The following is a 114748-nucleotide window of genomic DNA, read 5'->3' as shown; positions in this document are numbered from 1 at the left end:
TGATCTCGGTGCCCGGCGCGCCCGCGTCGTCGGCCTTGACCGGCAGCCAGCCCTTCGTCGAGTACCCGGGCTGCGAGACGCGGTCACCGCCGTCCTTCACGCTCGCGGTGGTGAGCACCTGCCAGCCCGACGTGCCGATCGTGGACAGCCCCTGCTCACGCGGAGCGTGGTGCTGGGGCGACGCGGCGGGCGCCTGGGCCGACGCCGTCGCGCTCACCACCCCCGGGACCAGGATCAGCGCGGCGGCCGCCGCGATCCCGGCGACGAGCGGTTTCCTCATGCCTCAAGCCCCTCTTCGGTCGGCTGCTGCTGCGCGAGGACGAACTCCTCGCGGATCTCCTTCGGCCCGAACGGCCACGTCTTCTCCGCCGCTGCGTAAATCAGGAACGCGACGACGCCGAGCACGATCCACGCCACGGAAAGGACGATCGAGAGCGTCGTGGCGGAGATGTAGATGTACACCCAGCCGGCGAGCGCGATGATCGTCGGGATCGGGTAGAGGAACTGGCGGTACGGCCGCTTCAGCGTCGGCTGGCGGCGGCGCAGCACCCAGATCGCGGCGACCTGCGCCAGCGACTGGATGATCACGAGCACGGTCACGGCCGCGTTGATCACGTCGGTCAGGGTGAACAGCGAGCCGATCGCGGTGATCACGCCCATCGTCAGCACGCCGGCGGTGGGCAGGTTCAGCTTCGGGTGCAGCTTGGCGAACACCGGCAGGAACACCTTGTCGCGCGCGGCTTCGAACGGCACGCGCGAGCCGCCGAGCAGGCCGGCGAAGACGGAGCCGATGGCGGCGATGACGATGAAGACGGTGATCACCTTCGCGGTGACCGTGCCCCACGCCTGCTCCAGCACGGTGGAGGCGACCGACGTCGCGTTCTTCAGCTCGTCGAGCGGGATCGAGCCGAGCACGCCGACCTGCAGCAGGAAGTAGAGCGCCATGATGCCGAGGATCGAGAAGATGATCGACCGCGGGATCGTGCGGCCCGGGTTGCGGACCTCACCGCCGAGGTAGGCGCTGGTGTTGTAGCCGAGGTAGTCGTAGATGGCGATGACGAGGCCGGCGCCGAGGCCGCCCCAGAAGGCGCCGCCCGAGCCGAACGCGCCGGGGGTGAAGGCGAACGCCTGGCCGCCGCTGAAGTGCGAGAAGGCCGCGACGATCACGGTCAGCACGGCGAACAGCATGATCACGAACAGGACGGTGGTGAGCTTGCTGATCTGGCCGATGCGCCGGAACAGCGCCAGCACGATCACCACGACGATCGCGATGCCGATGATCTTGCCCAGCGGCGTCACGCCGCCGTCGTCCACCACGCCCGGGATGAGGTAGCCGAGGTACTGGACGAGGCCGATGATGCCCGTGGACATGATCAGCGGGATGAACAGCACGGCGCTCCAGGCGAACAGGAACGGCATCAGCCGCCCGGTGCGGTACTGGAAGGCTTCGCGGAGGTAGATGTAGGTGCCGCCGGCGCCGGGCAGCGCGGCGCCGAGCTCGGCCCAGACCAGGCCGTCGGCCAGGGCGATGATCGCGCCGATGATCCAGCCGAACATCGCCTGCGGGCCGCCCATCGTGGCGACCATCGCCGGGATGGTCACGAACGGGCCGATCCCGCACATCTGCGTCATGTTGATCGCGGTCGCCTGCAGCGGCCCGATCTTGCGTTCGAGACCGGTCCGTGGAAGATCCGCCGTTCCGGAAGCCCCCGAACGGGTGGGTGAGCTCACGTCGCGCCTCCGTCCAATAGTTAGTAAGGCTTCTTAACATAAGATTTGCGGGGTCGGAAGGGCCGCGTTCGTAAAGTTGTGGAAACGGCGAGGGGTGAGCATGGCGGGACCGCGGGTGGGCACACCGGCGAACATGCGCGAGCTGAACCAGCGGCTGGTGCTGGACCGGTTGCGCGCCGGCGGTGCGGCCACGCGGCCCGGGATCGCCGCCGACACCGGGCTTTCGAAGCCGACGGTGGGCCAGGCGCTGCTCGATCTGGAGCAGTGCGGATTGGTCCGGGCCACCGGCCACAGCCCGTCGGGGCCGGGGCGCGCCGCCGTCGTGTACCGGGTGGCACCCGAGGCCGGGCACGTCGTGGGCGTGGACATCGGCCGGCGTTCGATCCGCGTGGCCGTGGCCGATCTGGACGGGAGCATCGTCGCGCGGCTCGACGAGCCGAACCGGTGCCGGTCGGGCAGCGCGCTGGTCCGGACGGTCGGCGACGGCTGCTGCACTCGCTGGCCGAACGGCTGTGCGCACACGGTTCGGACCTCGTCGTGGAGAACGATGCGAACCTGTGCGCGGTCGGCGAGCACGCGCTGGGCGCGGCACTGGGGGTGGACGTGCTGGTGTGCCTCACGGTGGGCACCGGCATCGGGATGGGCGTGCTGGTCGGCGGGAAGCTGTTCCGGGGCGCGCACGGCGCGGCGGGCGAGATCGCGGACCTGCCGGCGGGCGCCCGTGCCTCCGGGGCGCGCGCTCACCGGCCCGGGCCGATGGAGGACGTCGCTTCGGCGCACGCGATCGTCGCGCGGGCCCGCGCGCTGGGGTCGACCGCGCGGAGTGCTCGGGAGGTATTCCGGTCTGCCGCGGTCGACCCCGGGCTCATCGTGCTGGGCGGTGGCATCGGGAGCAACGCGGCGCTGCTCGCCGGGCCGATGCGGCGTGCCTTGGCCGCGACGACGCCGTTCGCGCCGGAGATCGTCGCCGGGCAGCTGGGGCCGGAGGCCGTGCTGGCGGGCGCGGTGACGACGGCACTCGGCACGGCGCGGGAGATGGTCTTCGAACGGCGCGAGCCGCGGCGGACGGCCGCGCAAGCCTGAGCGTCACCGCGCGGCGGCTTCGACGATCGTCAGCAGGTCTTCGAGGTCCTTCACGAACTCGGCGTCGCAGTCGACGCGGTGCGGCAGCGAGCCGAGCCGGTGGTGGGCGGGCAGGTCCGCGGGGCCGAGCTCGACGCGGCGCGAGCGGGCGAGGCGGGTGCTCGCGGCGAAGCGGCCTTCGACCTCCGAGAGGACGTGGCCGAAGACGAACGTGGACAGCAGGCGTTCCAGGCGTGGGACTTCGTTTTCGGGCACGCCCGCATCCAGCAGCGCCTGGTACACGCGTTCGGCCGGGAGCAGCGACTGCTCGCTCGCCGCCGGACGGGTGAACAGAAGGCCGGCCACGGCGGGGTGCTCGCGCGCGACCGCCCGCGCGCCCGTGGCCAGTTCACGCACCCGGGTGAAGGGGGCGAGGTCCGGGGCGGGAGTGGGCAGCAGGGTGAGCAGGTGGGCGGCGATGCCGTCGAGGAGGTCGTCCTTGCTGCGGAAGTAGCCGTACAGCGCCATGGGTGTGAGGCCGAGCCGGGCGGCGACGCCGCGCATCGACAGGGCGGGCAGGCCGCGTTCGGCCGCCAGCTCCAGTGCCGCGCCCACGATCTCGGACCGCCGGGCGGTCTTGAGTCTGCGCACCCCGCGCAGTCTGCACCGTGGACCCGCGAGTCTACGGCGTAGATCACGCACCGGAACCCGATCGAGCGACAGTGCGCAGCCAGCACGGGGTCCGCACTGTCCACTGTGGTCACCGGCGCCTGACGATGAACGGGGTTCACCCCGGCGCGCCGCGGAGGCGGTTGCCGATCGCGATCACCGACCCCATATCGTTGCGCGGCAGCCATTCGGAGGTGGAACGCGAACGTGCCCGAAGTCGACTACTACGCGGTGCTCGGCGTGGGGAAGACGGCGTCGCCCACGGAGATCAAGGCTGCCTACCGCAGGCTGGCGAAGACGCTGCACCCCGACGCGGGCGGCACCGTCGGCACGTTCCAGCTGCTGCGCGAGGCCTACGACACGCTGAGTGATCCCCGCGCTCGCGCTGCGTACGACGCCGGCATCCCGACCGTGCACGCGCGCCTGCCCGCGAAGCCGAAGCGCCGCCGGTTCAGCGAGGAGCCCGGGTTCGTGCCCGAGCCGCTGGACCTGGAGCCGGACGAGCTCGAGTGGTGGGAGTTCGCGGCGCAGGACCCGCGCGTGCGCCACGGGCGGCGACACGGCCCCGGGCACACGCCGGTGGTCGCGGCCGTCACCGGGATGGTGCTGGTGCTGGCGCCACTGGTGCTGGGCGTGGACTTCACGCCGCCGGTGCTCATCGTGTGGCTCGCGCTCACGGCCGCCACGGCGCTGCTGGTGCAGCGCCTGGCCCGCGGCTACCTCGCCGCGCGGCGCGCCCGCAGCGAGTTCGCCGCGGAGTTCGGCGGCGGCTCGGTGTTCGGCAGCCCCGGCGTGGAAGCCGACGAGCTCGCCGAACGCCTCACCGCCGACCTCCTCGAGCGCTACCTGACGCGGCTGCCCGCCGCCCGCATCTTCCACGGTCTCGCCTGGCCGGGCTCCGTCTTCGCCGACGTCGACCACGCCGTGCTGTGCGGCAAACGCCTCGTGCTCATCGAGTCGAAACAGTGGCTCCCCGGCCACTACGAAACCGCCGACGACGGCCGCCTCCTGCGCAACGGCCGCCCCTTCCGCGGCGGCGGCTCCCGCCTGGCCGAAAGCCTCGACTCCTACCGCGACCTCCTCCCCGGCATCGCCCTGCGCGGCGCCATGATCGTCTACCCCAGCCGCGCCGGCGCCATCACCACGGCCGACTCCGACCCCACCCTGGACCCCGCCGCGCCCATGACGCCGGAACAGTTCCTGCACGAAATCGGCGGCTGGCTCTCGGCGGAACCGTCTACTGTGGACCACAACGCACTGCGAACGGTGCGGGGCCAGGTCGTGGGAAGCGGGCGGGCCGCGTAGGCGAGCGAGGGCGCCGAGAGATCCTGCCTACGCCTCGCGCGCCCGCGCGGTGGTTGCACCGCCGCGGCCTCGCCACTCGGCTCGCACGGGCGAAGCGGCAAAGCTCGACCCGACTCCGAGCCGACCCGCGGGAGTGAAACCGCCCGGCACCGCCGCTCCTCGCCGGTGCCGGAAGGCACGAGCCGAGCAGCCCACGCGGCACCGTGGTCCCGGCCGTCCCCGCCCGTCGTCCGGCGGCCCGCGCCCACGCGGGAGGATGACCAGGTGAACACCGCGGCCACCCTGGGCACCGTCCTGCTCGTCTACGCGCCCGCGGCGGTGACGCCGGGGCCGAACTTCGTGCTCATCGCGCACACCGCCGCGGCCGGGTCGCGCCGGGCGGCGGTGGCCGTGGCGGCCGGGGTCGTGGTGGCGGGTGGGCTGTTGGCGACGGTCGCCGTGTTCGGGTTGGGCGCGCTGCTCGCCGCGACGCCGTGGCTGGCGACCGCGTTGCGGATCGTGTGCGGGCTTTACCTGGCGTGGCTGGGGATCAGGCTGTGGTGGAAAGCGCGGGCACCCGACCAGGAGCCGCTGCCGGAGCGCAAGAACGCGTTCGGGCAGGGGATGCTGAGCAACGTCACCAACCCCAAGGCCGCGGTGTTCTTCGGGAGCGTGCTGACGGCCACGCTGCCGCCGACCGAGCCCACGGCGACGAAGGCGGCGGCGATCGGGCTCATCGTCCTGGCGTCGGCGACGTGGCACCTGTCCGTGGCGCTGCTGTTCTCCTCCCCCGCCACGCAACGCTGGTACGACCGGGCGCGGCCGGTGCTCAACCGGGTGGTCGGGGTGGTGCTCGTGGTGCTCGGGGTCGCGTTGGCCGTCACCGGCTGAGAAAGCCCGTGAAGGGCCCCGAGACGGAGCCCTTCACGGACCGGAAAACTCAGCCGTGCGAGCGGTTCTTCGCCGCGCGCGCCGAGTTGGTGCAGATCTCGCCGACGTCGATGGTCTGGCCGCGGTCGAGGTACACGTCCGCGATGCCCGCCAGCTTGCCCTTCGCATTGGCGCAGGTCAGCTGGTAGGCCTCCTTCGGCCCGTACGTCGGCGGCACCGGCGACGCGAACGACACGCCACCGGTCCAGTCGTCCACCTGGGCCGGGTCGGCCTGGGCGTAGTTCACCAGCACCGCGCGGTAGTCACCGGCGGGCGGGTCGAACAGCACGGCGTGCTCCGAGGTGGTGCCGCCGTTGGCCGACGACGTCACGGCGTTGCCGGCGGCGTCGTACACGTACAGGTCCCAGTCGGTGTCCGGGTTCGCCCAGTTCACGTCCACGCTGAACTTCCCGTTGTCCACCTTGGGCAACCCGTCGACGTGGAACGTGAAGCTCTCCGACGCCGGGTTGTCCGGGTACGACTCGTTGATCGGCGGCACGCCCGCCGGGTTCGCCACGGCGTACCCGGCCTGCGCCGGGCCCTGCGGGTCACGCCCGTAGCGGCCCGCGACGTACGGCCGCGTCGACGGGTTCACCGACCACGCGAAGCGGCCGCCGGTCGAGGTGTAGGTGGAGTTGAGGTCGTCGGTCACGTACACGGGCGGCTTGGTGGAGCCGTCCGGCTGCAGCACGGGGGACGTCGGGGTCTGGAACGTCTTGTGCAGCTTGAGCTGGTAGCCCTTCGGCGCCGTGCCGATGAGCGTCGAGTGCGCGGCCGGGTCGGCGGTGTTGCGCAGCATTTCCAGCAGCGCACCGCTGTTGCCACCCTTGCCGGCACCGGTCGACGGGGCCAGGCCCGCGTACTCGGCGACGACCCCGACCTCGTACGGCGTGTGGAACCCGGCGCCGCCGATCTCGATCGTGAAGCCCCAGCCGCCGGTGGCCCAGTACGACCAGTCCTCCGTGGTGCCGGTGGTGTCGTACAGCGCCCAGCTCGGTTCGCTCGTGTAACCGTTGTGGGAGGCCAGCTTGTCGCCCAGCGCCTTGTACACCGGGTCCTCGAGCGGCGGCCGCACGTCGGCGACGCCCGGCGGGCGCAGCACGAGCGCCGCGTTGGTGTGGAAGGTGATCAGGTTCGTCACCTGCCGCGACGACACGACCGAACGGATGTTGCGCGACTCCGGCTCGCTGAACGGCGCCGAACCGCGGAACGTCTCACTGCTCCACGACAGGCCCGCTCCCCCGCCGCCCCAGAAGCCGGCATAGTTGCGGTTCGGGTCGGTGCCGCGCTGCGCGCCGCCCGGGTTCGCCTTGCAGACGCCGGTGGCGAACTGCGGCGGCGAATCGGCGGCGTTGCAATTCTTTCGCTTCATCTCGTAGTCGAATCGCGAGAAATCACCACGGGGTTCGGCCTCGCGGGAGATCGAGAACCCGTCCGGGTTCACGATCGGCACGATGATGTTGCGCGTCTTGCCGACCAGCCCGCGGATCGTGGTGTCGTGGGCGTAGCCGTTGATCAGCTGGTACGCCCACTCCATCGTGGTCTCACCGGCCGGCCATTCGCGCGCGTGGTGGACGCCCATGGTGAAGTCGACGGGCTTGCCGTCGGCGGTGTTCGCGACGTCCGTGGCGATCTCGAGCCCGACGACGTCACGGCCCTCCCACGTCGGCTCCGGCAGCGTGAACGCCTTGACCAGCTTGGGGTTCTTGCGCGCGAGCTCCTTCATCTCGTACTCGTAGTCGTACAGGTGGCGGTAGCTCGTGCGGCCGGACGGCAGCACCGAGGACGCCGTCTTCGCGGCGTACTCGCGGTCGGTTTTCGCGTCGCGGATCGACTTCGCCGACAGGTCCGGCTCGACGACGGTGGACTTCAGCCCGCTCGCGGCGAGCGTGCGGCGGTCGGCGTCGCCGGCGAGCACGACCTCGACGCCCGTGGCGTCACCCTTTTCGGTGACGTCGAGGCCGAGTCCGAGGAGCTTGTTCTTGTCCGCGCGCGAAGGCGTGTGCACGCGGACGAGCTCGGCGCGCTGGGCCGGCGCGGCGGATCCGGTCGGGGTGCCCTGCGGGGTCAGCGCGAGGAAGTCGACGCCGAGTTTCGCCTCCTTGGCGTTGCCCGCGTACCGGCAGCTCTGGATCACGAGCTGCTGGCCCTTCTTCACGAAGCTCTCGGCGAGCTCGTGGCTGCGCAAGGCCGCCGAGGCCGCGACGAGCGCCCCGGTGGCCTTGTCGAACACGGCGAGGTCCCAGTCGCCCTCGGCGCCGGCACCCGGCGCCAGACGGGCCTGGACCAGGCCGTCGACCGTCGAGACGACCTCGCGGCGGTCGGTGCCGGCCGCGCCGGGCGGCTGGAGCGCGGCGAAACACGACCGCACGACCGAGCGGTCGGCGTGCACCACGTTCTGCGCGGCCGTGGCCGACGTCGGCAGGGCGACGAACGTCCCCGCCAGGACGCCGGCCGTGGCCAGCAGAACCCACGGTCTGGATCTTCTGAGTGAGAGTCTGGATGAAAGCGGTGAATTCCCCACGTTCGCGGACCTCCCAGGGCCGAGCCGGGAGCAGGGACGCTCCGGCAGCGAACGACCATATCGACGCAAAACGCCCCGGGTAACCTTCGGAAGTACGGGATCATCCACTCACAGCGGGCACATACCCGTCCTGGCTAATCTCGAAGGATGACCGCCCTCGCCGAGGACCGCCGCCCCGCTCTGCTGTCGATCGCCGGCATCGCCGCGTTCGCGATCGGCGCCGCGCTGGTCCTGCTCCTGCAACTGGTGCCGCCCACCGACGAGATCAGCGTGACCAGCCGGACCATCAGCGAGTACGGGCTGTCGGACAACAAGTGGGTGTTCGACCTCGCGGTGGTGCTGGTGGCCGTGGGCTCCGCCGTGACGCTCGCCGTGCTGCGGCTGCAACGGCGGTTGCCCGTGGTCTCGGCCGTGTTCGGTGCACTGTGGACGATCGGCTTGCTCGTGATCGTGGCGTTCCCGAAGACCAACTGGGCCACGGCCACCGGCGGCGCCGCGGGCGGCACGCTGCACCGGGTGGCCAGCGTGGTCGCGTTCGTCTGCCTGCCGCTGGCCATCCTCGTGGCCGCGCGCACGACGTTCCCCCATTCGCCACGCCGCCGGTTCGCCGCGCGGCTGCTCTCCGTGCTGTCGCTGGGGTGGCTGGCGATCATCCTCGGCGCCGTGGCGGTCGCCGCGGTCAACGACGAACGCTGGTGGCTGCTCATCCCGCTCGGCCTGGTCGAACGCGGGATGGCGCTCACGGAGCTGGTCGCGCTGGCGGTGCTGGCGGCGCCGGTGCGCGCGAAGAAACCGGCCGGCGTCCCGAGCTGAGGCGGGCCGACGATCAGAACTCGTCGCCCTGCCCGAGCTCGTGTTCGAGCTGGTCGGCACGGGCCACGAGGGCACGCAGCGGCCGGTCCAGCTCGTCCTCGATGTCCAGCGAGGCGAGCGGCACGGCGTGCTTGATCAGCGCCACGCCGTCGACCACGGCCGCCCCGCCGACCCCGGACTCGCCGACGAGCTCCAGCAGCCGGCGCAGGTCCACGCGGTCGGCCCAGCCGACGGGCGAGGACAGCTCGGCCCACGCCACCCCACCGTGGTCGGGCAGCAGGTGAACGGTCGCCTGCTGGCTCCGGCCGTCCTCGGTGGGCAGGCGGAAGCGCAGCCAGCCGTCGTGGTCCTCGAGCACCTCGTACCGCAGGCGCACGAAACTGATCACGTCGTTCCAGATCGTCACGGTCGACACCTCTCGCCCCTCGGCCACGGCGCCAGCTTATCGGTCAGCCGTGCCGCCCCGCCCGGCGCACGCTCCGGGCGAACCGGACGCGCCGCCGGTTGCCGCGGCCGTCGCCAGGAGAGCTTGATCGGCCGACGCCGCCGCAGCGCACGGCCCCGGGCTGCCACCGGCGGGTCGCGCTTCTTCCCCCGGCGATCGGTCGCGCCGCAGAATCGCCGGCAGCCCTGGCGCGAGCCCCCGGTCGGCCGGTCATACCCAGCGGCCGACCGGGCCTGCGAACGTGGCCCGCAGGTGGGAGTGGACCCCGCTTCAACCGGCCGGACGACCGCCCTCGGCAGCCGCGCCACCCCGCCCGGCGCACGCTCCGGGCGAACCGGACGCGCCGCCGGGAACGGGGTGGCGGCTTCGCGGGACGGGAGGGTCAGCGGGCGGCGGACACCGCCGTCAGCACGGCGTCCAGGGCGCCCGGGTCTTCCATCGCGCTGGTGTCGCCGCGCGGGGCGCCCTCGACGAGGACGTCGCGCAGGAGGCGGCGCATGGTTTTGCCCGTGCGGGTCTTGGGCAGGGCCGTGACGGGGTAGACCTTGGCCAGCCGCGCGTAGCCGCCGAGTTCGTCGCCGACGCGGCGGATCAGCTCGGCCGACACGGAGTCGGCGTCGGCGCCGGCCAGGAGGGTGACGAAGGCGATGGGGACGGTGCCCTTGGTCGGGTCGGGCACGCCGACCACGGCGGCCTCGGCGACGCGCTCGTGGGCGGTCACGACGCCCTCGATCTCCATCGTGGAGATGCGGTGCGCGGCGACGTTGATGACGTCGTCGGCGCGGCCGAGCACCCACAGGTGGCCGTCGTCGTCGAGGACGGCTTCGTCCTTGGTGTTGTACTTGCCGGGGTACTGGGTGAAGTACGCCGACAGGTACCGCTCGTGGTCGCCCCACACCGTGCGGGCCAGCGTCGGGAACGGGCGGGTGATCACCAGGTTTCCCTTGGTACCGGGGGGAACCGGCTCGCCGTCGTCGTCCACGATCTCGCAGTGGTGGCCGGGCAGCGGGCGCCCGGCGGAGCCCGCCTTCAGCGCGTCGACGCCGGTCACCGGGTAGGTCCAGGTGGAGCCCGTCTCGGTCTGGCCGTAGGCGTTCACGATCGGCACGTCGAGGTGCGCGGTGCCCCAGGTGAACGTCTCGGCGTCGAGCGGCTCGCCCTGCACGGTGATCAGCTTGAGGTGCGGCAACGGGTGCGCGGCGCACAGGTCCTCGCCGAACGAGCGCAGCATCCGCAGCACGGTCGGCGCGGCCAGCACCTGCGTGACCTCGTGGCGTTCGCAGAACTCGTAGAACCGTTCCTTCGTCGGGGTGTCGAGCGCGCCTTCGTAACACGCGATCGTGGTCCCGCACGCCAGCCCGCCGATCACGGCCTGGATCGGGAAGGTCAGCCAGCCGACGTCGGCGGCCACCCAGTACACGTCGCCTTGTTCGAGGCCGGCCTGCCAGTAGGCGTTGGCCCACGTGCCGACCAGGAACCCGGCGACCGAGTGCACCACGCCCTTCGGCGTCGACTCCGTGCCGCTGGTGAAGATCAGGAACGCCGGGTCGTTCGCCTCCAGCGGCACGGCCGGCGTGCCTTCGGGGTGCCGGGCGACGAGGTCGGCGTAGGAGACCTCACCGGCTTCGAGCGGCAGGTCGCGGCCGGTGCGGTCGAGCACCACGACGTGGCCGAGGTCGGGCAGGCCCGGCCGGGCCGTGCGCAGGGTCTCCAGCAGCGGCACGAGCTTCCCGCGCCGGTAGGACGCGTCGGCGACCACCACGGCCTTCGCGCCGGAGACCTTGAGCCGCGCGGCCACGGCGTCCTTGCCGAAGCCGGAGAACAGCACCGTGTAGATCGCGCCGATCCGGTTGCACGCGTGGATGGCCGTGAAGGCCTCGACCAGGTTCGGCAGGTAGATCGCGACCACGTCGCCCTTGCCGACGCCCAGCTCCAGCAGCCCCGCCGCCAGCGCCGAGGTCTCGCGGGCGAGCTCGGCGTAGGTCACCGTGCGGGTGTCCCCCGGCTCGCCCTCCCACACCACGGCGGCGCGGTCGGCCGTCGCGGGGTCCTCGGCCCAGCGGTCGACGCAGTTGTCGGCGACGTTGAGCAGCCCGCCCGTGAAGTAGCGGAACTCGGGCAGGTCACCGCTGCGGACCTCGTCCCACGGCCGCATCCACCGCTGCTTGCCCGCGGCCCAGGCCCAGTACTCGTCCGGGTCGCGGTCGTGCAGCGCCCGCGCCTGCGCGATCTCCTCGGCCCGGCTCGCCGAGCGCCACCGGTCCGGAAGTTCCTGCAACGGAACGGAGATCAGCTGTTCCACACTGTCGGCCACGGCACACTCCCTTGTGTGTTCGATCGATCGGCACCTGCTCAGACGGCCAGCCCCAGTGAACGCGCGATCAGCATCCGCTGCACTTCGGACGTGCCCTCGCCGATGGTGAGGATGCGGGCGTCCTGGTGGTGGCGGGTCGCGGCCGTCTCTTCGATGAAGCCGTAGCCTCCCTGCAGCTGGGTCGCCAGGTAGGCGGCCTTGTTCGCGGCTTCCGACGCGACCAGCTTCGCCGTGGCGGCGGCCTCCCTGATCGACAAGCCGTGATCGTACTTCCACGCGCCGTCGTACGTGAGGGTGCGGGCAGTGGCGGCGAGCGCGGCGATGTCCGCGGTCTGGAACGCCACGGCCTGGTGGTGGCCCAGCTGCTTGCCGAACGACGTGCGCTCGGTGACGAAGCGCAGGGTGTCGGCCAGGCAGCCGCGGGCGAGCCCGGCGCTCATCGCGGCGATCGGCAGCCGCGCCCAGGTGAGGAACTCCAGCGCGTCGCGGTAACCGCGGCCCGGTTCGGACAGCAGCGCGTCGCCCGGCACGCGGACGTCGTCGAAGAACAGCGGGTGCGTGTCGGAGGAGCGCCAGCCCAGCTTCGGGTACCCCTTGCCGACGGTGACGCCCGGCGCGTCGAGCGGCACGAGGAACGCCGAGACCGGCGGCCGGCCGCGCTCGTCCTCGCCGACCGCGGCGAGCAGGATCACGTAGCGCGAGAACGGGGTGCCGGAGTTCGTGATGAACTGCTTGGCGCCGTTGATGATCCAGCCGTCGCCGTCCTGGCGCGCGACGGTGCTGATGTTGCCGGCGTCCGACCCGCCCGACGGCTCGGTGAGGCCGATGGAGACGAACGTCTCGCCGGTGGCGGCCGAGGGCAGGATCTCGCGGCACAGCTCGGGCCGGTCCTGGGCCAAATGGGCCAGCAGCGCGGCACAGATCGCCTGGACGTGCACGGTGACCGCCAGCGAAGAGTCCACTGTGGCCAGTTCCTCGATCGTCAGGCAGAGCGTGCGCAGGTCGGCGCCGGCGCCGCCGAACTCGGCCGGCACCATCAGGCCGAAGACCCCGAGCCGCCCCGCCGCGCGGACCAGGTCCGCGTCGAACTTCGACTCGATGCTGCGCCGGGAAGCCTCGGGCGCCACCACTTCGGCGGTGAACTCCCGCACGGTGTCGCGCCACTGCAGGTGCTCGGGGGTGAAGGCCCAGGGCAGCTCGTACCCGTGGTCGGCGAGCTGGCCACCCCGCACGGAGTTCGTGGTGGTCGCGGTCATTCGGCATCACCTGTTCTCGGGGGTCCCCGCCTCGGGGCGGCGGGAGCACGGGATCGTCGGGCCCAGCCGGGGACTGGGCCATCCGGACCAACGGTAGGTGCGGCGCGGTCGCGCGGATACCCACGAGTGGGGGTGGTCAGCCGCCCGTGCTGAGGAACGGCGCGACGAGCAGTTCGGCCAGCTCGTCCGCCAGCTCCGCGGGACCCACCTCACCGGCCGGGTCGTACCAATCGGGCAGGTAGGCCAGCGTGCCGTACGCGATTTCCAGGCACAGCCGCGCTTTCCGCGGGTCCGTGCGGAGCTCCAGCGCCGTTTCCTCGAACACCGTCGCGTGCTCGCGCCGCAGACTCAGGACGGCTTCCTGCAGCGCGGGGACGCTCACGCGCGCTTTGAAGAACAGCGGGACGTACTCGGGGTAGTCGCGGACCTCGATCAGCACCTGTTCGCGGAACAGCCGCCGCAGCCGTTCCCGCGGCTCGGGTTCGGCCTCGACGATCGCGCGCAGCCGGGCGGACACGTCGGCCGCCGACTGGCGCAGGCAGCGCAGGAAGAGCTCTTCCTTCGACGAGACGTAGTAGTAGAGGCTGGCGCCGCGCAGGTCCAGCTCGGCCGCGATGAGGTCGAAGTTCGCGCCTTCGTAGCCGTGGAGGGCGAACACCCGCGCCGCGGCGCGTTCGAGCCGCGCCACCCGTTCGGCCCGCTTGCGCTCGGCCCGGGTCACCGGTGCTTCTCCGGCCCCGCCGGCCGTCAGGCTCCCCACCGCGGTCACGGTAGCAAGCCGGCCATCCGCGCGCGGTAGACGGCTTCGCCGCGGGTGTGACTGTCCAATTTGGCCATCGCGCTCTTCAGGTACGACTTCACGGTCTGCACGGTGAGGCCGAGCCGCCGGGCGACGTCCACGTTGGCGTGGCCCATCGCGACGGCCGTGAGCACGTCCAGCTCACGCGGCGAGAGCCGGATCGGCAGGTCGTCCTCCGCCGGCTTCCCGGACAGGCTTGCGCCCAGCTCACGGAGCCGCCGACGCACCTCGGGGTCGGTGACGGCGGCCGCGATGTCCTCGAGCTCGGCGGCGATGTCGCCGGCCGAACGCCGCGGCGGGCTCGTCGGTTCTTCCACGGCAGAGCGCTTCACGAGGTCGACCGCCCGGTCGATCAGGCCCTCACCGAACTCCACCGACGTGCGCGCCGCGCCGTACACGACGTCGCGCACCACGCCGTCGGTCTTCACGGGCACGGCGAACATCGCACTCAGGCCCTCCCCCGCCACAGCGCCGTCGAACCGGTGCGTGATGCCCTTGGCCGCCACGTAGTCCCGGACGAACACCGGCCGCTCCAGCGCGATGCACCGGCCGCCGACCCCCTCGCCCCGGGGAATGACCAGGTTGCGCAGCAAATCGGTGCGCGCCCCGTCGAACCGGTCGAGCACGAACGTGCCCGTGCCCCGGTCCACCCGCGCGGCGAACGCGACGTCCACGGGCTCGAGCGCCCGGACGGCGCGAAGCACCCCGTCGACGCGGGCTCGCGGTGTCGCCGTCGACATCCGCGCCTCCTTCCGCCACGTGCTGAGACCCAGGTCACTTTACGCAGGGGGTCCTGGAATTTCTAGTCGAGCCTTGAAATCCGGAGGCCGGGAACCCCGCCCCGACCGGGCGAAAATGAGGCCGGTCACAGTGGCCTGCCGAAGGGCCCCCGGGTATCTTCGCCTAAGCAATCGCTTAGCCGGGCAGAGTGCGTGCCCGATCGCTGTTTCTCAACGATGAGGAGGGTCCTCGTGACCGATTCCCCCGCCCGGGTTGCCATCGTGACGGGAGCCGGCCGCGGCATCGGTGCCGCCGTCGCTCGGCGCCTCGCCGCCGACGGGTTCGCCGTCGGCCTGCTGGACCTCGACGAGTCCGCGGTGAAGGCCGGGGCCGAGGCGATCGTGGCCGAGGGTGGCCGGGCCGTCGGCGTCTCGCTGGACGTCAGCGACGCCGACCAGGTCGAGGCCGCCGTCACCCGTGTCGCCGAGGAGCTCGGCGCGCCGACCGTGCTGGTCAACAACGCCGGCATCACGCGCGACAACCTGCTGTTCAAGATGACCGAGAACGACTGGGACTCGGTGCTCGGCGTGCACCTCAAGGGCTCGTTCCTCATGACGCGTGCCGTGCAGAAGTACCAGACGCAGGAGAAGTGGGGCCGGATCGTGAACCTGTCCAGCACTTCGGCGCTGGGCAACCGCGGCCAGGTCAACTACTCCGCCGCCAAGGCCGGCATGCAGGGCTTCACGAAGACCCTCGCCATCGAGCTGGGCAAGTTCGGCGTCACCGCGAACGCGATCGCGCCGGGCTTCATCGCCACGGACATGACCGCGGCCACGGCCGAGCGTCTCGGCATGGACTTCGAGGACTTCAAGAAGGCGGCGGCGTCGCAGATCCCCGTGCAGCGCGTGGGCACGCCGGACGACATCGCGAACGTGACCTCGTTCCTGGTGAGCGAGGGCGCGGGCTTCGTCTCGGGCCAGGTCATCTACGTCGCCGGCGGACCGAAGGACTGATGGCCATGCGCGTGTTCACGAACGTCGACGAGTTCGCCGCCGCGGCGGGCGAGCACCTCGGCGAGAGCGAGTGGCTCACCGTCACGCAGGAGCGGGTGCAGCAGTTCGCCGACGCCACCGACGACCACCAGTGGATCCACCTCGACACCGAGAAGGCCGCGGCTGGACCGTTCGGCACCACGATCGCCCACGGGTTCCTCACGCTTTCGCTGCTGCCGCACTTCGGCTCGCAGGTCTACCGCGTCGACGGCCTGAAGATGGGCATCAACTACGGCCTCAACAAGGTGCGGTTCCCGCAGCCGGTGAAGGTCGGGGCGAAGGTGCGCGGCAGCGCGGACCTGCTCGAGGTGACAGACGTGCCCGGTGGCAAGCAGGCTGTGGTGCGGTGGACCGTCGAGATCGACGGCGAGGCCAAGCCGGCCTGCGTCGCCGAGTTCGTCGCCCGCATGATCGCCTGAACCACCCACGACACCGCCCGACAACCCGCCTGACCACGCGAAAGGCACCCGGCCCGGGGACACCCGGGCCGGTGGCTGTACGACATACCGACTAGTCGGTAGCGTGGCCCGGTGACCCCCGAGGAGGCCCGATGACCCCGTCCGACCCGCCAGGACTCGACCTGGCCCGCCTGCGCGCCTACCTCGACGAGCAGCGGCCCGGCCTGGTCACCGGCGAGCTGACCGCCGAGGTGGTGCAGGGCGGCCGCTCGAACCTCACCTACATCGTGGGCGACGGCACGCACCGCTGGGTCGTCCGCCGGCCGCCGCTCGGGCACGTGCTGCCGACGGCGCACGACATGGCGCGCGAGTTCAAGGTGATCTCCGGCCTGGCCGGCACGGCGGTCCCGGTGCCGGGCACCGTCGTGCTGTGCCAGGACGCCGACGTGCTCGGCGCGCAGTTCTACGTGATGGAGTTCGTGGCCGGCACGCCGTACCGCACCGATTCCGAGCTCGAGAAGCTGGGCACCGAGCGCACGCGCGAGATCGGGTTCCGGCTCGTGGACACGCTCGTCGACCTGCACGCCGTGGACCCGCAAGCGGTGGGGCTCGGCGACTTCGGCCGGCCCGACGGCTTCCTCGAACGCCAGCTGCGGCGCTGGAAGAAGCAGCTCGACGGCTCCCGCAGCCGCGAGCTGCCCGGCGCCGACGAGCTGCACGACAGCCTCGCCGCGAAGCTGCCGACGTCGGGCCCGGCCACGATCGTGCACGGCGACTACCGGCTCGACAACGTGCTCGTGGACGGCGACGACCGCATCACCGCGGTGCTCGACTGGGAGATGTCCACCCTCGGCGACCCGCTCACCGACCTCGCGCTGATGGTGGCCTACGCCGAGCGCGACAAGGTGTCGCTGCAGATGGTGTCCAACGCGAGCTCGGCGCCGGGCTACCCGAGCCCCGACGAGGTCGTCGCCCGCTACGCCGAGCGCTCCGGCCGCGACGTGTCGGCGCTCAACTGGTACGTGAGCTTCGCGTTCTTCAAGCTCGCAGTGATCCTGGAAGGCATCTACTTCCGCTACAGCAAGGGCCAGACCGTCGGGTCCGGGTTCGAGGGCATCGGCGACGCCGTGGCCCCGCTCGTCTCGCACGGCTACGAGACGCTCAAAGAGGAGAAGTAGTCATGGATTTCGCGTTCGACGCGCGCACCGAGGAGCTGCGCGGGCAGCTGCTCGAGTTCATGGATTCGCACGTCTACCCCGCTGAACCGGTCTTCGAGGAGCAGCTCGCCGAGCGCGAGAACCCCTGGTCGTCGGTGCCGGTGGTGGAGGAGCTCAAGGCCGAGGCGCGCAAGCGCGGCCTGTGGAACTTCTTCCTGCCCGGTGCGGACGGCGCGGGCCTGACCAACCTGCAGTACGCGCCGCTGGCCGAGATCACCGGCCGCAGCCCCCGGCTCGCGCCGACCGCGGTCAACTGCGCCGCGCCGGACACCGGGAACATGGAAGTGCTGCACATGTTCGGCAGCGAGCAGCAGAAGAAGCAGTGGCTGCAGCCGCTGCTCGACGGCGAGATCCGCTCCGCGTTCGCGATGACCGAGCCCGACGTGGCCTCGTCCGACGCGCGCAACATCGCCACCAGCATCCGCCGCGACGGCGACGAGTACGTGGTCAACGGCCGCAAGTGGTTCATCTCCGGAGCGATGAACCCGAACTGCAAGATCATGATCGTGATGGGCAAGACCGATCCGGACGCCCAGCCGCACCAGCAGCAGAGCATGATCCTGGTGCCGCGCGACGCCGCGGGCGTGACCATCAAGCGCGGCATGCACGTGTTCGGCTACACCGACGGCGACCACGGCGGTCACGCCGAGGTCCTGTTCGAGGACGTACGCGTGCCGGCCGAGAACCTCATCGCCAACGAGGGCGCCGGGTTCGCGATCGCCCAGGCCCGCCTGGGCCCCGGCCGCATCCACCACTGCATGCGCGCGATCGGCATGGCCGAGCGGGCGCTGGAGCTCATGTGCCGCCGTACGCTTTCGCGCGAGACGTTCGGCAAGCCGATCGCCGAGTCGGGCGTGGTGCAGGACTGGATCGCCGAGTCGCGCGTGCGCATCGAGCAGCAGCGGCTGCTGGTGCTCAAGACCGCGTGGCTGATGGACACCGTGGGCAACCAGGGCGCGCACACCGAGATCCAGGCCATCAAGATCTCCACCCCGATCACGGTGGAGTGGATCCTGGACAAGGCCGTGCAGGCGCACGGCGCCGGTGGCGTGAGCCAGGACTTCCCGCTGGCCGAGCTGTGGGCGGGCGTGCGCACGCTGCGCCTGGCCGACGGCCCGGACGAGGTCCACAAGCGCTCGCTGGCGCGGCGTGAGCTCAAGAAGTACCGGGCGGAGGCCGGCCGATGACCCCCGACGACCTCGAGGCCCAGGTGGCCGGGTTCCTGGCCGCGCACGACCCGAAGACCACCGACCGGCTCGAGTTCCTGCGCGCCCGCTACGACGCGGGCCTGGCGTGGGTGCACTTCCCCGAGGGCCTGGGCGGCCAGGGCGCGCCGCGCGCGCTGCAGCCGGTGGTCGACCGCGCGTTCGCCGCGGCCGGCGCGCCGGACAACGACCCGCGCCGCATCGGCATCGGCCTCGGCATGGCCGCGCCGACGATCCTCGCGTTCGGCACCGACGAGCAGCGCAGCCGCTACCTGCGTCCACTGTGGACGGGCGAGGAGGTGTGGTGCCAGCTGTTCAGCGAACCGGGAGCCGGCTCCGACCTCGCTGCGCTGGCCACGCGCGCGGTGCGCGACGGCGACGACTGGGTCGTGACCGGGCAGAAGGTGTGGACCTCGGGCGCGCACAACTCGCAGTGGGCCATCCTCGTCACGCGCACCGACCCGGACGTGCCGAAGCACCAGGGCATGACGTACTTCCTGTGCGACATGACCGCGCCCGGCGTCGAGGTGCGGCCGCTGCGCCAGATCACCGGCGAGGCCGAGTTCAACGAGGTGTTCCTCACCGGCGTGCGGATCCCGGACACCCAGCGGCTCGGCGCCGTCGGCGAGGGTTGGAAGGTCGCGCAGACCACGCTGATGAACGAGCGCGTGGCCATCGGCGGCAACGCGCTGCCGCGCGAAGGCGGCCTGATCGGCATGGTCGCGAAGACCTGGCGCGAGCGGCCCGAGCTGCGCACGCCGGAGCTGCGCGACCGGCTCGTGCAGCACTGGGTGGAGGCCGAGTCGTTGCGGCTGGCCGCTTCCCGGCTGCGCCAGCAGCTCACGGCCGGTGCGCCGGGGCCGGAAGGCTCCGCGATGAAGGTGGCGTTCTCCGAGCTGAACCAGAAGCTCACCGGGCTGGAGATCGAGCTGCTCGGCGAAGAGGGCCTGCGCTACGACGACTGGACGCTGCGGCGGCCGGAGAAGGTCGACTTCCTCGGGCGCGAGGCGGGTTACCGCTACCTGCGCGCGAAGGGCAACTCGATCGAGGGCGGGACCTCGGAGGTCCTGCGCAACATCATCTCCGAACGCGTGCTGGGGCTTCCGTCCGAGCCGCGGGTGGACAAGGACGTCGCCTGGAAGGACCTGCCGCGATGAGCGAACTGCCCACCCCGGACCTGCTGTACTCCGACGTCGAGGAGGACCTGCGCGCGTCGGTGCGCGACCTGCTCACCGACCGGGCCTCGCCCGCGGCGCTGCTGGCGCGGGTGGAGACCTCGGAGCCCTACGACCTGAAGCTGTGGAAGACGCTCGCCGCCGACCTCGGCGCGGCCGGGCTGATGGTGCCCGAGGAGCTCGGCGGGCACGGCGCTTCGGCGCGGGAGACGGCCGTGGTGCTCGAAGAGCTGGGCCGCAGTGTGGCGCCGGTGCCGTTCCTCGGCAGTGCGGTGCTGGCGACGTCGGCGCTGCTGGCCGCGGGCGGTGATATCGCCGCCGAGCTGCTCCCCCGGCTCGCCGCCGGTGAGCTGACGGGTGCGCTGGCCGTGCCGCTGTCGACCGCGCCGGGTGCGGCGTTCCCGGCGACCGTGTCCGTGAACGGTGACGGGACGCTGAGCGGGCGGGCCGGCACGGTCGTCGACGCGTCCGTGGCCGAGCTGCTCGTGGTGCCCGCGACCGGGCCCGACGGGCCGGGGCTGTACGCGGTGGAGGCCTCGGCGGCCCAGGTGACCGAGCTGGTGTCGCTGGACCTCACGCGGCGCGTGGCCGACGTCGAGCTGACCGACGCCGCGGCGCGGCTGGTCGTGAGCGGCGCGGCCGCGGAGGCGGCGCTGGACACCGCGCTGACCACGGCGGCGGGGTTGCTCGCGTCGGAGCAGACGGGGCTCACGGAGTGGGCGCTGACGACCACCGTCACCTACCTCAAGGGCCGCTACCAGTTCGGGCGCCCGGTCGGCGGGTTCCAGTCGCTCAAGCACCGGCTGGCGAACCTGTACACCGACCTGGTGAACGCGCGCGCGACGGCGCGGTACGCGGCCGACGCGCTCGCCGGCGGCTTCGACGTGCCGATCGCGGTGGCCGTGGCGCAGGCGCGCGTCGCGCCGATCGCGGTGCACGCCGTGGAGGAAGCGATCCAGCTGCACGGCGGGATCGGCATGACGTGGGAGCACCCCGCGCACCTGTTCCTCAAGCGCGCCAAGAGCGACGAGCTCGCGTTCGGCACGCCGGGCCGGCACCGCGCGCGGCTGGCGGATCTCGTGGACCTGCCTGCCTGACGTCGTTTTCCAGGCCCCGCCCGCCGTTTCGGCTGGCGGGGCCCGCGCCCGTGGTGGACACTGTGGACGGTGGTGCCCGGCACGTACGAACAGGCGGCAAGAGTGCACTTTTTCCTGTGGTGGCTGGAAGCTTCGGCTTCCTAGCCTGGTGATCATGGTCCCGGGCACCGAGCAGCTGACGATCACCGTCGGCACCCACCGGCACAGCGCGCTCGCTGCCGGCCCCGAGTCCGGGGAGCTCGTCCTGTTGCTGCACGGATGGGCGGAGTTCGCCGATTCGTGGACCACGGAACTCGCGGCACTGGGCGCGGCCGGCTACCGCGCCGTCGCGGTCGACCAGCGCGGCTACGCCTCGGGCGCGCGGCCGCTCGACGTCGACCAGTACTCGGTGCGCCACCTCATCACCGACGTGATCGCCTTCGCCGCGGCGCTGGGGTCCGACCGCTTCCACCTCGTCGCGCACGACTGGGGCGGCATGGTCGGCTGGGCGTTCGCCAGTGCGCACCCCGACCAGTTGCGTTCGCTGACGATCCTGACCACCCCGCACCCCGCCGCGCTGCACCGCGCCGCCACCGACGACACGCGCCAGTTCCGCGACCTCGGCTACGTCCGCTTCTTCCGCCACCTCGACGGCCGCGCCGAGGTCTCCCTCCTCGCCGACGACGCCGCCGAACTACGCGCCGCGTACGGCGACCGTGTGCCCGCCGACCTGGTCGAACGCAACATCACGCGCCTGACCGAGCCGGGCGCCCTGACGGCCACGCTCAACTGGTACCGCGGCCCGGCCGCCAGCGAGTTCGACATCCCCGCCGGGCGCATCTCCGTGCCGACGCTGTACCTGTGGGGCAGCGAAGACCCGTACCTGGGCCGGACGGCCGCCGAGCTGACCCGCTCGTACGTCGACGGCGAGTACGAGTTCGAGGTGGTGGAGGGGGCCAGCCACTGGCTGCCGGAGGAGGCCGGGGAGTTCATCGTGCCGCGGCTGTTGGACCACTTGAAACGGTACTAGCTCACCTCACAACCCGATCGCACCCAGTCACCTTCGGCGAGGCACCGCAGCCGGCCGAGCGGTCAGGGGGCCGGCGATGCCGAAGGTCGCGGGTGGTGGAACGGGTCGTCGCGGGAGCCACCGGGGACACTCAGCGCGGGAACCCGTCGGTGCTGACGAGGACCTGCACGTTGCCGCCGAAGGCACGGTGTTCGCCCGAGCAGGCCGGACCTCACGGCACCACAGTCCGGTGTGTCTGAACACGAAATGTGCTCGCAATACACGAAAACTCGCCCGCAACCAGGGGGTCCTAGCGTCTCGCCTGCCCTTCCCCACCGGTTCAGAAGCGAGGCAGTACGTGGCACAACCAGGAAGACTCACGCGGAGATCCGTGCTCGGCGGCGCAGGCGCGGCGGTCGCCGGCGGCACCCTTTCCCTCACGCTGGGAGCGGCGCCGGCGAGTGCGGCGCCGGCCGGCGGGCCGGCGTTGCCGTCGGTGAGCCAGATTCCCCACCGTGGCCGGCTCGTGGACTACGAGATCACCGAGCTCGCCGCGCTGCTGCGCGCGGGGCGCACGTCCAGCGTGGAGATCACCCAGGCCTACCTCAGCCGGATCTCGAAGCTCAACGGTCCCTTCGAGGTCTACGGCGACAACGGCGCGTACAACGCGTTCGTGCGCGTCGACACCGCCGGCGCGCTGGCCGCCGCGCGAGCCGCCGACCAGCGGATCTCCACCTGGCGCCGGCACGGTGGCGACCTGTCGCCGCTGTGCGGGATCCCCATGGGCATCAAGGACTCCGTGGGCATCAAAGGCCTGAACGCGCAGGACGGCAGCCCGGCGTTCACCGGCAACAAGGCGCTGCAGGACGCCACGGTCGTCGCGCGCCTGCGGGCGGCCGGCGTGGTGCTGCTGGGCAACACCATCTGCTCGGCCTTCTCCGGTTCGATCACCGGCACGTTCGCGGGCAACGCGTGGAGCCCGTCGCACGTGCCGGGCGGGTCGAGCCAGGGCTCGGGGGTCGCGCCCGTCGCGCGGCTGGCCGCGGCCTGCATCGGCGAGGAGACGGGCGGCAGCATCATCATGCCGTCGGCCGCGAACGGCGCCAGCGGCATCAAGCCGTCGCTGGGCACGGTGTCGATCGCCGGGCTCATGCCGCTTTCGCCGGGCTACGACGTGCTCGGCCCGATCTCCCGCAGCGCCCGCGACTCGGCGCTCATCCTGAGCACGATCCTCGGCCCGGACGCGGTGAACGACCCGCAGACGCTCTCGGCACCCCTGCCGTTCCCGGCGATCCCGTCGTCGCCGCGGCCCGGGCGGACTCCGTTGCGGGGCTTGACGATCGGCATCCCGCAGACGGACTGGATGAACGTGGGCGGCACCATCAAGACCGGCGTCAGCCCGCAGGACACCTACGGCGCGGAGCACCTGAAGGCGTTCAACCGGCTGGTGGGCCAGCTGAAGAGCCTGGGCGCGCAGGTGAAGGAGTTCCCCGGTCTGGACATGACCGACCCCGCGCAGAACCCGTACTTCGCGTCGGCGGACGTGCTGGCGACGGTGGACGGCTCGCCGGTGTCGCCGTCGGCCGCGGTGGTGAACGCGAACCGCTACGAGGTCCGGTTCGTCGCGGCGGTGGCGGACTTCTGCGCGAGCGGCATCCCGACGGCCGACGCCGTCGCCACCCTGACCAGCCAGTACGGCCGGCGCGCCCCCGGCGAGGCGGCGGCGAGCTTCGCCAGCGCCGACCGCTTCAACGGCGGCATCCCCGCCTCCGTCCGCTACGAGGGCGAACAGCGGCGGCGCCGGCTCATCGCCAACTACACCAAGGCTCTGGAGGACGCCGGCGTCGACTTCATGCTCGTCCTGGCCCTGGGCGACGTGATCGGCCAACGCGCCGGCGGTGGCCCCGGCTTCCCGGTGTACCGCGCGTACTACCAGGTGCCGAACGCGCTGGGCTGGCCCATGGTGAGCTTCCCCGTCGGCTACGCCGCGGGCCTGCCGATCTCGGCCCAGTTCTGGGGACCGCGCTTTGCGGAGCCCGCCCTGGTCCAGTCCATGGTCGACTACCAGGCCCACTTCCCCGAGTACCACACCGCGGCCCCGCCGGACCCGGTCTTCGGGACCCTCACCCCGAAGCTGGCGCCGCGCGCGCTCGCCCCGGCGGCCGAGGACCCGACCAACGACCCGATCCTGGGCGAGGAAGCGATCCGGAGGGCACTCTCGTGAGCGTCACCGAACCCACCCGGTTCCTGACCGTGGACTTCTCGACCCCGGTGGACATCGGGTTCCTCCCGCAGCACGCGGAGACCCCCGTCGTGCCGCCGCTGACGATCGGCTGGGCGCCCCGGCTGGGCACGACCTACCTGCCCTTCGACCCGGCGGATGAAACAGTGCCGACCGACCGGACGCCACCTCGCCCGTGAAACCCCCGGCGGGCACCGACGGAAACTGTCGGTGCCCGCCGGTAGCGTGCCGGCTGTGGGTGAACCTCCGGCCTGGGCGTACGAGAAACCGCACGTCACCGCACCCGACCCCGCGTGGCCGGCGCGCGGTGCCGAACTGTGCGCGCGGTTGACTGTGGTGCTGCAGCCGTGGCTGGTCGACGGAGTGGAGCACGTCGGGTCCACGTCGGTGCCCGGGTTGGCGGCCAAACCGGTGGTGGACGTGATGGCTTCGGTTTCGGACATCGACGTGGTGGTCACTTCCGCCGGCGCGGCTCTCGCGGCCGACGGCTGGGCCTACGTCCCGCCTTCGCTGGACGTCGCCTCACCGTGGCGGCGCTTCTTCGTCCTGCCCGACGCCACCGCCGAGCACCGAGTGGCCCACCTCCACGTCCTCCCGGCCGGCCACCCGCGCTGGCACGCCCAACGCACCTTCCGCGACGCCCTGCGCGCCGATCCGGCCCTGGCCGCGGACTACGCCGCCCTGAAACACCGCCTCACCACCGAAACCACCGACCGCGAGGCCTACACCGCCGGCAAAACGGCCTTCGTCACCCGCGTCCTCGCACACCACGGGGTGGTTCTGCCGACGGAGTGAAGTGCCCACAGCGCGACGGACGTCGGCAGCAGGCCCGCTGACGTGAACCACCGGGTCGCCGACGATGTCCGTCGCGGACGCCGGCCGCAAGCCCGGGCAGCAGCGGACCCGGCCAGGGCGGCAGCCGGCCCGGCACCAGCGGGTTCGGTTGCGGCGGACTCGGCGGCAACCGCCCAGCCACAGCCAACCCGGCAACAGCGATCTCGGCGGCAACCGGCCCGACCGCAGCCAACCCCGCAACAACCAACTCGCCGGCAACTCGCCCGACCGCAGCCAACTCGGTAGCACTCGGCGCGACCGCCGTGTCGGCCCGGCAACAGCCAACTCGCCAACAGCCGGCGCGACCGCAATGCCGGCCCGGCAACAGCGAACTCGGCGGCAACCCACCCGGCCACAGCCAACTCGGTAGCACTCGACGCGACCGCAATGCCGGCCCGGCAACAGCCAACTCGCCGACAGCCGGCGCGACCGCAATGCGGGCCCGGCAACGGCCAACTCACCAGCGACCGGCGCCGCGGCAGTCGGCCTGGCGGCGGGCAGGGCGAAGTCGTCGCCCGCCGAAGGATCCGCAGTGCGCGGGACTCCGGCACAGCACCTTCATGGTGGACGTGCTCGAACCCGACCACAGCGCGAGATCGCGCCGGTTTCCGAATTCGGCGGTGCGATCGGCCCCCGGCCGATCCGACCGCTGAATTCGGAAGCCGGCTCCAAGGCGATCTCGCACGCCTCGGCGGAGCCGAGGCAGAAACTACGGCCGGAGCATCGAAAGCAGCAGGTCCGCGAATTGGTCGCCGACCTCGCGCGCCGACAGGGAGCCGCCGCGGCGGTACCACGTGCCGAGGTGGTGGACCGAGCCGAAGAAGAAGTCCACGACCAGGTCGGCGGGCTTGTCGGTGCGGAACTCGCCGGAGGCCTGGCCTTCTTCGATCAGGCGGCGGAACCGTTCGTGGTACTTGCGGCGTTCGGCGCGCACGGCTTTGCGCTTGTCTGCGCTGAGCTGGTGCATGGACTGCAGGAAGATGGTGTTGTCGTCGAGGTTGTCGATGCTGCTGACGACCACGTCGGACGCGGCGGCGGCCAGCCGTTCGCGCAGGGGCGCCGCGCTGGAGGCGACGCGTTCGAGCTGGGAGGTCTGCTCGCGCAGCACGCGGGCGTAGATCTCGTAGAGCAGGTCGTCCTTGGAGCCGAAGTAGTGGTACATGGCGCCCTTGGTGACGCCCGCGGCCTCGACGATCTCCTGCACCGACGTGCGGTCGAAGCCCTTTTTCGCGAAGAGCTTCGTCGCGTGCTGAAGCAGGCGGCGAGGCACCGCGGGCGACTCGTCGGAGACGACGGCCTTGCGCGTGCCGGCCCGGGTCATCGCCACACCCCCTCCGGGAACTCAGAGAACAGCCAGCCTACCGGCCGTGGCCGGTCAGTACGCGCCGCCGTGGTCGAGCAGGCGGCGCGGGTTGTCGACGAGCATCGTGGTGAGGTCGGCTTCGCTCACGCCGCGTTCGCGCAGGGCGGGCAGCACGTCGTTGGTGATGTGGAGGTAGTGCCAGTTGGGCAGCACGGCCTCACGCACCGGTGCCTCGAGCCAGTCGAAGTAGCACGACGCGTCGTGCGAGAGCACCATGCTGCGCGCGTACCCGCGCTCGCACATCGCCGCGACCGTCGCCACCCGCTGCTCGAACGGCAGATACACGTCCACGCCGAAGCGGTCCATGCCCAGCAGCGAGCCGCGGTCGGCCAGGGCCGTGAGGTAGTCCAGGTCGGCCGAGTCGCCACTGTGCCCGATCAGCACCCGGGCCAGGTCCACACCCTCGGACTCGAACACGTCCTGCTGCTCCAGCCCCCGCCGCGTACCCGCGTGCGTGTGGGTCATGATCGGCACACCCGTGGCCCGGTGCGCCTTCGCGACCGCGCGCAGCACCCGCTCCACCCCGGGCGTTACGCCCGGCTCGTCCGTGGCGCACTTGAGCACTCCGGCCTTCACGCCCGTCCCGGCGATGCCCTCGGTGATGTCGCCCACGAACATCGCGACCAGCGGATCGTCACCACCGAGCATCGTGCCCGGCCCGCGCAGCGAAAGGTAGTGCGGCAACTCGTTGTAGGTGTAGAGCCCGGTCGCCACGACGATCTGCAGCCCCACCTCGGCCGCGACCTTCTGCACCCGCGGCACGTAACGCCCGAGCCCGATCACGGTCGGATCCACGATCGTGTCGATCCCCGCGTCCTTGAGCGCCTGCAGCTTCGCGATCGCCTCCGGCACGTGCACGGACTCGTCGAAGCCGTCGTGCTCCGGATAGTTCGCCACGAACTCGGGGCTCAGCACGAAAATGTGCTCGTGCATCAGCACCTTGCCCAGCGCCGCCGGCTCCACCGCACCACGGACCGTCTCGACCACCGTCACGTCCTCCCTAACCTCGGGCGCGCAGCTCGCGCCTCAGGATCTTCCCGCTCGTGGTCTTCGGCAGCTCGGCGAGCACCTCGACCGATCGGGGGTATTTGTAGGCGGCCAGCCGCTCCCGGCAGTAGGCCACGAGCTCGTCCGGATCGGGCGCCGCGCCCGGCGCCACGCTCACGTACGCCTTCACCGTCTCGCCGCGGTACTCGTCCGGCACGCCCACCACGGCCGCCTCCCGGACGTCGGGGTGCGTGTACAGCACGTCCTCGACCTCGCGCGGCCACACCTTGAACCCGGAGGCGTTGATCATGTCCTTCTTGCGGTCCACGACGTAGACCCAGCCGCGTTCGTCCATGAACCCGATATCGCCGGTCAGCAGCCGCCCGCCCGGCAGCGCCTCGGCCGTCGCGTCGGGCCGGTTCCAGTAGCCGGGCACGACCATGGGCCCTTCGACGGCGATCTCGCCCGCCTCGCCGAACGGCAGCTCCGTGCCGTCGTCGGCGAGGATCCGCACGATCACGCCCGGCACCGGCAGCCCGATCGACAACGTCCCCGAAGCCGGGTCGACCGGCGCCTCGACACCGCTGGGCACCACGACGCAGCCGGCCGTGGTCTCGGTGAGGCCGTAGCCGTTGTGGATGTACTGGCCGAACCGGTCGCGGAACGCGTTGACCACCGCCGGGGGCAGCGCCGCGCCGCCGGAGTACAGCGCGTCGAACGAGGCGAAGTGCTCCGGGGAGACGTCCGGGTGCGCCATCAACGCCATGTACGCCGTCGACGGGCCGACCATGTACGCGGGCTTGTGCTCCAGCAGCGCGCCGAGCACCACGCCGGCTTCGAAGCGGTACGCGAGCGCCAGCGTGCCGGCGATCTCGATCGCGTAGGCGACCTCGCACACCATCCCGGTGATGTGGAACAGCGGCGCGAGCGCGAACACCGTCGCCCCCGGCTCGACGCGGCCGGCGCCGGCGAGGATCGCGGCGTTGGTGCCGAGGTTGCCGTGGGTGTTGGTGGCGCCCTTGGGTTTTCCGCTCGTGCCGGAGGTGTAGCTGATCAGTGCGACGTCGTCGAGGCCGAGCGCCGGGTCGGGCGGCGGGTCACCGGGCGTCGAGCGCAGGACGTCGAGCAGGTCGGCCGCACCGGGCGTCGCCTCGCGGCGCACCTTGCCGAGCACGCGCTCGTCGTCGCGGGTCTGCAGGTCGAGCTCGCTCGTGGTCACGGCGATCGCCACGGAGCTGTCCGGTACGAGGGCGCCGATGTAGTCGTGCCAAGCGGTTTGCGAGCAGACGAGCGCTTTCACGCCGGCGTCGGTGAGCACGTGGCCCAGCTCGCCCGCGCGGTACATCGGGTTGACCGGCACCACGATCCCGCCGGCCTTCCACGCGCCGAGCAGGGCGATCACGAACTGGGGGATGTTCTGCAGCACCAGCGCGAGCCGCTCGCCGCGGCCGAACCCGGACGCGGTGAGGTGGCGGGCGAAGGCGTCGGAGAGCTCGTCGAGTTCGCGGTAGGAGATCCTGGCGTCGAAGTAGGCCAGCGCCGTGGTCTCCGGCGCCTGCGCGACGGTGCGGCGGAACGTGACCAGCGGCGTGGTCGGCGTGAACTCGCTCGCGGCGGCGCGCTGCTCGTCGTAACTCGCGAGCCAGGGCTTCGCGTCGTACCAGCTCATCCCGCGCCCTCCCTTGGACACCGACCAGTCGGTATGGCGACGCTAGAGACCGCGCGGGCGGCGCGTCAACCCCGCGCACCCGGAACGGGCACACCGGCGGGCACGGCCGGGCAGCCGACGCTCGAAGCGCCCCAATGCGGCGTTCGGTGCACTCAACGCACCGAACGCCGCATTGGGTGCGTTGGGCGCAACCAACGCCACATCGGGGTGGTCCGGGCCGGTCAGTCCTCCGGCAGGGCCTCGATCTTGCGCTGCAGCTTGTTCATCCCGCCGAGCCAGCGGTCGGTTTGGGTGGCGCGCAGGGCGTAGTACTCCGCGACCTCCGGGTGCGGCAGCACGAGGAACCGGCCTTCGTCGATGGCGGTGAACAGCGCGTCGGCCACCTGGTCGGGGTCGATCGCCGACGCGCCCATCAGCAGCTGGCCGCGCGGGCCGCTGCTCTCCAGCATCGCGGTGCGCACGCCCTGCGGGCAGATGGCCTGCACCGTGATGCCGCGGTGGCGGTAGGTCGCCGAAAGCCACTCGGCGAAGGCCAGCGCGCCGTGCTTCGTCACGGAGTACGGCGCCGAGCCCAGCGTCGTGAGCAGGCCTGCGGCCGACGCGGTGGCGATGAAGTGCCCCTTGCCGCGGTCGAGCCACGCGGGCAGCAGTTGCTTGGCGGCGCGGACGTGGGCCATCACGTTGACGTCCCAGGTGCGGGCCCAGTCGTCTTCCGTCGACTGCTCGTCGCCGAAGGGGGCGACGCCCGCGTTGGCGCAGAAGACGTCGATCTCGCCCAGCGTCTCGCGGGCGGCCGCGAGGAGCTTCGCGACGCCGTCTTCGCTCGCGACGTCGCCGGCGAACGAGGTGCCGCCGACCTCGGCGGCGACCTCCGCCGCGGCGTCGCCGTTGAGGTCGGCCACGACCACGCGCGCACCGTCGGCCGCGAAGCGCCGGGCCAGCGCCCGGCCGATCCCGCCGCCGCCACCCGTGATGACGACCCCGGCGCTCACAGGCCACCGCCCAGGGTCACGCCGCCGTCGAGGACCACGGTCTGGCCGGTCATCCAGCCCGCGTCGTCGGAGAGCAGGAACGCCACCGCGCCCGCGATGTCCTCGGGCACACCGAGGCGCTTCATCGGGTAGGCCGCCGCGACCTCCTCTTCCTTGCCCTCGTACAGGGCGGTCGCGAACTTGGTCTTGACCACGGCCGGCGCCACGGCGTTCACGCGGATCTTCGGCCCCAGCTCGGCGCCGAGCTCCTGCGTCAGGCGGATCAGCGCCGCCTTGCTCACGCCGTACATGCCGATGCCGGGCGACGCGCGCAGGCCGGCGATCGAGGCCACGTTGACGACCGAGCCGCCGTGCTCGCCCATCCACGCGTCGCGGGCCCGCCGGGTCCAGGCGATCGGAGCCAGCACGTTCACCGCGAAGATCTTCGCCGCGGCGGCCGGGTCGATGTCGAGCGTGGACCCGTAGACCGGGTTGATGCCGGTGTTGTTCACGAGCATGTCGAGCCGGCCGAACCGCTCGATCACCTTGGCGACCGCCTCGTCCTGGTGCCCCGTGTCGTCGGCCTTGCCGGGCACGGCGATCGCGAAGTCCTCGCCCCCGAGCTCGGCGACGGCCTCGGCCAGCGGCTCGGGCTTCCGCGCGGTGATGCACACCTTCGCGCCCCGCTCGACCAGGCCCTTCGCGATGGCGAGGCCGATCCCGCGGCTGGCGCCGGTCACGATCGCCACGCGGTCCTTGAACGAGTTCACAGCACTGGCCTCCTGTTCTGCCGCGCACCCCGGCGGCTAAGCGGTCGCTAAGTGGAGGCTACCGCCGTCCGGGAATCGGGTCGCCGCGATCACCGCCGGAGGCGCCGGACACGCGTTCACCGGCCGAGCTCCTCCACCAAGGTGGGCGCTGGTCAACCGCGGGTTGACCAGCATCCTTGCCGGCGCCGCAGGGCCGGCAAGGATGCGGCTGTTCAGCGAACGGCGTTCGCCAGCCAGCTTCGCGCCTCGATCCAACTGTGGTGGCTCGGATCGATGAGCTCGAAGTGACCGACGTCGGGCAGCTCGAGGTAGTCGACGGCGTCCCCCGCGTGCCGAGCCGCGGCGACGTAGTCCCGGCTGTGGTCGACCGGGACGCGTTCGTCGGCGTCGCCGTGGACGACGAGGTGCGGCTTGCCGAGCGGCAGGCGGAACCGGGGCGAAGCGGCCCGGTAGGAGCCGGCTTCGGGTGTGGTGCCCATGAAAAGCGGGGCCGCACCCTCTCCGAGGCCCGCTTCCGCGGATCGTGGCAGGTCGGTGACCGGGGCGAGGGCCACGGTCAGGTCCACGGCCGCGGACGCGGCGGCCAGCAGCGCGAGGTGCCCACCCGCCGAGTGTCCGATCGCGACGGCCGGCCCGCCCGGATCCCGGTGCTGCCGCACGGAATCGATCGCCTCGAGCACGTCGGTGAGTGTGCCGGGCCAGCCGCCGGCGTCGCCAAGGGTACAGCGGTACTCGACGTTCGCCACGGACCAGCCCCGCTCCGCCAGGTCCGCGCACAGGGGATCCATCTGGTCCAGGCCGTGCCGAGCTCGCCAGAACCCGCCGTGCAGCAGCACCGCGAGCCCGCGGCTGCGCGGCGGAACGGGCCAGAGCTCGACGAACTGGCTGCGCGAAGAGCCGTATCCGAGGACGGCCTCGGGCTTCACGACCACGGACCGTGCAGGGCCGCGCGGATCACGTTCTCCGGGCGGTCGGTGTTCACGCGGAACGCCTCCTGCGCCTGCGCCCACCCGAACCGGTGCGTGATCACCGCTTCCGGGTCCAGCACACCTTCCGCCACGAGCCGCACCGACTCGGGGTACTGCCCGGGACCGCCCTTGACACCCACCACGGTGAGCTCTATGAGCAACACGCTGGCCGGCTCCATCAGCTGCGGCGCGCGGCCCACCAGCGCGACGACCGACCCCGGCGTCGCCAGGTCGTCGGCCAGCGCGACACCGGCGGCAGCCGCGGAAGTCTCGACGATCAACCGCGAACCCGCACCGACGTCGACGGCCTCCGGTGCGTGCGCCGGCAGCCCGACCGACGCCGCGAGCTCGCGGCGGGCCGCGTGCGGCTCGAACACGTGCGGCGCGTAGCCGTGGTGCTTGAGCACCAGACCCAGCAGGATCCCCAGCGGACCTCCGCCCACCACCGCACACGGCAGTGGTTCCGGCACCACCGGCAGTACCCGCTTCAGCAGGTGCAATGCCACCGCGACCGGCTCCAGCACCGTCGCCGCGAGGTCGGAAACCTGGTCGGGCAACGGAACGACGAGGCGTTCGGGCACGCAGACGTACTCGGCGAGCAGGCCCGGACCGAGCATGCCCAGGTACCCGCCGTCCGGGCACAGCTGGGTACGCCCGGCGACGCAGTGCTCGCACTGTCCACAGTGGGCGACCGGGTCGATCGTCACCCGTTGCCCGACCGACACTCGGGTGACGCCGTCGCCCACCGCCGCCACCTCGGCGGCGCCGTCGTGCCCGACGATGTGCGGGTAGCGCGCCGCACGCCCGCTGTACATGTGCAGGTCCGTGCCGCACAGGCCGAGCGCCCGCATCACCACGACGACCTCACCCGGCTCCGGCTCCGGCACCGGGCGCGGCCGGGTGGCGAACCGCTTCGGTTCGACCAGCTCGATGACGCGACCGCCGGCGCGCACGTTGACCACGGCCATCAGATGACCCGGTACTTCCCAGGCGCGACAACCATGAATGCTCCTCCTGAGGTGTGGTTCCGTCCCTCGGCCACGGTGGCCGGCAGCCGCGAATCTATAGCGTTGTCGTGACGGTCGTCAACTGTTCGCCATATGCAACCTCGGCTTCACGTCACCGCCGACCTGGTCGACCTGGCCTCATATGGCGTACTTGTGACGGTCGACACGAGTGCTATATCCTTCGCGGCGGTCAATGCGGACCAGTTGCCGGAGGTTGACGTGTACGTAGCACTTTTCTGGGGCAAGGTCTGTCCTGAGTGGCAGAACGACGAGTACGCCACGATCGGGGCGCGGATGTTCGAACGGGCGTCGTCGATGCCTGGTTTCGTTTCCTTGCACAAGTTCGACGTGCCGGACGGCCGGGAACTGGCGATCGCGTACTTCGAGACCGAGGAGCACATGCGGGCCTGGTACAACGATCCCGAGCATCGGGCCGTCGAAGCCTTGGGGCACCGCGAGATCCTCGACGACTACACCATCGAAATCCTGCAGATGACCCGCTCGTACACGAAATCGACGTCGACCTTCGCGGCAACCACAGAGGAAACGTGTGCTGCTGACGCCCTCGTCGTGAGCGCGCGGCAGCCGATCACCTCGTAGCGGCTCAGGCGGCAGCACCCGGCCGCTTCGAGGGAAAACCGTGTGTGCCGGCGGTGATCACAGTGACCAGTACCGGAGCGAGGAGCACGAGGACGGCCCAGGGGAAGGATGCGGGGCCGAAGCCGTCGAGGAGCAGACCGCCGACGACCCCGGCGACCGCGATCGCGGTGTTCCACAGGGTGACGAGCATGGCCTGGGCGATGTCGGCAGCGGCACCGGCCGCGTCGGCCACGGCCGTTTGCAAGAGAGTGGCGACGCCGCCGAATCCCAGTCCCCACAAGGCCCCCGCGGCGTAAACCGCGACAGCGCTGTCGGCGAGCACGGCCAGGACCGTGGCCGCCGCGGCGAACAACACGGTGCTGGCGACGGTGAGAGTGCGCAGGCGACGATCGATGAGCACGCCCACCACCCAGATGCTCAGCACCGACGCCGAGCCGAAGACGAACAGCACCAGGTCGACGGTGCCGCCCATGCCCAGCCCGCCGAGGAAGGTGGCGATGTAGGTGTAGAGGATGTTGTGCGCCAGGACGAAGGCCAGGACGACGAACAGGACCGGCGCGACGCCGGGGAGCCGGAGCGTCCGGGCCATCGGAGCCCGGCCGCGCCGGGCCTCCCCGGGCAGGTCCGGGACCGAGAGACGGATCCACCCGAGCAGGACGAGCGCGAGCGCGGTCATGGACCAGAAGGTGACCCGCCAGCCGAGTGCTTGGCCGAGAAGGGTTCCCGCGGGAACCCCGAGCGAGAGGGCGAGCGGCGCGCCCGCCATCGCGATAGCCGTCGCCTTCCCCTGGAGCGGGCCGGCCACCATCTGCCGCGCGTACCCGGCCATCATCGCCCACACCAGCCCGGCGGCCACTCCGGCGATGAACCGTCCGGCCATCGTCAGCACGTAGTAGTCGGAGACGGCCGTGACGGTGTTGGCCACGGCGAACCCGGCGACCGTGGCCAGCAGCAACCGTTTGCGCCGCCACCTGGACGTCGCCGCGGACAACGGGATCGCCGCGACCGCGGACCCGCTCGCGTAGATCGTCACCGCCTGCCCCATCGCCGATTCGCCGACCCGCAGGTCCGCGCTCATCGCCGGCAGCACCCCGGCCGGCAGCGCCTCGGTGAGAATCGTGATGAACGCGGCAGTGGCCAGCGCCGCCAGGGCCCCCCACGGGAGCTTGTGGTGCGCGCTTGCGTCCGGGGTCTCGGCCGGTCGCGGGGTTTCGTATCGCATGCCGCCAGGATCGAACCTTCACACGGATGTCAAGGTCAACGCGCCCCTCGGTGAGGTCGGGCACACGCGTCCGGGCCGGACCTCACCGCCCGACACCGAGCCGCCGGGACGTCAGCGCGGGAGCACCCTGACCAGCCCGTGGTCGGCGTCGACCTCGACGAGGTCGCCCGTGGTGATGCGGGCGACCGGGTCGTCGTCGAGGTCGGTGACGGCGGGAACGCGGGTGACGATCGCGCCGAGCGCGGCCTTCGTCGTGAGGCGGGTGAAGACCATCGCGAGCGGCGCGGTGCCGAGCAGCCGCGTGGACTGGAAGAAGCCCGACCACCCCGACGATCCCTTGGCGCCCGGGAACACCAGGACTTTCCCGGTGAAGCACACGCCGAACAGCTCGTGGCGGCGTTCGATGATCGTGCCCGTCGCGGGGTCGATGCCGCCCCAGCCCGAGATCGTCTCCCGGGAGACGAGCGCCTCGCCGACGACGCGGCCGGGCACGATTCCGCGGCCGCGCAGCAGCACCCCGGGCGCCGTCATCGGGCTGCCTTCCCCAGCGAGCCGCGCCACCGGCCGGTGACGGCGGCGTCGACGCAGTCCTCGAGGGTGCCGAACCACGCCTCGATCCCGAGGATCGCGGGCAGGTAGTGGGCTTGCTTGGCGGAGTCGGTCGCGAACACCCTCGTGCCTTCCGGGGCGACGCGCGACATCGCCGGGCAGGAGTCGGTGAGCACACGCCCGCCGGCCCGCCGGATGGTTTCGGTCCAGCCGTTGCGGTCGGCGACCGTCCGCAACGCGCGGGGCGTCATCAGCCACAGTTCGCACCCGGCGGAGAGCTTGCGCCCCTCCAGCGCGCGGGCGACCCGGCCGACTTGCTCCAGCGAAGCGTGCGGGCAGCCCAGGAGGACGAAGTCGACGTCCTCGCTGTCGCCGATCGAGTTCAGCGACTCGTAGACCGCCCGGCGCTCGGCCTCGCCGTACCGAATCGGTTCGGGGATCGAGCGGCCCCCGAAGGCGGCTTCCAGCGTCGGCGCGTCCGGGGTCCGGCCCGGCAGGTGGTACATCTCCACGCCACCCGAGGACGCGGCCGCGGCACCGAAGTGCTTGAGGTCCGCCAGATCCGGACGGCCCAGCTCGCCGACGACGACCGGGCGCTCCTCCTGGACGACGTCGCCGGCGAAGTAGCCGAGCATCCCCCAGTCCTGGAACCCGTCCGGCACCAGCGTCGTCTCGATGAGGTGCGTGCCGTAGCGGTTTTCCCGGTGGTGGTTGCCCCAGCACGGGATCCGCCCGGTCAGGCTCGCGGCGCCCGTGGAGGCGCCACCCTCGCAGTTGGTGCGCGCGCCCAGGACGGAGTTGGCGTAGACGACCGCCGAAGACTCCATCCACGCGACGTGCTCGCCATAGGTCGGGAGGTTGCCGACCTGGTACGGCGTGCACGTCGCGAGCACGTTGACGCCCCGGCTGCTGGCGAACGACTCGGCCTCGGCCTGCAGGTCGATCTTGTGCCCCGGGTAGGGCATGATGCCGCGCGCGTCTTCGCCGAACCCGTGCTGCAGCTGACACGTCGGGACGCGCATCGGCGGGATCTCGAGGTCGTCGTCGCAGTCGAGGCTGATCACGGAGAACGCTTTGGCCCAGCCGCCCTCCGCGACCAGTTTTTCCTTGGCCGGCGAAGGTTGTGTGGTCGTGCCCGCGACGTTGCGGGTTTCGCACAACCGCTCGGCGCCGAGCGCGTCGGCGTAGCGGATCAGCAGATCCATCGCCGCCGCGACCGCGTCGCCTTCCGCGCCGTCGCGCATGCGCTTCTCTTCGTCGGTGAGGCCCACCATCGCTCAGCCCTCCACGTTGTCGCGGATGCGGTCCCGCAGCGCGGTCAGATCGACGTCGTGGACATCGCCGCCCAGGGTCAGGTCCAGCGTGTGCGCGGCGGCGCGGCCCATCGCCGAGCACGGGCCCATCACCCGGACACTCGACAACGCCGCGGCGTCGCCGTCGACACACCGCCCGGCCGCGACCAGGTTCCGCGCGCCCGGTGAGGTCAGGCTGCGCAGCGGGACGTAGTGCACGTGGTCCGGCCCGAACGTCTCCCAGACGTAACCCGACACCCGGTCGTGCAGCTCGACCGGCCACGCCGTGCGCGCCACCGCGTCTTCGAAGGCGGTGCCGTGGCGGACCTCTTCGAGCGTGAGCTGGTGGTCGGCGGCGAGCCAGCGGGTCTGCCGCCGGCCCGGAAAGCCGTACGCCAGCACGGAAGCGTCCTTGAAAGCCGCCGGGAACTCGGCGCGCAGGAACTCGACGACCCGGTCGGCCTGTGCCCGTCCGCGCAGCTGAGCCTCGGCGGCCTCGACCGCCGTCAGCGGTGCCTCGACGTGCGTCATGTTCATCACGGCGGTGTCGCGCCCTGGGAAGAAGAAGGCGAGCCCGTCGCGCCGGACGAGGCCGTACTCGTCGGCTTTCTCGTCGACGCGGGCCACCAGTTCGGCCGGGTCGGGCTTGGCCGACTCGACCAGGCCGGTGAGCCGGATCTGCTGCGAGCCCCACACCGTCCGTTCCGGCACCCGGCACGGCAGCCCGGCCTCCCACGCCAGTGCGGCGTCGCCGGTCGCGTCCACGAATCCCTTGGCGCGCACCGAAACCGGACCGTACCGGGTCGCGAACTCGACCCGCTCCAGCACGCCGCCGTCGAGGGCGACCGCGCTGATCGAGGCGCCCAGGACGACCCTGATCCCGAGCTCGGACACGAGGTTCTCGAACCACCGGCCCAGCACGACCTCGTCGTAGGGGACGGTCTGGGTGTGGGTGCGGTTGTACGCGATGTCCCCGGAGCGTTCCAGCGCCGGGAACATCTCGTCGAAGATCCCGTGCGTGAGCTGGTGGTACTCGGGAGCGTTTCCGTAGATCCCGCAGAACAACCCGATCATGGAGTTCACGCACTGTCCACCCAGGACGGGAAGCGCGTCGGCGAGCACGACGTCGCGGCCGCAGCGTTTCGCGTCGATCGCCGCGGTGAGGCCGGCGATGCCCGCGCCGACGACCAGGACGTCGGCTTCGAGCGATTCCGCGGCGCGGTCGGCGGGCCGGGTGACGGTGTTCACCCGCAGATCGGTCAGTGCGTGAGGCAACAAAACTCCTTAGGACGAAGAAGAACGGCGCAGGGTCGCGCCCCGGTCGAGCGGTTCCACGGCGCCGGCGTAGACACCGAGCCACGAACCCGGGCGGGCCGGCCAGGTCTGCGGAGACCGGGTGCGGGGGTAGTCCGCGAGCCGCTGCTCGAGCTCGGCCGGTGCCACGAGCAGCTCGACGGTGCGGGCCGGGACGTCGATCGCGATCGCGTCCCCGGTGCGCACCACACCGAGCGGGCCGGGCACCCCGCCTTCGGGCGTGACCTCCCCGACGACGATGCCCTTGTTGACGAGCCCCGAGAGCTGCCCGTCGGTGACGAAGGCGACCTGCTCGCTCAGCCCGGCGCCGTTGAGCGCGAAGACCACGGCCGACGCCATGCCCATGCCCGGGGTTCCGGTGACACCGAGCCCCCGCAGCACCAGCACCTCACCGGGCCGCACCTCGTCGCGCTCGATCGCCTCGATGGCCGCGGGCGCGGACTCGTAAACCCTTGCCGGGCCACGGAACGCGCGGGCGCGCGTCTCGGTGACCGACAGCTTGACGATCCCCGTGCCGGGGCACAGGCTGCCCCGCATCAGCACGATCGTCGACTCCGGCCGGATCGGTTCCGCCCTGATCACGGCCGGGTCGACCGCCGCGCCGGCGAGGTTCTCGGCCATCGTCCGGCCGCTCATCGTCGGCACCGAGCCGTCGACGACGTCGCCGAGCTGGGCCAGCACGGCGCGGGCACCGCCGGCGTCGTCGAACTCCTCGATCGACGCCGGACCGTTGGGCCGCACCGCGGCGAGCGGGCCGACGTGGCGGCCGAGCTCCTCGAACAGGCCGTGCACGTCGAAGTCGCCGGGGAGCTCGGCGGCGATCGCCTCGAGATGCTTGACCGCGTTGATCGACCCGCTGACGGCGATCACCGCGGCCACCGCGTTGCGGACCGCGCCCGGCGTCATCACCGTGCTGGGCCGCCGATCGGCCTCGACCGCGGCGATGATCGCGGCGCCCGAAGCCCGGACCGCCGCCCACATGGTGTCGCTGTTGGCGCGGGTCGGCGCGGTGCCGGGCAGTGCCATGCCCAGTGCCTCGGCGACGATGTGCATCGTGTTGGCCGTGCCCATGCCGGTGCAGACGCCGGGGCCGGTGATCGCCCGGTCCGACATGGCACACAGGTCGTCGAAGCCGATCGCGCCCGACGCCAGCTTCCCGGCGTCGACGAACACGTCCTCGATGTCCACGCGGCGGCCGTCGTCGAGGGCTCCGCAGCTCTGGTAGCCGCAGGCGATGACGAGCGTGGGCACGTCGGTGCGCGCGGCGGCCATCAGCTGGCCCGGTGTCGTCTTGTCGCACGAGGCCAGGCAGACCATCCCGTCGAGCTGCGCCCCGTCGACGACGGCTTCGATGTCGTAGGACACCAGGTCCCGGCCCGACAGGACGTAACCACCACCGCGGCCGGCAGCCATGATGAAGTCGGTCGGGGCCACGGTCCGGATCTCGAAGCCCAGCCCGCCCGCGGCGTCGATCGAGTCCTTCACCGCCGCGGCGATCGCGTCGAGGTGGGCGAAACAGGGCGCCAGCCCGGAGGACGAGTTGACGACGGCGATCTTGGGGCGCCTGATCTGCTCGTCGGTGTAGCCCATCGATTTCCACTGGGTCCGGGTCGTCGCCCACCGTGGCGAACCGACCGGGTGGTTGCTGCGCGGCTCTGGGTTGGTGATCGTGACCTCCGGGTTCGGGTGCGGGATCATTCGGACGCGGCGTCCGCGTGCGGTGCGGTCGCCCCGGCCGGCTCGCCGAGCAGCACGGTGCCCCGCGTCTCCGGGCCGATCCACGCGCCGGCGAAGAAGAGCACGCCGCCGAGGACGATCAGGACCACGGCGGTGTACTCGTAGGGCAGCACGGCCTGCAGCACGGTGATCCAGACGCTGTACAGCGCGGGCAGGATGAGGCTGAGCGTGTAGACGGTGCCGTAACCCGAGGAGCGGACACCGGCGCCGAAGCGCTCGTTGAGGTAGACGACCAGACAGCCGAGCGGGGCGTTGGGCAGCACGAAGGCGACGACCGCGACGATCCCGATCGGCAGGAACCCGGCCCCGGAACGGGCGAGCAGGACGAGGAGCACGTACGCGAGGGCAGCCCCGAAGGTGATGGCCACGGCGCAGCCGAGCAGCAGCTTGCGGCGGCCGATCCGCTGCCCCCACACCCCGGCGCCGATCATGCCGAGGATCGTCGCGACGTTGGCGATGATCTCCAGGGTGCTGACGTCGGAGGGGTTCTGGTGCAGGACCCCGACGAGCAGCCCGGGCATGAACGACAGGACGATCTGCGCGGCGAACCACATTCCGGTCATCAGGAGGAACACCTGGCCGAAACCGCGGATGTTCTTCCGGTTGAACAGCTGGAAAAGCGGCGCGCGATTTCCGTCGCGGGATTTCTTGAGCTCCTCGAGATCGACCTCTTCGACGCGCGAGTAATAAACGACGTAGGCAATTCCGAGCAGGACCCCGAAGAAGAAGGGAATGCGCCAGCCCCAGGATTGCAGTGCCGGGGTGGAAAACCGCTCCAGCACGACGAGCTGGATGATGCTGATCAGCGTGATGGCCGCGGGCGCTCCGGCGGCCATCACGCCGCCGACCAGGCCGCGGCGGCGCATCGGCGAGCGCTCGATGGCCAGCGGAACCGGCCCGGCGTAGCCGCCGCCCAGGAAGATCCCGCCGATCAGGCGGAGCAGGATCAGCCCGACGATGGACCCGTAACCCCAGCTCGCGTAGCCCGGCATGAGGGCGATCAGCAGGGTCACGACCGTGAACCCGATCCCGGTGATCAGGGTGACGCGCCGCCGGCCGATCTTGTCGGCCAGGTTGCCGAAGATGGGGCCGCCGATCGGCCGCCCGAGCAGGGTCACGACGAAAATGACGGTCACGAGGGTGACCTTCGTCGTGGCCGACATCGAGTCGGGTTCGAAGTAGTCCATCACCGCCGGCAGCACGAGTGCGGGCAGGTAGATGTCGAAGCTGTCGACGAACAGGGAAAGGATGCCGCCGACGACCGATCGTCGCGCTTCCGGAGTCAGTCGCTCGTCTGCCATGGGTACGGTCGTCGACATCCAGGAAATTCCTTCCGATCACGAATACCGCTCCGCTGCGATATATCGCTTGTCCCGGAAGATTCTAGGAATCCCCGCCGAGGGCCGGAAGTCAGAAATCCTGATCCCGGGAATCAGTCTGGATTATGGTTGCGCCGCGATGATCAGCTGAGCCCTTCGCCGATACCGCGCAGCGCCTCGCGCAGCCAGGCGTGCGCCGGGTCGGGGTCGAGGTCGTCGTGCCACCACAGGCTCTCCACGATGCCCTCGGGCTCGCCCGGGCACTCGAGGACCTTGAGGTCCAGCCGCTTCGCGAACTCGACGGCCAGCCGGCGTTGCACCAGCGCGATCCGGTGTGTTCCGGCCACGAGCGCGGGCACGGCCTGGTAACTCTCGACGCTCAGCGCGACCTGCGGCGCGAGCCCCAGCTCGGCCAGCCGCCGCGGTACGGGCGGCAGGGCCACACCCGGCTCCCGGTGATACGGCACCACCCAGTCGAGCCGCTGCAGGTCGGCCAGGGTGAGCCCGTCGTCGCCGACGTCGTGGCCGGCCCACACGACACACACCCACTCGTCGCGGAACAGCTCGGCCGAGCGGAGCCGGGGCAGGTCGTCGAGCTCGATCGGCGGCGCGACCACCCCGTCGACGAACCGGGCGATCCGGGGCAGATCCGCACTCAGCGCCTCGCGGACCAGCCGGATCCGCAGCCGCGCGCGGGGCGCCTCCCGTTCGAACAGCTCCGCCAGCGGCCGGCCGATCACGGCGAGCGTGTAGTCGGCCATCAGCAGCGTGAACTCCCGCACCGACGTGCCGGGAGCGAAACTCGACCCGGTGGCGAACAGCTGCTCGGCGGCCGCGCAGACGTCCTCGACCTGGCGCACGAGCTGCCGGGCCAGCGGCGAGAGCACGTAACCGCGGCCGCTGCGGACCAGCAGGTCGTCCTCGAAGTGGCGCCGCAGCCGGGCGAGAGCCGCGCTCAACGCCGGCTGGCTCACCCCGACCCGCTCCGCCGCACGGGTCACGTTGCGCTCCCGCAGCAGCTCCCGCAGGACCACGAGCAGATTGAGGTCGAGCCCGGCGAGCTGCGTCGCACGGCGGCTCATCCCGCCCCGCCGTCTGTGTGCCCGACCATTCCCGTCACCTTACGGGGCCGGGCGGCCGTCATCCCGGGCCATCGGGATGGGCGAGGTCGTAGGCGCGGGAAACCTTCTGCGGGACCACCATCCGCCACGCGTCCACGACGAGCTCGCGAGCCTCGGCAGCGTCCAGCGCGGCAAGCTCGGCGTCGACCCAGTTGAACCGCAGGTCCGACTCCGACGGCAGCCGGAACTTCTCCGGCTCGCCGGCGACGAGCGCGGCACGCTCCTCCTTCGGGAACGCGAACCCCATCACCGCCTCGTCGAGGGAGAACGCGACATAGACGATCTGCTTGACCCGGAACTTCAACCGGCCGCGCACGTACACCGGATAAGAACGGTCGAGCTCCGAACCCAGGCCGCGAACATCGTCGACCACCGCCACGACACACCTCCTCACCCAGGACGAAGGCTGCCATGTCAACGCTGTACAACGCGACCGGTATGGCGCAAAGTGCTCAGCAGAGGTGACCATCGGCCAGGAGGTGTGATGACCGGCGAGGAAATCGTGCTCGGTCCCCTACCGAAGGGGATCACTCCCGCCCACGAGGGCATGCGGAAGAAGGTGTGGAACGTGCTCGGGCACACCTACTCCATGAAGGCCGCCAGCGAATCGAGCTTCGCGTTCGAGACGCTCGATCCTCCGGGCACCGGCGTACCGCCGCACGTGCACCCGACCCAGGACGAGCACATCTACATCCTGGAGGGCGTGTTCACCCTCTACCTCGACGGCAAGTGGGAGACCGCCGGCCCCGGCGACACCGTGCGGATGCCGAAGGGCCTCCCCCACGCCTACTACAACCGCAGCGAGGACATCAGCCGAGGGCTGTTCTGGGTGAGCCCGGCCGGGCGGCTCGCGGAGCTGTTCGACAAGCTGCACAACCTGGAGGACCCGGCCGAGGTGGTCCGGCTGTCGGCGCTGCACGACGTCGACTTCCTGCCGCCCGGTTCGGTGGAGGGCGCCTGAGGTTCACCGGCCGGGGTCGTTCACCTGCTGCTGCGATGCCCCGGAAACCTGGGCGTAGCCGGTGACGACGGCCTCCAGTTCCGCCGCGTCGATCACGTCTTCGAGGCGGGAAAAACCGTCCGGAGCGCGGCGCTCGACCTCGTCGATGACGTTCTCCGGCCCGCCCTCGCGATTGCGGAGCACGATCTCGCCGGTGGCCGCCAGGCGGTCGTCCTGGTAGGCCCGAAGTGCTGCGGTGGGGTCGGAGTGCCGCGCCAGGTGCCCGGCGAGGCTGGTGGCGTCAAGGATCGCCTGGCCGGCGCCGTTGGAGCCCATCGGGTACATCGGATGCGCGGCGTCGCCCAGCAGCGTCACGCGCCCGTGCGACCAGGCGGGCAACGGATCCCGGTCGCACATCGGGAACTCGAAGATCTCCTCGGTGGCCTCGACCAGCGCGGCGTGGTCGACCGTGGGCAACCGGAACCGCCCGACGTAGCGGGCCAGCTCCGCCCGGTCGGCGGGCTTGGCCCAGTCCTGGCGCTCCGGCGGCGGATCACCGGGTCGCCCGGTGCGGATGCAGATCGCCCAGTTGGTGAGCCGGGTGCCCGCGCTCCGGCCCGGCGCGATCGGGTAGACCACCAGCTTGGCCGCGGTGCCCCCGGCGACGATCATCGAACGACCGCCGCCGAACTCCGGCCAGTCGGTGGCACCGCGCCACATCAGGACGCCGTTCCACCGCGGCGGTCCCTCCGCCGGGAACAGCAGGGACCGCACGGTCGAGTGGATCCCGTCGGCCGCCACCAGGACGTCGCCGCGCACCGTGGCCGGCGCGCCACCGTGCCGGTCGGCGAAGTGCGCCTGGACGCCACTGTCGTCCTGGTCGAACCCGACCAGCCGGTGCCCGGTTCGCACCGCGTCGGCACCGAGCCGCTCCCGGACCGCCCGCAGCAGCATGCCCTGCAACCGGCCCCGGTGCAGGCAGAACTGGGGAAGCGTGAACCCGGCGTCCAGCCCGCACGGCTTGCGCAGGATCACCTGCCCCAGCCGGTGGGTGTAGAACAGCTCGCGGGTGCGGATCCCGACTTCGTCGAGCGAGCCGAGCAGGCCGAGTGCGGCGAGCTCCTTGACCGCGTGCGGCAAGGCGTTGATCCCCACGCCCAGCTCGCTGATCCGCTCGCTCTGCTCGTGGACGACGCACTCGATGCCTTCGTGGTGCAATCGCAGGGCCGCGGTGAGCCCGCCGACGCCCGCTCCGACGATGACGACCTTCATCACGGCCACCTCCTGTCCCGACCTCGCAGCATCGCCGAGACGCGCGGTTCACGCCACCCCCGATCGGTGGCACCGCGAATCGGGCGTTTCCTCTCGGGCAGCGTCTTGCGGCTGCCGGTGCACGCTCATCGCGGCACGGGCGCGGCCTTCAGCATGACGGCGCGCAACCGGGCCAGCTCGCGCGGAGCGTTGCACGCGAGTGCACCGGTGAGGGTGCCGCCCTGGTCGTAGGTGGCGGTGAACGTGCCCCGGCCGAACGAGACCCGCACGTGGTCGGCGGGGTCAGGCGTGCCGAGGCAGTGCAGTTTCCGGTCGTATTGGTCGGACCAGAAGTACGGAAGCGCCGTGTACGGCGTGCGGTCGTCGCGGACGAGGGCGCGGGCGGCGTGCCGGGCCTGTTCGACGGCGTTGGTCCAGTGCTCGACGCGCCGGAGCCGCCCGGTGCGCGGGTCGGGAAACCGGGCGACGTCGCCGACCGCGAACACGGTGCGGCCCGGGTCGGCCGAGAGCGAGCCGTCCACCAGGACACCGTCGTGCACGGGCACTCCCGAGCCGGCGAGCCACCCCGTGGCCGGGGCGACGCCGGTGCCGAGCACGACAAGATCGGCCGGCACCGTCTCGCCGTCGGCCAGGACGACTCCCTCGACGTGATCGCGTCCCCGAATCCCCTGCACTCGCACACCGGTTCGCAACGTCACGCCGTGGTCGCGATGGACGTCGGCCACGATGCCGGCGACGCGGGGACCGAGCAGGGCCAGCGGATGGGGTTCCGGCATCAGCAAGGTGACGGGGAGACCGCGGCCCCGGACGGCGGCGGCCACCTCGGTGCCGATGAAACCACCGCCGATGACCGCGACCGTGGTGGCGGTACTCAGCGCCGCGCGCACAGCCAGCGCGTCGTCGAGGGTGCGCAACGGATGGGCGCCGGGAGGTAACCGCCATGGCACGCGCGGGGTCGTCCCGGTGGCGATCACGGCCGCGTCGTAGGCCAGCGTGTCGCCGTCGTCGAGCCGGAGGGTGCGCTTCGCGAGGTCGAGGCCGATCGCGCTCCGGCCCAGCAGCAGCTCGGCGGCGAGGCCGTCGACGTCCAGCCGGGTCTGCTCGGGAGCCCACTCTCCGCTGAGCACCTGTTTGGACAGTGGCGGGCGATCGTAGGGCGGATGGCGTTCGGCACCGATCAGGGTGATCCGGCCGTCGAACCCCTCGGCTCGCAGCGCCTCCGCGGTACGCACGCCGGCCAGCGACGCGCCGACCACCGCCACGTGGCGCCGAGCCGCCCGTGTCACCGGCCGGCCAGCCGGATCGCCTGGCGCGGGCAACTGCGCACCGCCTCCTCGACCGCGGCGCGCTGGGACTCGTCGGGGTTCTCGTCGAGGATCGACACGAGGTTGTCGTCGGTGAGGTCGAAGACTTCCGGGGCGGTGATCACGCAGCTGGCGAATCCTTCGCAGCGTGCGGTGTCGGACTCCACGTGCACGACGGTTCCTTTCGGATGGCTCGGATGGCTCGGGTGACTCGGGTCAGTGCGGCCGGACCAGGCCGGCGAAGTCGTCGTGGGTGAGCCGGGTCAGGCTCTCCACCTCCAGCACGTCCAGGTGGATGGCGGCGCCGGTCTCCAGGTTCTCCACCAGCAGCCGGGGGCCGGCACCGGCGGTGTCGACGCTGACCCGGACCGTGCCGAACTCGTTGCGCAGCACCAGCGACATCTAGATCACGAACGTGAGGTTGAAGATGCTGGACTCGCAGTTCACCAGGACGACGGTTTTCGCCGCGATCCTCCACCGATCGCCGTCCCACCGGAACCGGTGCCGGTACTCCCCCGCGAACACCCGCTGCGTCTCCTTGCGGTCCTCGGCCAGGATGAAATTGGACAGCACGGCGTCCTCGCGGATTCGCACGTTGCCGATCACCCGCCGGGTCGAGGATTGCGGGATCTGGGCGTGTGCGGGCCCTTCCGTGAGCCGCCAGACGCGCTCGCGCATCCGCTCGCGATCGTCGTGGATGAGCGAAACCTCGCGAGAGGGATCGGTGCTGTCGCGGCGGGCTGGCACCCAGTACACGGCGTCGTCGGTGAACATGTCCAGCCAGCCCTGCAGGTCGCCGTCGTCGAGGGCTTCGGCCTCGGCGTAGAGCAGGTCTTCGGCTTCGGTCCGGGAAAGGCGCATCGGTGTCATGCCGGCTCCCCCTGTGTCATCAGCCGCCGCCACTCGCGGAACAGCCCGCGCTGCGGTGTCTCGTCGCTGGGCTTGCCGCGCCGCACTCCGTCCGTGCGCCGCTCCTCCTCGTGCAGGCCCCGGGTGAGTACCAGCCACGGGTCGCCGGCCACGGCCGCTGCCCCTTCCTGCACGCAGACGAACGCTTCCGCGTCGTCCGGGGAGATGAAGGCCCCGGTGGCGAACGCTTCTTCGAACTCACGCAAGCGCTCCGCGTTCAGCTCCGGCGGCGCGTCGGCGAAGAGAGTCGGGGTCATCGTGATCTGGGTTCTCGCCGGTGACAGCGGGGTGATCACCCGCAGGTTCTGCAACGTCAGGTGCAGGTTCGGGTAGATCATCAGGTTGAACTGGCCGAGGAGCGCGGTGAACACCCCGGCGCCGTGCTCGCGTTCGAGCCGGTCGGTGTACTCGGGGTACTGGGCGCGGAACTTGGCGATGTCCGTCTCGCCGGGCCACCGAGCGAGCAGGACGTGCCCGTACGGGTGCGCTTCGCTGTAGCCGACCGCCTCGTCCCGGGAAGCCAGGCGCGCGTGCGTGCGGTCCGGGCTCTGCTCCCGGATGTTGAACCACGTCTCGTGCAGGGTGATCGCGTGGTAACCGTCCACGCCACCTTCGAGCGCGTGTTTCCAGTTCGCCGGGTACTCCTGACGGTTCACCCCCGCCGAGAGCTCCAGCACGTGCTCGAACGCGGGGTGGAAAAAGATCGTGTCCAGGTAGTGCCGAGCCGTGCCGAGGTACTCGGTGAGCTCCACGATTTCCGGGTCGAGGCTGGCGAACACCAGCCCGCGGTAGGTGTCCACCCGCGGCACCGGCAGCAGGCCGAGCGTGGACTTGTCGAAGTCGTCGCCGTAGCGCGCGGCCCCGGGAACACCCAGCAGCTCACCGGAATTGCGGTACGTCCAGCCGTGAAAGGGGCACCGGAAGAAGTTCGCGTTGCCGGTTTGCTGGCGGCACACCACCGACGCGCGGTGCCGGCAGCGGTTGAACAGCACTCGAATCTCGCCGCCGGTGTCCCGGACGACGATGACAGGGTGCCGGCCGATCCGCGCCGTCTTGTAGTCGCCGGGCTCGCGCAACTCCGAGACGTGCGCGACGTAGACCCAAGTGCGCCCGAAGATCCGGTCCATCTCCTGGTCGAACAGCCCGGGATCGGTGTAGACGCGGCTGTGCACCCGGTCCTCGAGGACCAGGTCCGCGGTACTGGGCATGCGGTTCCTTTCCGTGCGACGCGGCGGCACGCGGTCACGCCCCGCCGGAGAACTGACGATCGCGGGCGGGCTTCACCGCGCCCGATGCCCGAGCGCGGCCGAAATCGCGCCCGTCGCCGCCAGCAGATCGGGAAGGATCCGCTTCACGGCGGCGCTGCCGAACCGGTTGGTCGGCCCCGACACGGTGGTCGCGGCCGTCACCGCGCCGTGCCCGTCGCGGATCGGCGCCGCGACGCCCCGCCCCGTCGCCGGATCGGCGTCGGTGGTCTCGTAGCCGCGTTCCCGGATGCGGCGCAGGCGCGCATCACCGTCGGACCGACCCGCTTGCCAGGCCAGCAGGCAACGCCCGGCCGCCAGGTCGAGCGGATCACGGGCGGTACCGAGCCGGGTGTAGGTCCGCACCTGGTGCGCGCTGTCCACCCGATCGACGCAGATCGCCAGATCGTGTTCGAGAACCCAGAGCGTGACCTGCTCGCCGGTGTCGGCGGCCAGCCGGCGCAGGTGCCCGGCGGCGGCGGTTCGCACGTCCAGCGGTGCGATCGCCACGCTGCCGAGGTGCCACGTGCTGAGCCCCAGGCGATAGCGCCGCGTTTCGGGATCCTGCACGAGGTAACCGCGGTCCACCAGAGTCCTGGCCACCTTGTGCACGGTCGACTTCGGCAGGCCCACCGCCGCGCTCAGCTCGCCGAGCGCCAATTCGGGCCGCTCGAAGCTGAATGCCTCCAACACGTCCAGAGCTTTGCTGAGCGATTGGACCGGCGGTTGCGGTGCCGATCCAGTGCGTTCCCGATTAGCGAATGCCGGACCTTCCACGAGACCACGTTAGGTGGCACCTTCCTGCAGGTCAAGCCGTTCCCGATTGGCGAATGGCCGCGAATCGCGGTCTTGACAACGCGTGTTCCCGGGCGAACAGTGAACCCGCCGCGAGCTGGTTTTCGCACCGGACAACCAGCTTTTCCGGCACTTGTCCGAGCCGGCGGGCCGGCTTCTGCGATTCACTGGAGAATCACATGGATATCGTGCTGGTGCACGGCGCCTGGTGTGGCGGCTGGATCTGGGACGACGTCGCGCATCGACTGCGTTCGGCCGGTCACGAGGTGCACGTCGTGGAGCAGCTGCCGAGCTCGGATCCCGCCGCCTTCGGCGATCTGGCCGCCGACGCGAAGCACCTGAGGGCGGTGATCGACCGGTGCGCCGGCGAGGCGTTCGTGGTCGGGCACTCCTACGGGGGAATGGTCCTGACCGAGGTCGCCGACCATCCGAAGATCCGCCACAGCGCCTACCTCACCGCGTTCTGGCCGGTCGCCGGTCAGTCCTTGATGGACATTCGTTCCGAACACCACCTGGAGTGGCTCACCGGCGGGCCGGACGGCACCCTGCACATCACCGACGACCAGGAGATCGCACGGCAGGTACTCGGGTCCGATGTGGACTCCGACCGGTTCGCGATCTTCCACCGCAACCGCCAGGCGCAATCGGTGGCCAGCTTCACCAGCGTGAGTACCGCGCCGCCGCGAAACCATCCGACGACCTATGTCGTCTGCGAACGCGACCAAGGAATCCAGCTCGCCGACCAGGAGCGGATGGCCTCGCGAGCCGACGTGGTGCACCGGCTCGATGCCGCACACCTCGCACCGTTCTCCCAGCCCGAGGCGCTGACGAAGTTGTTGCTCGGCCTTCGGTCCTGACCGCGCCGTTTGGGATTCGAGCCGCCTTCTGCGGGGCCTTCGTCCCGGCGTCGGCGACGCGCCGCCGCCGGCGTGGAGCGACAGCCTGACACCGGACGTCCGCGCACATTCGCCGGTGTGGTGCGACATCCCGTTGGAGATTCTCTATTTTCCGGGCGAGGACCGTTGCCCGGGGTCGGCGTCAGTGGCTGGTTCCAGGCCCCGCACAAAACTGTGCCGCGTTGGAAGAAGAGGTCCGCCGAGCTCACCGTGGGCGTCCTCGATGTGCAGTAAACTCATTCCCCGCCGCAATGCGTCCTCGATACCGCGAAGGAGACAGGAGAACATGTTCACCAACGCCGACGAGATCCTCCGCTTCATCGCCGATGAGGACGTCCAGTTCATCGACGTCCAGTTCTGCGACCTGCCCGGCATCATGCAGCACTTCACCGTTCCGGCAGTCTCCTTCGACGCGGAGTCCTTCACCGAGGGGCTCGCCTTCGACGGCTCGTCGGTCCGCGGGTTCCAGTCGATCCACGAGTCGGACATGCTGCTGCTCCCCGACCCGGTCACGGCCCGCGTCGACCCGTTCCGAGCCCAGAAGACGCTCGCGATGAACTTCTTCGTGCACGACCCGTTCACACGCGAGGCGTACAGCCGCGACCCGCGCAACATCGCCCGCAAGGCCGAGCAGTACATCACCGAATCCAGCATCGCGGACCGGGCGTTCTTCGGGCCGGAAGCGGAGTTCTACATCTTCGACTCCGTCCGGTTCGACTCGGCGGAGAACGGTGCCTTCCACGAGGTCGACTCGATCGAGGGCTGGTGGAACACGGGCGCCGACGAAGCCGGCGGGAACCAGGGCTACAAAACGCCGTACAAGGGCGGCTACTTCCCCGTCCCGCCACGGGATCACTACGCCGACCTGCGTGATGAGATCGTGCGCGACCTGGCCGGCGTCGGGATCGTCGTCGAGAAGGCCCACCACGAGGTCGGCAGCGGCGGCCAGGCCGAGGTCAACTACAAGTTCAACACCCTCCTGCACGCCGCGGACGACCTGCAGTTGTTCAAGTACATCGTGAAGAACGCCGCCTGGGCGGCCGGCAAGACCGTCACTTTCATGCCCAAACCGCTCTTCGGCGACAACGGCTCCGGCATGCACTGCCACCAATCCCTGTGGGACGAGAACGGGCCCCTGTTCTACGACGAGACCGGTTACGGCGGCCTGTCCGAAATCGGGCGCCACTACGTCGGCGGCATCCTGCACCACGCGCCGAGCCTGCTGGCCTTCACCAATCCGACGGTGAACTCCTACCACCGCCTCGTCCCCGGCTACGAGGCGCCGATCAACCTCGTGTACTCCCAGCGCAACCGCTCCGCGTGCGTCCGGATCCCGATCACCGGCGCCAGCCCCAAGGCCAAGCGCATCGAATTCCGCTGCCCCGACTCCTCGGGCAACCCCTACCTCGCGTTCGCCGCCATGCTGATGGCCGGGCTCGACGGGATCCGCAACAAGACCGAACCGGCAGCGCCGATCGACAAGGACCTCTACGAACTGCCACCCGACGAAGCCCGCGAGGTCGCCCAGGTCCCCGGGTCGCTCGAGGCGGTGATCGACCGGTTGGAAACCGACCACGAGTTCCTCCTCAGAGGCGGTGTGTTCACCCCGGACGTGATCGAGACCTGGATCGACTTCAAGCGGGAGCACGAAATCGACCCGATGCGGCTGCGCCCGCACCCGTACGAGTTCGCTTTGTACTACGACGTTTGAGGGGTGACAGCGCCGAACAACCGATCGGAGGCGCGATGACATTTCCCGAGGACTACCTGCACCCGGTCGGCCGCGGCGCGGTTTTCATCGAGCACCAGCACCGGCACCCGCGGGTCGACAAGTCGGCGTACATCGCCCCGACAGCCGTGCTGTGCGGAGATGTCACCGTCGGGCCGCACAGCCGGGTCCTGTTCGGCGCCGTGCTGACCGCGGAGGGAGGGCCGGTCGAGATCGGCGCGCACTGCGTGATCATGGAGCACGCGGTGCTGCGCGGCTCCCTGCGCCATCCGGTTCGGCTCGGGGACCACGTCCTGGTCGGGCCGCACGCTCACCTCAGCGGATGCGTCATGGAAGGCAACGCGCGCGTCGCGACCGGGGCGATGCTGTACAACGGCGCGCGCATCGGGTCCGGCGCCGATGTCGGGTTCGGCGCCGTGGTCCACGTGAACACCGTCGTTCCGCCGGGAACGACGGTGCCGATCGGCTGGTTCGCCGGCGGTGACCCGGTTCGGCTGATCCCACCGCAGCAGTGGGACCGCATCGCCGCGGTGATGGAACCGCTCGACTACCGCGGAACCGTCTTCGGCGTGACCGAGGCGCCGGGCGAACCGGTGATGGCCCGGATCGCGCAACGCTACGCGCGGGCGCTCGCACTGCACCGCTACGACGAGAACGTCACCCCGGAACTGCTCGGCGAGCCCGACGACGAGCGGAGGGATCGCGTGTGACCGGCTTCCTCCGCGGGTCTGCACCTTGGTGTCGGTGAGCTCCTTCGTGGGACATCCCCGTTTCGGGGACGCATCACCGGATCTCTGCACAAAGCAAGCGCTTAGAATGGGCTCGGTTCACGCCCGCCGGGCGCGGCAGCTGATCTGGGAGGATCGCCGGATGACGACTTCGCTCTCGGCCGAGCTGTGGCCCGACGTACAGCCCGAGACCGCGCGCCGGCTGATGCTGGCCGGGGTGGAGTCCTTCGCGAAGCGTGGGTACCACGCCACGACCACGCGGGACATCGCCGGAGCCGCGGGCATGAGCCCCGCCGCGTTGTACGTGCACTTCCCGTCGAAGGCGGCGCTGCTGTTCGAGATCAGCCGCAGCGGCCACGAGCAGACGCTGGCGCTGGTGGAGAACGCGCTGGAGAAGGCCGAGGACCCGGTCGAGCGCATCCGGCTCGTGGTCGAGGACTTCGTGGCCTGGCACGCGCGGCGCCACACCGTGGCGCGGGTGGTGCAGTACGAGCTCAACGCGCTGCCGGAGAAGGAGTTCGAAGTCGTCACGGAGCTGCGGCGGCGCATCGAGCGCATCGTGCGCGACGTGATCGCCGCGGGTGCCGAGTCCGGTGCGTTCTCCGTGACCGATTCGCACACGGCCGCGCGCGCGGTGCTGTCGCTGGGTGTCGACGTGGCCCGCTGGTACAGCGAGCGCACCCGCCAGACGCCGGCCGCGCTGGGCAAGGAGTACAGCGAGCTGGTGCTGCGGATGCTCGGCACGCGGACCGCCTGACCCGCGGGCCGCTCAGCTGCGCGCCGCCGCCGCGGCGAAGCGCTCCGCGATGCGCGCCAGCCGGTCGAGCAGGCCGGGCGGCGCGTCTTCCACCACGAAGTCGTAGTCCCACTGCGCGAGGTAGAACGGCGCCGCCGCGAGGTCGGTCGCGCCGGTGCGCAGCCGGCACGTGTGCTCGTCCACGGGCTCGACGGTGCCGGCGGTCGGCGGCACGCGGGCCGCGAGCTCCTCCGCCGGCACCGACACGAGCAGGGACATCTGGTGCGCGTACGGCGCCGAAGAGATCGCCTGCGACACGTACGCGGCGAGATCCTCCGCGGGTGGCTCGCGCGGCGTGAAGCGGAACCCGGGCGCCGGCACGGCTTCGATGCGGTCGACGCGGAACGTGCGCCAGCCGTCGCGGCGCAGGTCGTAGGCGACGAGGTACCAGCGACGGCCGGTGTGGACCAGGCGCAGCGGCTCGACGTCACGCTCGGTGACCTGGCCGGTGTGGTTCGCGTAGGTGAAGCGCAGCCGTTCGTGGTCACGGCAGGCCGCGGCGATCACCGTGAGCACCTCGGCGTCGACGACCGGTCCCCCGCCGCCGAGCTGCAGCATCGCCGAACCCATGGCGCTCACGCGGTGGCGCAGCCGCGCGGGCAACACCTGTTCGAGCTTGGCCAGCGCCCGCACCGACGTCTCCTCGATGCCGGACACCGTGCCGTTCGCCGCCGTCCGCAGGCCGACCGCGACGGCCACGGCCTCGTCGTCGTCCAGCAGCAACGGCGGCAGCGCGGCGCCGGCCCCCAGGCGGTAGCCGCCCGCGACCCCGGGCGTCGCGTGCACCGGGTAACCGAGGCCGCGCAGCCGCTCGACGTCGCGGCGGACCGTGCGCACGTCGACGCCCAGCCGGTCGGCCAGGTCCGGCCCCGGCCAGTCGCGCCGGGCCTGCAGCAGGGACAACAGCCGCAGCAGCCGCTCCGAGGTTCCGTACATGCGGGCCACTCTGCCAGACCTCGCGGACAGGATCGGTCCTCGATGTCCGTGGACTTGCCTTCCGCGAGCGGGGCCGGTGAAGTGGTGACCATGCAGATCGATCCGCACGCGTTGCTCGCCGTCGCCCGCGAGGAGGCCGAGCTCGGGAAGGCCGAGGGCGGCGTGCCGATCGGCGCCGCCCTCTTCGACAGCTCCGGCACACTCCTCGGCCGCGGCCACAACCGCCGGGTGCAGGACGGCGACCCGTCGCTGCACGCGGAGACCACGGCGTTCCGCAACGCCGGGCGCCGCCCCCACTACCGCGACACGATCATGGTCACCACGCTCTCGCCGTGCTGGTACTGCAGCGGCCTGGTGCGCCAGTTCGGCATTCCGCGGGTGATCATCGGTGAAGCCAAGACCTTCTCCGGCGGCCACGACTGGCTCGCCGAGCACGGCGTGCGCATCGACGTCCTCGACGACGCCGCGTGCACGGCGTTGATGGAGGAGTTCATCGAAACCCGGCCGCAGCTGTGGTTCGAGGACATCGGCGTGCCGTCCACTTCGGACTGAGCTACCGGGCTACTGGGCTTCCGGACTGCCGGCGCACACCGTCCGGTTGCGACCGCCGGCTTTCGCACGCCGCACGGCTTTCACGGCGGCCGCGAACACCGCGGCCGCCGTGTCGCCGTCAGCGGGACGGGATGCGACGCCGACGGAGACCGTCGCCCACGCGAACTGCGGGCTGCCGTAGGGCGCCTTCAACGCGACAGCCGTCGACGCCACACGCAGGCGGATGCGCTCGGCGATGGCGAGCGCGTCGAACGGCTTGGTACCGGGGAGAAACACGGCGAACTCGCCACCGCCGGAGCGCCCGACGAGGTCGGCCGAGCGGACTTCGTCGCGCAGCGCGTCGGCGATGGCCCGCAGCACGGCGTCGCCGATGCGGCGGCCGTGGCGGGCGTTGACGTCGCCGAAGCGGTCGAGGTCGAGCACCAGCACGGAGTACGCCGGGGCCGGCTGCCCGCGCGCAGCGTCCCACCAGGCGGACGCCGTGAGGGCGCCCGTGCCCGGGTCGGCCGTCGGCGCGGCGCGCGGGGTGGCGCCGACGCCGCCGCGGTGCAGCACCACGAGCGCCGCGGCGAGCAGCGGCACGACGAGCGGTGAATCCACCACGGCCCAGGCGAGGGCAATGCCCAACCCGGCCATCGCGACGTCGAACAGCAGCCCCGCCACACCCTGCCGATAGCCGCGCACGACCCCGGTGAGCGCCGCGTCGACGAGCAAGAACACGACGGCGGCCACCACGAGCAGTCCCATCAGGCGGACATCGCCCAGCGAACTCGGCGGGACGGGCACCGCCCACGCGAGGAACCGGCCGGCCAGCAGCACGGCCAGCGCCGTCGCGGCCACCTCGAACACCTGCCGGTACGGCGCGCGCCGCCGCACGCGCAGCCACCGGTGCGCGCCCGAGACCACCGCGAGCACCACGGCGGGCACCGGCGGCAGCACCACCGCGCCGGCGAACACCCACGGGGTGCCGAAACCCGGGCCCAGCAGCGTTTCCCCGCGTCCGCGTTCGGCCGCGCGGCTCAGCTCCGCGCTCACCAGCAGCCCCGCCGCCAGCACGGCGAACCTCGCGGAACCCGTGAGCGGCACGGGGAGCAGCACCGCCACGGCGACCGTCGCGGCCAGCGCCACCACGTCGACGCACACCACGAACGCCGCCAGCGCGCGGGTGCGCACGCGCCACAGCTCCCAGTTCGCCACGGCGACGGGAAACCGGCGCCGCTCACCCCCTCCGGCCGTCGCCGGATCCCCCACCATTGCGAAAAAATAGCCGGTTCACCGCGGTTTCGGCACCGTCTTAAGTGTGGCGGCGGTTTTCGGCCCCGCGAGCCACGACCCTTTCCCGATCACCGGAACCCCGGGAATTCACCGCCGCGATACCCGCCGTCCCGAACCGCGTCACGACCGGCGGGTCTACTGAGCCGTCCTTTCACCCAGACCAGACAGCGGGGTAGCTCGATGAGACGTGTTGTGGCCGGAATCGGCGGGGCCGCACTGGCATTGTCAGGGCTGTTCGCCCTGCCCGCGCAGGCGCACGAGGGGCACGCGACGGACGCGTTCACCACCAAGACCGCCTACGAGCCGCAGGGCGACCTGTCCTCCTACGAGCGGCTGCCCTCGTCGTTCCGCCCGGTGTTCACCGAGAACGTCTCGCGCCACGGCGCGCGCACCCTCTCCGACAGCGACGACGGCGACGCCTTGCTGGCGCTGTGGAACACCGCGAAGTCCGAGGGCGCGCTGACCGGCGTCGGCAAGCAGCTCGGCCCGGACGTGCAGGCGCTGCTCGCCGCCAACGCCCGCGACGGCTACGGCCTGCTCACCCAGGAAGGCCGCGACGAGATGCGCACCACCGCCCAGCGCATGGTGCGGCGGCTGCCGTCGCTCTTCGCCGACGCGGCCAAGGGCACGACGCCGAAGATCGACGTCGTCGCCTCGAGCCAGCAGCGCACGGTGGACAGCGCCAACGAGTTCGTGGCGGGGCTCAAGTCCGCGAAGCCGGGGCTGACGACCACGGCCACTCGCACCGACGACACCCTGCTCTACTTCCACAAGTCGAACGTCGAGTACAACGACTACGTCGACAACGACCCGCGGGTGGCCGCCGCCGAGAAGGCCGCGACGGACCAGCCGCGCACGCACGCCGTGGCGCGTTCGGTGCTGCAGCGCAGCTTCTCGAAGAAGTTCGTGGACGAGATCGCGGCCGGGAAGCACGCGGAGTTCAAGGACGAGATCGCCGCGGCCGACGCGGTGTACGCGCTGGACCAGGTGACCGTGGACCTGCCGGGCGAGGGCCACTGGCACTTCGACCGCTACATCACGCTCGACGAGGCCTCGTGGTTCGGCTACCTCGACGACGTGACTTCCTTCTACGAGAACGGTCCCGCGTTCTCCGGCAGCGACATCACGTACAAGATGGCCGACGGCCTGCTCGGCGACATGTTCGCCCAGCTCGACGCCAAGCGCGCCGGCACCACCACGCGCGACGCCGAGCTGCGCTTCACCCACGCCGAGGAGATCTTCCCGCTCGCGTCGCTGCTCGGCCTGCCCGGCAGCACCCAGCAGCAGCCCGAGAGCAAGCTGTTCACCTACGCGAACAACCCGTTCCGCGGCGCGCAGGTGGCGCCGATGGCCGCGAACATCCAGTGGGACCTCTACACCGACGGCCACACCTACCTCGTGCGCATGCTCTACAACGAGAAGCAGACCGCGTTCAAGGCGAGCTGCGCGCCGGTGCACCGCGGCAGCTACTTCTACCGGCTCGACGAGCTCGAGCGTTGTTACGGCCAGGCTTGATCTTCCGGTCGTTTCGCGGGCCCGTGGCGGATCTTTCGCCGCGGGCCCGTTTTTCGTTCCAGGGCACGACAACGGCAGCCGTGCCGAGTCCATGATCACCGGACGCCCACGTGACCACTACCGACTTTCGGTGGTTTTTTTCTTTCCGCCTCGGGATCTTGACACTTCTTAATGGTCTAGTCCATTGTGACGGGCACATCGCCCTCTGTGCGCCCCACCGTTGGAGGACCCATGAAACCCTTGCGCCGTCTGGCCACTGTCGCGCTCGCCGCGGGCGCCGCACTGGCCACCACCCTCGGCCTCGCTCCGTCGGCGCTGGCCTCGCCGGACCCCGTGCTCGCTTCGCCGTACCTCTACCAATGGGGCGGGCAGACCGACCCCGCCGCGGCCATGTCGGCCACCGGCGTGAAGGCGTTCACGCTGGCCTTCATGCTGTCCGACGGCGGCTGCAACCCGAAGTGGGACGGCAACCGCGACCTGACCGGTTCGGACGCCGCCCTGATCCAGAAGATCCGCTCGGCCGGCGGCGACGTGATCCCGTCGTTCGGCGGCTGGTCGGGCACCAAGCTCGGCTCGCAGTGCGGGTCGCCGGAGGACCTGGCCGGCGCGTACCAGAAGGTGATCGACGCCTACCAGCTCAAGGCGATCGACCTCGACATCGAGAACACCGACGAGTTCGAGAACGCGACGGTTCAGGACCGGATCCTCAACGCCGTGAAGATCACCAAGCAGAAGAACCCGGGCGTGCGCGTCGTCATCACGATGGGCACGAGCCCGCAGGGCCCGACGGAGTGGGGCAGCCGCCTCATCACGCAGGCCAAGGCGATCGGCGCGAACGTCGACGTGTGGTCGGTCATGCCCTTCGACTTCTCCAGCGGCGGCGACATGGCTGCGATGACGAAGTCGGCGGTCGACGGCCTCGCCGGTCAGTTGAAGTCCGCCTTCGGCTGGAGCGACGACGAGGCCTACCGGCACAGCGGCCTGTCGTCGATGAACGGCAAGACCGACAACGCCGGGGAGAACGTGTCCGTCGCGAACTTCACCTCGATCCGCGACTACGCGTCGAGCCACCACCTCGGCCGCTTCACGTTCTGGGCCACCAACCGCGACTGCAGCGGCGGCGGCGAGTGCAGCGGCATCGACCAGGAGAAGTACGCGTTCACGAAGATCGTGGCCGGGTACCGGGGCTGAGCTGCGACGGGGACCCCGCTTGCGTGCGGGGTCCCCGTTTCTTCCGGCGGATAGTAGCCATGGACATAGTATCCATGTACCTTATCTTTCGTGCGCCTCAAGAACCCGACCATCGGTCACCTCGTGTGGCGGCTGTCCATGAAGTGGCGGGCGGCCGTCGACCGGACCGTGCGGCCGCTCGGCCTCACCCACGCCCAGTACTCACTGCTGGCCACGCTCACCGGCCTCGTGGTGCGTGGGGTCCGGCCGAGCCAGCGTGAGCTGGCCGACCACACGGGCCTCGAGCCGCTGCACGTGTCGAAGCTGGCGCGGGCACTCGAACAGGCCGGCCTCGTCACCCGCCCCGCGGACCCGGACGACCCGCGCGCCGTACGGCTCGACCTCACCGCGCGGGGCCACGAGGTGATCACCGAGGCGATCACCCTCGTGCGCGACCTGCACGAGGAGCTCACCGCGAACCTCGGCGGCACCCGAAGCGCGGGGACCCGCCAGTTCCGCGACACCCTGCAGACCCTGCTGGGTGACGACCCCACCGGAAGCGAGAAGACCATGACCACAGCCCGCGCCGTCGGCGGCCGCGACCTCAACCTGGCCGCCGCCGCGTCCCGTTCCCTGCTCACCACGTTGCTGGACCGCGAAGGTCTGGACTTCACGGACTACGTGGTCCTGCGGACGGTCGCCAATGGCGCCCAGCCCGCGGACACCCTGGTGGAGACCATCGCGGCGACGGCGGTCGCGCCCGCCGAGGTGGTGCGCTCGGTGCTCGACCGCCTGACGACGGCTGGCTGGCTGACGGCCGGGGACGTCATCGACGTCACCCCGGCCACACGCGACCTGGTCGAACGCTTGACTGCGGACTCGACGGCGGCTGGTGACCGGCTGTTCGCCGGCATCGCCCCCGCGGACCTGGAGGCAGCGAAACGCGTCCTCGACACCGTGACGGCACGAGCGGGCGAAATCCGCGCACAGCTCTGACGACGGGGGCCGTTAGTGCGGGGTGGTTCAACCTCATCGTCCCAGGTCGCAGGCCTGGACCATCGTCCGGCCACGGTGTGGTTCAGCTCGTGGCTCGACCACTAACCACGCAGGACCGAAGCCCGGGCCACCAACACCCGAGCCGAGAGATCACCCGAACGGGCGAGCGAAATCGTCACCCGTCCGTGACGTCACCTGGTCGTCTCAGGCGGCGACGGTGATCTCCAGGGCGGCGTGCCCGGCCTCGGTCAGTTCGGCGGGCACGCGGCCCGCGGCGTCCGGTACGGCGGGGCGGATGTAGCCGCCGTGGGCGAGGTTGTGGGCGGTCATCTGGTCGCAGCAGGCGAAACCGTCGATGAAGAGGTCGGGCTCGCTGCTCGTGGTCATCTCCGCGCGGTGGGCGGCGACCGCCCTGAGCATCGCCATCGCGCGGTGCGTCAGCTCGACTGCCGCGCCTTCTGAACCGGACACCGGTACCGACCTTCTTCCTGGTGGAGCCACTTACTCGGAGTCATCGTCCGTTGGGCCGAATGTGTTAACAGCCACATCTTATTAGGCCGAAGTTGTGACGTTCACGAGGCCTCGCCGGTTCCGGACAGTCGCGTCTCCAGGGTCTGGGCCCACTCCCGCACGATCTGGCGCCGGCGGCGGGTGTCGTCGGTGAGGAGGTTGGCGAGGCCGAGGCCGCGGGCCAGGTCCAGGGTGGCTTGGACCAGCTCGCGGACCCCGGGCTTCGCCTCGTCGACGCCCAGCAGCTCCACCGTCACGCGGTGCGCCTCGCGCCCGACGCGCGCCTCCAGCGGCGCCAAGGTCGACCTCAGCTGTTCGTCGCTGGAGGCCACGGCCCACAGTTGCAGCGCGGCGCGGAACAGCGGCCCGGTGTAGAGGTTCAGCACCATCTCCACCACACCGAAGATCCGCGACGCGCCCGTCGGCAGCCCGTCGGCCTTCGTGCGCAGCTCGGTGATCTGCGATTCCCCGAGCAGCTCCACGGCGGCCGCGACGAGGTCCTCGCGCGTCGGGAAGTGGTGCTGCGCGGCGCCGCGCGACACGCCGGCGCGTTCGGCGATCACGGCCACCGTGACGCCGTGCCAGCCCCGCTCGCCGATGCAGTCCATCGCGGCCTCGATCAGCCGCCGGCGAGTGGTGCGGCTGCGCTCCTGCTGCGGTTCCCGGAGCATCAGGCCGGATCGACCCAGAAGTCGAGCTGCAGGTCCGCTTCCGACGAGCCGATCCGGTACTTCGACAGATCGGTGACGCCCTCCGCCGCGAGCACCTCGTCGTCCAGGAAGAAGTTGCCGGTCGTCGTGCGGCTGGGCCGGGTGAGGATCGCGTACGCGGCGTCGGCCATGATCTCCGGCGTGCGGCTGCGGTCGGCCAGCTCCGCGCCCACGACGTTGCGGATCGCCGCGGTGTCGATCGTGGTGCGCGGCCACAGCGAGTTCGCCGCGATGCCGTCCTTCTTGAGCTCCGCGGCGAGCCCCACCGTCACCAGGCTCATCGAGTACTTCGCGATGCTGTACGCGAGATGCCCGGCCGTGAACCACTTCTCGTCGAGGCTGATCGGCGGCGACAGCGTGAGCACGTGCGGGTTGGCCGACTTGCGCAGGTGCGGGATGGCCAGTTTGGACAGCAGGAAAGTGCCGCGCGCGTTGATGTCCTGCATCAGGTCGTAGCGCTTCATGCTCACCTGCTCGGTGGGCGTGAGGTCGATCGCGCTGGCGTTGTTCACCACGATGTCGATACCGCCGAACTGCTCGACGGTCTTCGCCACGGCAGCGGCGACGCCCTCGTCGTCGCGCACGTCGCCGAGGATGGGCAGCGCCTTGCCGCCGGCCTTCTCGATGGCCTCGGCCGCGGTGTAGATCGTGCCGGGCAGCTTCGGGTGCGGTTCGGCGGTCTTGGCCAGCAGCGCCACGTTCGCGCCGTCGGCGGCCGCACGCAGCGCGATCGCCTCGCCGATGCCGCGGCTGCCGCCGGACATGATGATCGTGCGGCCCGCCAGGGATTTTTCGGACACAGTCACTCCTAGTAGGACTTCGGCAGCCCGAGGCTGTGCTGCCCGACGAAGTTGAGCACCATCTCGCGGCTCACCGGCGCGATCCGCCCCAGCCGCACCGCGGTCACGAGCGTGCCGAGGCCGTACTCGGTCGCGAGCCCGTTGCCGCCGTGGGTCTGCACCGCCTGGTCCACGGCCTTGATCGCGGCCTCCGCGGCGGCGTACTTGGCCATGTTGGCCGACTCGCCCGACGCGAAGTCGTCGCCGGAGTCGTAGAGCGAAGCCGCCTTCTGCGTCATCAGCTTCGCCAGCTCCAGCTCGATCTTGATCTGCGCCAGCGGGTGCGCCAGCCCCTGGTGCGAGCCGATCGGCGCGCCCCACACCCGGCGCTCGTTGGCGTACGCCACGGCCTTGTCGAGCGCGTAGCGCGCGGTGCCGAGCGAGAACGACGCGCCCATGATGCGTTCGGGGTTCAGCCCGGCGAACAACTGCGCGATCGCCGCGTCCTCCTCCCCCACCAGCGCTTCGGCCGGCAGGTGGACGTCGTCGAGGAACAGCCCGAACTGTTTCTCCGGCGAGACCAGGTCCATTTCGATCTGCTTGAACTCGAAGCCCGGCGTGTCGGTCGGGACGATGTAGAGCGCCGGCTTGAGGCGGCCCGTCTTCGCGTCCTCCGTACGGCCGACCACGAGCACCGCGTCGGCCTCGTCGACGCCGGAGATGAACACCTTCCGTCCACTCAGGACCCAGTCGCTGCCGTCGCGGCGCGCGGTGGTGGTGATCTTGTGCGAGTTGGACCCGGCGTCGGGCTCGGTGATGGCGAAGACCATCTTCTTGCTGCCGTCGGAAAGCCCCGGCAGCCATTGCTTCTTCTGCTCGTCCGTGCCGAAGCGCGAGATCACCGTGCCGCAGATCGCCGGCGAGACGACCATGAGCAGCAACGGCGAGCCGGCGGCCGCGAACTCCTCCAGCACCGCGGCGAGATCGGCGATGCCCGCTCCCCCGCCGCCGTACTCCTCGGGCAGGTTCACGCCGAGGTAGCCGAGCCGGCCGGCCTCGTCCCACAGCTCGTGGGTCTTCTCGCCCGAGCGGGCCTTCTTGGAGTAGTACTCGTGCCCGTACTTGCGCGCCAGTTCCGAGGCCGCCTTGCGCAGCGCCACGCGCTCCTCGGGCTCGACGAAGTTCATCGCGTTCATGCTTGCTCTCCCACCACAGCTTCTCCCACCACAGCCAGAATCGTGCCGACCTCGACCTGCAACCCGACCTCCACCGGCAGCTCGGTGACCACGCCGTCGGCGGGGGCCGCGATCCGGTGTTCCATCTTCATCGCCTCCAGCCACAGCAGCGGATCCCCCGCCGCCACGGCGTCGCCCACGCCCACCGCGAGCCGCACGACCGTGCCCGGCATCGGCGCGACGAGCGAGCCCGCCGCCAGCGCCGCCGAGGGGTCTGCGAACCGCGGCTCAGCCGTGAACGTCACCGCACCGAGTGCGGAGTCCACAAAGGACTGTCCGCCGTTACGCGCGACGGTGAACGTGCGCCGCAGCCCGGCCACGTCGAGCACCACCCGGCCCGGCTCCGCCGAGACCAGCCGCACGTCGTCGAACCCCTCGGCTTGCAGTCCGTCTCGCGCGAGCGAGTACCGGACCTCGTGGGTCGTGTCGCCGCGCGTGAACACCTTGCGCTGGCTCGCCGAACGCACGTTGCGCCACCCGCTGGGCAGGCGGCCCAGCGTGGTCGCGGCCGCGCGATTGCCGGCGGCGTCGGCCAGTGCGGCGGCGAGGGCGGAGAGCTTCTCCGCGTCGCCGCCGACCAGCGGTTTCGCCAGGGTGTCGAGGCCGTGGCGGTCGAAGAACGCCGTGTCGGTCTCGCCCGCCAGGAACGCGTTGTGGCGCAGGATGTTCACGAGCAGGTCGCGGTTGGTCACCACACCGTGGATCTTCGCGCCGGCCAGCGCGGTGGCGAGCCGGCGGGCGGCCTCGTCACGGGTCGGCGCCCACGTGATCACCTTCGCGAGCATGGGGTCGTAGTGCACGCCGACGACGGACCCGCTCTCCACGCCGGAGTCGAGCCGCAGCCCGGCGCCGTGCGTGAACTCGCGGTCGACGCCCGGCACGTCGAAAGTGTGCAGCGTGCCGCTCTGCGGCTGCCAGCCCGCGGCCGGGTCTTCGGCGTAGAGCCGGACCTCGATCGAATGCCCTTGCGGCGCGGGCGGTTCCGGCGGCAGCTTCGCGCCCTGGGCGACGGAGAGCTGCAGCGCCACGAGGTCGAGGCCGGTGACGTTCTCGGTCACCGGGTGCTCGACCTGCAGACGGGTGTTCATCTCGAGGAAGTAGAACCGCCCGTCCGGCCCGGCGAGGAACTCGACCGTGCCGGCGCCGACGTAGTCGATGGCGTGCGCGGCCTTGCGCGCCGCGTCGAACAGTTCCGCGCGCATGGCTTCGTCGACGAACGGCGACGGGGCTTCCTCCACCACCTTCTGGTGCCGGCGCTGGATCGAGCACTCGCGCTCCCCCACCGCCCACACCGTGCCGTGGCTGTCGGCGAGCACCTGCACCTCGATGTGGCGACCCGTCTCGAGGTACCGCTCGCAGAACACCGTCGGGTCGCCGAACGCGGACCCGGCCTCGGCCCGGGCGCTCTCGACGGCCTCGGCGAGCTCGCCGAGCTCCCGGACCACGCGCATGCCGCGGCCACCGCCACCAGCGGATGCCTTGACCAGCAACGGCAGATCGGCGTCCGTCACCGAAGCCGGGTCCAGTTCGGACAGCACCGGTACACCGGCGGCGGCCATGATCCGCTTCGACTCCACTTTGGAGCCCATCGTCTCGATCGCCGCGGGCGGCGGGCCGACCCACGTGAGGCCGGCGTCGAGCACGGCCCGCGCGAACGCGGCGTTCTCCGACAGGAACCCGTAACCCGGGTGCACGGCGTCGGCGCCCGCGTCGGCCGCGGCCTTCACGATCAGCTCCGCACGCAGGTAGGTGTCGCCGGGTGCGTCGCCCGGCAGGCGGACCGCGACGTCGGCCTCGCGCGTGTGCGGGGCGGCCGCGTCGGCGTCGGAGAACACGGCCGTCGTGCCGATGCCCGCGTCGCGGCAGCTGCGGAACACCCGGCGGGCGATCTCGCCCCGGTTGGCGACCAGCAGGTTGTGGATCACGACTGCACCCCTACATCCGGAAGACGCCGAAGCCACCCTCGGCGCCCTTCACTGGTCCGTTGTGGATCGCCGACAGGCTCAGGCCGAGCACCGTGCGGGTGTCGCGCGGGTCGATGATGCCGTCGTCGTAGAGCATGCCCGAGAGGAACATCGGCATCGACTCGGCCTCGATCTGGTTCTCGACCATGGCCCGCATCGCCGCGTCGTTCTCCTCGCTGTAGTCCTGCCCGCGGCTCGCGGCCGCGGCACGAGCCACAATGGACAGCACGCCGGCCAGCTGCGCCGGGCCCATCACCGCCGACTTCGCGCTCGGCCAGGCGAACAGGAACCGCGGGTCGTAGGCGCGTCCGCACATGCCGTAGTGCCCGGCGCCGTAGGACGATCCCATGAGGACGGACAGGTGCGGCACCTTCGAGTTCGACACCGCGTTGATCATCATCGCGCCGTGCTTGATGATGCCGCCCTGCTCGTACTCCTTGCCGACCATGTAGCCGGTGGTGTTGTGCAGGAAGACCAGCGGCGTGTCGATCTGGTTGGCCAGCTGGATGAACTGCGCGGCCTTCTGCGACTCTTCGCTGAAGAGCACGCCCTGCGCGTTGGCGAGGATGCCGACGGGATAGCCGTGGATGTTCGCCCACCCGGTGACCAGGCTCGACCCGTAGAGCGGCTTGAACTCGTCGAAGTCGGAGCCGTCGACCACCCGCGCGATCACCTCGCGCGGGTCGAACGGCACCTTGAGGTCGCTCGGGACGATGCCGAGCAGGTCCTCGGAGTCGAACAGCGGGTCCGCGTAGTCCGGCTGCGGGGCGGGCCCCTGCTTGCGCCAGTTGAGCCGCTTGATGATGCTGCGGCCCAGCCGGATCGCGTCCTGCTCGTCGGCCGCGAGGTAGTCGGCCAGGCCCGAGGTGCGGGCGTGCATCTCGGCACCGCCCAGCGACTCGTCGTCGGACTCCTCGCCGGTCGCCATCTTCACCAGCGGCGGCCCGCCGAGGAACACCTTCGCGCGTTCCTTGACCATCACCACGTAGTCGGACATGCCCGGCAGGTACGCGCCGCCGGCGGTCGAGTTGCCGAAGACCAGCGCGACGGTGGGTACCTTCGCGGCCGAAGACCGCGTGATGTCACGGAAGATCCGCCCGCCCGGGATGAAGATCTCCTTCTGCGTTGGCAGATCCGCCCCGCCGGACTCGACGAGGTTGATCACCGGCAGGCGGTTCTGCGCCGCGATGTCGGCCGCGCGGAAGCTCTTCTTCGTCGTCCACGGATTGCTCGCGCCGCCCTTGACCGTCGGGTCGCTCGCGGAGATCAGGCACTCCACGCCCTCGACGACGCCGATGCCGGTGATCACGCTCGCGCCCACGCGGTAGTCCGACCCCCACGCGGCCAGCGGCGAGAGCTCCAGGAACGGCGAGTCCTCGTCGATGAGCAGCTCGATCCGTTCGCGGGCCAGGAGCTTGCCACGCTTGCGGTGGCGCTCCACGTACTTCTCGCCGCCGCCGGCCACGGCCTTGGCGTGCTCGGCGTCGATCTCGGCGAGCTTCTCGAGCATGGACTCACGGTTGGCGGCGAACTCGCCGGCCCGGGTGTCCACAACGGACCTCAGTGCGGTCATGCGGTGTATCCCAATCGCTTCGCGGCCAGGCCGGTGAGGATCTCGGTGGAGCCGCCGCCGATGCCGAGGATGCGGACGTCGCGGTAGTGGCGTTCCACTTCCGACTCGCGCATGTAGCCCAGCCCGCCGTGCAGCTGCACGGCTTCGTTGACCACCCATTCGGCGGCTTCGACAGCGGTGTTCTTGGCGAAACAGGCTTCGGCGATCACTTCTTCGCCGGAGACGTGGCGCACGGCGGTCTGGCGCGCATAGGTGCGGGCGACGTCGGTCTTGCGCGCCATCTCGGTGAGCTTGTGCTGCACGACTTGCCGCGAGATGAGCGGACGGCCGAACGTCTCGCGCAGCCGGCACCAGTCGAGCGTGAGGTCGAGCGCGCGCTGCGCGTGGGCGTAGGCCTGCGCGGCGAGCGAGAGCCGCTCGGTCACGAACTGAGTGGCCACCTGCGCGAACCCGCTGTTCTCGGCGCCCACGAGGTTCTCCACCGGCACCCGGACGTCCACGTAGGACAGTTCGGCGGTGTCGGAGGCGGCCCAGCCCATCTTCTCCAGCTTGCGCGACACCGTGAACCCGGGTGTACCGCGTTCGACCACCAGCAGGGAGATGCCGTGCGCACCCTCGCCGCCCGTGCGGACGACGGTGGTCACGAAGTCTGCGCGGCAGCCGGAGGTGATGAACGTCTTGGCGCCGTTGACCACGTACTCGTCACCCTCGCGCACGGCGGTGGTGCGGATGCCGGCGACGTCGGACCCGCCGTCCGGTTCGGTGACGGCCAGCGAACCGATCTTCGTGCCCGCGAGCGTCGGGCGCACCCAGCGTTCGACCTGCACCGGATCGCCGGCCTCGGCGATGTGCGGCACGGCGATGCCGCAGGTGAACAGCGACGCGAACAGGCCACCGGAGCCGCCGGCGTAGTGCATCTCCTCGGCGACCACGAGCGCGTCGAGGTAGTTGCCGTCGCCGCCGCCCACCGACTCGGGGAACGCGACGCCGAGCAACCCGAGGTCCCCGGCCTTGCGGTGCAGCTCGCGCGGCAGCTCGCCCGCGCGTTCCCAGTCGTCGAGGTGCGGCAGCACTTCCTTCTCGACGAACCGCCGCACGGTCGCCCGCAGCTGTTTGCGCTCCGGCGTCGCGAACGGGTCCACGATCACAGCAGCGCCTCCGGCACGTCGATCTCACGCGCCCGCAGCCATTCGCCGAACGCCTTGGCCTGCGGGTCGAACCGCGCCTGCGAGGCCACACCCTCCCCGAGGATGTCCTCGACCACGAAGTTCATCGCCCACAGGTTCGGCAGCAGGTGCCGTTTCACCGGCAGCTGGGCGGTTTCCGGCAGCAGCAGCCGGAACTCGGTGACGGTGAGCCGGTGCACGAGCCAGCGCCACGCCTCTTCCGAGCGCACCCAGACGCCGAGGTTGGCGCTGCCGCCCTTGTCGCCGCTGCGCGCGCCGATCACGCGCCCGAGCGGGACGCGGCGCACCGGCCCGTCCGGCAACGGCTCGGGCAGCGCGGGTTCGTCCACTTCGGTCAGTGCGAGGGTCTTGGTGGCCGGCGCGATGTCGATACGTCGACCGTCGGCCGGCACCGCCACGTGGGGCACCTCGGCAGCGTCCACGAAGGCCGCCGAGTACACGCCGTACGGCGAGGCGTCCGAAGGCGGAGCGGTCACGTGGAAGCCGGGGTAGCTCCCGAGCGCCAGCTCCACCGCCGCGCCGCTGAACGCGCGGCCGGCGATCTTCGGATCGGCGTCCTTCACCGCGACGTGCAGCAGTGCGCTGGCCTGTTCCTCGGTGTCGGCGTCGCGGTGGTCGGTGCGCGCGAGCGTCCAGCGGACCTCGGCGGGCGGCTTCCGTTCGAGCGCCGTCTCCAGCTGCTCACGCACGAGCGCGGCCTTCTCCTCGATGTCGAGGCCGGTGAGCACGAACGTGGTCTCGTTGCGGAACCCGCCGAGCCGGTTCAGCGCGACCTTGAGCGTGGGCGGCGGGGCCTCGCCGGTCACGCCGCTGATGCGCACGCGGTCGGGGCCGTCCTCGGCCAGCGTCAGCGTGTCGAAGCGCGTGGTGACGTCGGGGTTGGCGTAGCGGGCGCCGGTGATCTCGTATAGCAGCTGTGCGGTGACCGTTCCGGTGTTCACGACGCCGCCCGTGCCGGGGTGCTTCGTGATGACGCTGGACCCGTCTGCGTGGATCTCGGCGATCGGGAACCCGGGCACGCCGATGGGCTGCTCGCGGAAGAACGCGTAGTTGCCGCCGGTCGCCTGGGTGCCGCACTCGATCACGTGACCCGCGGCGACGGCGCCGGCCAGCGCGTCGTAGTCCTCACGCGTCCAGCCGAAGTGCGCGGCGGCGGGCCCGACGATCACCGACGCGTCGGTGACGCGTCCGGTCACGACCACGTCGGCACCGGCGTTCAGGCACTCGACGATGCCCCACGCACCGAGATAAGCGTTGGCGGTCAACGGGCTGCGTTCCTGCGGGGTACCCGCACCCAGGCGAAACCCGAGCTCGTCGGCGCGCCCGATCAGGTCGTCGCCCTCGACGTGCGCGATCCGCACGTCGACGCCGAGCTTCGCGGCCAGCTCCCGCAACGCCGTCGCCAGGCCCGCGGGGTTGAGGCCACCGGCGTTGGCGACGATCTTCACGCCCTTTTCCTTGGCCAGCCCCAGGTTCTCCTCCATCTGGCGCAGGAAGGTCTTGGCGTAGCCGCGTTCGGGGTCCTTCATGCGGTCGCGCCCGAGGATGAGCATCGTCAGCTCGGCGAGGTAGTCGCCGGTGAGCACGTCGAGCGGCCCGCCGGTGAGCATCTCGCGCACGGCGGAGAACCGGTCGCCGTAGAACCCGGACGCGTTCCCGATCCGGATCGGTTCACGGCTCATGCGAACTGCCCCGGCTTCCGGCCCGCACCGGGCGGGCCGGCGAAGGCCTGCGCGACGGTGAGCCACTCCTCGACGTCGGCGCCGGTCGCGACCAGGTCCGTGTCCGCGGGGTGGCGCCGCTGCGTGATGACCAGGCAGAAGTCCACGGCGCTGCCGGTGAGGCGCTGCTCGGCGTCCTCGGGCCCGAACGCCCACGTCGTGCCGTCCGGCGACGCCAGCTCCACGCGGAACTCCTCGGGCGGCGGGGCGAGCGAGTTGAGCTTGTACGCGAAGTCCCGCGTGCGCGTGCCGAAGCGCGCGATGTGCCACAGGCGGCCGGTCGGCCGGCGGGTGAGCCCCAGCGCGTCGAACACGTCCTGGCCGTGGGCCCACGTCTCCATCATCCGCGCGGTGGCCATGGACGCGGCGCTCATCGGCGGGCCGTACCACGGCAGCTTCTGCCCGGCCGGCACGGCGGCCAGCGCCTCGGACAGCGCCGTCCGCCCGGCGCGCCACTGCGCGAGCAGCTCGTCCGGCGGCGTCGCGGCGCCTTCCTCGGCGGCGAGGTCGACGTAGTTCTCCCCCACGCTCAGCAGGTGCTCGACCTCGGCCGGCCACTCCTCGGGCCGGGCCGCGGCGATCAGCGCCTTCGAGTCCGTCCAGGCCAGGTGGGCGATCTGGTGCGCGACCGTCCACCCTTCCGCCGGCGTCGGCCTGGCCCACCCTTCGGCCGGCAGCCCGGCCACCACGTCGTCGATCGCCTGCGATTCGGCCGCGAGATCCCCGAGGATCACGCCGAGATCAGCCATCCTGCGCCTCCGTGCGTCTGCGTGAGTGCGGACGTCTTCGTCCGCGGGCAGCGTCCCTGGGCCTACCCTCGCACCCCGGCCGCGGAAAAATCAAGCGCGCCTGATTGTTTTTTCCTCGATCGAGGTCGGAGCCACTATTGACACATTGCCAGTAGAACCCCGTTGTCCTACCGTTCCAGCCATGAGCCCCTACGCGGACATCACCTACGAGGTCGCCGAGCGGATCGCGACGGTCAAGCTGAACCGGCCCCAGGCGCGCAACGGCTACACCGTGCGGATGGCCGACGAGCTGGGCGACGCCATGGACCGCGCCGACCGCGACGAGGACGTGCGCGTGGTCGTGCTCACCGGCAGCGGCAAGGACTTCTCGGTCGGCGCCGACCTCTCGTCCGGCGGGTTCGACTTCGAGCACGGCGAAGGCCCGCCCGACGGCTGGCAGGAGCCGGCCGGGCGGTGCTCCAAGCGGATCTTCACCATGAACAAGCCCGTGATCGCCGCCTTGCGCGGCGCCGCGGTGGGCGGGGGCATCACGATCACGCTGTCGTGCGACTACCGGCTGGCGGCCGACGACACCAAGTTCGGGTTCGTGTTCACGCGCCGCGGGATCTACCCCGAGGGCGCATCGGCGTGGTTCCTGCCGCGCCTGGTCGGCATGGGCACGGCCGTGGACTGGATGGTGAGCGGACGCGTCTTCGGCGCCGAGGAGGCGTTGCGGAAGGGGCTCGTCCACAGCGTCCACCCGCCGGAAGCCGTGCTGGACAAGGCTTACGAGCTCGCGCGCGACCTCGTGGCCAACACCGCGCCCGTGTCGGTCGCCGTGACGCGGCAGCTGCTGTACCGGATGGCGTCGGCGCCGTCGCCGTTCGAGGTGCACGAGGTGGACTCAAAGCTGATCGGCGGGATCGCCACCAACCCGGACTCGATCGAGGGCGTGCTGTCGTTCCTCCAGAAACGCCCGGCGGAGTTCAAGCTCCGCGTCGACCGCGACCTGCCGCCCTACCTGCCCTGGATCGCGGAATGACCGCCTACCCGCCCGAACCCTGGCACCTCGCGGGCCAGGCGCAGCTGTCCGTGTGGCTGCTCCCGGCCGGCAACCTGCCGGAACTGCCCGAAGGCGTCGAACCCGTCACCACCGGCGGCCACGCCGCGGTGTTCACCGCGTGGATCGACTACCGCGCGCCCGGGCAGCTGAGCTACCACGAGCTGCTCGCCGCCGTCGCCGTGCGCGGCGGGCTCACCGCGTCGATCACCGACATCTGGGTTGACAGCGAGGTCTCGCTCGCGGGCGGGCGCGAGCTGTGGGGCATCCCGAAGGACCTCGCGACGCTCGAGTTCACCGGCGACCGTGAGTTCACCGCGGCCACCGGCGACGGCTGGATCGCCACCGCCGCGTTCTCCCGCCGCGCCGGGCTGCCGGCCGCCCTGCCCGCCCGGTTCGAGGTCGCGCAGACGCTCGGCGGGCGGCTCGAGCGCAGCCCCGTCACGTCGCGCGCGAAGCCGCACGCGGCCGCCGCCGACTGGTCCGTGAACCCCGCCGGACCGCTGGGCTTCCTGGCCGGACGTCGCCCGATCGTGAGCGCGAGCCTGCGCGACTTCACCCTCGTCTTCGGGGGCTGAACCGCCCCCGACCAGCCGCTCTGAGTGATCGACTAACCCGCGAGGGTGAGCCCGCGACACGCCACCCCTTGGGGCACGTGCGAGCCCGAACCCCTAGATGTAGTCTCTGTGGACCGGCAGCCCCCAGCGACGGGGAGACCGCTCAGGAAGGGCAGCCGGGCCGATTTGAGAAACAGCAGCGCACGGCCTTGTGAGGCCGTGTGGCGATGAAGCGCGCCCATTTTCGACTTTGTTGGAGACCCGCATGTCAGTGGAAACCGGTCAGCGTCCGCCTTCGTCGGCGGACTCGGCACCGAGCGCGGTCCGCGTGATCCGGCGCGACGGCAGCGTGTCGCCGTTCGACGCCGGCAAGATCAGCGTGGCCCTCACCAAGGCCTTCCTCGCCGTGGAGGGCGGCGACGCGGCCGCTTCCTCGCGCGTGCACCACGTCGTCGCCGAGCTGACCGAGCAGGTCGAGGCTTCCCTGCTGCGCCACGCCGGCCCCGAGCCCGCCCTGCACATCGAGCAGATCCAGGACCTCGTCGAGCTCGCCCTGATGCGTGGTGAGCACCACAAGGTCGCCCGCGCCTACGTGCTCTACCGCGAGGAGCGGTCGAAGGCCCGCGAGGCCGCCACGCCGGCGCCCGCCGAGGCCGCGATCAGTGTCAAGGGCACCGACGGCTCGCTGCGCCCGCTCGACTGGGCCCGCGTGTCCCACGTGGTGGGCGAGGCCGTGGCCGGGCTCGAGGACGTGTCCGCCGAGCCGGTGCTGGCGGAGGCCAAGCGCAACCTCTACGACGGCATCAGCGCCGACGAGCTCGCCCTCGCGCAGATCATGGCCGCCCGCGTGCTCGTCGAGCAGGAGCCGAACTACTCGTACGTGAGTGCGCGGCTCCTGCTGGACAAGCTGCGCGGAGAGGCCCTGAGCTACCTCGCCGAGCGCCCGCGCCAGGCCAGCCAGGACGAGATGACCGCCGAGTACCCCGCGTACTTCCGCACCTACCTGCGCCGCGCGGTCGAGCTGGAGCTCGTCGACGGCGAGCTGCTCACGTTCGACCTCGACAAGATCACCGCGGCGCTGGCCGCCGAGCGCGACCTGGACTTCGGGTTCCTGGGCCTGCAGACCCTGTACGACCGGTACTTCCAGCACCACAACGGCACACGCTTCGAGCTGCCGCAGGCGTTCTTCATGCGCGTGGCCATGGGTCTGGCCATCCGCGAGGACGACCGCGAAGCCCGCGCGATCGAGTTCTACGAGCTGCTTTCGACGTTCCACTTCATGGCGAGCACGCCGACGCTGTTCAACTCGGGCACCACGCGCGCCCAGCTCTCCTCGTGCTTCCTGACCACTGTGGACGACGACCTGGACTCGATCTTCCAGGCGTACAAGAACAACGCGCTGCTGGCCAAGTACTCGGGCGGCCTCGGCAACGACTGGACCCCGGTCCGCGGCCTCGGCGCTCACATCAAGGGCACCAACGGCCAGTCGCAGGGTGTCGTGCCGTTCCTCAAGATCGCCAACGACACCGCCGTCGCCGTGAACCAGGGCGGCAAGCGCAAGGGCGCGGCGTGCGCGTACCTCGAAACCTGGCACGTGGACATCGAGGAGTTCCTCGACCTGCGCAAGAACACCGGTGACGACCGCCGCCGCACGCACGACATGAACACGGCCAACTGGGTGCCGGACGAGTTCCTGCGCCGCGTTGAAGCCGACGGGCAGTGGACCCTGTTCTCCCCCAACGAAACGCCGGACCTGCACGACCTCTACGGCAACGCGTTCGCCGAGCGCTACCGCGAGTACGAGGCCGCCGCCGACCGCGGCGAGATCAAGGTCTTCCGCCGCCTGCGCGCCGTCGACCTGTGGCGCCGCATGCTGACGATGCTGTTCGAGACCGGCCACCCGTGGATCACGTTCAAGGACCCGTGCAACCTGCGCTCGCCACAGCAGCACGTCGGCGTGGTGCACTCCTCGAACCTGTGCACCGAGATCACGCTGAACACCAACATCGACGAGGTCGCGGTCTGCAACCTCGGCTCGGTGAACCTGCTCAAGCACGTCACCCCCGAGGGCCTGGACACCAACCGCCTCGAGAAGACCGTGCGCACGGCCGTCCGCATGCTCGACAACGTGATCGACATCAACTTCTACACGATCCCGGAGGCGCGCCGCTCCAACCTGCGCCACCGCCCGGTGGGCCTGGGCATCATGGGCTACCAGGACGCGCTGTTCGAGCTCGGCCTGCCGTTCGCCTCGGAAGAGGCGGTGAAGTTCGCCGACGTGAGCATGGAGCACGTGTCCTACTACGCGATCTCGGCGTCGACCGACCTCGCCGAGGAGCGCGGCCAATACCAGACGTTCGAGGGTTCGCTGTGGAGCCGCGGCATCCTGCCGATCGACTCGATGCAGCTGCTGATCGACGCGCGCCAGGGCGACGCCCTCGCCGTCGACACCTCCACGACGCTGGACTGGGCGCCGCTGCGCGAGCGCGTGAAGACGGTCGGCATGCGCAACTCCAACGTGATGGCGATCGCGCCGACCGCGACGATCTCAAACATCTCCGGCGTCGGCCAGTCGATCGAGCCGCTGTTCCAGAACCTGTACGTGAAGTCGAACATGTCGGGCGACTTCACCGTGGTGAACCCGCACCTGGTCAAGAGCCTCAAGGCCCGCGGCCTGTGGGACGAGGTCATGGTCAGCGACCTGAAGTACTTCGACGGCAGCCTCGGCCAGATCGACCGCGTGCCGGACGACCTGAAGGCGCTCTACGCCACCGCGTTCGAGATCGAGTCGAAGTGGATCGTGGACGCCGGCTCGGTCCGGCAGAAGTGGATCGACCAGGCGCAGTCGCTGAATCTCTACATCGCGGCGCCGAGCGGGCGCAAGCTCGACGAGCTGTACCGCTACGCGTGGCACAAGGGCCTCAAGACCACGTACTACCTGCGCGCCCAGTCGGCGACGCACGTGGAGAAGAGCACCCTGCGCGGCACCGACGGCAAGCTGAACGCGGTCTCGGCCGCCCCGGCCGCCGCTCCGGCTCCGGCCGCGACGCCGGCTCCGGCTCCTTCGCCGGCACCGTTGCCCTCGCCGTCGGCCGCCGTGCCGGCGAGCCCCGCCGCGGCCGTGCCCGCCGCGGTCCCGGCCGCCAAGCCCGCCGAGCCGAAGGAGCTGCCGAAGGTCGACGACATCGACTTCGTCGCCACCGAAGGCGCCTCCTGCCGCATCGACGACCCCGACTGCGAAGCCTGCCAGTGACCTCCTCGTGAAGGGGTGCGGCCGGCGAGACCCGGCCGCACCCCTTCACGAGCCTTTTCTTGGAGCCTCTAGATGACCAACGTGGAGACCACGGACGCCACCGGCCTCGGCGCGATCGAGGTCGGCGCCGCCCGGATCAACGTCGACGACAAGCGCATGATCAATGCCCGCGCCGACGTGAACCAGCTGCTGCCCATGAAGTACCGCTGGGCGTGGGACAAGTACCTCGCCGCGTGCAACAACCACTGGATGCCGACCGAGGTCGCCATGCAGGCCGACATCGCGCTGTGGAAGTCGCCCGACGGCCTGACCGAGGACGAGCGCCAGATGCTCAAGCGCAACCTCGGCTTCTTCGCCACGGCGGAGTCCTTGGTGGCCAACAACATCGTGCTCGCGGTGTACCGCCAGATCACCAACCCCGAGTGCCGCCAGTACCTGCTGCGCCAGGCGTTCGAGGAGGCCGTGCACACGCACACCTTCCAGTACATCTGCGAAAGCCTCGGCCTGGTCGAGGGCGAGCTGTTCAACATGTACCGCGAGGTGCCGTCCATCTCCGAGAAGGACGCGTGGGCGCTGAAGTACACGCAGAACCTCGAGAACCCGGACTTCGAGACCGGCACGCCGGAGGCCGACCAGGCGTTCCTGCGCGACCTCGTGGCGTTCTACGTGATCTTCGAGGGCATGTGGTTCTACACCGGCTTCGCGCAGATCCTCTCGCTCGGCCGCCGCAACAAGATGGTCGGCATCGCCGAGCAGTACCAGTACATCCTGCGCGACGAGTCGATCCACCTGAACTTCGGCATCGACTGCATCAACCAGATCAAGATCGAGAACCCGCACCTGTGGACGGAAGAGTTCCAGGCGGAGATCCGGCAGATGCTGACCGACGCGTGCGAGCTGGAGGTCCGCTACGCGCGTGACACCATGCCGCGCGGCATGCTCGGCCTTTCGGCGCAGCTGTGCGAGCAGTACATGCACTTCATCACCGACCGGCGCGCCCAGCAGATCGGCCTCGCGCCGATCTTCGGGGAGACGGAGAACCCGTTCCCGTGGATGTCGGAGGCGATGGACCTGAAGAAGGAGAAGAACTTCTTCGAGACCCGCGTGATCGAGTACCAGTCCGGCGGCGCGCTGGACTGGGACTGATCGACTGCAGGACCGATCCCGGTCTCCGGGATCACAGCGGACGTCGTGCCACCCGGTGCCGCGACCCGCTAGGCTCGGCCACGCCACTGGTTCGCCAGGGCGTGGCCGGGCTTTTTTCGTGCGGCCGCACCCTGGCGAGGCAACAGGGAACCCGGTGTGAGTCCGGGACTGCCCCGCAGCGGTGAGTGGGAACGAAAGCCGTCACCACGATTTCGTGGTCAAGCACTGGGCGCGAGCCCGGGAAGCGACGGTGAGTAGGCGCGAGCTCGGCGCCCACGAGTCCGAAGACCTGCCCGTGGTACGTGCGCCGACGGCGTGCGTGAGTCCGGGCCCCGTGGGAGCAGGCCTGACCGAAGACGCGGTTCTCGCGTGCCCGGGCTCGCCTCGAACGAGCTCGCGAGGAGAGAGCCTGTGACCACCATCGGCACCACGATCCTGGGGTACCCGCGCATCGGGCCGGCCCGGGAACTGAAGCGCGCCCTGGAACGCTACTGGGCGGGCACCACCGGCGAGGCGGAACTGCTCGCCACCGGCCGCGAACTGCGCGGGCGGACCTGGTCGCGGCTGCGCGAAGCCGGCCTGGAATCGGTCCCCTCGAACACGTTTTCCCACTACGACCAGGTGCTCGACACCGCCGAGCTGTTCGGCGCGCTGCCGGAGCGCTTCACCCGCCTCGGCCTCTCGCCGCTCGATACGTACTTCGCGGCCGCGCGCGGCGTGCAGGACGAGCCGGCGCTCGAGATGACGAAGTGGTTCGACACCAACTACCACTACCTCGTGCCCGAACTGGGTCCCGACTCGCGCTTCGCGTTGTCGGGCACGAAGCCGCTCGACGAGGTGCGCGAGGCCCGGGAGCTGGGCATCGAGACGCGACCGGTGCTCGTCGGCCCGGTCACGTTCCTGTTGCTGGCCAAGGCGACGCGGCCGGGGTTCGAGCCGCTGGAGCTGCTCGACGAGCTCCTGCCCGCGTACGCGGCGCTGCTGTGCGCGCTGAAGGCCGAGGGCGTCGAGTGGGTGCAGCTCGACGAGCCGGCGTTCGCCGGCGACCGCACCACGAAGGAACTCAACGCGCTGACCCGCGCGTACCACGTGCTGGCCAAGACCGAAGACCGGCCGAAGCTGCTCGTCGCCGGGTACTTCGGCGGGCTCGGTCGCGGGCTGGGAGTGCTGGCCCGCTCCCCCATCGACGCGCTGGCCGTGGACCTCGTCACCGACGAGTCCTTTGTGGACTCCGTGGCGGAGGAAGGCGCCTTGCGCGACAACGAGGTGCTCGCCGGTGTCGTCGACGGGCGCAACGTGTGGCGCACGGACCCGGACCGTGCGCTCGAACGTGCCGCCCGGCTGGCCGGCACCGCGCGGCACGTGAGCGTGTCGACGTCGTGCTCGCTGCTGCACGTGCCGCACGACGTCGAGGCCGAGAACCTCGACCCACGGCTGAAGAGCTGGCTCGCGTTCGCCGATCAGAAGGTCGCCGAGGTCGTACTGCTCGGGCGGGCGCTGCGCGGCGATCAGGTGGACCTGTCTGCCGAGCGCGCGGCCGTCGAAGACCGCGCGACGAACCCGGTGGACGCGGCCGTGCGCGAGCGCCTGGCGGCGCTGAAGCCCGAGGACGCCGTGCGTGCGCCGTATGAGCAACGGGCGGCCCTGCAACAGGAATCCCTCGGCCTGCCGCCGTTGCCGACCACCACGATCGGCTCGTTCCCGCAGACCACCGACGTCCGCAAGGCGCGCGCCGCGTACCGCGCGGGCACGCTCGAGGAAGCCGCGTACGTGGCCGAGATGCACGCCGAGATCGACCGCGTGGTGCGGCTGCAGGAGGAGCTGGGCCTCGACGTGCTCGTGCACGGCGAGCCCGAGCGCAACGACATGGTGCAGTACTTCGCCGAGCAGCTCGCCGGGTTCGCCTCGACCGAGCACGGCTGGGTGCAGTCCTACGGCTCGCGCTGCGTCCGCCCGCCGATCCTCCACGGCGACGTCTCGCGGCCGCGGCCGATGACCGTGCCGTGGGCGCGGTACGCGCAGAGCCGCACGGACAAGCCGATCAAGGGCATGCTCACCGGCCCGGTCACGATCCTCGCGTGGTCGTTCGTGCGCGACGACCAGCCGCTCGCCGACACCGCGCTGCACGTCGCGTTCGCGATCCGCGACGAGGTGGCCGACCTCGAAGCCGCGGGCGTGCGCGTGATCCAGGTCGACGAGCCGGCGCTGCGGGAGCTGCTGCCGCTGCGCGCGGCCGGGCACTCGGCCTACTTCGACTGGGCGGTGCGCGCGTTCCGCGTCGCGACGGCCGGCGTCGCCGAAGGAACCCAGATCCACACGCACATGTGCTACTCGGAGTTCGGGGAGGTCCTCTCCGCGATCGACGGCCTCGACGCCGACGTGACCAGCATCGAAGCCGCGCGCTCGAAGATGGAGGTGCTCGCCGACCTCGCGGCCGGCGGGTTCGCGCGCGGCGTCGGGCCGGGCGTCTACGACATCCACTCACCGCGCGTGCCCGGCGTCGACGAGGTCGCGGACCTGCTGCGCACGGCGGCCGCCGCCGTGCCGGCCCGGCGGCTGTGGGTGAACCCCGACTGCGGCCTCAAGACCCGCTGCTACGCCGAGGTGGAGCCCGCGTTGCGCCACCTCGTCGCGGCGGCCCGCCAGGTCCGCGCCGAGCAGGACTGAACAAACCGCGGCGACGGTGCCGGGCGGCGCGAACCACTGCCCGGCACCGGCGCTGCGTCAAGGACCACCCGGATGGAGCCCGCCGAAGGTATTGTCATTCGGTCAACAGCGCGGCACGGTGGAGGTCGACCGGGGTTCCGCCAGTGAAGGCAGGTCGCGATGACGAGCGCAGTCGGCAAGGTCGGCAGGGTCGCCGAGAGCCTGCGTGAGCGCGTGCCCACGCTCACGTCGATGCCGCTGCCCCGCACGGTCGACCAGCGCTGGCAGGCGGCCACCTACCCCGTGCGCGAGCTCGCGCCGCCGCCCGCGGGCAGCGGCCTCAAGCCGGTGCTCGGCGACGACGGGCCGCCGGTCGTGGGCCACGCGCTGGAGATGATGCGGTTCGGCCTGGACTTCAGCTTCAGCCGCTACGAGAAGTACGGCCCCGTCTCGTGGATGGGCGGCTTCGGCCGCCGGATCGTGTCGCTGTCCGGCCCCGAGGCCACGCAGATCGCCCTGGTGAACAAGGACAAGGCGTTCTCGCAGGAGGGCTGGAAGTTCTTCATCGAGAAGTTCTTCGACCGCGGCCTCATGCTGCTCGACTTCGGCGAGCACCACCTGCACCGGCGGATCATGCAGAGCGCGTTCACGCGCGAGCGGCTCGTCGGTTACGTCGGGCAGATGGGCCCGGCCCTGCGCGCCGGCGTCCAGGCGTGGCCCGGCGGCACGCGGCCCCGGCTGTACTGGTCGCTCAAGCAGCTCACGCTGGACGTGGCCACGCGCGTGTTCATGGACATGCGCTCACCCGACGACGCGATGCGGATCAACCGCGCGTTCGTGAACACGGTGCGCGCGGGCACGGCGCTCGTGCGCTACCCCGTGCCCGGCGGCCGCTGGTCCGCGGGCCTGCGCGGCCGGCGGCTGCTGGAGCGCTACTTCGGCGAGAGACCCTGCCGGAAAAGCGCCGCGCGGGCGGCGACGACCTGTTCGCCGCCCTCTGCACCGCCACCACCGAGGACGGCGACCGGTTCACCGACGCGGACATCGTGAACCACATGATCTTCCTGATGATGGCGGCGCACGACACCACCACGATCACCAGCAGCGCCATGGCCTACTACCTGGCCAAGCACCCGGAGTGGCAGGAACGCGCCCGCGCGGAGTCGCTCGCGCTGGGCGACGACGTGCCGGACATCGAGGCGCTGGAAAGCCTCGAGACGCTCGACCTCGTGATGAAGGAGTCGCTGCGGCTGCGGGCACCGGTGCCGTCGATGGCCCGCAAGACCACGAAGGACACCGAGGTCCTCGGTCACTTCATCCCGGAAGGCACGCTCGTCGGCGTCTCGCCGACGCTGAACCACTTCACCCCCGAGTGTTGGACCGACCCGATGCGCTTCGACCCCGAGCGGTTCGCCGAGCCGCGGCGCGAGGACAAGTCGCACCGGTTCGCGTGGATGCCCTTCGGCGGCGGGGCGCACAAGTGCATCGGGCTGCACTTCGGCAGCCTCGAGGTCAAGGCGCTGATGCACGAGATGCTGCGGACTTTCCGCTGGTCGGTACTCCAGGACTACACCGCGCGCTGGGACTACGTGTCGTTGCCGGTCCCCGCCGACGGACTGCCGGTGCGTCTCGAATATCGTTGATGGTCATTGCGGGAGGCGGGGAGCCGACTGTGCCGGGACCAACGGAAAATCGGACGAACCGGAAAAACACGTTCGAGCACTCAAGGTGACATCATGTCACCATTTGTGTAGGAGTCATCACTCGTTCAGCCGGTAGACACCCCGTTTCGCGCGTGATGCCGTGGCATCACTCACGGCCAGCTCATACCTAGTGTGGGTCCATGAACCTTCACGCCGGGTCTGAGCTGGCTTTAGTCCGCGCATGAAGAGGTGGAGTGTGCCTGAGCCTGGTGCCGCGCCAGGGTTGGTCGACGTCGCGCGCAAGTTCGCGACGACGCTGACCGACACGAAAGGAGTAACGCTTCCGCCCGCGGAACTGGAACGTCTCCTGCTGTCCTTCGCCCAGGAGGTCGCCGACGTCGCGACGCCCGCGTACGAAGGCGCCGTCCTGCGCTTCACCACGCTCTTTTCCACCGCCCCGATCGGGATCGCGCTCGCCGACCCGTCCGGCGTGATCATGGAGGCCAACGCCGCGCTGGCCAAGCTGCTCAGCTCGACCCAGAGCCGCCTCCACGGCAAGCACCTCGCCGACCTGGCCGCGACCGACCACGACGCCACCCGCATCCGCGCCTGCCTCGAGCGCCTGGCCACCACGGAGATCGGCCGCCTCACCGAACGCGGCGTGCACCTCGACCACAGCCAGGACGGCAGCATCACCACCAACGTCACGCTCGCGCGGCTACCCGGAGACCGGCAGGACACGCACTTCCCCGTGCTGATGGCCGCCGACACCGACGACCTGCACCTGCTCGGCGAGCGCCTGCTGCACCAGAACGTGCACGACGCGCTCACGGGCCTGCCCAACTCCCAGGCGTTCGCCAACCGCGTCGAGGCCGCGCTCGGCTCGCCCGGCGGCGAAGAGATCGCGCTGGTCTACCTCGACATCGACGGCTTCAAGGTGATCAACGACGGCCTCGGCGCCGGCGTGGGCGACCAGGTGCTCAAGGAGGTCGCGAGCAAGCTGTCGACGACCTTCACCGGGCACCACGACGGCTACGTCGCCCGCCTGTCCGGCGACGGGTTCGGCGTGCTGATGCGCGGCGCCGACCTCAAGACCCAGCACGTGGTGAGCCTCGTCGAGCGTGCGCTCGAAGACCTCAACGAGGCCGTGTACCTCGGCGGCCACGGGATCGGGGTGAGCGCCAGCGCCGGCATCGTCGTGGGCGGGTGCCCCGGCGGCGGGCACACCGAGCTGCGGCGGGCCGCGGAGCTCGCGCTGCACCGGGCCAAGGAGCGCGGCAAGGCGCGGTGGACGCTGTTCGACCCGGCAGAGGACGAGCGCGACCGCAGCCGCTACCAGCTCGGCGCGGTGATCGCCGGCGCGCTGGAGAACGGCGAGTTCTCCCTCGTCTACCAGCCGACCGTGAAGCTCGCGAAGCCCGACGAGATCGCGGCCGTGAACGCCGGCCTGCGGTGGAACCACCCGGACAAGGGCGAGCTCGACTCCGAGGACTTCTACCCGCTGGCGCAGACCACCGGCATGACGGTGCCGCTCGGCAAGTGGCTGCTCGCCGAGTCGCTCGCCGCCACCGCCCGCTGGCGGACGCGCTTCGGTGAGGCCACGCCCGACGTCTGCATCCGGCTGCCGCAACGGCTCGCGAGCGACGACGACCTCGTGTTGCTGGTCAAGGAGCAGCTCGACCGCCACAACCTTCCGGCGAAGGCGCTGCGCCTGTGCGTCGACCGGCAGTCGATGTTCGACGACAACGAAGAGGTGTACGACTCGTTCACGGTGCTGGCCGACCTCGGCGCGCAGCTCGTGCTCACGATCTCGGGCTCGGCCGACCTCGAGCTGATCCCGCGCTTCGACCTGCCCGTGCGGCACGTGATCCTCAGCGGCCCGGTCGTCGACGCCCTGGCCGACTCCCCCACCGAAGCCGACGTCCGGCACCTGAGCCAGCTCGTGGAGCGCGGCAAGGAGCTCAAGCTGCGCATCGGCGCCGAAGGGGTGCGAAGCACCGAGCACGCGGCTCGCCTGCGCCAGCTCGGCGTGCTCGCGGCGCGCGGTGCGTTCGTCGCCGATTCGGCCACGGGCGACGAGGTGGACGAGATGATCGAGCGCCACGCCGGCTGACCGATCCACCTGCGGTGCAGGTCCGAACACCGGGGAGGATCATGGTTCGCGGACCCCACCCGAAAGGACCCCGATGGACACCGGCGACCTCGCGCCCGACTTCACCCTCTCCGACGACCAGGGCAAGGACCGCACACTGTCGGACTTCCTGACGGCCGGCCCGGTCGTGCTGTTCTTCTACCCCGCCGCCATGACGAGCGGCTGCACCGCCGAGAGCTGTCACTTCCGCGACCTGGCGGCCGAGTTCGCCGAGGTGGGCGCCCAGCGCGTGGGCATCAGCCCGGACGCCGTGGCGAAGCAGCGGGAGTTCTCCGCCGCCAACGGGTTCGACTACCCGCTGCTGTCCGATGTGGACGGCGTCGTGGCGAAGCAGTTCGGCACGTGGCGCAAGTTCATCCCGCTGCACACCAAGCGCACCACCTTCGTCATCGACACCGACCGGCGCGTGCTCGACGTGATCAAGAGCGAGCTGAACTTCACCGCCCACGCGGACCGCGCGTTGAAGGTGCTGCGCGAGCGCAAGAACGCCTCCTGACGCTTTCCCTTGCCAGGTAAGGGATTCGCCGGTCAGCTCGGCCGCTGGATCCGCCACACGAAGTCGTTGCCCGAGCAGGCCGGGGCCAGCGCGTCGGAGGCGGCTTCCTTGTGGTGCAAGGTGAAACCCAGCCGGGCCGGGATCGCACCGCTCTTGGTGTTCAGCTCGTCGTGGAGGATGTCGACGTGGGGCGCGCCCAGGCGCCAGGCCTCGGCGATGAGCAGGGCCGTCGCGCGCGTGGCCAGGCCGCGGCCGGTGCACGACTTCGCCAGCCAGTAGCCGATCTCGCGGCCGTCGTCGCGGCGCATCAGCCCGCAGCCGCCGGCGAGGGTGCCGTCGGCGGTGTGGATGCCGTACTCCTGGGCCTCCCCGGACGCCCAGCGTTCGGCCGTGCTCGTGAGGAACTCCGTACCCTCAGCCGGGCCGTAGCCGTCGGTGGCCCAGACGAGCCACGCGCCGATGTGCTCGCGCGAGGCCGAGACCGTGTCCACGAGCACGCCGAGGTCTTCGGCGCGCCAGCGGTTGAGGGTGACCACGCCGTCGGTGAGGGTGTCCATGTCCTCATGGTGGCACCGGAACACCACGGTGGCATCGAAATAACGCGGGGCCCGCCGTTTCCGGCAGGCCCCGCGGTCCGGTGCTCGTGAGCTAGTTGACGACGGCGGTGGGCGGCACCGTGGTGTCGTTCTTCAGCGCATCGAACAACTGCGCCGACTTCGTCTTGTCCCAGTGCTGGGCCGAGCCGTCGGTGACCGGCACCGTGCCGGTGAGCACGCCGTTGGACGAGATGCCGCGCATCGCGATCGCCAGGCCGGCCAGGTTGTGCACGTGGTCGCCCGAGTCCATCGTCAGCGCGTCGGGCGCCGAGGACAGCAGCGGGAAGAAGTCGAACGGGTTCAGCAAGGTCCCCGGGCTCGCGATCTGGCTCACGAGGGCACCGATGAACTTGCGCTGGTTGGCCACGCGGTCGAGGTCCGAGCGCGGGGTCGCGCTGCTGTGGCGCATGCGGACGAACCCGAGCGCGGACCGGCCGTCGAGCGTCTGGCAGCCGGCCTTGATGTCGATGTTGGTGAAGGTGTCGTGCATCTCCTTGTCCACGCACATGTCCACGCCGCCGATCGCGTCGACGATGTTCGCGAAGCCGCCGAAGCCGATCTCCGCGTAGTGGTCCATGCGCAGGCCGGTGACACCTTCCACGGTCTTGACCAGCAGCGCCGGGCCGCCGAGCGAGAACGCGGCGTTGATCTTGTTCGTGCCGTGGCCCGGGATCTTCACCTGGGAGTCGCGCGGCAGGCTCAGCAGCGTCGGCTTGGTGTCGTTGTCCGGGATGTGCGCGATCATGATCGTGTCGGTGCGCTGCCCGCCGCCGGCCGCCGCGACGTCACCGGTCGCCAGGCGTTCCTCGTCCGCGGCCGACAGCCCGTCGCGGCTGTCGGAACCGACGATCAGCCAGTTGGTGCCCGACGCGGCCGCGGGACGGCCGTCGTAGTCGGCCAGCGCGTCGACGCGCTTGATCGAGAACTCCAGGTACGCCCAGATCCCGCCGATGAACACGACGAAGATCAGCACCAGCGTCATCAGGACCTTGCCGAAGCTCCACCGGCGGCGCCGGCGCGGAGCCGGCCCGGGCGGCGGGGCCTGACGCGGCGGCGCCTGCCGGGGCGGCGCGGGCGGGGGTACGGGAGCCTCGCCGCGCGAACCCAGGGGTCTGGTGCGCTCGTCATACGGACTGCTGCTCACTCCTGGCAGCGGCATCATCTGCGCCCGCTGATGCTGCCGCGGGCGTGCGGCGGGCTGCGGTGGCCTGGGCGGCATGCGCCGCCGGCCGTCGTCGCCTCCGTACGTCATCGGTCGATCACCCGTTCCCCGAATCCGGCACAACTCGTGCGGCCCAGTGAACCGCACGTCCTCGAACAAAGGACGTGCGGCACCGGGTGCAGGTTCATCGGTGAGGGAACGGCCTGGTCAGCGGGGGTCGGCGAACCCGAACTGGTGCACCTTGATGTGCCCGGAGCGGAACCCGGCCTCCGAATACGCGAGGTAGAACTCCCACATGCGGTGGAACACGTCGTCGAAGCCGAAGCCGCGGATGTCGTCCCAGCGCTGGTGGAACCGCTCGCCCCACAGCTTGAGCGTGCGGGCGTAGTCCTGGCCGAACTCGCGCATCCCGGCCAGCTTGAGGCGGGTGTTGTCGCGCATGCCGTCCTCGATGGCCTGCACCGACGGGATGATGCCGCCCGGGAAGATGTACTTGTGGATCCAGGTGTACGACCGGGCCGCCGCCAGCATCCGGTCGTGGTCCATCGTGATGGCCTGCAGGCCGAAGCGCCCGCCCGGGCGCAGCCGCTTGCCGATGGTGGCGAAGAACGTGGGCCAGTAGGACTGCCCGACGGCCTCGATCATCTCCACGCTGACCACGGAGTCGTACTGGCCGGTGGCGTTGCGGTAGTCGCACAGCTGCACGTCGACGCGGTCGGACAGGCCCGCCTCGGCGATGCGCGCGTCGGCGAGGGTCTTCTGCTCCTGCGAGATGGTCAGCGACGTCACCTTCGCGCCCCGCGAGGCCGCGCGGATCGACAGCTCGCCCCAGCCGGTGCCGATCTCGAGCACCTCGCTGCCCTCGCGCACGCCCGCGTAGTCCAGCACGCTGTCGAGCTTGCGGTGCTGGGCCTGCGTCAGGCTGTCGCCCGGGCCGAACAGCGCCGAGGAGTACATCATCGACTCGTCGAGGAACGCGCTGAACAGGTCGTTGGACAGGTCGTAGTGCCGGTGGATGTTCGACCGCGACCCCTCGATCGTGTTCTCCTCCGCCGCCGGCTGCACCCGCTCGGCGAGCCGGCGGAAGCGCTGCAGGAACGGCGGCACGATCGTGGCCAGCTTCTCCGCGAACGGCGTGAGCACGCCCGCGAGGTCCTCGGCGGTCCAGTCCCCCACCATGTACGACTCGCCGAACCCGATCTTCGCGTCGGCGCCGAGCCGGTGGAAGAACGCCGAGGGCCGCAGGATGCGCATCTCGGGCGCCTCCGGCCCGCCGGCCCCCAGAACAGTGCCGTCCGGGAAGGTGACCCGCAGGTCGAGGTTCTTCACGGCACGGCGGAAGAGCGCCTCCGCGGCCCGCGCGCGAAGCGGCGAGTGCGGCGGCGTGGCCAGCCCCGGCCACCGGGTTTCCTCGGGCACCGGCTGCGAGGCGGGCCCCGCCGCCCGGTCAACACTTGAGGTGGACAAGACACTCCCTCCGGAATGGGCCCATCGGCCCACATCTGATGGTATTCCCGGCACACGCCACCTGCGCTGCGCGGTTGTCGCCGGATCCGGTCACACGGGGATGCGCAGCCGCTCGTCCGCGGGCCGGGTCCACGCCTGCCGGAGAGTCTCGTCGGTCTCGCCCGCGTCGATCGCTTCCAGTGTGAAAGCACACATCAGCCTGGTCCAGACCGCCGGGCGCTTGATCATCGCGTGCCCTTCGCCGGTGACCTCGAAGCGCGCGAGGCGCTTGGCGAGCTCCCGCGCGCGCTCGGCGAAAGCGTGGGAATCACGCGGTGAGGTGATCCGGTCACGCGTGCCGTGCAGCATCACCACGGAGCGGCCCGAGACGGCGTCCACCGGCTCCCCGGGCGGCGTCCACGGCGCGAGCGCGCACACGCCCACCACGGCGGGGTCGTCGGCCACGCGCAGCACCACGCGTCCGCCCATCGAGTGCCCGACGAGCACGACGGGCAGGCCCGGGTGCTCGGCGTGGATGCGCTCCAGCGCCCAGCGGGCGTCGTCCACCGGGTCTTCCGCGGGCGCGTTCCAGCCGTAGCGGCGGTTGCGCACCAAGCGCACCTCCAGGCCCGCCGTGCGGCCCGCGCGGTGCAGGGCGCGGGCCAGCGGCACCATGCGCAGGTACGCCAGCCGCCACGGCCCCACGGCCGCGGTGCCGTGCTCGGCGCCGCCGTGCAGCACCAGCGCCACCGCCCTCGTCCGCCCGTGCGCGCGCCGCACCGAAACGACGGGTACTCCGTCCACGTGCCGCCTCCCAGTCACCGGTACGCCCGGATGATCAGCTCTCACGCTAATCCACCACGAAGCGTGTCCAAGCGATACATTCGGCGCCCGACCCCGCGACGAAGGGCAGGTGTGGTGAGCGCCACGGAAATCTGGAAGAGCACCTCGGACAAGCTCGCGGCCGCGCAGCAGGCCAACGCCGAAGCGCTGACGGCGGCGGCCGACCTCGTGCTTGGGGTGATCCGGTCCGACGCCCTCGTGTTCACCGCCGGTGCCGGGCACTCGCTCGCCGCGGTCGCCGAGACGTTCTACCGCGCGGGCGGCCTCGCCTGCGTCTACCCGCTGTACCACCCGGAGCTGCTGCCCCTGCACGGCGCGCAGCACAGCACGAAGACCGAGCGCCGCAGCGGGCTGGCCGAAGAGGTGCTGGCCGAGCGCGCGCCGGGCCCCGACGACGTGCTCGTGGTGTTCTCGACCTCCGGCGTGAACCCGTACCCGGTGGAGCTGGCCGCCGGTGCCCGCCGCCGGGGCGCGGCGGTGATCGCCGTGACGTCGCGCGCGTGCGTGGCCGCGGCGCCGCGCCGGTCGGCGACAACGCTGGTCGAGGAGGGCACGGTGGTGCTCGACTCGCTCGTGGTCCCCGGCGACGCGAGCCACCCGGCGGCCGCACCGCGCACCGCACCACTGTCCACTGTGGTCAACGCATTCCTGTGGAACCTGATCCTGGCGGAGGTCTACGACCGCGGCACGGCCGAGGGCATCGACGTCCCGCTGTGGCGAAGCTCCAATGTGGAGGGTGGCGACGAGGCCAACACGGCCCTGCTCGCCAAGTACGGCCCGCGCGTGCCGGCCCTGCGGTAGCCCGTCGGCGAACCATCGGCACTTCCGGCGAAAAAGGACCGGGTCCGGCAGGTCTTGACGGGCCCGATCCGCGCTTCTAGCTTCGGCGTACCGACCAGTCGGTGTCGAGTGGAGGCGGGCCAGCGTGGACGATGAGACGGCCGTGCCCCTGCACGGCACCTGCGCGCCCGGGTTCGAGGCGGTGCAGGACGCGTTCGTCGAGAACATTTCCGAGCGCGACGAGCTCGGCGCGGCCTTCGCGGTGACCCACCGCGGCGAGGTCGTGGTGGATCTCTGGGCCGGCTGGGCGGACCCGGGCCGCACCACACCGTGGCGGCCGGACACGCTGACCAACGTCTGGTCCACGACCAAGGGCATGACGGCGATCTGCGCGCACCAGCTGGCCGACGCCGGCGAGCTCGACCTCGACGCCCCCGTGGCGCGCTACTGGCCCGAGTTCGCCGCGGCGGGCAAGCAGGACATCCCGGTGCGCTGGCTGCTCTCGCACCGCTCCGGCGTCGTCGGCATCGGCCTGGCGCGCCCCGTGAAGGTCGAGGAGCTCTACGACTGGGACCACATCACGGGGCTGCTGGCCGCGCAGGAACCGCTGTTCCCGCCCGGCTCGGCCGGCGGTTACCACGCGCTGTCCTACGGCTTCCTCGTCGGCGAGGTCGTGCGCCGCGTGGCCGGGCAGGGCATCGACGCATTCTTCGCCGAGCACGTGGCCGGTCCCCTGGACGCGGATTTCTCCCTCGGGGTCGGGGAAGCCGACCTCGGGCGCTGCTCGACGCTCGCGGAGCCGGTGCTCACGCCGGAGCTGACCACGGCGCTGACCGAGGCGTTCGCGAACGCCGGACCGGTCGCGCTCGCCGCCATGGCCAACCCGCGCGTGGAAGGCCACCACGCCAACGATCCCGCGTGGCGGCGGGCCGTGATGCCGGCCCTCAACGGCCACGGCACGGCCAAGGCGCTCGCGGTCATCTACGGCGCCCTGGCCGACGGCTCCGAACGCCTGATCTCGGCCGGCGCGCTCGCGCGGGCCCGCGAAGGACAGGGCGCCTCGGTCGACCTCGTCGCCGGCGTGCCCAACGAGTGGGCGCTCGGCTTCTACCTCGGCAGCGACGCGCGCGGCTTCGGCCCCAACCCGGCCGCGTTCGGCCACGACGGGCTCGGCGGCTCGTCCGGCGGCGCCGACCCGGAAGCCGGCATCGGCTTCGGTTATGTAATGAACCGCATGGGCCCGCTGCTGCGTGACGATCCGCGCAAGATGGCGCTCGTCAACGCGACCTTCGCCTGCCTCGAAAACTGAGCGAAGGGCGCCTCGGGTCTTCCTCGAGACGCCCTTCACGGCGCGTCAGGCGACCGCGGACGGCTCCTCGTCGAACTGCGTGTGGTGCAGCTCGGCGTAGCGGCCGCCGAGGGCGAGCAGCTCTTCGTGCGTGCCGCGCTCGACGATCCGGCCGTCCTCGACGACCAGGATCAGGTCGGCGGCGCGGACGGTGGAGAGCCGGTGCGCGATCACGAGCGCCGTGCGGCCTTCGAGCGCGCCCGTGAGGGCTTCGCCGACCGCGGCCTCCGACTCGGAGTCCAGGTGCGCCGTGGCTTCGTCCAGCACCACGACCTTCGGCTGCGCCAGCAGCAGCCGCGCGATGGTGAGGCGCTGGCGCTCGCCGCCGGAGAGGCGGTAGCCGCGTTCGCCCACGGTCGTGTCGAGGCCGTCGGGCAGCGAATGCACCAGGTGGCTCAGGCGAGCCTGCTCCAGCGCGGCCCAGATCTCGTCGTCGGTCACGCCCGGGCTGGCGTAGGCGAGGTTGGCGCGGATGGTGTCGTGGAACAGGTGCCCGTCCTGCGTCACCACGCCCACCGTGGCGCGCAGCGTCGCGAAGTCCAGATCCCGGACGTCCACATCGGACAGCCGGACCGCACCGCCGTCCACGTCGTAAAGGCGCGGCAGCAGCGACGCGATGGTCGACTTGCCGGCACCCGAGGACCCGACCAGCGCCACCATCTGGCCCGGTTCGGCGCGGAAGCTGATGCCGTGCAGCACCTCTTCACCCCCGCGGCTGTCCAGAGTGGCCACGTCTTCCAGCGACGCCAGCGAGAACCGGTCGGCCGCCGGGTACCCGAAGCGCACGTCGTCGAACTCCACGGCCACGCCGCCCGCGGGCAGCGCCTTCGGCTGCTCGGGTTCCTTGATCATCGGGTCGAGGTCGAGCACCTCGAAGACCCGCTCGAACGACACCAGCGCGGTCATCACGTCCACGCGGACGTTGGCCAGCGCCGTGAGCGGCGCGTAGAGCCGGGTCAGCAGCAGCGCCAGCGCCACCACGGTGCCGGGCGCGATCTGGCCGGTGAAGGCGAGGTAGCCGCCGAGGCCGTAGACCAGCGCCTGCGCGAGCGCCGACACGAGCGTGAGGCTGGTCATGAACCAGCGGGTGAGCATCGCCGTGCGCACGCCGATGTCCCGCACGCGCCCCGCACGGTCGCTGAACTCGCCGACTTCCTGGCGCGGACGGCCGAACAGCTTCACGAGCGTGGCGCCCGGCGCCGAGAACCGCTCGGTCATCTGCGTGGTCATGCCGGCGTTGAGCTGCGCCGACTCGCGCTGCAGCCCGGCCATCCGGCGGCCCAGCCGGCGCGCCGGCAGCACGAAGATCGGCAGCAGCACCAGCGCGAAGAGCGTGACCTGCCACGACAGCGTCACCATGACCGCGAGCGAGAGCACGAGCTGGATCACGTTGGTGACCAGACCCGACAGCGTCGCGGTGAACGTGCGCTGGGCGCCGATCACGTCGTTGTTGAGCCGGCTGACCAGCGCGCCGGTGCGGGTGCGCGTGAAGAACGCGATGGGCAGCTTCTGCACGTGGGCGAACACGGCGACGCGCAGGTCGAGGATGATCCCCTCGCCGATGCGCGCCGACTGCCACCTCTCCGCCAGCCCCAGCCCGGCGTCGAGGATGGCCAGCACCGCGATCACCACGGCCAGCCAGATGATCAGCGGCAGGTCGTGGCCGCCGACGACCGCGTCGACGACCTTGCCCGCCAGCACGGGCGTGGTCACCGCGAGCACGGCGGAGACCACGGTGAGCACGAGGAATACGAGCAGCCGCGTCCAGTGCGGGCGGGCGAAGCGCGCGACCCGTTTCACGGTGCCGCGCGTCAGCGCCCTCGGCGTGTCGGCCCCGCGCATCACGGAGCCGAGCAACGCCCACGAGTTGTCCATGTGGAGCCTTTCCCCCGATCGACAAAACTTCTATATTACTTGAGCTTTTTTCGTGAGATGCCCAGCACAACGCCGGTTCGTCCCGAGTTCTTCCCCGTGCCGTCACCCGTGGCGTTCACCGGTGGTGAACAACCGCCCACAGCACCTCCCGCAGCGCGTCGGCCTCGCGCCCGGCCAGCGGGCCCAGCAGCCGCCGTTCGGCCTCCTCCGACGCCTCGGTGGCCGCCTTCAGCACGCGCAGCCCCTCCTCCGTCGGCGTCACGATCCGGCGGCGGCGATCGGCCGGATCGACGTGGCGCCGCACGAGCGCCTTGTCCTCCAGTTCGTCGACGAGCTGCACCATGGTCGTCCGGTCCACGCCGAGCCGCGCGGCCGCCTCCTGCTGCGACTGCGGCTCACCGTCGGCCAGCAGCGCGAGCACGGCAACCTGCCGCCCGGTCACCCCGTGGGGCGCGAGCAGCGGCTCCTGCAGCTCGGCCAGCCGCAGCTGCGCGTGCTTGAGCAGATAACCGAGCCGGCGCGTCACGACGGCCGGCGTTTCGGGGGCACTCGACATGCAGCGCATCCTAGCCCTACGCTGATCATCAGTTGTGCTGACGATTTATTCCCCTGACGATCAGGAGTCCTTGCATGGTGACCTTCGGGCTGAAACCCGCGCAGCAGTTCACGGACGTCGCGACGCTGCGCGAGATCTGGGCGATCGCCGACGACGCGCGGTTCGACGGCCTCTGGACCTTCGACCACTTCGCCCCCATGGGCCCGGTCCGCACCGGCGCCGTCTTCGAGGCCTGGACCCTGCTCGCCGCCATGGCCGAGGCCACGCGGCACGTGCGAATCGGCTGCCTGGTGTCGGGCAACACCAACCGGCACCCGGCCGTACTGGCGAAGATGGCCGCGACTGTCGACCACCTCTCCGGCGGCCGGCTCGACGTGGGCCTCGGCGCGGGTGGCGACGAGCTCGCCGACACGATGCTCGGCCTGCCGACCCCACCGGCGCGCGAACGCGTCGAGCGGCTCGCCGAGGCCTGCGCCGTCCTCGATCTCCTGTGGACGCGCCCGGTCGCCGACTTCAGTGGCAGCCACTACTCGCTCACGGCCGCGACGAGCGACCCGAAACCGGTGCAGACGCCGAAGCCGCCGCTGTGGCTCGGGAGCAACGGCGAACGCCGTGGCCTGCGGGTCGTCGCCGAGCACGCCGACGTGTGGCTCAACGCGAGCCTGCCGGGCACTCCCGTCGAGGAGCTCACGCGGCTGTCGGGCGTGCTCGACCGGCACTGCGCGGCCCTCGGCCGCGACCCGGCGACGGTGCGCCGGGCCGTGCAGTTCCGGCTCTCGGCCCAGGACGACGACACGCTGCGCGAAGCCCGGACCTACCTCGACGCCGGGTTCACCGACCTCGTCCTCATGCTCCCCTCCGCCGGCGACACCCTGGGCCGCGCGAAGCAGGCGGCCGCGCTGCTCCCGCGGTTGCGCGAACTGGGCCGAACGGGCGAGGACGGGTGATCCGGACGCCCTCGGTAGCCTGACGCGACGGGGACGGCCAGGTTCGTGAGGGGGAAGCGGTGCAGCTGCTGATGGCGCCGGCCCGGACCGGCGTGGACCGGGCGGTCCGCGTGCTGACCTGGGACCTGGTGTTCTACCTGGGCTGCTTCGCCTTCGCGTTGATCAGCGCGATCGTGTCCGAGTTCTACGGCTACCGCGTCTGGGGCAACTTCGCGACGGCCGCGTACGGCTTCGCCGCGGCCCACAGCGGGTGGCTGCTCGTGTCTGCGCGGCTCGGGCGCACGCCTCGCGGCCGGCTCGGCTCGCGGTGGTGTTCGATCGCGGTGATCGGGTTGTTGGCGATGATCATCCCGCTCGTGGTGCTCGTGATTCGCCGACTGACGGGCGTCGACTGGCTCGTCACGCCGGTCTCGTGGGCCGCGCAGCCCGAGGTGTGGGTGATCGAGCGCAGCGCGAGCCTGCTGCTCCAGCACGGCACGCCGTACGTCGACGTGACCGCTCTCGGGCGCGCTCCCGAGGTGAACGACTACACGCCCTACGGACCCGTGATGACGGTGTTCGGTCTTCCGCGCGCGTTGTTCGGGGGAACACCGTTCACCAATGCGCTCACCGATGCCCGGTGGATGTTCGCGCTTTGTGCGTCTCTCTGTGTGATCGGCTCACTACGAATGCTGAAATGGCCGCGAATTCCGGTTCTTTCGGCACAATTGGCAATCGCGTGCCCACTCACCGCATTGACTTGGGCCGTCGCCGGTCCCGATCTCGCCATTGTGGGACTGCTCGTGCTCGCCTGCGCACTCGCTGCAACCGGCCGCGCGGGCTGGTCGGGATTCGTGCTGGCACTCGTGATCAGCGCGAAGCTCATCGTCGCGCCGGCCGCGGCCGTGCTCGCGGTCTTCGTGTTGTGCCGTACGCACAACGGAAATTCACGCGACCGCAGAGCACTCGCGTGGTTCGTGACCACTTTGGTCAGTGCGACCGTGGTGCTGCACCTGCCGGTGTACCTGGTCGACCCGGACGCGTTCGTGGAGCACGTGATCCGGTTCCCGCTCGGGATGGGCGTGGTGCGCTCCCCCGCGGCAAGCCCGCTTCCGGGCCACCTGATCGCGGAAACCGGATCGGCGGGCCGCGTGATCTCACTCGTCCTGGTGGCGGCCGCAGCAGTGGCGATGCTGGTGTGGCTGGTGCGCCGTCCCCCCGCGACGGGATCCGCCGCGCTCTTGCGGATCGCCGTCGGGCTCGGCGCGTTGGTCCTGCTCACCCCGGCAACCCGCTACGGCTACCTGGTTTATCCGTTGGTGCTGCTCGGAGGAGTGCTGACGTTCCGAGCGGCCGAACAGGGACTGCGCCCCCCGCGCAGTCGGCCTGGTACTGCTACTTCTTCTTGACCCGCGTGGCCCCGCCGCGCCCCCGCAGCTGGACCCCGGACTCAGAGAGAACACGGTGCACGAACCCGTAGGAACGCCCCGTGGACTCAGCGAGGGCCCGGATGCTCGAGCCCTTCTCGTATTTCTTCTTCAGGTCAGCGGCCAGCTTGTCGCGCGTGTTGCCGGTGATCCGCGCGCCTTTCTTGAGATCAGCCACGTCGATCGCCTTCCCGCCGAGTGGAGTTCTGGGCCATTTGACGGCCCCTGCCGGGGCAATGATCGAACACGAAGCCCAGGAATGCCAGACGACAGACGTAAAACGAGCGAAATTGCGATCACATTGGGCCATTCAAGTGCTTCACGGACCGTGGCAAGCACCCAAATGGCCGTATCTGATCACGCTAGCTGGACAAGTTCCAGATAATCCGCGGACCAATGATCCTCGGTCCCGTCGGGCAGGAGGATCACGCGCTCGGGCTCCAGCGCCTCGACCGCGCCCGGGTCGTGCGTCACCAGCACCACGGCGCCGGCGAAGCTGCGCAGCGCGTCCAGGACCTGCGCACGGCTGGCCGGATCGAGGTTGTTGGTCGGTTCGTCCAGCAACAGCACGTTCGCCGCACTGGAGACGAGCCCGGCCAGCGCCAGGCGGGTCTTCTCACCGCCGGAAAGCGTGCCGGCGGGCTGGTCGAGTTGTTCACCCGTGAACAGGAAGGAACCGAGCAGGTTCCGCAACTCCTGCGCCCCCGTGTCCGGCGCGAGGTGTCGGATGTTTTCCCACACGCTCGCATCGTGGTCGAGAGTTTCGTGTTCCTGTGCGTAATAGCCCAAACGCAATCCGTGACGCGGCTCGACGGAACCCGTATCCGGAGTTTCCATTCCGCCGAGCAGCCGGAGCAATGTCGTCTTTCCGGCACCGTTCAAACCGAGTACGACGACCTTCGAGCCGCGGTCGATCGCAAGATCGACTCCGGTGAAGATCTCGAGCGAGCCGTAGGACTTCGACAGCCCGTCGGCCGTGAGCGGCGTGCGCCCGCACGGGGCGGGCTCCGGGAACTTGATCCGCGCGACCTTGTCGGCCTGGCGCGTCTCGTCGAGCGAGGAGAGCATCTGCTCCGCGCGGCGCGCCATGTTCTTGGCCGCCACGGCCTTCGTCGCTTTGGCCCCGAGCTTCGCGGCCTGCTGCTGCAACGCCGACGCCTTCTTCTCGGCGTTCGCGCGCTCGCGGCGGCGGCGCTTCTCGTCGGTGGCGCGCGCGTCGAGGTAGCGCTGCCAGCTCATGTTGTAGAGGTCGATCTCGCCGCGCGTGGCGTCGAGGAACCAGACCTTGTTCACGACGTCGGCGAGCAGCTCCACGTCGTGGCTGATCACCACGAGGCCACCGTCGTGCTGCTTGAGGAAGCCGCGCAGCCACGAGATCGAGTCGGCGTCGAGGTGGTTGGTGGGCTCGTCGAGGAGCAGGATCGTCTCGGACTTGCCGCCCGCGCCGGCCTCCGCGGCGGCGAACAGGATGCGCGCGAGCTCGACCCGGCGGCGCTGGCCACCGGACAGCGTGTTCAGCGTCTGCTCGAGAATCCGGTCGGCGAGGCCGAGGTTGGAGCAGATGCGCGCGGCCTCGCTCTCGGCGGCGTACCCGCCCAGGGAGGCGAACCGCTCTTCGAGGCGGCTGTAGCGGTTGACCGCCTTGTCGCGTTCCTTCTCGTCGGCCAGCTCCGCCATGGCCGTCTGCGCCTTCTCCATGTTGCGGATCAGCGCGTCGAGGCCGCGCGCGGACAGCACGCGGTCCTTCGCCGTGACGGACAGGTCGCCCTCGCGCGGGTCCTGCGGCAGGTAGCCGAGCTCACCGCTGCGGCGGACTTCGCCCGCATGCGGTTCGCCCTCGCCCGCGAGGACCTTCAGCGAGGTGGTCTTGCCGGCGCCGTTGCGGCCGACGAGGCCGATGCGGTCGCCGGGCTGGATGCGGAGCGTGGCGCCGTTGAGCAGGATGCGCGAGCCGGCACGCAGCTCGAGGCCAGTGGCCGTGATCAAGGGAACTCCCGGATTCGGGGGTGAACGTGGACAGCGACAGGCACCGGCATCGCCCGCCGTCCCCGCTCCCTGCGAAGATCGGTCACGAGCGCCCGGTGCGGCAGCTACTCCGTGAGGATTTCCCGTTCCACGGGACCCAGTGTACGGGGCGGCGTCGAACGGTTTTCCGCCGCGTGGCGGGTCTCACGCTCCGCTCAGGACCACTTCCACGGAGATCGCCCGTCCGGCCGCGTCGTCGAGCAGGTCGCGCCGCGGCTCGGGGATGTCGAGCACGCGCGCCTCGGCGCGGGCGAACAGCGGGTGGAGCCGGTGGTCGGCGCGCAGTTCGCCGAGCGCGAGGCGGTCGCCGCCGAGCACGACGGCGTCCACTTCGGACAGTCGGGGCACGAGGACCTCGACCGCGTCCTGCGCGGCCGCGCGCAGCGCCACCCGGGCCTGCCCCGCGCGGCGGCGCGCGAAGCGCTGCTGCGACCAGCCGCCCGCGGCCGTGCGGCCCTGCACGAGGTGGCGGTCGGTGCGCGAGACGAGCACCCTCCCGCCGCGCGCGAGCCCGAGGGAGTGCCCGCCGAGGCGGACCAGCAGCAACGCGAGCAGCCGCGGCACCAGCGCGTGGGCCACGAGCGGTTCGACGGCCAGCCCCTCGTGCCTGCCCGTGACGGCGAGCGGTCCGAAGGGGACGGTCGCGGTGGCGGTGACGCCGTTGCGCGCGAAGACGCGGACCTCGTGCTCGCCGAGCTCGGTCGTGCCGACGCCGTCGTTGCGTTCGGCGAAGCGCGTGAACCAGCCGGCGAGGCGCTCGGGCGCGACCTCGACCGCCGTCCCGCCGCCCGCGACCCGCCGCGCCCTGGCCATGCGGACAACGGTACGGGGCCGCCGCGAAAACGCGACGGCCCCGTCCGGGTGGATCGGTGTTGTTCGAGGGATCAGGCGATGGCCGGACCGGCGTGCACCACCGGACGGACCAGCGCGGCCGCTCCGGCCGGGCTCCCGGTGCTCCCGGTGCTCCCCGTGCCCGCCGACGCGTAACCGTTGACGTGCAGCGAGACGCTGCGGATCGAGCCCGTGTCACCGCCGGCGACGTCGACCGCCTTGAACGTCCACGTGCCGTCGGCCGAGGTCCCGGCGAGCGGGGTCTGCGGGTCGATCGGCAGGTAGGTGCCCGTGAACGGCGCGAACTGCGACCCGACCGTGCTCAGCAGCGCCGAAGCGCTGTCGCCGAACACGACCTGGCACAGGTTGTTGCCGCCGCTGCCGGCCCGCTGGAACAGCGTGGCCGACGCGCCCGAGGGCGAGGTCAGCGTGCCGACCAGGTCCGCGACGTAGGTGTGGTCCAGGCCGACCGTGGTCGAGCCCTCGTCGGCGGTGCAGCTTGACCCGTCGATCGAGACCGAGACCTTCGACGCGGCCCCGACCCCGCCCACCACCAGCGGCACGGAGGCGCCGAGCTGCGAGTTGTCCGGGATCGCGACCGGCGCGCCGGTGTAGGAGAACGTCTGCACCACCGGCGACGGCGTGCCCACCGGGAGCGCGAAGGTGCTGGTCGTCGGCGAGAACGAACCCGCGAACGTCACCTTGGCCGAAAGCACCACCGGCACGCCGAGGCCCTGGCTGGCCGGGACCGTGACGGTGAAGTCGTTGACGCCGGTCTGGCCCGGGCTGATCGTGCCGTAGGACTTGGCGCGCGGCGCGATCGTGACGCCGGGCGTCGTCGTCGTGAGCACGACGCTCGTGGACGACGCGACCCCGTCGCCGGTGTTGGTCACCGGCAGCGTCACCTTCGCGGTGTCACCGGGGTCGAGGGTGCTGCCGCCGTCGGGTCCGGTGACGGTCGGCGACTGGGCCTGCGCGTAGGGCTGCGGGCTGGCGCCGGTGTAGGCGAGCACCCGGTCGGCGAGGACGACGCCCGCGCCGGTGAGGTTGTCGCTGCCGGGCGCCTCGATGTCCACGGCCGTCGCGAGGAACGCGTCGCGAACGTCCGAACCGGACAGACCAGGGTTGCCGGAGAGCACGAGGCTCGCGATGGCGGCGGCGTGCGGCGCGGCGGCCGAGGTGCCGAAGAACGGGTCGAACCCGCTCACCGAGGTGCGGACGCCGTCGGCCGCGGTGATCTCCGGCTTGTCGCGGACCTCGCCACCGGTCGAGGAGACGTTGCCCGGCGTGATGGGCGTGCCGTCGGCCTCGTAGAACATCCGGCGCGGGCCGTCGGAGCTGAACCGCTCGGCCTTGCTGGCCGAGGAGAACGCGCCGGGGAACGGGCCGGTCGGGTTGGCCGGGTCACCGGGCTCGAGCGCCCGGCCGAACGCGGCGGCCGCGGGTGCCGCGGCGACGGAGAACGCGTTGCGCGCCGAGGAGTGCCCGACCGTGACGCCCGGGGTGCTGTAGGCCTTGAGGCCGTCGGCCGAGTCGCGGAAGCGGCTGCCGAACGCGGTCAGCGAGAGGTAGCGGCCCTCGCCCGAGAACTTGACCACCGCGAGCCGCAGGCCGGTGCCGCCGAAGAGCGGGGTGGCGAGCTGCTCGTACGGGTCCTGGGTGCCGTCCTGCACGTCCTGGCTGAACGAGACGACGTTGCCCGCCGCGTCGAGGAGGTAGAGGTCGTAGTCGTCGCCCGCGGCGCCGAGCGGGTCGGACCAGTGCAGCGTCACGGGGATGTTGCCCGACGACGCGTCGGAGATCGGCTCGAAGATCTGGTTGCCCGCCGCGCCCGCGAAGTTGTGCGCGGTGCCGGCGAACTTGCCGACCGACTTGCCCGAGTCGACGAAGTCGCCTTCCCAGTGGGCGGCGGTGCCGTCGGCGACGTTGCCCTCGTTGCCCGCGGAGGAGAAGTAGAGCGCGCCGTCGGCGGTCACGTCGTTCACGGCCTGGGCGATGATCCAGTCCTGGAACGGGGATTCCTTGAAGTAGATGACGTCGTCGACGATCACGTCGCAGTGCGACTCGAAGCGCAGCTTGCGGATGTTGTCGGCGAAGCTCGCGTCGGAGGCGAACGCGGAGGCGAAACCGAGGGCGGCGTTGGGCGCGAGGTCGTGGATGATCTCCAGCATCGCGGTGCCCTCGTCGCCGTCGCCGGCCTGACCGGGGACGACGTCGACGGCCGGCAGCTCGCCCTTGGCCTGCGAGACCGCGAGCGAGTCGACGCCGTCGGACAGCGCGCACGCCTTCACGCCGGTGCCGGTGACGCCGTACTGCTGGCGGGCGAGGTCGGCGTTGTGCGCGCGGTCGCCCTCGCTGGTGATGGTGGCCGCGGCGGCCCGCTTGTTCTTCGCCGCCAGCGCCTGGTTCAGCGCGGCGCCGAGGCGGGCGGCCTTCTGCTGCTTGGTCTCGGCGGGCGCCGTTTTCCCTTGCCCCGCCTTGGTTTCCAGCTCGCGGGCGGTGATCGCCTGGTCGGCGGTCTCGACCCGCTTCACGTCGGCGCGCGCCGCGATCGCCGGCAGCGCGGCCAGCGGCACCTCGGCGCGGATGCTCGCGGCCTTGTCCGACACCGTGCGCACGGCGGCGCCGGCCTTGCGCAGGTCGTTCACCAGCGCGTCGGACACCTTCGTGACCCGGATGTCCACGACCGCGGTGCTCGCCGTACCCGCCCCCAGCGCGGGTACGGCCGAGGCACTCAGCTTCCGGGAACGCAGCTTCTGCGTGACGAGCAGGCGGCTGTCCAGTTTGGACTCCGCCTTGGTCTGGCCGGTCTTGATCGACTGCAACGCCGCGATCTGCCGGGCGGAGTTGTCGGAGAAGGAGTCCGGTGTGGACACTGTGGCGGCGCCCGCGACCGGCGGGGCGACGATGCCCAGCGCGGCGATCAGCGCCGCGGCCCCCGCGGTCAGGACGGTCGCTCGGGATCTGGCTCTCGGTCTGAATCCGGCTCTTGTGGAACGGCTTCGACGCACGTGCGCCTCCGAATCTCGCACCGCGTGCCCCGACTCACGCTGGCCAACGCCGGTGATCACCGGCTGGATCCAGCTAAGTACCCGGGGTAAAAGGGAAAAAGGAGCCGTTAGGGTGATGTATGGCTGTAATTTTCCCATACCCGCCGGAGGTCGTAGGCCATTCAGCGGCAGTTCCGGCGCGAAGTTCCGGCTGAGCGCGTGCCGACTGGGAGCGATCTCAGAGCACGAACGAATCCGACCACGGCTGCGCGGCGCGCCCGGACAGCGCGTCGAGCAGCGTCACGGCCTGCTTGTCGGTGAGCGAAGCCACGAAGTCGACCACGGCGCGGCCGCGCGCGAGGCTGCGCACGGCGTCGGCGCCCTCCACGCGTTCGCCGGTCGCGCCCACGAGCACCTCCGGCATGGTCCGGACCAGACCCGAATACTCGTCGTGGGCGAGCTCCACGAGGTCGTACAGGCGCCGGGGCAGGCGGCTCTCCTCGTCGCGGTCGAGCAGCCACGCGTCGAGCGCGTCGACGAGCGTGGTCACGAGGCTGGCCTGCCCGCGCTGGTGCAGCGCGAGGTCGGGGCGCAGCAACACGAACCGGCGGTGCACGAACTTCAGCACCTGCACCTCGTGCCACTGCGCGGTGCGCAGCGAGACGTGCCCGGAGCGAGCGGAGGGCGAGGACAGCACGAAGACGCCGTCGACGAGCCGGGAGGTCCAATTGGCCGAGAACGCGGCCGTGGCCTGCTCGGCCTCGATCGAGCCGTCGAACCCGTTCTCGAGCAGCCCGTCGACGAGCTCCCGCTGCACGCGCCGGACGGCCGCGGCGAACGCGTCGTCGTCGGCGATCCAGCTGTCCTTGAGGTGCATGCGCCGGCGCAGCTGTTCGAGCGAACGGCCCGGGCGGCGCAGCTGCGCGGCGACCTGCTCGTCGTCGAGCGCGGCCAGGTCCAGCGCGTGGTCGAGCCACTCCCCCAGTTCCGCGGCGACCGGCGCGTGCTGCAGCACTCCGATGCGGTGGAAGTCCTGCAGGTCGTGGATCGCGTAGGCGATGTCGTCGGCGGTGTCCATCACGGCCGCCTCCACCGTCTGCTGCCACGGCTCGATCCGCCCGGTGAACGGGCCGCGCGCCTGCGCGAAGTCGTCGAGTTCGGTGGCGTAGGCGGAAAACTTGCTCGCGCCGGTGCCCGGTGAGCTCTCGGGCTCGGCCGCGCCGCGCGGTTGCGTGCGCATCGCCGTCGGGTGCGGCTCGGGGTAGTGCAGCCGCGCCCACGGGTACTTCAGCACCGCGGCGCGCACGGCCGCGGTGAGGTCGAGACCGATCGCGGACGGGCCGCGCACGTCGGTGGTGGTGAGGATGCGGAACGTCTGCGCGTTGCCCTCGAAGCCGTCGGCGAGGCCGAAGCGGTGGCGGGCGATGCGGTCGAGCGTCTGCTCGCCGAGGTGGCCGAACGGCGGGTGCCCGAGGTCGTGGGCGAGCGCGGCGGCCTCGCAGACGTCGGGGTCGCAGCCGCCGAGCTTCGCGGCCAGCTCGGCCGACTCGCTGGCGCCGGTGATCCGCTCGGCGATCGCGCGGGCGACCTGCGCGACCTTGAGGCTGTGGGTGAGCCGGTTGTGCAGCAGCCCGGCGCCGCCGGCGCTGACCACCTGCGTGACCCCGCCCAGGCGCGCGAAGAACGGCGAGGCGGCGATGCGGTCGCGGTCGATGCGGAACGGGCTGGTGGCAAGATCCGTGAACCCGCCCGCGGAGCTCGACGGATCCCTTCGCGCGGCCCTCGGGTCGGTCTCGGACATGCGCTCCACCGTATCTGTCCGGCCCCCGGCTGACTCGCCGGATACGGCAGGATCGGACGGGTGAGCGACGTGCTGATCGCGGGCGGCGGACCCGCCGGGTGGGCGCTGGCGCACGCCTGCGCCCGGCGCGGGCTCGCGACCACGCTCGTCGACGCCGCGCCGCAGGCGCCGTGGCGCAGCACCTACGGCGCGTGGGCCGACGAGCTGCCCGGGCTGCCGGGTGAGGCGATCGCGTCGGCACCCGGCGCGACGGTCGCGTTCGGCACGCGCGAGCACCGGCTCGACCGCGGCTACCTCGTGTTCGACAACGCCAGCCTGCGCTCGTGGCTCGCGGCGGCGCCGGTGACGGTGGTGACCGGGCGGGTCGCGCGCGCCGAGCACGGGCGCCACGGCTCGACGGTGGTGCTGGCCGACGACCGCCGGCTCGCCACCGCGGTGGTCGTGGACGCGTCGGGGCGCAACCGGGCGCTGTCCGGCGGGCCGCCGGGTGGGCCGCGCGCCGAGCAGACGGCGTACGGCCTCGTGCTGCCGGCCGCCGACGCCGAGCGGCTCGTGCCCGGCGCGTCGGACACGGCCGTGTTCATGGACTGGCGCGACGGCACGCCGAGCTTCCGCTACCTGCTCCCGCTCGGCGACGGCACGGTGCTCGTGGAGGAGACGTCGCTCGCGCACCGGCCGGGCGCGCCCGTCGACGAGCTCGCCGCGCGGCTGCGGACCCGGCTCGCGGGCGCGGGGCTGCGGCCGCACGGCCGGGAGGAACGGGTACGGATCGTGCTCGACGTGCCGCTGCCGGGGCGCGGGGCGGTGGTCCCGTTCGGGGTCGCCGCCGGGCTCGTGCACCCCGCCACCGGGTACAGCGTCGCGACGGCGCTGCGGCTGGCCCCGCGCGTGGCCGCGGCGCTGGCGGGTGCGTTCGAGGCCGGGCCGGCGGCGGCGGTGCGCGCGGCCCGCCGGACACTGTGGACAGCCGAGGCGCGGGCCGTGCATTCCCTGCGGCAGTACGGATTGCGTGCTTTGCGCCGGATGTCGCCTGCCGAGCTCGCCGAGTTCTTCGATCTCTTCTTCGCGCTGCCGGCTCCGGTGCAGCAGGCCTACACGTCGGGCCGGGAGGACCTGCCTGGCACGGCGGCGGCGATGGCCCGGCTGTTCCGCGCGGCGCCGCCGACGCTGCGCGCGCGGCTCGCGGGCCGCCGGCCGAATACGATTCGGTAACGGCGTCGAAATCGGCAGCCGAATGCGCGGGCGGGCTGCCGGGAGCGGCACCACGTGCGGAACCGGCGGACCGAACGGGGGCCGCTCCGCGAATTCCGTATCCGAAACTTCTTCGGGTCAAACGATCAAGCTCCAGGTGGACGGACGCGCTGGTCACTGCCGCGAACCGACCCACCACGGACGGTGTGCGAGTTCGTGTACGGGCATGGTGAAGACGGGAATTTTCACACTTCCGAACGGCCCACGGAAATCCATCCCGAACGGGTGATCGCTACCGATTTCGTTACTCCGATTCAGGTAACTCAGGTTCCGGCGCGGTGAACATCTGTTGACAACGGTTTCGTTTCCGCGCGAGAGGATGCGACGATCTCCGGGTGACGACGCCCCGTGCGGTCCGGTTCGCCTTCCAGCCGATGTACAGCCTGCACACCGGCGGCGTTGTCGCGTACGAAGCGCTCGCCCGCCCCGGCAAGGGGACGGCCCACGAGCTGCTCGCCGAAGCCCGCCGTGCCGGCCGCCTGGCCGAGGTCGACCTGGGCCTGGCCGCGGCAGCGGTGCGCCAGGAGGCGGAGCGCCCGAGCGCGCTGCCGCTGCACCTGAACATCTCCGCCCGCACGCTCGCGTCGGGCCCGGCCGCGTTCGACGAGCTGATCGCCGAGCTCGGCGCCGCCGGCCGCCGCACGCGTGACGTGGTCCTGGAGATCGGCCCGCCGTTCACGCACCTGCCCGGAGACCGGCTGCTGGGCGGTATGCGAGCTTTGTCGGAGCTGGGCTTCCGGCTGGCGCTCGACGGCCTCGGCCGCGGCGACCTCCCGCTGGCCCTGCTGGCGCAGGCGCCGGTGGACCTGGTGAAGCTCGACCGCAGCGTGCTGCGTGGCCTGCCCGACGAGCCGGCGGCCGTCGCGGTGGTCGAGTCGCTGCTGCACTTCACGACGCGGACCGGCATCCGGCTCGTCGCGACCGGCATCGAGACCGGCCCGCAGCTGGACGCGGCGCAGAGCCTCGGCGTGCGCATCGCGCAGGGCAACCTGCTGGCGCCGCCGGCCGCGCACCGCAGCGCGCCGTCGGCCGGCGCCGTGGTGCCCGACGACCGCCGCTCGCCCGCGCCGCCCACCGCGCCCCGCGTGGGCGACTTCCTGCGTCCCGCCACCACGCTGCCGTCCGACGCGACCTGCGACGACGTGCGCGAGGTCCTGGCGGCGGCCGACGCCCCGACCGGCGTGATCGGCGTCGACGAGCACAACCGTCCGCGGTGGTCGGTGGACCGCACGCGGTTCCTGGTCGCCGTGACCGGTCCGTACGGTCACGCCCTGCACGCCAAGCGCCCGGCCGAGCGGCTGGCCGACAAGCCGCACACCATCGACGCCACGGCGAGCGCGCTGGAGTTCCTCGAGCTGGTCACCGACGCCGACTGGGGCCGCACCGGCGACGACGTGGTCGTGGTCGACAACGCGGGCCGGACCCTCGGCGTGGTGCTGGTGACCGAGGTGGTCCGCGGCGTGGCCGAGGCGAAGGTCGAGGAGGCCGTGACCCTGAGCCCGCTCACGCGGCTGCCGGGCAGCGAGGCCGTGGCCCGCGACGTCGAACGCCGCATCTCCACGGGCGAGCAGTTCGTGGCGGCGTGGCTCGACGTCGACTCCTTCAAGTCCGTGAACGACAACGCCGGCTTCGCCGCGGGCGACGACCTCATCCGCGCCCTCGGCGAAACCCTCACGGGCCTCTCGCGGCGCCTCCCGCGCATGCGCGTCAGCCACGTCGGCGGCGACGACTTCCTCATCGTCTGCGACGTCGACGAGATCGGCACGGTCGCCGCCGCCCTCCTCGACACGCACTGGTCCGCCGAGGGCATGCCGGTCACCGTGTCCCTCGCCACCCTCGTCTGCGGCAGCGGCTCCATCGCCTCCTACCGCGACGCCTCCCGCCTGCTCGCCCCACTCAAGAAGCGCGCCAAAGCGGTGCCCGGCTCGAGCTGGGTCCTGAGCCGCCCGGGCTCCGACCGCGTCGAAGTCCTCCGCGGCATCGGCCGCGACGTGGCGGTCAGCCGCTCAGCTTGAGCCGACCTGGCCGGGGCGCGTTGGAGAGCGGCCGGTTGGTCAGGGTTTCTGTGTGACGAAGCGTGCCTCGTGAGTCCGGATCGCCCGGTTCCGGCCGCGACAGGCAGGGCCGAGCCGAACTGCCGCTGCCTGGCGTCGCCGGTTGCTCGCTCGTTGCACCGGCTCCCGCTCCGCGCGGCCTCCGACCGCGGCGAGGTCCGGCTCGCCGCGCACGTCAGGCAAATCGTCGTAGGCGCGCGGGCTAGGTCAGCGCTTCGGCGTCGCAGACCCCTGACCCCGCGGGGCCGAGCCGAAGTGCCACGGCTTGGCATCTCGGGGTCGCTCGCTTGCGGCATCAGGCCGACACCACATCCCGAGCCGCGCAATGAGGTCCGGCTCGCCGCGCACGTCAGGCCGTCCGTCGTGGCGCGCGAGCCAGTCAGGGTTTCGGTGTGACGAAGCCCGACTCGTAAGCCCGGATGACCGCCTGGGTGCGGTCGCGTGCGCCGAGTTTGGCGAGGATGTTGCCGACGTGCGTTTTGACCGTTTGGAGGCCCAGGTAGAGGTTCGTGGCGATTTCGGTGTTGGACAGGCCGGCGGCCATGAGGCGCAGGACTTCGCGTTCGCGGTCGGTGAGGGCGGCGGAGGTGAGGCCGTCGCGGGCCGGGCCGCGGGGGTGGGCGGCGGCGAGGCGGCGGATGGCGGCCGGGAACAGCAGGGACTCACCCGTGGCCACCGTGCGGATGCCCGCGACGATCTCCTCCGGGCGGGCGCGCTTGAGCAGGAAGCCGCTGGCGCCGGCGAGCAGGGCGTCGTACACGTAGTCGTCGTTTTCGAAGGTGGTCACGACGATGACCTTCGGCGGCGCGTCCACAGTGGACATCAGGTGCCGCGTCGCGCGGATTCCGTCGACGGCGGGCATGCGCACGTCCATCAGCACCACGTCGGGACGCAGGCGCGCGACCAGCCCGGGGACCTCGGCGCCGTCGGCGGCCTCGCCGACCACGGTGAGGTCCGGCTCCGCGTCGACGATCGCGCGCAGGCCGGCGCGGATGAGCGGTTCGTCGTCGACCAGCAGCACGTTCATCGGTTCGCCCACGGCACCGTCACCACGACCTCCCACCGGTCCCCCGCCGGTCCGGCGGCCAGCTTGCCACCCAGCAGCTCCGCCCGCTCGGCCATGCCCCGCAGGCCGCGCCCACCGCGGGCCCGCGACGGCCGCGCGGCGCCCAGCGGGTTCGCCACCATCGCGCACAGCTGCCCGGCCGACACCGCCACGTCGACGCTCACCGGCACCTGGCCCGCGTAGCGCACCGCGTTGGTCAGGCACTCCTGCAGGATCCGGTACACCTCGCGCGACACCACCGCGGGCACCGCGGCCAGCGAACCCCGCACGTCGGCGTGCACTTCCGCGCCCGCCAGCCGCGTCGCCTCGACGAGCGCCGGCAGCTCCGCCAGGCCCGGCTGCGGGTTGCGCGACGAAGCCCCGTCGCGCAACAACCCGAGTACGTGGTCGAGGTCCTCCAGCGCCGTACGCGCCGATTCCTCGATGGCCGTGAGCGCCTGCTCGGTGAACCCCGAGTCGGTCCGCAGCGTGCGACGCGCGGCCCCCGCCTGCACCGTCACCACGGACAACGCGTGCCCCACCGAGTCGTGCAGCTCGCGCGCCAGCCGGGTGCGCTCGGCCAGCTGCTCGGTCCGCCGCTCGAGCTGCGCGATGCGCTCGGCCGCCGACATCCCCAGCAGCGCCCCCGCCGCCCGCCGCAGCAGCCCGCCGACGCCCCACACCGCGTAGACCAGCACCAGGAACGCGGCCGCGAACGCCACCGGCAGCCACGCCGACCCCCACCCCCGGTGCACCGCGACGACCTCGGTGCCGTTGTCCACCAGCTTCCCCGTGAACACCGCGCTCACCGAAAACCCGAACCCCACTGGCACGGCGAGCGTCACGGTGCTCACCACCGCCCCGACCCCCACGTGCAGCACGAACATCACGCTGTACCGCGCCCGCGCCCGCACGGTGGCCGGCCGCCCCGCCGCCGCCTCGCCGAGCAGCTCCCGCACCGCGGCCGCCTCCAGCACCCGCACCGCTGGCAGGAACGACGTCGCCCCCAGCACCACCACCGTCACCACGACCCCGAGCACCGACGCCCACCCGATCGACGTCACGAACGGCGCCAGCGAAGGCACCGCCACCGCCGCGAACAACAGGTACGGCACGCTGATCGCCCCGCCCAGGATCAGGTAGACCCATCGGCGATAGGTCACCCCGCTCACCACCGGCCGGAGAACTCCCACCCCCGAATCCTCCCAGCCGCCCCGCCTCCCCGCCTCCCTCCACAGCGGGAACCACGCTCACGAACCGCCGGCCGACGCCACCCCAAAACCGCAGCCAACACCACGACAAAACCGCAGCCGACTTACACACCGCGCGGGAACGCCCAGCCCCTCCCCCGCCCCGATCCGAAGCCAAAACACGGTTCAGGGCCATTTGTCAAGGTACTCTTTCCAGCCTTGACAAATGGCCCTGAACCGTAGTCACAATCAGAAATCGGGGCGCCTTCCCGCACCCACCATTCCGATCAGGAAAGCCCGGAAATCCTCAGTAAACCCCAGCCGTAACCCGAGTCCCCACGCCCTTCACACCCCCGAACCCGTTTCGCCACAACTGCTGCACCTTCGCCGCCTCCTGCGCACTCGGCTTGGCATTGGTACACGACGTCCCCGGACCGTGCCCCGACATCAACTCCGAACAAGGCCCGTCGTAATCATCCGGCAACCCGAGATTGTGGCCCAACTCGTGCGCCGCAATCCTCGTCGGATCAAACCCTTCGGCCACCTGAGACGTATCCAGATAAACGTTCCCGTTCCCGTGCCCGTCAGTCTGCGTATACGACCCGCCACTGTGGATCTCGTGGAACACCACCGTCGCTCCGGACGAGCGCTTCACCAGCTTCACATCGGTCACCGCGGCGTTCCAGTTCGCCGCGCCCTGGTCGATCTGGGCCACGTAATCCGGTGCCCCGCTCGACGTGTAGTAGACCGTGGTCGCCGCGGCGGCCTCCGCGCCCGGCCCCGCGACCAGCCCGACACCCAGCGGCGCCGCCACCGCCACCGCGATCGCCGCGATGCGCCCGAACCCGCGTGCCCTCATTCGCGTCTCCTTCACCGAATTGTCCGCTCCGGCCACCGGAAACCCGGCAACCGCGGTTCGATCCACGACGTTAGGAGTTCACCAATCACCGCGGCCACGTCCGAAAGTAGGTGACCCGGTACCGTCCGTCAGCACGGTCCCCCGCGAGAGGGAATCCAGTCCCGCCGCGGCTGGAACCGCAAGGCCGCGAACCCTGGTGTGCTCGACGACCATGGAAACCCTGCTGGTCGGCTTGTTCGCCTACGTCCTCGTGCTGTGGCCGCTCGTCGCCGCGTCGCGTCGGGTGCTCGGCGTTCGGATCGGACCTCCGGGCGCTGTGCGCGGCGGTGTTCGGCTGGGTCGTCGGCGGCCTGGTGGTCCGGACCTTCCCGCTCACGGTCCTCACCAGCGCCGGCGCGGCGGTCGGGCTGCTCATCCCGCTGGCCGGGTGCGCCCTGGCCGCGACGCTGCTGTTCCTGTTCGTCGCGGAGCTGGCCGCGCCGTCGGGTGCCACGCACGGGTTGTTCGGGCAGCTGCGTTCGGTGCGCGCCCGCGTCGCGCGGGCCCGGCGCTACTCGCGGATCGTGCGCATCGCGATCAGCCACGGCCTCGGCGGATATCTCACCGGACGTCGCGAACCCGGCCTCGGGCCCGGCCGCCACGCCAAGCTCGCGCGGTCGCTGCGCCGTGCCCTGGAGGAGGGCGGCGTGACGTTCGTGAAGCTCGGCCAGCTGCTCTCCACCCGCGCCGACCTGCTGCCGCCCGCCTTCGTCGACGAGCTCGGCCGGCTGCAGGACCGCGTGGCGCCGGCACCCGCCGAAGCCGTGTTCGCCCTGCTGCGAGAGGAACTCGCCGCCGACCCGGACGATGTCTTCGCCGAGTTCGACCCGGAACCGCTCGCGGCGGCGTCGATCGCCCAGGTCTACGGGGCGCGGCTGCGGTCCGGTGCCGAAGTCGTGGTCAAGGTCCAGCGGCCGGGCGTTCGCGCGCAGGCCGAACGCGACGTCGATATCGTCCGCCGCCTCGCCGCGCTCCTCGACGAACGGGCGGCCTGGGCCCGGGCGCTCGGCGTCGTCGACCTCGCGGACGGATTCGCCGACGCGCTGGCCGAGGAGCTGGATTTCCGCGTGGAGGCGGCCAACATCGAAGCCGTGGCGGCCCAGGCCGTGGCCGGGGTGACGCTGCCGACCGTCCACAAAGCACTGTCCACGGAGCGCGTGCTCGTGATGGGCCGCCTCGACGGCAAACCCCTCTCGACCGCGGCGCCGGGCGACCGCGAGGAGCTCGCGCGGGCGTTCCTGCGCTGCCTGCTCGACCAGGTGCTCGTCGGCGGCGTCTTCCACGCCGACCCGCACCCCGGCAACGTCCTCCTGCTCGACGACGGCACCCTCGGCCTGCTCGACTTCGGTTCCGTCGGCCGGCTCGACGCGAGCCTGCGCGCCGGCCTGCAGAACCTGCTGCTCGCCCTCGACCGCGGCGACCCGGCCGCGTTGCGCGACGGACTGCTGGAGATCGTCGACCGGCCCGACGAGATCGACGAGCAGCGCCTGGAACGCGCGCTCGGCACCTTGCTCGTGCGCCACTTCGGCCCGGGCCGGGCGCCGGGGCTGGACCTGCTCACCGACCTGTTCCGCGTGGTCGCCGACTTCCGCCTCGCCGTGCCGCCGCCCATCGCCGCCGTCTTCCGCGCGCTCGCGACGGCCGAAGGCACCCTGGCCACGCTCGCACCCGGCTTCGACGTGGTCGCCGAATCGCGGTCGTTCGCCGGCGAGCAGCTCGGCGCGCGCCTGCGGCCCGAGACCGTGCGCGACGAGGTGCTGGCCCTGCTGCCGGTGCTGCGCCGGCTCCCCCGCCGCGTCGACCGGATCGGCGCCGCCCTCGAAGAAGGCCGCCTGTCGGTCAACGTGCGGCTGTTCTCCGACAAACGCGACCGCGACCTCGTGACGGGCCTCGTGCACGAGGTGCTATTGGCGTTCGTGGGCATCACGACGGGCCTGATGGCCGTGCTGCTGCTCGGCAGCACGAGCAGCCCGCGGCTGCTGCCGGACCTGACGCTCAACCAGGTCTTCGGCTACAACCTGCTCGTGATCAGTGCATTGGTGGGCCTGCGGCTGCTCTTCGTCGTCTTCCGCCGGAGCGCACGACGGTCACGATCAAGCCGATGAACCCGAGCACGAACAGCGCGGCACCACCGAGGATCAGCTGCCGGGCCACGCGGAGGCCGGTGTCCGCAGTGGACGCTCCGGGCAGGCCGGCGTCAGTGAAGGCTGTGGTCGGTGCGAGGGGCACGGAGGAGAAGATCGTGCCCCTCGCGACGATCACTCCGTCGACTTTGGACAGCGGGATCGCGCCGGCGCCGGGCGCGTCGACGAATCTGCGGGAATCGATGGTGATGTCGCGCTTGTCGCCCGCGACGAAGATCGCGCCCGGCGGAACCTGCGCCGTGAACTCGTAGGCGCCGGCCGAGAGCGGCACCACCGGATCGAGGTAGGGCTCGGTGACGGACTTGCCGTTCACCTGCAGCCGGTTGTCGGGCCCGCAGCAGACCACCCGGTCGCCGCCGACGGCGATCACGCGATCGAGGAGGTGGTAGCCGGGCGGTGAGTCGGGGAACGCGTCGATCTGGAACAAGACCAGGTCGCCCCGGTGGATCTCGTGGCTCCCGGCCCAGTGGAGAACCATGGGCTCGTCGTATCCGACCGTGGCCTCCATGGAACGTTCGCCCATGCGCACGGTGGTGTAGCCGAACAGCTTCACCACCCCGGTCCCCGCGAGCACGGGGCCGGCCACGACGAACACGACGAAAAGCGCCAGAAACGGCGAAAACCGGCGCGTACGAGGCGGCGCGGCCGGGGGCGCCGGAAAGTCGGTCACGCCCCTCTATCGGGCCGGCCCTGCCGGCGTTACCGGCCGCTCGACCAGGTCTTCCGGCTGCAACCTGCTCGTGATCAGTGAGCCGGCACGGCTGCTTTCCGTCGTCTTGCGGCGGACCGCACGCCGGTCACGATCGCGCCGATGAACCCGAGCAGGAACAGTGCGGCACCGCCGGCCGCCAGGTACCGGTCGTTGGCGAGCGAGGTGTCCTCAGTGGACGCTCCCGGCAGGCCGGCGTCGGTGAACGCCGTGGTGGGCTTCAAGGTGTCGGAGGCGAAGATGCTGCCCGTCGCCACGACCACACCGTTCACCTTGGACAGCGGGATGGCGCCGTTGCCCGGCGCGTCCACGTAAATCCGGGAGTCACGGGAGTTGTCGCGCGTGTCGCCCGCGACGAAGATCGCACCTTCCGGAACCTGCGCCGAGAACGGCAGCGCGCCCTTGGCGGGCGAGACCTTCGGGTCGAGGTAGGGCTCGGTGACCGACTTGCCGTTCACCTCGATCCGGTTCGCCGGGTCGCAGCAGAACACCCGGTCCCCGCCGACCGCGATCACGCGCTTGAGGAGCCGGCCGCCCGGCACGCCGGGCAATGCGTCGGCCTGGAACACGACCAGGTCGCCCCGGTGGATCTCCCGGCCTTCGCCCCAGCTGTAGACCACGGTGGTACCGGGCGGAATGGTGGCGGCCATCGAGCCGCCCGGGACGGTCACCATGCCGTAGCCGAGCACCTTCACCACACCGATCGCGGCGGCCACGGCGCCGACGACGGCGAGCACCAGGAAGATCGCCAGCAGCGGCGAGAACCGCCGCCTGACCTGCACCGGAGCGGGCGGCGGCGGAAAGTCGGGTTCGGTCACGCTGATCTATCGCGGGCGTTGTGCGAGCGTTACCCGGTTCGCGGCGCGTACATGATCACCGCGACGCCCGCGAGGCACAGCAGCGCGCCGATCACGTCGAACCGGTCGGGCCGGTAGCCGTCGGCCACCACACCCCAGGCCAGCGAGCCGGCTACGAAAACCCCGCCGTACGCGGCGAGGATGCGGCCGAAGTGCGCGTCGGGCTGCAGCGTGGCGACGAATCCGTAGAGCCCGAGCGCCACGATCCCCCCACCGATCCACGCCCAGCCGCGGTGCTCGCGCACGCCCTGCCAGATGAGCCACGCGCCGCCGATCTCCAGCACCGCGGCGGCGACGAACAGCAGGATCGACTTGAGGACCGTCACCGGCCGAAGGGGTTGCCGAGGGTCCCCATGTCGAAGTAGGCCACCGTCGACGTCCACAGAGGATTGACCGCGAACGCCACCGCCCCACCCAGCGCGACCACACACGTGAGCCCACCCAGCAGCACACCGGCGCGCGCCACTTCGCCCCCGTACTCGCGCCCACCGCCGGTCAGGCCCAGCACGATCGCCAGCACCCCGGCCAGCAGCCCCACGAAGAACAGCGCCCCCAGCACGAGCAGGAACACCTGCCCCACGATGGGGTACACCGGCCCCGCCTCCATCCTCGGCCGCACCAGCAACCACGCGATCCAGGTCGCCACGACCAACATGAAGGCCACCGCCGCAATCGCCACCGCCGCGACGGCCTGTCCCCGCCGGGGTTCCCGCTCGTTGTCCGGTTCGGTCATGCCCCAGTCATAGCACCCGGGCCTGGTTTTCGTCGGCCCTTCGGGTCAGCTTCACCGCCCTGGATCCCACCAAGATCGCCGACGACCTCACGGTCGCCTTGCGACTGCCGGCTCGTGTTCGACGAGAACTTCCACCGCCGCGCTCTGCGTGGCCGGGCATACCCGCATTCAGCCGGATGAAGTTCTTCGGTGAACGTCGACGACACCGCTGCTTTGACCACGGCGGACCAAAAGACAGGCGCCGCAGTCACCCAGCTTGAACAGGCCGCCGCGGCGCTCGACGAAAGCGCGCAGGCGCTCAGCGAAGCAATCCAAGGCACACGGCCGATGGGCCGCCAATGATGCCCTGGCCGAAATGAAGCCGGTGACCAGCGGGACCCGAGATGACCTCTATCAAGTCACGCTGCACTACCTGCAGCAGGAACGGCATGGGTCCGACCGTGATCGGCTCGCACGTTGAAACCAATCTGGCCGTGCACATGCGCCAGGTCGACATCCGACTCGTCACGGTGGTGGTCAACCATCAACCGCACGATGGTCCGTTCGGCTGCGACACTCGTGATCCGCGCATACTTCGACGGCCACACCTCGACCGCGATGGAAGTCGAGACAGCAGAGGAGCTGGCGACCATCCTCGCCAAGGTCGAGGGCGGCCGGGCCGGGGCAGGCCGCCCACCTGATCGTGGGTGATCCGGTGGGCGCTGCACTGACGGTCGGCCTCGATGGTGACCGCGGGGTGATCCGGTTCGCGACGGGTGACGCCGAGGTTTTCAGCAAGAACGCTATGCCTTATCCCCTGCCCGACGACGAAGAACTGCTCTACCTGGCCGGGACTGCTGAGGTGTTCTACCCGGACAATGCCGAGGTGCCGAGGAAGCTGGTGCTACAGGCGGCCCGGGAGTTCCTGGAGTCCGGTGGCGCGCGGGCCGGCGAGCATGGAGTGCTGAACCGGCCGCGGAGCAGAACGACCGGCATGGAGCTGCAAGCCAACGCGGCGCCGTATAGACCGTTATACATCCACCGAAACAGAACAGGCCACCCCGCTGCGAGCGGAGTGGCCTGTTCCCTCGAAGGAGGCTCAGACGGTGAACCCGAGCGCGCGCAGCTGCTCGCGGCCGTCGTCGGTGATCTTTTCCGGGCCCCACGGCGGCATCCAGACCCAGTTGATCCGGAAGTCGCTGACGAGGCCGCCGGAGGTGAGGGCCGCGGAGGTCTGGTCTTCGATCACGTCGGTGAGCGGGCAGGCCGCCGACGTGAGGGTCATGTCCAGCGTGGCGGAGTTGTCCTTCTCCACGCGGATGTCGTACACCAGGCCGAGGTCGACGACGTTGATCCCGAGCTCGGGGTCCACGACGTCGCGCATCGCCTCTTCGATGTCCTCGATCTTGGCGACGTCGGCGGGCACCGACGACGCCGTCTGCTCCGGCAGGTCCGCGGCGGTGCGCCCCTCGCGGGGGTCGACGTCCGCCGACGGGGCCACGGTCTCTTCGCTCATGCCTTCTCAGCTCCTGTGGTGGTGCGGGCCACGGCGTCCTTGAACGCCATCCAACCGAGGAGGGCGCACTTCACGCGCGCCGGGTACTTGGCGACGCCGGCGAACGCGATGCCGTCCTCCAGCACGTCCTCATCGGGCTCGACCTTGCCCTTGCCCTGCATCAGTTCCACGAAGGCGTCCATGGTGGTGAACGCCTCCTCCACGGTGTGGCCGGTGACGAGGTCGGTCAGCACCGACGTGGAGGCCTGGCTGATCGAGCAGCCCTGCCCCTCGTACGACACCTGCTCGACCTTGCCGTCCGTGAGCTTCACGCGCAGCGTCACCTCGTCGCCGCAGGTCGGGTTGACCTGGAACGACTCGGCGTCGTACGGGTCGCTCAACCCACGCCCGTGCGGGTGCTTGTAGTGGTCCAGGATGATCTCCTGGTACATGCTCTCGAGGTTCATCAGGCAACCCCGAAGAACTTCTGCGCCTCGCGGATCCCGTCGACGAGGGCGTCCACTTCGGACAGTGTGTTGTAGAGGTAGAACGTGGCGCGCACGGTGGCCTGCGCCGAGCACGCCCGGTGCAGCGGCCACGCGCAGTGGTGCCCCACGCGCACGGCGATGCCCAGGCTGTCGAGCACCTGGCCGGCGTCGTGCGGGTGCACGCCGTCGATCACGAACGACACCGCGCCGCCGCGATCGGCCATGTCGGTCGGCCCGATGATGCGGACACCGTCGATGGCGCTGATCCCGGCGAGCGCGTGCTCGGTGAGCAGGTGCTCGTGGGCCGCGATGCGCTCCATGCCGATCGCCGAGAGGTAGTCGACGGCCGCGCCGAGACCGATGGCCTGCGACGTCATCGGCACGCCGGCCTCGAACCGCTGCGGCGGCGGCGCGAACGTGGAACCCTCCATGCGGACCAGCTCGATCATCGACCCGCCCGTGAGGAACGGCGGCATCGCTTCGAGCAGCTCGCTGCGCCCGTAGAGCACGCCGATGCCGGACGGCGCCAGCATCTTGTGCCCGGAGAACGCCGCGAAGTCCACACCCAGCGCGCCGAAGTCGACGTTGCCCTGGCCGTACACCCCGTGGGGCACCGACTGGCAGGCGTCGAGCACGGTCAGCGCGCCGACCGACTTCGCCTTGGCCACGAGCACGTCGACCGGGTTGATCGTGCCGAGCACGTTGGACTGGTGCGCGAAGGCGACCAGCTTGGTGCGCGGCGTGATCAGCTCGTCGATGTCCGACAGGTCGAGCCGGCCCTCGGGCGTCACCTTGAACCACTTCAGCGTGGCCCCGGTGCGCTGGCACAGCTGCTGCCAGGGCACGAGGTTCGCGTGGTGCTCCATCTCGGTGATCACGATCTCGTCGCCGGGCCCGACCTTGAAGCGCTCGGACTCCGGACCGGCCGTGCTCGCGTTGCTCATCGAGTACGCCACGAGGTTGATGCCCTCGGTGGCGTTCTTGGTGAACACGAGCTCCTCCGGGGAGGCACCCACGAACTCCGCGATCCGCGCGCGGGCGGACTCGTAGGCGTCGGTGGCCTCCTCGGCGAGCTGGTGCGCACCGCGGTGCACGGCTGCGTTGGAGGTCTCGAGGAACGCGCGTTCGGCGTCGAGGACCTGCGTCGGCCGCTGCGAGGTCGCGCCGGAGTCCAGGTACACCAAGGGTTTCCCGTCGCGCACGGTGCGGGACAGGATCGGGAAGTCGGCACGCAGTGC

At 71.2% G+C, this 114748-nt stretch carries 102 protein-coding genes, 3 pseudogenes and 1 riboswitch (2 of these 106 cut by a window edge); of the genes and pseudogenes, 42 read left to right on the top strand and 63 right to left on the bottom strand.

The window, feature by feature from the left end; genetic code table 11:
• Both ACQPXB_RS15575 and ACQPXB_RS15570 read right to left on the bottom strand, forming a co-directional pair.
• Window positions 1-280: the start of a glycosyl hydrolase 2 galactose-binding domain-containing protein gene (locus ACQPXB_RS15575; protein WP_432852540.1), read on the bottom strand. It extends 2630 nt beyond the left edge of the window; only the first 280 of its 2910 coding nucleotides appear in the window; the start codon lies at window positions 278-280; its stop codon lies beyond the left edge, outside the window.
• Complete coding sequence (locus ACQPXB_RS15570) at window positions 277-1731, bottom strand: APC family permease (protein WP_432852537.1); 1455 nt, start codon at window positions 1729-1731, stop codon at window positions 277-279. The genes ACQPXB_RS15575 and ACQPXB_RS15570 overlap by 4 nt, the downstream gene beginning before the upstream one ends.
• Before the next feature lie 444 nt (window positions 1732-2175).
• On the opposite strand from ACQPXB_RS15570, the gene ACQPXB_RS15565 reads away from it, so the two are divergent.
• Entirely contained in the window at window positions 2176-2814 is a 639-nt protein-coding gene (locus ACQPXB_RS15565) for an ROK family protein (protein ID WP_432852534.1), read from the top strand.
• Between the two features lie 3 nt (window positions 2815-2817).
• Here the strand turns inward: ACQPXB_RS15565 and ACQPXB_RS15560 are convergent, their stop codons facing one another.
• Complete coding sequence (locus ACQPXB_RS15560) at window positions 2818-3444, bottom strand: TetR/AcrR family transcriptional regulator (protein ID WP_432852531.1); 627 nt, start codon at window positions 3442-3444, stop codon at window positions 2818-2820.
• 225 nt (window positions 3445-3669) lie between these two features.
• On the opposite strand from ACQPXB_RS15560, the gene ACQPXB_RS15555 reads away from it, so the two are divergent.
• Entirely contained in the window at window positions 3670-4767 is a 1098-nt protein-coding gene (locus tag ACQPXB_RS15555; protein WP_432852528.1) for a J domain-containing protein, read from the top strand.
• A 264-nt stretch (window positions 4768-5031) separates the two neighbouring features.
• Complete coding sequence (locus tag ACQPXB_RS15550; protein WP_432852525.1) at window positions 5032-5637, top strand: LysE family translocator; 606 nt, start codon at window positions 5032-5034, stop codon at window positions 5635-5637.
• 49 nt (window positions 5638-5686) lie between these two features.
• On the opposite strand, the gene ACQPXB_RS15545 is transcribed toward ACQPXB_RS15550, so the two are convergent.
• On the bottom strand, window positions 5687-8143 hold the full coding sequence (locus ACQPXB_RS15545; protein WP_432856658.1) for a M14 family zinc carboxypeptidase: 2457 nt from the start codon (window positions 8141-8143) through the stop codon (window positions 5687-5689).
• A gap of 204 nt (window positions 8144-8347) precedes the next feature.
• On the opposite strand from ACQPXB_RS15545, the gene ACQPXB_RS15540 reads away from it, so the two are divergent.
• Entirely contained in the window at window positions 8348-9013 is a 666-nt protein-coding gene (locus tag ACQPXB_RS15540; RefSeq protein WP_432852522.1) for a DUF998 domain-containing protein, read from the top strand.
• Between the two features lie 13 nt (window positions 9014-9026).
• Here ACQPXB_RS15540 and ACQPXB_RS15535 read toward each other — a convergent pair whose 3' ends face one another.
• The 5 genes from ACQPXB_RS15535 to ACQPXB_RS15515 form a co-directional block, all read right to left on the bottom strand.
• Window positions 9027-9419 (bottom strand): hypothetical protein, encoded by a 393-nt coding sequence (locus tag ACQPXB_RS15535; RefSeq protein WP_366586296.1) that lies wholly within the window; start codon window positions 9417-9419, stop codon window positions 9027-9029.
• Window positions 9420-9840: 421 nt separating this feature from the next.
• Window positions 9841-11772, bottom strand: coding sequence for an AMP-binding protein (locus ACQPXB_RS15530; protein WP_386951699.1), 1932 nt, complete (start codon window positions 11770-11772; stop codon window positions 9841-9843).
• A 38-nt stretch (window positions 11773-11810) separates the two neighbouring features.
• A complete protein-coding gene (locus ACQPXB_RS15525; RefSeq protein WP_386951696.1) occupies window positions 11811-13028 on the bottom strand; it encodes an acyl-CoA dehydrogenase family protein in 1218 nt (405 codons plus the stop codon).
• A gap of 136 nt (window positions 13029-13164) precedes the next feature.
• On the bottom strand, window positions 13165-13788 hold the full coding sequence (locus tag ACQPXB_RS15520) for a TetR/AcrR family transcriptional regulator (protein ID WP_432852513.1): 624 nt from the start codon (window positions 13786-13788) through the stop codon (window positions 13165-13167).
• Between the two features lie 5 nt (window positions 13789-13793).
• Entirely contained in the window at window positions 13794-14567 is a 774-nt protein-coding gene (locus ACQPXB_RS15515; RefSeq protein ID WP_366586180.1) for a LuxR C-terminal-related transcriptional regulator, read from the bottom strand.
• A gap of 231 nt (window positions 14568-14798) precedes the next feature.
• On the opposite strand from ACQPXB_RS15515, the gene fabG reads away from it, so the two are divergent.
• The 10 genes from fabG to ACQPXB_RS15465 all read left to right on the top strand — a co-directional run bounded on the left by fabG (window position 14799) and on the right by ACQPXB_RS15465 (window position 24716).
• Window positions 14799-15560 carry a 3-oxoacyl-ACP reductase FabG gene (gene fabG / locus ACQPXB_RS15510; RefSeq protein ID WP_366586182.1) on the top strand — a complete coding sequence of 254 codons (762 nt, stop codon included), beginning with the start codon at window positions 14799-14801 and terminating at the stop codon, window positions 15558-15560.
• Window positions 15561-15565: 5 nt separating this feature from the next.
• Window positions 15566-16018, top strand: coding sequence for a MaoC family dehydratase (locus ACQPXB_RS15505; protein WP_366586184.1), 453 nt, complete (start codon window positions 15566-15568; stop codon window positions 16016-16018).
• Window positions 16019-16149: 131 nt separating this feature from the next.
• Entirely contained in the window at window positions 16150-17175 is a 1026-nt protein-coding gene (locus ACQPXB_RS15500; RefSeq protein ID WP_386951687.1) for a phosphotransferase family protein, read from the top strand.
• A 2-nt stretch (window positions 17176-17177) separates the two neighbouring features.
• The gene (locus ACQPXB_RS15495) at window positions 17178-18401 is read left to right on the top strand and encodes an acyl-CoA dehydrogenase family protein (RefSeq protein WP_366586188.1); all 1224 of its coding nucleotides are present in this window, start codon (window positions 17178-17180) and stop codon (window positions 18399-18401) included.
• Window positions 18398-19576: an acyl-CoA dehydrogenase family protein gene (locus ACQPXB_RS15490; protein ID WP_432852507.1), complete on the top strand. Its 1179-nt coding sequence runs from the start codon at window positions 18398-18400 to the stop codon at window positions 19574-19576. Before ACQPXB_RS15495 ends, ACQPXB_RS15490 begins: the two co-directional genes overlap by 4 nt.
• The gene (locus tag ACQPXB_RS15485) at window positions 19573-20691 is read left to right on the top strand and encodes an acyl-CoA dehydrogenase family protein (protein ID WP_432852504.1); all 1119 of its coding nucleotides are present in this window, start codon (window positions 19573-19575) and stop codon (window positions 20689-20691) included. Before ACQPXB_RS15490 ends, ACQPXB_RS15485 begins: the two co-directional genes overlap by 4 nt.
• 154 nt (window positions 20692-20845) lie before the next feature.
• Complete coding sequence (locus ACQPXB_RS15480; RefSeq protein WP_432852501.1) at window positions 20846-21700, top strand: alpha/beta fold hydrolase; 855 nt, start codon at window positions 20846-20848, stop codon at window positions 21698-21700.
• Window positions 21701-22070: 370 nt separating this feature from the next.
• Complete coding sequence (locus ACQPXB_RS15475) at window positions 22071-23903, top strand: amidase (RefSeq protein ID WP_432852498.1); 1833 nt, start codon at window positions 22071-22073, stop codon at window positions 23901-23903.
• The gene (locus ACQPXB_RS15470) at window positions 23900-24100 is read left to right on the top strand and encodes a hypothetical protein (protein WP_386951679.1); all 201 of its coding nucleotides are present in this window, start codon (window positions 23900-23902) and stop codon (window positions 24098-24100) included. Before ACQPXB_RS15475 ends, ACQPXB_RS15470 begins: the two co-directional genes overlap by 4 nt.
• 55 nt (window positions 24101-24155) lie before the next feature.
• On the top strand, window positions 24156-24716 hold the full coding sequence (locus ACQPXB_RS15465; protein ID WP_432852494.1) for a GrpB family protein: 561 nt from the start codon (window positions 24156-24158) through the stop codon (window positions 24714-24716).
• Window positions 24717-25464: 748 nt separating this feature from the next.
• On the opposite strand, the gene ACQPXB_RS15460 is transcribed toward ACQPXB_RS15465, so the two are convergent.
• The 7 genes from ACQPXB_RS15460 to ACQPXB_RS15430 form a co-directional block, all read right to left on the bottom strand.
• Window positions 25465-26076 (bottom strand): TetR/AcrR family transcriptional regulator, encoded by a 612-nt coding sequence (locus ACQPXB_RS15460; protein ID WP_364047859.1) that lies wholly within the window; start codon window positions 26074-26076, stop codon window positions 25465-25467.
• Window positions 26077-26130: 54 nt separating this feature from the next.
• Window positions 26131-27105: a phosphotriesterase family protein gene (locus tag ACQPXB_RS15455; protein ID WP_366586298.1), complete on the bottom strand. Its 975-nt coding sequence runs from the start codon at window positions 27103-27105 to the stop codon at window positions 26131-26133.
• A gap of 13 nt (window positions 27106-27118) precedes the next feature.
• Window positions 27119-28774: an AMP-binding protein gene (locus ACQPXB_RS15450; protein ID WP_432852490.1), complete on the bottom strand. Its 1656-nt coding sequence runs from the start codon at window positions 28772-28774 to the stop codon at window positions 27119-27121.
• 221 nt (window positions 28775-28995) lie between these two features.
• The gene (locus tag ACQPXB_RS15445; RefSeq protein WP_432852487.1) at window positions 28996-29766 is read right to left on the bottom strand and encodes an SDR family oxidoreductase; all 771 of its coding nucleotides are present in this window, start codon (window positions 29764-29766) and stop codon (window positions 28996-28998) included.
• Window positions 29763-30515 carry an SDR family oxidoreductase gene (locus ACQPXB_RS15440; protein WP_366586208.1) on the bottom strand — a complete coding sequence of 251 codons (753 nt, stop codon included), beginning with the start codon at window positions 30513-30515 and terminating at the stop codon, window positions 29763-29765. Before ACQPXB_RS15440 ends, ACQPXB_RS15445 begins: the two co-directional genes overlap by 4 nt.
• Before the next feature lie 212 nt (window positions 30516-30727).
• Window positions 30728-31441 (bottom strand): alpha/beta hydrolase family protein, encoded by a 714-nt coding sequence (locus tag ACQPXB_RS15435; protein ID WP_432852483.1) that lies wholly within the window; start codon window positions 31439-31441, stop codon window positions 30728-30730.
• Window positions 31438-32451: a zinc-dependent alcohol dehydrogenase gene (locus ACQPXB_RS15430; protein WP_432852480.1), complete on the bottom strand. Its 1014-nt coding sequence runs from the start codon at window positions 32449-32451 to the stop codon at window positions 31438-31440. The genes ACQPXB_RS15435 and ACQPXB_RS15430 overlap by 4 nt, the downstream gene beginning before the upstream one ends.
• Before the next feature lie 192 nt (window positions 32452-32643).
• Between ACQPXB_RS15430 and ACQPXB_RS15425 the strand changes: the two genes are divergently transcribed.
• Entirely contained in the window at window positions 32644-33090 is a 447-nt protein-coding gene (locus tag ACQPXB_RS15425; RefSeq protein ID WP_432852477.1) for an antibiotic biosynthesis monooxygenase family protein, read from the top strand.
• A gap of 4 nt (window positions 33091-33094) precedes the next feature.
• Here ACQPXB_RS15425 and ACQPXB_RS15420 read toward each other — a convergent pair whose 3' ends face one another.
• The 8 genes from ACQPXB_RS15420 to ACQPXB_RS15385 all read right to left on the bottom strand — a co-directional run bounded on the left by ACQPXB_RS15420 (window position 33095) and on the right by ACQPXB_RS15385 (window position 42023).
• Complete coding sequence (locus ACQPXB_RS15420) at window positions 33095-34312, bottom strand: MFS transporter (RefSeq protein WP_432852474.1); 1218 nt, start codon at window positions 34310-34312, stop codon at window positions 33095-33097.
• A 111-nt stretch (window positions 34313-34423) separates the two neighbouring features.
• Window positions 34424-34843 (bottom strand): aconitase X swivel domain-containing protein, encoded by a 420-nt coding sequence (locus ACQPXB_RS15415; protein WP_366586218.1) that lies wholly within the window; start codon window positions 34841-34843, stop codon window positions 34424-34426.
• A complete protein-coding gene (locus tag ACQPXB_RS15410; RefSeq protein ID WP_432852470.1) occupies window positions 34840-36135 on the bottom strand; it encodes an aconitase X in 1296 nt (431 codons plus the stop codon). Before ACQPXB_RS15410 ends, ACQPXB_RS15415 begins: the two co-directional genes overlap by 4 nt.
• A gap of 3 nt (window positions 36136-36138) precedes the next feature.
• Window positions 36139-37428, bottom strand: a complete 1290-nt coding sequence (locus ACQPXB_RS15405; protein WP_366586222.1) for an FAD-dependent oxidoreductase — start codon at window positions 37426-37428, stop codon at window positions 36139-36141.
• Between the two features lie 9 nt (window positions 37429-37437).
• Complete coding sequence (locus ACQPXB_RS15400; protein WP_432852466.1) at window positions 37438-39057, bottom strand: dihydroxy-acid dehydratase domain-containing protein; 1620 nt, start codon at window positions 39055-39057, stop codon at window positions 37438-37440.
• Window positions 39058-39161: 104 nt separating this feature from the next.
• Entirely contained in the window at window positions 39162-40505 is a 1344-nt protein-coding gene (locus ACQPXB_RS15395; RefSeq protein WP_366586226.1) for an MFS transporter, read from the bottom strand.
• A gap of 161 nt (window positions 40506-40666) precedes the next feature.
• Window positions 40667-41605, bottom strand: a complete 939-nt coding sequence (locus tag ACQPXB_RS15390; RefSeq protein ID WP_366586228.1) for a LysR family transcriptional regulator — start codon at window positions 41603-41605, stop codon at window positions 40667-40669.
• A gap of 58 nt (window positions 41606-41663) precedes the next feature.
• A complete protein-coding gene (locus ACQPXB_RS15385) occupies window positions 41664-42023 on the bottom strand; it encodes a hypothetical protein (protein WP_366586230.1) in 360 nt (119 codons plus the stop codon).
• A 105-nt stretch (window positions 42024-42128) separates the two neighbouring features.
• Between ACQPXB_RS15385 and ACQPXB_RS15380 the strand changes: the two genes are divergently transcribed.
• The gene (locus ACQPXB_RS15380; RefSeq protein WP_366586232.1) at window positions 42129-42605 is read left to right on the top strand and encodes a cupin domain-containing protein; all 477 of its coding nucleotides are present in this window, start codon (window positions 42129-42131) and stop codon (window positions 42603-42605) included.
• Window positions 42606-42608: 3 nt separating this feature from the next.
• On the opposite strand, the gene ACQPXB_RS15375 is transcribed toward ACQPXB_RS15380, so the two are convergent.
• From ACQPXB_RS15375 to ACQPXB_RS15345, 7 genes are all read right to left on the bottom strand, one after another.
• Entirely contained in the window at window positions 42609-43856 is a 1248-nt protein-coding gene (locus tag ACQPXB_RS15375; protein WP_432852461.1) for a flavin-dependent oxidoreductase, read from the bottom strand.
• A 125-nt stretch (window positions 43857-43981) separates the two neighbouring features.
• Window positions 43982-45142, bottom strand: coding sequence for an NAD(P)/FAD-dependent oxidoreductase (locus ACQPXB_RS15370; protein WP_386951606.1), 1161 nt, complete (start codon window positions 45140-45142; stop codon window positions 43982-43984).
• On the bottom strand, window positions 45139-45333 hold the full coding sequence (locus ACQPXB_RS15365; protein WP_366586238.1) for a ferredoxin: 195 nt from the start codon (window positions 45331-45333) through the stop codon (window positions 45139-45141). Before ACQPXB_RS15365 ends, ACQPXB_RS15370 begins: the two co-directional genes overlap by 4 nt.
• A gap of 43 nt (window positions 45334-45376) precedes the next feature.
• Window positions 45377-45562, bottom strand: coding sequence for a hypothetical protein (locus ACQPXB_RS15360; RefSeq protein ID WP_366586240.1), 186 nt, complete (start codon window positions 45560-45562; stop codon window positions 45377-45379).
• Window positions 45563-46030 (bottom strand): aromatic-ring-hydroxylating dioxygenase subunit beta, encoded by a 468-nt coding sequence (locus tag ACQPXB_RS15355; protein WP_432852456.1) that lies wholly within the window; start codon window positions 46028-46030, stop codon window positions 45563-45565. It abuts the gene before it with no gap.
• Window positions 46027-47277: a Rieske 2Fe-2S domain-containing protein gene (locus ACQPXB_RS15350; protein ID WP_386951597.1), complete on the bottom strand. Its 1251-nt coding sequence runs from the start codon at window positions 47275-47277 to the stop codon at window positions 46027-46029. Before ACQPXB_RS15350 ends, ACQPXB_RS15355 begins: the two co-directional genes overlap by 4 nt.
• Window positions 47278-47349: 72 nt before the next feature.
• Window positions 47350-48090: an IclR family transcriptional regulator gene (locus ACQPXB_RS15345; protein WP_432852453.1), complete on the bottom strand. Its 741-nt coding sequence runs from the start codon at window positions 48088-48090 to the stop codon at window positions 47350-47352.
• Between the two features lie 197 nt (window positions 48091-48287).
• Here ACQPXB_RS15345 and ACQPXB_RS15340 point away from each other — a divergent pair, with 197 nt between their 5' ends.
• The 4 genes from ACQPXB_RS15340 (at window position 48288) to ACQPXB_RS15325 (ending at window position 52218) form a co-directional block, all read left to right on the top strand.
• Window positions 48288-48965 carry an alpha/beta fold hydrolase gene (locus ACQPXB_RS15340; protein WP_366586248.1) on the top strand — a complete coding sequence of 226 codons (678 nt, stop codon included), beginning with the start codon at window positions 48288-48290 and terminating at the stop codon, window positions 48963-48965.
• Between the two features lie 325 nt (window positions 48966-49290).
• A complete protein-coding gene (glnA, locus tag ACQPXB_RS15335; RefSeq protein WP_386951592.1) occupies window positions 49291-50715 on the top strand; it encodes a type I glutamate--ammonia ligase in 1425 nt (474 codons plus the stop codon).
• 35 nt (window positions 50716-50750) lie between these two features.
• The gene (locus ACQPXB_RS15330) at window positions 50751-51443 is read left to right on the top strand and encodes a gamma carbonic anhydrase family protein (RefSeq protein ID WP_432852448.1); all 693 of its coding nucleotides are present in this window, start codon (window positions 50751-50753) and stop codon (window positions 51441-51443) included.
• A 160-nt stretch (window positions 51444-51603) separates the two neighbouring features.
• Window positions 51604-52218, top strand: coding sequence for a TetR/AcrR family transcriptional regulator (locus ACQPXB_RS15325; RefSeq protein WP_366586254.1), 615 nt, complete (start codon window positions 51604-51606; stop codon window positions 52216-52218).
• Between the two features lie 12 nt (window positions 52219-52230).
• Here ACQPXB_RS15325 and ACQPXB_RS15320 read toward each other — a convergent pair whose 3' ends face one another.
• Entirely contained in the window at window positions 52231-53193 is a 963-nt protein-coding gene (locus ACQPXB_RS15320) for a helix-turn-helix transcriptional regulator (protein ID WP_432852444.1), read from the bottom strand.
• A gap of 90 nt (window positions 53194-53283) precedes the next feature.
• Between ACQPXB_RS15320 and ACQPXB_RS15315 the strand changes: the two genes are divergently transcribed.
• Window positions 53284-53745 (top strand): nucleoside deaminase, encoded by a 462-nt coding sequence (locus ACQPXB_RS15315; protein ID WP_432856653.1) that lies wholly within the window; start codon window positions 53284-53286, stop codon window positions 53743-53745.
• A 9-nt stretch (window positions 53746-53754) separates the two neighbouring features.
• Here the strand turns inward: ACQPXB_RS15315 and ACQPXB_RS15310 are convergent, their stop codons facing one another.
• Complete coding sequence (locus tag ACQPXB_RS15310) at window positions 53755-54999, bottom strand: GGDEF domain-containing protein (RefSeq protein ID WP_366586263.1); 1245 nt, start codon at window positions 54997-54999, stop codon at window positions 53755-53757.
• Between the two features lie 201 nt (window positions 55000-55200).
• On the opposite strand from ACQPXB_RS15310, the gene ACQPXB_RS15305 reads away from it, so the two are divergent.
• The 3 genes from ACQPXB_RS15305 to ACQPXB_RS15295 all read left to right on the top strand — a co-directional run bounded on the left by ACQPXB_RS15305 (window position 55201) and on the right by ACQPXB_RS15295 (window position 58701).
• The gene (locus tag ACQPXB_RS15305; protein WP_432852440.1) at window positions 55201-56535 is read left to right on the top strand and encodes a histidine-type phosphatase; all 1335 of its coding nucleotides are present in this window, start codon (window positions 55201-55203) and stop codon (window positions 56533-56535) included.
• Between the two features lie 231 nt (window positions 56536-56766).
• Window positions 56767-57726: a chitinase gene (locus tag ACQPXB_RS15300; protein ID WP_432852437.1), complete on the top strand. Its 960-nt coding sequence runs from the start codon at window positions 56767-56769 to the stop codon at window positions 57724-57726.
• Window positions 57727-57816: 90 nt separating this feature from the next.
• Window positions 57817-58701, top strand: a complete 885-nt coding sequence (locus ACQPXB_RS15295; RefSeq protein ID WP_432852434.1) for a MarR family transcriptional regulator — start codon at window positions 57817-57819, stop codon at window positions 58699-58701.
• Between the two features lie 204 nt (window positions 58702-58905).
• Here ACQPXB_RS15295 and ACQPXB_RS15290 read toward each other — a convergent pair whose 3' ends face one another.
• From ACQPXB_RS15290 to ACQPXB_RS15250, 9 genes are all read right to left on the bottom strand, one after another.
• On the bottom strand, window positions 58906-59127 hold the full coding sequence (locus ACQPXB_RS15290; RefSeq protein WP_386952173.1) for a hypothetical protein: 222 nt from the start codon (window positions 59125-59127) through the stop codon (window positions 58906-58908).
• Window positions 59128-59273: 146 nt separating this feature from the next.
• Window positions 59274-59882, bottom strand: coding sequence for a TetR/AcrR family transcriptional regulator (locus ACQPXB_RS15285; RefSeq protein ID WP_366586273.1), 609 nt, complete (start codon window positions 59880-59882; stop codon window positions 59274-59276).
• Window positions 59882-60721: an SDR family oxidoreductase gene (locus ACQPXB_RS15280; RefSeq protein WP_386951573.1), complete on the bottom strand. Its 840-nt coding sequence runs from the start codon at window positions 60719-60721 to the stop codon at window positions 59882-59884. Before ACQPXB_RS15280 ends, ACQPXB_RS15285 begins: the two co-directional genes overlap by 1 nt.
• Window positions 60722-60729: 8 nt before the next feature.
• Window positions 60730-61896 carry an acyl-CoA dehydrogenase family protein gene (locus tag ACQPXB_RS15275; protein WP_432852429.1) on the bottom strand — a complete coding sequence of 389 codons (1167 nt, stop codon included), beginning with the start codon at window positions 61894-61896 and terminating at the stop codon, window positions 60730-60732.
• Window positions 61893-63860, bottom strand: coding sequence for an acetyl/propionyl/methylcrotonyl-CoA carboxylase subunit alpha (locus ACQPXB_RS15270; protein ID WP_432852426.1), 1968 nt, complete (start codon window positions 63858-63860; stop codon window positions 61893-61895). The genes ACQPXB_RS15275 and ACQPXB_RS15270 overlap by 4 nt, the downstream gene beginning before the upstream one ends.
• 10 nt (window positions 63861-63870) lie before the next feature.
• Entirely contained in the window at window positions 63871-65472 is a 1602-nt protein-coding gene (locus tag ACQPXB_RS15265) for an acyl-CoA carboxylase subunit beta (RefSeq protein ID WP_432852423.1), read from the bottom strand.
• Window positions 65469-66617, bottom strand: coding sequence for an acyl-CoA dehydrogenase family protein (locus ACQPXB_RS15260; RefSeq protein ID WP_432856650.1), 1149 nt, complete (start codon window positions 66615-66617; stop codon window positions 65469-65471). Before ACQPXB_RS15260 ends, ACQPXB_RS15265 begins: the two co-directional genes overlap by 4 nt.
• Window positions 66617-68341 carry an acyclic terpene utilization AtuA family protein gene (locus ACQPXB_RS15255; protein WP_432852420.1) on the bottom strand — a complete coding sequence of 575 codons (1725 nt, stop codon included), beginning with the start codon at window positions 68339-68341 and terminating at the stop codon, window positions 66617-66619. The genes ACQPXB_RS15260 and ACQPXB_RS15255 overlap by 1 nt, the downstream gene beginning before the upstream one ends.
• Window positions 68338-69129, bottom strand: a complete 792-nt coding sequence (locus ACQPXB_RS15250) for a TIGR03084 family metal-binding protein (RefSeq protein ID WP_366586284.1) — start codon at window positions 69127-69129, stop codon at window positions 68338-68340. The genes ACQPXB_RS15255 and ACQPXB_RS15250 overlap by 4 nt, the downstream gene beginning before the upstream one ends.
• A 181-nt stretch (window positions 69130-69310) precedes the next feature.
• On the opposite strand from ACQPXB_RS15250, the gene ACQPXB_RS15245 reads away from it, so the two are divergent.
• From ACQPXB_RS15245 to ACQPXB_RS15210, 8 genes and pseudogenes are all read left to right on the top strand, one after another.
• Window positions 69311-70150, top strand: a complete 840-nt coding sequence (locus tag ACQPXB_RS15245; RefSeq protein ID WP_432852417.1) for an enoyl-CoA hydratase-related protein — start codon at window positions 69311-69313, stop codon at window positions 70148-70150.
• Window positions 70147-70746 (top strand): acetoacetate decarboxylase family protein, encoded by a 600-nt coding sequence (locus ACQPXB_RS15240; RefSeq protein ID WP_432852414.1) that lies wholly within the window; start codon window positions 70147-70149, stop codon window positions 70744-70746. The genes ACQPXB_RS15245 and ACQPXB_RS15240 overlap by 4 nt, the downstream gene beginning before the upstream one ends.
• Window positions 70747-70990: 244 nt before the next feature.
• Window positions 70991-73978 (top strand): ribonucleoside-diphosphate reductase subunit alpha, encoded by a 2988-nt coding sequence (locus tag ACQPXB_RS15235; RefSeq protein WP_432852412.1) that lies wholly within the window; start codon window positions 70991-70993, stop codon window positions 73976-73978.
• Between the two features lie 72 nt (window positions 73979-74050).
• A complete protein-coding gene (locus ACQPXB_RS15230) occupies window positions 74051-75124 on the top strand; it encodes a ribonucleotide-diphosphate reductase subunit beta (protein WP_364047795.1) in 1074 nt (357 codons plus the stop codon).
• 108 nt (window positions 75125-75232) lie between these two features.
• A riboswitch (cobalamin riboswitch) is annotated at window positions 75233-75435 on the top strand.
• A 100-nt stretch (window positions 75436-75535) separates the two neighbouring features.
• Window positions 75536-77791: a 5-methyltetrahydropteroyltriglutamate--homocysteine S-methyltransferase gene (gene metE / locus ACQPXB_RS15225; RefSeq protein WP_432852408.1), complete on the top strand. Its 2256-nt coding sequence runs from the start codon at window positions 75536-75538 to the stop codon at window positions 77789-77791.
• 159 nt (window positions 77792-77950) lie between these two features.
• Window positions 77951-79413 (top strand): annotated as a pseudogene (locus ACQPXB_RS15220) (cytochrome P450).
• Window positions 79414-79669: 256 nt separating this feature from the next.
• Window positions 79670-81526 carry an EAL domain-containing protein gene (locus ACQPXB_RS15215; protein WP_432852405.1) on the top strand — a complete coding sequence of 619 codons (1857 nt, stop codon included), beginning with the start codon at window positions 79670-79672 and terminating at the stop codon, window positions 81524-81526.
• 73 nt (window positions 81527-81599) lie between these two features.
• Window positions 81600-82061: a peroxiredoxin gene (locus ACQPXB_RS15210; protein ID WP_432852402.1), complete on the top strand. Its 462-nt coding sequence runs from the start codon at window positions 81600-81602 to the stop codon at window positions 82059-82061.
• A 32-nt stretch (window positions 82062-82093) separates the two neighbouring features.
• Here the strand turns inward: ACQPXB_RS15210 and ACQPXB_RS15205 are convergent, their stop codons facing one another.
• The 4 genes from ACQPXB_RS15205 to ACQPXB_RS15190 all read right to left on the bottom strand — a co-directional run bounded on the left by ACQPXB_RS15205 (window position 82094) and on the right by ACQPXB_RS15190 (window position 86069).
• Complete coding sequence (locus tag ACQPXB_RS15205; protein ID WP_432852400.1) at window positions 82094-82618, bottom strand: GNAT family N-acetyltransferase; 525 nt, start codon at window positions 82616-82618, stop codon at window positions 82094-82096.
• A 91-nt stretch (window positions 82619-82709) separates the two neighbouring features.
• Window positions 82710-83909, bottom strand: coding sequence for an LCP family protein (locus tag ACQPXB_RS15200; RefSeq protein ID WP_432852397.1), 1200 nt, complete (start codon window positions 83907-83909; stop codon window positions 82710-82712).
• A gap of 117 nt (window positions 83910-84026) precedes the next feature.
• Window positions 84027-85286 (bottom strand): cyclopropane-fatty-acyl-phospholipid synthase family protein, encoded by a 1260-nt coding sequence (locus ACQPXB_RS15195; protein ID WP_366583329.1) that lies wholly within the window; start codon window positions 85284-85286, stop codon window positions 84027-84029.
• Between the two features lie 90 nt (window positions 85287-85376).
• Window positions 85377-86069 carry an alpha/beta hydrolase gene (locus ACQPXB_RS15190; RefSeq protein WP_366583328.1) on the bottom strand — a complete coding sequence of 231 codons (693 nt, stop codon included), beginning with the start codon at window positions 86067-86069 and terminating at the stop codon, window positions 85377-85379.
• Between the two features lie 111 nt (window positions 86070-86180).
• Here ACQPXB_RS15190 and ACQPXB_RS15185 point away from each other — a divergent pair, with 111 nt between their 5' ends.
• Window positions 86181-86909 (top strand): sugar isomerase domain-containing protein, encoded by a 729-nt coding sequence (locus tag ACQPXB_RS15185; protein WP_366583327.1) that lies wholly within the window; start codon window positions 86181-86183, stop codon window positions 86907-86909.
• Window positions 86910-87033: 124 nt separating this feature from the next.
• On the top strand, window positions 87034-88197 hold the full coding sequence (locus ACQPXB_RS15180) for a serine hydrolase domain-containing protein (RefSeq protein WP_432852392.1): 1164 nt from the start codon (window positions 87034-87036) through the stop codon (window positions 88195-88197).
• Window positions 88198-88242: 45 nt separating this feature from the next.
• Here ACQPXB_RS15180 and ACQPXB_RS15175 read toward each other — a convergent pair whose 3' ends face one another.
• On the bottom strand, window positions 88243-90111 hold the full coding sequence (locus ACQPXB_RS15175; RefSeq protein ID WP_432852389.1) for an ABC transporter ATP-binding protein: 1869 nt from the start codon (window positions 90109-90111) through the stop codon (window positions 88243-88245).
• A gap of 115 nt (window positions 90112-90226) precedes the next feature.
• Complete coding sequence (locus tag ACQPXB_RS15170; protein WP_386951543.1) at window positions 90227-90667, bottom strand: MarR family winged helix-turn-helix transcriptional regulator; 441 nt, start codon at window positions 90665-90667, stop codon at window positions 90227-90229.
• Between the two features lie 74 nt (window positions 90668-90741).
• Between ACQPXB_RS15170 and ACQPXB_RS15165 the strand changes: the two genes are divergently transcribed.
• Both ACQPXB_RS15165 and ACQPXB_RS15160 read left to right on the top strand, forming a co-directional pair.
• Window positions 90742-91614 carry an LLM class flavin-dependent oxidoreductase gene (locus ACQPXB_RS15165; protein ID WP_432852386.1) on the top strand — a complete coding sequence of 291 codons (873 nt, stop codon included), beginning with the start codon at window positions 90742-90744 and terminating at the stop codon, window positions 91612-91614.
• A 71-nt stretch (window positions 91615-91685) separates the two neighbouring features.
• Window positions 91686-93002: a glycosyltransferase 87 family protein gene (locus ACQPXB_RS15160; RefSeq protein WP_366583346.1), complete on the top strand. Its 1317-nt coding sequence runs from the start codon at window positions 91686-91688 to the stop codon at window positions 93000-93002.
• On the opposite strand, the gene ACQPXB_RS15155 is transcribed toward ACQPXB_RS15160, so the two are convergent.
• From ACQPXB_RS15155 to ACQPXB_RS15135, 5 genes are all read right to left on the bottom strand, one after another.
• On the bottom strand, window positions 92989-93198 hold the full coding sequence (locus tag ACQPXB_RS15155) for a helix-turn-helix domain-containing protein (RefSeq protein WP_003071237.1): 210 nt from the start codon (window positions 93196-93198) through the stop codon (window positions 92989-92991). The genes ACQPXB_RS15160 and ACQPXB_RS15155 overlap by 14 nt on opposite strands.
• Window positions 93199-93377: 179 nt before the next feature.
• A complete protein-coding gene (locus tag ACQPXB_RS15150) occupies window positions 93378-95006 on the bottom strand; it encodes an ABC-F family ATP-binding cassette domain-containing protein (RefSeq protein WP_432852381.1) in 1629 nt (542 codons plus the stop codon).
• A gap of 183 nt (window positions 95007-95189) precedes the next feature.
• On the bottom strand, window positions 95190-95858 hold the full coding sequence (locus ACQPXB_RS15145; protein ID WP_432852378.1) for an acVLRF1 family peptidyl-tRNA hydrolase: 669 nt from the start codon (window positions 95856-95858) through the stop codon (window positions 95190-95192).
• A gap of 71 nt (window positions 95859-95929) precedes the next feature.
• Entirely contained in the window at window positions 95930-98824 is a 2895-nt protein-coding gene (locus ACQPXB_RS15140) for a S8 family serine peptidase (protein WP_432856647.1), read from the bottom strand.
• A gap of 280 nt (window positions 98825-99104) precedes the next feature.
• Window positions 99105-100667, bottom strand: a complete 1563-nt coding sequence (locus tag ACQPXB_RS15135) for a deoxyguanosinetriphosphate triphosphohydrolase family protein (protein WP_432852375.1) — start codon at window positions 100665-100667, stop codon at window positions 99105-99107.
• Between the two features lie 60 nt (window positions 100668-100727).
• On the opposite strand from ACQPXB_RS15135, the gene ACQPXB_RS15130 reads away from it, so the two are divergent.
• Together ACQPXB_RS15130 and ACQPXB_RS15125 are read left to right on the top strand one after the other, a co-directional pair.
• Complete coding sequence (locus tag ACQPXB_RS15130; protein ID WP_432852372.1) at window positions 100728-101879, top strand: lycopene cyclase family protein; 1152 nt, start codon at window positions 100728-100730, stop codon at window positions 101877-101879.
• A 374-nt stretch (window positions 101880-102253) separates the two neighbouring features.
• On the top strand, window positions 102254-103933 hold the full coding sequence (locus ACQPXB_RS15125; protein WP_366583319.1) for a GGDEF domain-containing protein: 1680 nt from the start codon (window positions 102254-102256) through the stop codon (window positions 103931-103933).
• 418 nt (window positions 103934-104351) lie between these two features.
• On the opposite strand, the gene ACQPXB_RS15120 is transcribed toward ACQPXB_RS15125, so the two are convergent.
• From ACQPXB_RS15120 to ACQPXB_RS15110, 3 genes are all read right to left on the bottom strand, one after another.
• Window positions 104352-104999, bottom strand: coding sequence for a response regulator (locus ACQPXB_RS15120; protein ID WP_432856644.1), 648 nt, complete (start codon window positions 104997-104999; stop codon window positions 104352-104354).
• Complete coding sequence (locus tag ACQPXB_RS15115; protein WP_432852368.1) at window positions 104996-106210, bottom strand: sensor histidine kinase; 1215 nt, start codon at window positions 106208-106210, stop codon at window positions 104996-104998. Before ACQPXB_RS15115 ends, ACQPXB_RS15120 begins: the two co-directional genes overlap by 4 nt.
• 304 nt (window positions 106211-106514) lie before the next feature.
• Entirely contained in the window at window positions 106515-107066 is a 552-nt protein-coding gene (locus tag ACQPXB_RS15110; protein WP_386951523.1) for a snapalysin family zinc-dependent metalloprotease, read from the bottom strand.
• Window positions 107067-107277: 211 nt separating this feature from the next.
• Here ACQPXB_RS15110 and ACQPXB_RS15105 point away from each other — a divergent pair.
• Window positions 107278-109210 (top strand): annotated as a pseudogene (locus ACQPXB_RS15105) (ABC1 kinase family protein).
• Here the strand turns inward: ACQPXB_RS15105 and lepB (ACQPXB_RS15100) are convergent.
• From lepB (ACQPXB_RS15100) to ACQPXB_RS15085, 4 genes are all read right to left on the bottom strand, one after another.
• Entirely contained in the window at window positions 109134-109919 is a 786-nt protein-coding gene (gene lepB / locus ACQPXB_RS15100) for a signal peptidase I (protein ID WP_432852364.1), read from the bottom strand. The pseudogene ACQPXB_RS15105 and the gene lepB (ACQPXB_RS15100) sit on opposite strands and share 77 nt — an antisense overlap.
• A gap of 74 nt (window positions 109920-109993) precedes the next feature.
• Window positions 109994-110776, bottom strand: a complete 783-nt coding sequence (gene lepB, locus ACQPXB_RS15095; RefSeq protein WP_432852361.1) for a signal peptidase I — start codon at window positions 110774-110776, stop codon at window positions 109994-109996.
• A 29-nt stretch (window positions 110777-110805) separates the two neighbouring features.
• Complete coding sequence (locus ACQPXB_RS15090) at window positions 110806-111141, bottom strand: YnfA family protein (protein WP_366583314.1); 336 nt, start codon at window positions 111139-111141, stop codon at window positions 110806-110808.
• Window positions 111138-111548, bottom strand: a complete 411-nt coding sequence (locus tag ACQPXB_RS15085) for a hypothetical protein (RefSeq protein WP_366583313.1) — start codon at window positions 111546-111548, stop codon at window positions 111138-111140. The genes ACQPXB_RS15090 and ACQPXB_RS15085 overlap by 4 nt, the downstream gene beginning before the upstream one ends.
• A 189-nt stretch (window positions 111549-111737) precedes the next feature.
• Here ACQPXB_RS15085 and ACQPXB_RS15080 point away from each other — a divergent pair, with 189 nt between their 5' ends.
• The 3 genes and pseudogenes from ACQPXB_RS15080 to ACQPXB_RS15070 form a co-directional block, all read left to right on the top strand.
• Complete coding sequence (locus ACQPXB_RS15080) at window positions 111738-111890, top strand: hypothetical protein (protein WP_432852357.1); 153 nt, start codon at window positions 111738-111740, stop codon at window positions 111888-111890.
• Window positions 111891-111931: 41 nt separating this feature from the next.
• Window positions 111932-112228 (top strand): DddA-like double-stranded DNA deaminase toxin, encoded by a 297-nt coding sequence (locus ACQPXB_RS15075; protein ID WP_432852354.1) that lies wholly within the window; start codon window positions 111932-111934, stop codon window positions 112226-112228.
• A 2-nt stretch (window positions 112229-112230) separates the two neighbouring features.
• A pseudogene (locus tag ACQPXB_RS15070) lies at window positions 112231-112461 on the top strand (Imm1 family immunity protein); the annotation flags it as partial.
• 165 nt (window positions 112462-112626) lie between these two features.
• Here the strand turns inward: ACQPXB_RS15070 and ACQPXB_RS15065 are convergent.
• The 3 genes in view from ACQPXB_RS15065 to ACQPXB_RS15055 are tightly spaced (each overlapping or abutting the next) and all read right to left on the bottom strand, a layout consistent with a single transcriptional unit that may run on beyond the window.
• The gene (locus tag ACQPXB_RS15065; protein ID WP_366583309.1) at window positions 112627-113043 is read right to left on the bottom strand and encodes a metal-sulfur cluster assembly factor; all 417 of its coding nucleotides are present in this window, start codon (window positions 113041-113043) and stop codon (window positions 112627-112629) included.
• On the bottom strand, window positions 113040-113489 hold the full coding sequence (gene sufU, locus ACQPXB_RS15060; protein WP_366583308.1) for a Fe-S cluster assembly sulfur transfer protein SufU: 450 nt from the start codon (window positions 113487-113489) through the stop codon (window positions 113040-113042). Before sufU ends, ACQPXB_RS15065 begins: the two co-directional genes overlap by 4 nt.
• Window positions 113489-114748, bottom strand: the 3' portion of a protein-coding gene (locus tag ACQPXB_RS15055; RefSeq protein ID WP_366583307.1) for a cysteine desulfurase. 54 nt of this gene lie beyond the right edge of the window; only the last 1260 of its 1314 coding nucleotides appear in the window; its start codon lies off the right edge, out of view — the gene reads right to left on this strand; its stop codon occupies window positions 113489-113491. The genes sufU and ACQPXB_RS15055 overlap by 1 nt, the downstream gene beginning before the upstream one ends.

Source organism: Amycolatopsis sp. CA-161197, assembly GCF_050942255.1.
In the GTDB taxonomy this organism is placed as follows: domain Bacteria; phylum Actinomycetota; class Actinomycetes; order Mycobacteriales; family Pseudonocardiaceae; genus Amycolatopsis.
The sequence above is the reverse complement of the archived record's forward strand: the minus strand, read 5'-3'. Positions and strand labels throughout refer to the sequence as shown.

Excerpts from the sequence above, each read along its gene's own strand:
- ACQPXB_RS15210 (WP_432852402.1), top strand. The coding sequence starts at position 81,600 with ATGGACACCGGCGACCTCGCGCCCGACTTCACCCTCTCCGACGACCAG.
- ACQPXB_RS15085 (WP_366583313.1), bottom strand. The coding sequence starts at position 111,548 with ATGACCGAACCGGACAACGAGCGGGAACCCCGGCGGGGACAGGCCGTC.
- ACQPXB_RS15415 (WP_366586218.1), bottom strand. The coding sequence starts at position 34,843 with ATGACGGCGCCCGGGGTGCTGCTGCGCGGCCGCGGAATCGTGCCCGGC.
- ACQPXB_RS15420 (WP_432852474.1), bottom strand. The coding sequence starts at position 34,312 with ATGCGATACGAAACCCCGCGACCGGCCGAGACCCCGGACGCAAGCGCG.
- ACQPXB_RS15205 (WP_432852400.1), bottom strand. The coding sequence starts at position 82,618 with ATGGACACCCTCACCGACGGCGTGGTCACCCTCAACCGCTGGCGCGCC.
- ACQPXB_RS15065 (WP_366583309.1), bottom strand. The coding sequence starts at position 113,043 with ATGAGCGAAGAGACCGTGGCCCCGTCGGCGGACGTCGACCCCCGCGAG.
- ACQPXB_RS15300 (WP_432852437.1), top strand. The coding sequence starts at position 56,767 with ATGAAACCCTTGCGCCGTCTGGCCACTGTCGCGCTCGCCGCGGGCGCC.
- ACQPXB_RS15255 (WP_432852420.1), bottom strand. The coding sequence starts at position 68,341 with ATGAGCCGTGAACCGATCCGGATCGGGAACGCGTCCGGGTTCTACGGC.
- ACQPXB_RS15350 (WP_386951597.1), bottom strand. The coding sequence starts at position 47,277 with ATGCCCAGTACCGCGGACCTGGTCCTCGAGGACCGGGTGCACAGCCGC.
- ACQPXB_RS15505 (WP_366586184.1), top strand. The coding sequence starts at position 15,566 with ATGCGCGTGTTCACGAACGTCGACGAGTTCGCCGCCGCGGCGGGCGAG.
- ACQPXB_RS15250 (WP_366586284.1), bottom strand. The coding sequence starts at position 69,129 with ATGGCTGATCTCGGCGTGATCCTCGGGGATCTCGCGGCCGAATCGCAG.
- sufU (WP_366583308.1), bottom strand. The coding sequence starts at position 113,489 with ATGAACCTCGAGAGCATGTACCAGGAGATCATCCTGGACCACTACAAG.
- ACQPXB_RS15400 (WP_432852466.1), bottom strand. The coding sequence starts at position 39,057 with ATGGGCTACACCGACGAGCAGATCAGGCGCCCCAAGATCGCCGTCGTC.
- ACQPXB_RS15395 (WP_366586226.1), bottom strand. The coding sequence starts at position 40,505 with ATGGCAGACGAGCGACTGACTCCGGAAGCGCGACGATCGGTCGTCGGC.
- ACQPXB_RS15315 (WP_432856653.1), top strand. The coding sequence starts at position 53,284 with ATGCAGATCGATCCGCACGCGTTGCTCGCCGTCGCCCGCGAGGAGGCC.
- ACQPXB_RS15200 (WP_432852397.1), bottom strand. The coding sequence starts at position 83,909 with ATGACGTACGGAGGCGACGACGGCCGGCGGCGCATGCCGCCCAGGCCA.
- glnA (WP_386951592.1), top strand. The coding sequence starts at position 49,291 with ATGTTCACCAACGCCGACGAGATCCTCCGCTTCATCGCCGATGAGGAC.
- ACQPXB_RS15525 (WP_386951696.1), bottom strand. The coding sequence starts at position 13,028 with ATGACCGCGACCACCACGAACTCCGTGCGGGGTGGCCAGCTCGCCGAC.
- ACQPXB_RS15075 (WP_432852354.1), top strand. The coding sequence starts at position 111,932 with ATGACCTCTATCAAGTCACGCTGCACTACCTGCAGCAGGAACGGCATG.
- ACQPXB_RS15480 (WP_432852501.1), top strand. The coding sequence starts at position 20,846 with ATGGTCCCGGGCACCGAGCAGCTGACGATCACCGTCGGCACCCACCGG.
- ACQPXB_RS15360 (WP_366586240.1), bottom strand. The coding sequence starts at position 45,562 with ATGTCGCTGGTGCTGCGCAACGAGTTCGGCACGGTCCGGGTCAGCGTC.
- ACQPXB_RS15235 (WP_432852412.1), top strand. The coding sequence starts at position 70,991 with ATGTCAGTGGAAACCGGTCAGCGTCCGCCTTCGTCGGCGGACTCGGCA.
- ACQPXB_RS15135 (WP_432852375.1), bottom strand. The coding sequence starts at position 100,667 with ATGTCCGAGACCGACCCGAGGGCCGCGCGAAGGGATCCGTCGAGCTCC.
- ACQPXB_RS15160 (WP_366583346.1), top strand. The coding sequence starts at position 91,686 with ATGGCGCCGGCCCGGACCGGCGTGGACCGGGCGGTCCGCGTGCTGACC.
- ACQPXB_RS15390 (WP_366586228.1), bottom strand. The coding sequence starts at position 41,605 with ATGAGCCGCCGTGCGACGCAGCTCGCCGGGCTCGACCTCAATCTGCTC.
- ACQPXB_RS15375 (WP_432852461.1), bottom strand. The coding sequence starts at position 43,856 with ATGAAGGTCGTCATCGTCGGAGCGGGCGTCGGCGGGCTCACCGCGGCC.
- ACQPXB_RS15305 (WP_432852440.1), top strand. The coding sequence starts at position 55,201 with ATGAGACGTGTTGTGGCCGGAATCGGCGGGGCCGCACTGGCATTGTCA.
- ACQPXB_RS15165 (WP_432852386.1), top strand. The coding sequence starts at position 90,742 with ATGGTGACCTTCGGGCTGAAACCCGCGCAGCAGTTCACGGACGTCGCG.
- ACQPXB_RS15485 (WP_432852504.1), top strand. The coding sequence starts at position 19,573 with ATGAGCGAACTGCCCACCCCGGACCTGCTGTACTCCGACGTCGAGGAG.
- ACQPXB_RS15495 (WP_366586188.1), top strand. The coding sequence starts at position 17,178 with ATGGATTTCGCGTTCGACGCGCGCACCGAGGAGCTGCGCGGGCAGCTG.
- ACQPXB_RS15410 (WP_432852470.1), bottom strand. The coding sequence starts at position 36,135 with ATGGTGGGCCTCACCGACGAAGAGAAGCGCATGCGCGACGGCGCGGAA.
- ACQPXB_RS15325 (WP_366586254.1), top strand. The coding sequence starts at position 51,604 with ATGACGACTTCGCTCTCGGCCGAGCTGTGGCCCGACGTACAGCCCGAG.
- ACQPXB_RS15145 (WP_432852378.1), bottom strand. The coding sequence starts at position 95,858 with ATGGCCAGGGCGCGGCGGGTCGCGGGCGGCGGGACGGCGGTCGAGGTC.
- ACQPXB_RS15355 (WP_432852456.1), bottom strand. The coding sequence starts at position 46,030 with ATGACACCGATGCGCCTTTCCCGGACCGAAGCCGAAGACCTGCTCTAC.
- ACQPXB_RS15245 (WP_432852417.1), top strand. The coding sequence starts at position 69,311 with ATGAGCCCCTACGCGGACATCACCTACGAGGTCGCCGAGCGGATCGCG.
- ACQPXB_RS15540 (WP_432852522.1), top strand. The coding sequence starts at position 8,348 with ATGACCGCCCTCGCCGAGGACCGCCGCCCCGCTCTGCTGTCGATCGCC.
- ACQPXB_RS15310 (WP_366586263.1), bottom strand. The coding sequence starts at position 54,999 with ATGGTGGGGGATCCGGCGACGGCCGGAGGGGGTGAGCGGCGCCGGTTT.
- ACQPXB_RS15285 (WP_366586273.1), bottom strand. The coding sequence starts at position 59,882 with ATGCTCCGGGAACCGCAGCAGGAGCGCAGCCGCACCACTCGCCGGCGG.
- ACQPXB_RS15240 (WP_432852414.1), top strand. The coding sequence starts at position 70,147 with ATGACCGCCTACCCGCCCGAACCCTGGCACCTCGCGGGCCAGGCGCAG.
- ACQPXB_RS15515 (WP_366586180.1), bottom strand. The coding sequence starts at position 14,567 with ATGTCGACGGCGACACCGCGAGCCCGCGTCGACGGGGTGCTTCGCGCC.
- ACQPXB_RS15265 (WP_432852423.1), bottom strand. The coding sequence starts at position 65,472 with ATGACCGCACTGAGGTCCGTTGTGGACACCCGGGCCGGCGAGTTCGCC.
- ACQPXB_RS15330 (WP_432852448.1), top strand. The coding sequence starts at position 50,751 with ATGACATTTCCCGAGGACTACCTGCACCCGGTCGGCCGCGGCGCGGTT.
- ACQPXB_RS15290 (WP_386952173.1), bottom strand. The coding sequence starts at position 59,127 with ATGGCGATGCTCAGGGCGGTCGCCGCCCACCGCGCGGAGATGACCACG.
- ACQPXB_RS15175 (WP_432852389.1), bottom strand. The coding sequence starts at position 90,111 with ATGGACAACTCGTGGGCGTTGCTCGGCTCCGTGATGCGCGGGGCCGAC.
- ACQPXB_RS15430 (WP_432852480.1), bottom strand. The coding sequence starts at position 32,451 with ATGGCCGTGGTCAACGTGCGCGCCGGCGGTCGCGTCATCGAGCTGGTC.
- ACQPXB_RS15275 (WP_432852429.1), bottom strand. The coding sequence starts at position 61,896 with ATGAACGCGATGAACTTCGTCGAGCCCGAGGAGCGCGTGGCGCTGCGC.
- ACQPXB_RS15110 (WP_386951523.1), bottom strand. The coding sequence starts at position 107,066 with ATGAGGGCACGCGGGTTCGGGCGCATCGCGGCGATCGCGGTGGCGGTG.
- ACQPXB_RS15230 (WP_364047795.1), top strand. The coding sequence starts at position 74,051 with ATGACCAACGTGGAGACCACGGACGCCACCGGCCTCGGCGCGATCGAG.
- ACQPXB_RS15500 (WP_386951687.1), top strand. The coding sequence starts at position 16,150 with ATGACCCCGTCCGACCCGCCAGGACTCGACCTGGCCCGCCTGCGCGCC.
- ACQPXB_RS15170 (WP_386951543.1), bottom strand. The coding sequence starts at position 90,667 with ATGTCGAGTGCCCCCGAAACGCCGGCCGTCGTGACGCGCCGGCTCGGT.
- ACQPXB_RS15490 (WP_432852507.1), top strand. The coding sequence starts at position 18,398 with ATGACCCCCGACGACCTCGAGGCCCAGGTGGCCGGGTTCCTGGCCGCG.
- ACQPXB_RS15320 (WP_432852444.1), bottom strand. The coding sequence starts at position 53,193 with ATGTACGGAACCTCGGAGCGGCTGCTGCGGCTGTTGTCCCTGCTGCAG.
- ACQPXB_RS15450 (WP_432852490.1), bottom strand. The coding sequence starts at position 28,774 with ATGAGCTGGTACGACGCGAAGCCCTGGCTCGCGAGTTACGACGAGCAG.
- ACQPXB_RS15340 (WP_366586248.1), top strand. The coding sequence starts at position 48,288 with ATGGATATCGTGCTGGTGCACGGCGCCTGGTGTGGCGGCTGGATCTGG.
- ACQPXB_RS15460 (WP_364047859.1), bottom strand. The coding sequence starts at position 26,076 with ATGACCCGGGCCGGCACGCGCAAGGCCGTCGTCTCCGACGAGTCGCCC.
- ACQPXB_RS15120 (WP_432856644.1), bottom strand. The coding sequence starts at position 104,999 with ATGAACGTGCTGCTGGTCGACGACGAACCGCTCATCCGCGCCGGCCTG.
- ACQPXB_RS15380 (WP_366586232.1), top strand. The coding sequence starts at position 42,129 with ATGACCGGCGAGGAAATCGTGCTCGGTCCCCTACCGAAGGGGATCACT.